The organism is Candidatus Pandoraea novymonadis (genome assembly GCF_003004665.1).
Lineage (GTDB): Bacteria > Pseudomonadota > Gammaproteobacteria > Burkholderiales > Burkholderiaceae > Pandoraea > Pandoraea novymonadis.
The window spans coordinates 1-88224 of the sequence record NZ_MUHY01000004.1 but is presented as its reverse complement, the minus strand read 5'-3'; the positions used below and the strand labels follow the sequence as shown (position 1 = coordinate 88224).

Genomic DNA, 88224 nt, shown 5'->3' with positions numbered 1-88224 from the left:
GAGACCTTTTCAGACCCACATTGCTTGCAAGAGCCGAGATAATATTTAACTCTTGCCTCGCATGCAAGTTTTTTTTGAAAGAAGCCTTGCAAGAATGAAAATTCCTCTTTCAAACGATGTGAGGTATAGAATATCTCCTTTCATATTTGCCATATCTAACGCCTCGGCGTCTATGAAAAAATGTTCAACCGACGTTTATATATTCATTATCACCTCATAAAACTATCACTAAAGAATAAGAGCTGTCTTTATTAAAGACAGCATGCTGCTTCAGCTTCAAGATAATAAGTTACATAGAATGGAATATTCTCTAAAAATCGCTGACTAAAAACTTGGCATACTCGTTGATTTTTAACCCTTACTTTCATCGCACTCGAATTATGTTTTTGGAAGCAAAACCCACATTTTTCCTTTCTGACGCATGCGCCCAGCCAAATGTCCAGCCTCAGCACCTAACCCCCAAAAATAATCTGCCCGCACCCCACCCTTTATTGCACTTCCCGTGTCTTGAGCAAACATCAGGCGATTGATCAGTACTTTGGCCTGAGCATCATAAGGTTGACGCTTCGTGCTCAGAAATACCGGATTCCCCAATGGCACAGATGCAGGATCAACAGCAATCGAACGTTCCGCCGTCAATGGCACTCCCAATGCTCCCACTGGCCCTTCTATGCCACTCAAACCTCTACTCGGCATTTCACGAAAAAAAACAAAACGAGGATTAACATCAAGTAATGCATGTAGACGAGATGGATTGGCCATTGCCCAAGCCTTGATACCCTCCATCGTCGCTTGTGCTGGACTCAATTCACCAGATTCGATGAGCCAGCGACCGATAGATTTGTAAGGATGATCGTTAGTGCCCCCATACCCAACACGCATCACGGTGCCATCTTCCATCTTAATCTGACCGGATCCCTGTACTTGCAAAAAAAATGCTTCGATAGGATCTTCAACGTAGACCAATTCACTACCTCGCAGCACTCCACAGCGATTCAATTCCGCCCGCGCTGGCAACGAACCTACTTTATGACCTACAGGCCATTTATACAACGCTGTTTGATACTTTTTAGTACGAACACGTGAACCTCGCAGCAACGGCTCGTAGTATCCTGTGATTAATCCAGTTTTTGTGCCGTCGGCATTTATGATCTGGAAAGGTGTGAAATACGTCTCAAAAAATTGATGCAGTGCAACCGAATCAAGGTCGTCGAGCTGATCAACTGCCGCACAGACACGTTCCCAGTTTAATTGACGTCCTAAACGTGTGCACGTCTCTTTAAGTACGGGCTGTGTGCCAATTAGGGAATCTTCTCTCCAGCCTTCGATTTCCTCCCAGTTCGCTACCTGCATGTGGCTTTTGCCAGGTGGCGAAACATAAGGCAATAGATTGGTTAAGTTAGGATGACTGGCTTTACCCGGCGGTGTATAACCAGCACAGCCGTAGAGTAATGAAGTCAAGAAAATTAAGACGAGACATCCTGGATTAGCGCATGCTTGCAAAAACCACTTTCGAATACACATAATGGGAAGATTTATTCCTGAATATCAAGTACCTCTATTCTTACTCGAATTACTATCCTTAGTACCATTTTTCTCGGACAGTGCCAAAGATATCAGCCAAACGAGTAGACCTCGACGTTCTCGTTTAAATGCAAGAAATTCACAAAAAATCCTCAAAAACATCCAATCCTCAAAAACATCCAAATCTGGTAAAAAAAGACTATTAAAAACATAGCGGTATACTTTTTTGGATTTCCCTCTTTTCTACAAAACCTGCATAGATGGAAAAATGGAAAATACGTCGTAACTCAATCAATGGAGTGTTCGGGGGCCGGTCAAGGCAAATTCTGGAATTAAAACCTCAAAACGCGTACCGTCTTCTGCCAAACAGAAATATTCACCCCGCATCGTGCCGACTGGTGTTGCGATCATCGCCCAGCTCGTATACTCGAATTGCGCACCGGGTTTTAGGAATGGCTGATGGCCTATGACACCAAGGCCATTAATTTCTTGCACCCGATCATCACTATCAGTGATGATCCAGTGGCGAGAAATGAGTTGTGCCAGCGTTTCACCAGTATTGCGGATCGTGATTGTATATGCAAATGTAAATTGATGGTGCCCTGGCTCAGACTCCTCAGGCAAATACTGCTGACGTACTGTCACGGTAAATTCATATTGATTCATTATATCAATCCTATATAGAAAAAATAGAAAAGAAAACTCGAACAGATGTTGTCATCTAGGAATAAAAAATAGCCTCTGGAAGGACTAACCCTCTCGAACATTTTGCGGCAAGTAAACCTGCTGAGCAACCCGGCGTTTTTGAAACATTCAGACAGGCATGGGATAAAGCTTTAGAATAGACATTCTATCGATTCTATTTCGCCTTATGACGCAATTCTGTATCGCTCCCAGCATTCTTTCCGCGGATTTCGCTCGTCTGGGTGAGGAAGTCCGCAACGTCGTTGACGCCGGTGCTGACTGGATTCATATTGACGTAATGGATAACCATTACGTCCCAAATCTGACCGTAGGTCCCATGGTATGTCAGGCCATTCGTCCACATGTGGAAGTACCTATCGACGTTCACTTGATGGTTCGCCCTGTCGATCAGATTATCCCTGCCTTCGTGAAAGCAGGAGCCAATATGATCACCTTTCATCCAGAAGGATCTGATCATATCGATCGATCGCTTACTTTGATTCGTGATACAGGCTGTAAAGCTGGTCTTGTTTTTAACCCCGCGACGCCTCTCTATTACCTCGATCATCTAATGGATCGTCTAGACATGGTGCTCATTATGTCGGTCAATCCTGGGTTCGGCGGGCAATCATTCATTCCAGAAGCCCTTATCAAGCTACGTGCTGTGCGAGAACGGATTGACGCCTATACAGCGCATACTGGCAAGGAGATATTGCTGGAAATTGACGGCGGAGTAAAAACAGAGAATATCGCTCAGATCGCCGCCGCAGGTGCCGACATATTTGTAGCTGGCTCCGCCATCTTCGGACATCACGATTACAAAGCAGTCATCGATCAAATGCGTAAGGAGCTAGCAAAAGGGCAGTTGAGCTCTCTCTCCCAATAAAGTATGTCAAGCGCCAAAAAACAACTAACCCATCGTTCTCGTTAAAAAAAATAGGTTAACTATCTGCTCCCACAATGATTTATGCTTCGATTCTCATCGATCATTCGGAGACATTGTTTCTCGCTTTAATAACCCAAAACAGATATATCTCACAGTAAATTAACAGTAACAACTTTAACTTACGCTTATCTCATAAAAAAGAGGCAAACACCTTAAATTTTATGACAGATGACACGGGATTCCTAATGCATCCCCGTACGGTTGATACGACCAATCATCAAAAATGAATAGGAGATATTTAATATAACACCTAATAAATCTTTCTTGTCTTATATGATCGAGGCAATTCAAAAAACCGATAGTTATGCTAGCCGCTTAGTGTAGCTTCCCGTGACCACATCACAGCGGCGCTATGCAAATAACCTACGCGGGTGGTATAGTGCCTCCGTTAACGAACTTTTTTAAAAAAACATTAACGAAATTTGAGGTTATTAGGGTGCTCTTCAATTAATTGCGCACTGAAAAATTAAATACCACTGACACTGATTAAGCGCATGCTCACAAAAAATGGATTATTGGCGTGACCAACTTGAGATCTTTTTCCTGGCGACAGTGGCTCTTCTGAGTATATTTTCGTTTTTTGTATCGCTTCCTCGTCTTTTTTGACATAAGCCATCTTCTCGATCAGGCTTAATTTCCTCAAAAAATTTAGGTAGGATCTGCATGTGGATATTTTTCTACCACTTCGAAGCGATCATACAAGCTGTTACGATAGAGATAGAGAGAAAATGACCGAACTCGAATTCAATTCGCTAGCAAATCAAGGTTTCAACCGTATTCCATTAATCGCAGAAGCGCTCGCCGATCTCGATACTCCGCTCTCAATTTATCTCAAGCTGGCTCAAGGTGATCGTCGAGGTGCGAATACATTTTTGCTAGAATCCGTTGTCGGGGGCGAACGTTTCGGTCGCTACTCCTTCATCGGTCTCTCTGCGCGTACACTGTTGCGTAGCTTTGGATTCAAAACTGAAGTGGTGCGCGACGGTTGCGTCGTTGAAACATATGAAGGCGATCCTCTGGATTTCATTACCAAATTCCAGTCTCGTTTCAAAGTCGCCATGCGTCCTGGCATGCCAAGATTTTGCGGTGGTCTCGCAGGCTATTTTGGCTATGATGCCGTCCGCTACATTGAAAAGAAACTCTCAAACACAACACAACACGATGATATAGGACTACCAGATATTCAGTTGTTGCTGACTGAAGAATTGGCTGTCATCGATAATTTGACAGGTAAGCTTTATTTGATTGTGTATGCTGACCCAAATCAACCAGAGGCTTTCTCACACGCCCGATTACGTTTGCGTGAATTACGAACACGCCTGCGCGCACCAGTTGATGCGCCGGTAACTTCCAGTAGCGTGCGTAGCGAAATCTTGCGTCAATTTGCTAAAGCTGACTACCTCTCTGCCGTCGCAAAAGCGAAGCAAGCGATTGCTGAAGGTGAATTGATGCAGCTGCAAATCGGTCAACGATTGATCAAGCCATATCGGGATGCTCCACTTTCTCTGTACCGTGCGCTGCGTTCATTGAATCCATCGCCGTACATGTATTTCTACAATTTTGGTGATTTTCAAGTAGTAGGAGCATCTCCTGAAATTCTCGTTCGAAATGAGCAACGCCAAACACCAGATGGCACCGCAAACATCGTGACAATTCGCCCATTGGCTGGAACACGACCACGCGGCGCAACACCTGAACGTGATGATGAACTCGCAACTGAGCTGCTCAATGATCCAAAGGAGATCGCGGAGCATCTGATGTTAATAGATCTAGCTCGGAATGACGTAGGCCGTATCGCACAGACCGGGTCAGTAGTCGTCACCGACAAAATGATCATCGAGAAATATTCACACGTGCAGCATATCGTTAGTTCGGTTGAAGGACATCTCAAACCAGGGTTATCGAATATTGACGTATTACGTGCCTCCTTCCCTGCCGGAACGTTAACTGGTGCGCCAAAAGTCAGAGCAATGGAGATGATTGATGTGCTTGAACCAACGAAACGGGGACTGTATGGTGGTGCAGTAGGCTACCTCTCTTTCGGAGGAGAAATGGACATTGCGATAGCAATTCGGACAGGTGTACTCAAAGATGGCAATCTTTACGTACAAGCCGCCGCTGGAATCGTCGCAGATTCCGTGCCCGAATCTGAATGGCAAGAAACAGAAAATAAAGCGCGGGCTGTATTGCGTGCTGCTGAACAAGTACAAGATGGCCTCGATGCTGAGTATTAAGGCGCACTAAAAACATGAGCAACATCGGCACGATTGCGTTTCCTGTTTTTCTAATATTTTCTATTTCTATGGTCAGGAGGCATTTATGCTGCTAATGATCGACAATTATGATTCTTTCACCTATAACATAGTCCAATACTTTGGTGAACTAGGTGAAGATGTTCGCGTATTCCGCAATGACGAAATTACTCTCGATGCCATCGCAGCCCTAAAACCTAGACGCATCTGCCTATCCCCCGGTCCAAGCTGCCCGGAAAATGCAGGGATCACCCTTGATGTTCTAAAACATTTTAGTGCTAGCATACCAATCCTTGGTGTCTGTCTCGGCCATCAAGCCATAGGTGAAGCATTTGGCGGAAAGGTAATACGGGCGAAGCAGATCATGCACGGGAAAGTGAGTGAGATCGAAACAACGCAGCAAGGTGTCTTTGCGCATCTGCCCAATCGTTTCACCGTCACACGCTATCATTCGCTAGCCATTGAACGGGCATCACTTCCAGACAATCTTGAAGTGACTGCTTGGGCAAACGACGGTGAAATCATGGGCATACGCCACAAAACGCTCCCTGTCGAAGGAGTACAATTTCATCCGGAATCCATCCTATCGGAACATGGACACGCACTTTTGCGGAACTTCTTGGAAGAAGTGTCAGCAAGATGAATTTCAATTTATCGCCATCCTGATATGACAACAAACCACAAATGATTACCCCGCAAGAAGCATTACAACGTACAATCGAACACCGCGAAATTTTTCACGATGAGATGCTTCACTTAATGCGTCTTATTATGAAAGGTGAAATTTCGTCGGTCATGGCAGCCGCGATCATCACTGGCCTCCGTGTTAAGAAGGAAACAATCGGTGAAATTGCTGCTGCAGCACAAGTCATGCGAGAATTTGCAGATCACGTCCATACACCATTGGATAATGAACATTTGGTTGATATCGTTGGCACAGGTGGTGATTTATCACATACATTCAATATTTCAACCGCATCAATGTTCGTGGCTGCCGGAGCAGGTGCAAAAGTTGCCAAACACGGTAATCGGGGAGTCAGCTCGAAGTCTGGCAGTGCAGATGTGCTCGAAGCACTAGGTGTCAATATTATGCTTAGCTCTAAGCATGTCGCCCAGTGTCTAAATACCGTTGGTATCGGTTTTATGTTCGCACCGAACCATCATCCAGCCATGAAAAACGTGGCAAAAATACGAAAAGAAATTGGGGTGCGCACAATTTTCAATATCCTCGGTCCACTAACGAATCCAATCGGTACACCAAATCAGTTAATGGGAGTATTCCATCCCGATCTGGTAGGTATTCAGGTTCGCGTAATGCAAAGATTGGGCGCAAAGCATGTCCTAGTAGTTTATGGTAAAGATGGCATGGATGAAGTATCTCTAGGCGCGGCAACGCTTATCGGCGAACTCAAAGATGGAAAAATTACGGAATACGAGATTCATCCAGAAGATTTTGATTTATCGATGGCCAGCAATCGTAGCCTGAAGGTAGTTGATACTGCCGAGTCAAAAGCTATGCTACTCGCTGCACTTGACAATCAACCCGGTATACCGCGTGATATCGTTGTCCTTAACGCTGGTACAGCCCTGTATGCTGCCAACCGTGTGCTCAGCATCGCGGATGGGATAGCCTCTGCGAAAGAAGCCATCGCCAGCGGTGCAGCACGAGCAAAACTGGACGAGTTTGTCAGCTTTACACAACAGTTCACAACGAAAACTGCCTAATTTCATACAAGCCCTCTTTTAATGCATTGTGTTAATGCTACCGTCTACTGAGTTGAGATCCATTGCCATGGCTACTATTCTTGATAAGATCCTGACCGTTAAGGCTAAAGAAGTCGCGACCGCACGCCGACATCGTGACCTATCTAGTATCCGCCGCGACGCAGAAGCTGCCATGCAAGATAGCGCCATGCGCACACGTGACTTCGTTGGTGCAATTCGCAAAAAAATCAATGTAGGAAGCTCGGCTGTGATTGCTGAAATCAAGAAAGCCAGCCCATCGAAAGGCGTGATTCGCGAACCTTTCCTGCCAGCGGAAATAGCGGAATCGTATCAACAAGGGGGTGCTGCCTGCTTATCCGTTCTAACAGATAAGCATTTCTTTCAAGGTTCTCCTGCATACCTCCAAGCAGCACGAACGGTATGCAATTTGCCTGTGTTACGCAAAGACTTCATAATCGATATATATCAAGTTTATGAAGCACGTGTGATGATGGCAGATGCTATCCTCTTGATCGCTGCCGCACTCGAACCGGCTCGCATGCGCGACCTCAACGCACTAGCACTCGAACTCGGGATGGCCGTAATAGTCGAAGTCCACAATCACCATGAGCTAAATACCGGAATCACATTAAATACTACACTGATCGGTATCAACAACCGTAACCTACATAATTTCGATGTTTCACTCAATACTACTCTCAACCTTCTAGGGATGATTCCAGAGGACCGCATTGTTGTTACAGAATCAGGCATTCTGTCACGTCAAGATGTACAATGTATGCGAACTGCCAACGTTCATACCTTCCTGGTCGGTGAAGCCTTCATGCGATCACCCGTGCCAGGAGATGCGTTGGCTCAGCTGTTCGAGATGCCCAGATAAGTTGCACTACTTGTATATATGAATTAGCTGCACCTCATGGAAATACTTCATAAGTTATTTAATATTCTTTAACTAAACCACACACACGTACGTGACAACAGCGTTTAATTGACCTTTGCGTACATATGATCAAACTCTCCCAAAATCTTTTTTCAACGAATGCGATATCCTCATGCAACGGTTTCCAACCCTTGAAAAATCCGCGAACGAAAAACCAGCTAAACCCACATGTCTATGATAAGTTTAAAAAAAGTATTAACGTCAAAATTCTAGCGCTGCTACGGCCCCTTTTTTGTTGTTGATACAATTGCAACTCCTATGTCATCTTTCTTTCAATACCCTGCTTAATTCTTTCCTTCAATCACCCACAACATCAGCCAATTGACATCCTTTGCTTTTCGATTTAATAGACACATTCGAGCCATTATCAGCACCACAGGAAAAATCGCTCTCTTCCCAATTTAAAGCACTGCCTCATGCATGGCGTGTCATCCTTACCTCTTTTATTGACAGCCCAGTTTATCAAACACTCTGTACATTCATTGACAGTGAGCTTTCTATGGGTAAAACCATATATCCCACAGATATATTCCATGCGTTGAAATTGACATTACCGGAAAATGTCAAAGTCGTGATCCTGGGCCAAGATCCGTATCATGGTAATGACCATGGTATTCCACAGGCCAATGGTCTTGCATTTTCTGTACAACGAGGGGTATGCATACCTCCATCGTTACGTAATATCTACAGGGAAATCGAACGTGATCTGGGTTTTGCACCACCTGGACATGGACATCTTAGTACATGGGCAAAGCAAGGTGTACTGCTGCTCAACACAGTGCTCACCGTAGAGGCGGGGAAAGCAGGAAGTCATGCAAAACGCTTCAAAAGAGGGGGATGGGAAGCCTGTACCGATGTCTTGCTACAAAGGATTGCTGCCTCCCATCATAAGAAAATGGTTTTCCTCTTATGGGGCAGGCATGCTCAAGCCAAAAAACATTTACTCGAAGGATATGGACATCTCTTGCTCGAAGCGCCACATCCATCACCGCTTTCAGCATATCGTGGTTTCCTGGGCTGCGGACATTTCAGCACAACCAATTGCTTCTTAAAACGGCACAACCTACTTGAAATTGATTGGCAATTGCCCGAATAATTTATAGCCTTTACGCGATCCAGTGGATTGAAAATCCACTGGATCGTATTATGAGCGTGAGATAACAAACGACTCAAGCTTACCACAATCGAACATTCAGCCTGATGCACGTCCAATCAAGAATCTTTTTAGCAATGGCAATGCATTGATGCCATTCAATCCAGTATTACGTATAAATTTTGTTAATGATCCTCCAAGCGCAAAAATCCGCTGTAAACCATCTGTCATCAATACAATACTATCAATATCCTCGCGACGAGCACGTTCATAACGCCGCAGCACAACTGAATCTCCTGGACTTCGGAAACTCTCGCGACCGCTGATAATGTCAGCTAAGACTGACACATCGCGCAGCCCGAGATTCATGCCTTGTCCCGATAAAGGATGTACAGTGTGAGCAGCATCCCCTACCAACGCCACGCGTGGCGCAATCAACCGTTTAGATTGTGCGAGTGACAAAGAGAACCCCTGTGTTTTCGTGGAAATTGGCGTCAAAGCTCCAAGTTCATCTGCTACCCATGGAGCCAAGTGTTCTGCAAACACTCCTGGTTCCATTCCAAGTAAATGTTGAGCATGCTTATCAAACGCGGACCAGACAAGTGAAACTTTTTGCTCCGGCAATGGAAGGAGCGCAATGATTTCTCCATCTACGAACCACTGAAATGCAGTGTCCCGATGTGGGCGTTCAGCAAGAAAATTGCAAACAATTCCGATTTGCTTATAAGAACGACGACTACCATCCAGCCCACTGGCCTGCCTCATCCAAGACTGAGATCCATCGGCCCCAACGATGAGTGATGCGCTCAGAGAAATATCATTTTTAAGACGCAGCGTAGCGCTCTCCTCAGTTATGCTCAATCCTTCTACTTCGGCATTAAGCCAATGCACCTGTGGTGAAAAACGCAGTGCCGTATCCAACGCCCGTTCGAGATTCGATAATTCGACAATCCAAGCCAGTTGTGGCACAGATGCTTGATAAGCTGAAAAATGTAGCTCGCTATGAGCATCACCATCACCAAAAACGCGAATATCATAGACTGGATTCAAGCGTGAACTGTCTAAAGCCTGCCAAACATTCATCTTTTCAAACAACGCCTGAGAACTTGACGATAAGGAATAAATTCGGGAATCCCATGCATCTGCGCTCAGGGCAGTAGGCGGTGGAGGCCTAGTCAGCAACGTCACAGATAATCGAGCCTGCGATAGCCGTAGCGCTGTGGCTTTGCCAATCAAACCACCACCAACGACAATCACTTCATGAGTTTGGGATGGAATCATGTAGTTAAATTGTCCTGATAGAAATAGAATAAATCGGTTTATCGAGATAAACTCATTCTCGCATGCCATTATTTTTCGTAAGTGGGTGCAACACTGTGTGTGACACCATGACTCAAATTCCTTTGCAGTATAATTGCTTTTTGCACTACTCACCATGACTACGTAGGTTTAATGCGGTCACACCAGCATTCCATCAAAAAATTTCTCACAGCATTATCCGCAACGCAAAAGATCTAGGATACTCCAAAGTTATCTCATAAGATTAGACCCGATACGTGTGGGAGTCTTGTACTGAAATAAATCTCTCGTCTCAATTCATGTTTATGAGATTCTAGTCAACCAAAGCGAATCAATTGTCCGTCAAACTTAAATTACAAGGTGGATTGTGGTAATACCTATGCTGATCAATTACCAAAAAGGTTAAAATCAACAATTTTCCGTGGGCACTAGAGTATTGAGCTCTATGCTCCCCTACCCCAAAAAAATAAGTAAGTTGTCTTAAAAAAATATGGAGTTCTCTGATAAAGGTATGTCTGATCCAAAAAGGATAGCGTCCGGCTCGGACTCTCTCAAACATTCACAGGAATTTTATGAGTCTAAAATGCGGTATCGTTGGCCTACCTAACGTCGGAAAATCCACTCTCTTCAACGCACTGACCAACGCAGGCATCGCGGCCGACAATTATCCATTTTGTACTATTGATAGAAACATAGGTGTAGTAAAGGTTCCTGATCCACGCCTATTTAAACTAGCCGAAATCGTGATGCCAGAGCGTATATTGTCAGCAACTGTCGAATTTGTTGACATTGCAGGCTTAGTAGCTGGAGCATCGAAAGGCGAAGGTCTCGGGAACAAATTCCTCGCCAATATTCGTGAAACACACGCAATTACGCATGTTGTGCGGTGCTTCGAAGATGAAAACGTAATTCACATACAAGGCAAAATTGACCCTATTTCTGATATAGAAGTGATCAACACCGAACTGGCGTTAGCTGACCTCACAACGATCGAGAAAACACTCCAGCGTTACAAAAAGGTAGCGAAATCTGGTGGTGACAAGGAATCAGCCAAGTTAGTAGCTGTGTTGGAAAAGATCGTCCCATTGCTCAACGAAGCTCAGCCCATACGCTCGATTAGCCTCACGAAAGATGAGCAAATGCTCATCAAACCCCTCTGTCTCATCACGGCTAAGCCAACCATGTACATCGCCAACGTGAATGAGAAGGGTTTCGAAAACAATCAATACCTAACCGCCGTCCAAAAACATGCAGAACTGGAAAAGGCTCCGGTAATTGCTGTTTGTGCGGAAATCGAAGCGGAAATTTCCGATCTTGACGACGCCGAAAAAGCCGATTTTCTTACTGAAATAGGCATGAAAGAACCGGGGCTAGATCGCTTGGTTCGCGCGGGCTTTAAGTTGCTCGGACTGCAAACTTATTTTACAGCTGGGATAAAGGAAGTACGTGCTTGGACTATCAATGTAGGCGACACTGCACCACAGGCTGCTGGTGTGATTCATACAGACTTCGAACGTGGTTTTATCCGTGCCCAAACAATTGCATACCCTGACTATCTTCAATATAGAGGGGAACAAGGTGCAAAAGAAGCAGGGAAAATGCGAGTAGAAGGCAAAGAATATGTCGTACAAGATGGGGATGTGATGAATTTCTTGTTCAATGTTTGAATAACCCACCTATTCACGTGCCTCAAGACACGAAATAATAATCGTCAACTGGCTATTTCGTAGGTGAAGGCACTATTTGTAAAATACCCGTGCTGTAGAGAATAATGAGGAAAACTTGCTATATAAAAGTTCTGACACTTCCCAACAAGCATAGAAATCCCACGTTATAATTATGAGCTATACTTAAATCCTCACACCATGCAACTGCTCGCACTTGGCCTGAATCATCATACAGCGCCCGTTTCGCTACGCGAACGGGTGGCGTTTCCATTTGAGCGAATTGAGCCAGCGTTGGCAGGGTTGAAAGAGCTTTGGCAAAACTCAGGCCCAGAGCGTAGAGCCGAAGCAGCCATTCTTTCCACCTGTAATCGAACGGAAATCTATTGTGTAACAGCTGACGCTGCAGCAGGTGATCGTGCCATTCATTGGCTATCGCAGTTTCATCAAATTCCTACCGCTGAGTTGGTCCCTCATCTATATGCACTGCCACAATCAGAGGCGGTGCGAAACGCATTTCGCGTCGCTAGCGGCCTCGATTCGATGGTGCTTGGCGAAACACAAATTCTCGGTCAATTGAAAGATGCTGTACGCACAGCCTCCGAAGCCGGTGCATTGGGTACCTATTTGAATCAATTATTCCAGCGCACGTTCGCGGTTGCGAAAGAAGTGCGTGGCCAAACCAAAATCGGAGCACATTCAGTCTCAATGGCTGCGGCAGCTGTCCGTCTCGCAAAACGAATATTCGAGAGTATAGAAACGCAAAATGTTTTATTCATCGGTGCAGGCGAAATGATTGAACTCTGCGCCACACATTTTGCGGCACAACATCCGAAATCACTCTATATCGCCAATCGCACAATCGAGCGTGGTGAAAAACTCGCAGAGAGTTTCGTCGGCAAAGCTATTCCACTCTCAGCATTACCAAACATCCTGCATAAATTCGATATCGTTATCTCCTGCACTGCGAGTTCATTGCCAATCATTGGCCTCGGTGCAATTGAACGAGCCATTAAGATCCGAAAACACAAACCCATGTTTATGGTCGATCTGGCTGTACCACGCGATATCGAGCCAGAGATCGGGCGTCTCACAGACGTTTTTTTATACACTATTGATGACCTCGGCGCTGTCGTACGTGAGGGCAACACAGTGCGTCAATCCGCTGTGGCACAAGCTGAAGCTATCATTGAAACACGAGTCAAAGATTTCATGCAGTGGCTAGAAGCACGCAGTGTTGTCCCCGTTATCCGTGATATTCACGCACAGGCAGAAACAGTTCGGCAAACTGAACTCGAACGAGCGAAGCGCATGCTTCGGCGTGGTGACGATCCATTGGATATCTTCGACACTCTATCTCTTGCGTTAACCAAAAAATTTCTACACGGCCCAACCCTCGCACTCAAAACAGCATCCAGCAACGAGCGTAACCACCTCATTCAATTTATTCTCGAATGGTTTCGCCATTCAGGAACTTCTGATAAATAAATGAAAGCAAGCATGCAAGCTAAACTCGACCAGATAACACAGCGTCTAGTCGAGCTCAACAAGCTATTAAGCCAAACCGATGTCACGGATAACTTGGATAACTATCGAAAGCTCACACGTGAACATGCCGAGCTTTCTCCGATTGTTGAGCAATATCAGCGCTACCGCCAAGCGCAGCAAGATATCGATTTTGCGCAAGACATGGCGCTTGATCCGGAGATGCGAGATTTCGCCGAAGAAGAAAGCATCAGTGCACGCGCACGCATAGTCACGTTGCAAGATGAGCTTCAACGCATGCTCTTACCTCGAGATCCTAATGATGATCGCAACATCTTTCTAGAAATCCGGATAGGAACTGGCGGAGATGAATCTGCCCTTTTTGCAAGTGACTTGCTACGTATGTATATGCGATATGCAGAACGCCAGCACTGGCAAACCGAAGTGATCTCTGCGAGCGAATCAGACTTGGGTGGCTATAAGGAAGTCATCATCCGCCTGATTGGTCAAAGTGTATATTCACAACTCAAATTCGAGTCTGGTGGCCATCGCGTACAGCGTATTCCTACCACGGAAACCCAAGGCCGCATCCATACGTCCGCCTGTACCGTAGCGGTAATGCCAGAAGCAGATGATATCGCTGATGTCCAGATCAGTCCCGCCGACATTCGTATCGATACCTTTCGTGCATCAGGTGCAGGTGGACAGCACATCAACAAAACAGACTCAGCTGTACGCATCACACACTTGCCAACGGGAATAGTCGTAGAATGCCAGGAGGACCGTTCACAGCATCGAAACAAGGATAAAGCCATCACTGTGCTGGCCGCTCGTATCAAAGATACGCAACTACGCATCCAACAAGCTAAAGAAGCTGCCACACGTAAGAATTTGATCGGCTCAGGTGATCGTTCACAGCGCATCCGAACGTATAATTTCCCCCAGGGACGTATCACTGACCATCGAATCAACCTCACTCTCTACAAGCTAGAGTACATCATGGATGGTGATCTAGAGGAAATGATAAAAGCACTCGTTACCGAGCATCAAGCCGAGCAACTGGCTTCGCTTTACGAAAGGGTGTAAACCTCTGATGAAAGACAAAAATCGAGCTAATCTGATCATGGTTAATGGATCGCCATCGTTATCAGAAAAAACATGCGTGCCTATAACAGTTTCCGATCTTTTCCACGAATCCGATCTGCCAACTTTAGAGACACGTATTTTACTCACACATACGCTTGGCTGGTCCCATTCTCAGCTAATTACGCGCAACCGAGAGCCACTTGACACGATTTCTATCAATACTTATCAAAAGTTATGTGCCCGTCGTTTGACTGGCGAGCCCATTGCCTATCTGACTGGCAAACGAGAATTCTTTGGATTAACACTATCCGTTAATGCCTCGGTACTCATTCCACGCTCAGAAACCGAGTTGTTAGTTGAGTTGGCATTAGAATATCTGGCCGGAATCGCAGCACCTCGTGTCCTTGATGTCGGCACAGGAAGCGGAGCTATTGCATTGGCAATCGCTACAGCATGTCCCAATGCACATGTCATAGGAATTGACCATTCTCGGGATGCACTAGCTGTCGCACGTGCTAATGCGGCACAACTCGGAATGCTCTCTTCTACAAACGATGGTCCTCATGTGGAATACCTCGAAAGCAATTGGTATCATGGACTTAACCCTACAAACAATGAACAGTATGTGGCGCCATTCGATCTCATTGTCTCCAATCCTCCATATATCCCAGCTGACGATCCACACTTAACGCAAGGCGATCTGCGCTACGAACCTATAGATGCACTCACGGATCATGCTGACGGATTATCTGCACTGCGCATCATCATAGCTGGAGCCAGTATGCACTTAATCCCGGGTGGCTGGCTACTGTGCGAACACGGCTACAATCAAGCGCATGTCGTACGCGACTTGTGCTGTGATTCTGGATTAAGTAACGTCTTCTCAGCAAAAGATCTTTCCGGCATAGAACGTGTAACAGGCGGTCAACACAGAAAAACGTTAAAATATCCACCAAAAAATACATTAACTGGCATCCCAAAGGCTTGAAATCATGACTATACAGGAAAAAATACAACAAATCGTCAGCAGTCATTCTATCGTCCTTTTCATGAAAGGTAGTGCAGTGTTTCCGATGTGCGGTTTTTCAGGGCGGGCTGTAAAAATTCTTAAAGACTGTGGATTCAACGACTTCTTCACCGTAGATGTCTTACAAGATAATGAAATCCGCCAAGGATTGAAAGAATTCGCCAATTGGCCAACAATCCCACAACTTTACATTCGCGGTGAATTCATCGGCGGCTCAGATATAATGATGGAAATGTACCAGAGTGGCGAGCTCAAACAAGCGCTGGCCAAGCCACCTCAGTAGAATGAACACTCAATATTATTGCTCACAATCATTCCTCCCCCGGCATGTTGCCACCTTATTTCTAGCATGAATTTTTCTTCCTCAGCGGTCGAATCGCATAGACCTCGCATTGTGGTAGCCATCACAGGAGCAAGTGGTGCAATTTATGGAGTCCGCCTGCTGATGTTTCTAAGCAAACTTGGTAGCATAGAAACGCATTTGCTGGTGTCAAATGCCGGTTGGCTAACGCTTCTTCACGAACTCGAGATGAAAAAATCTGAAGTACAAGCATTAGCCAATTTTACGTACAGTGTGCGCGAAGTAGGGGCAACAATCGCCAGCGGTTCTTTCGCGACAATCGGCATGGTAGTAGCGCCCTGTTCGATGAAAACTCTAGCAAGTATTGCACACGGCTTATCCGATAATTTGATTACTCGAGCCGCTGACGTCGTCCTTAAAGAAAGACGACGCCTTGTCTTGATGGTGAGAGAAACTCCATTCAATCTCGTGCATCTACGCAATATGGCAGCAGTCACAGAAATGGGTGGAATCATCTATCCACCAGTGCCCGCATTCTACAACAGACCTTCCTCTCTTGAGGATATGGTCGAAGATACGGTGAGTCGCATACTCGACCTATTCAGACTAGGTCCTACTATTTCAGACAGTTGGTCAGGATTAGGAAAAGAGAATAATAACAGTACGTGAGTACAAGCACACCAAGTCAAGGAGGCTACTTCGGTGGATATCATCCCCCCCCCACGATAGAAGAAACATCTGAAAATAGGTCCCCCAAAACCCTCAAGCAGCAAAACCGGCACATGCCTCCCCGAAGATTTAGCTATCTATAGTTATTATAAGACTCCCCAATGTAATGGAACCACTTCGGTCTTAGTTCACCAAAGTGACACTTATTTAAAAGTGTTGATAAAATCAATCTACATCTAAAAACATATGATCGAATCACCTTGAGCATTAAAATGACGCATCGATACAAATCTTCTATGTATTCTGGTAGCTCCAAAACATACGCAAAATGTGCAAATTTGCAATTTACGTGCTAGTTACATAGTAAAAGCTAAATAGCAACTAAAATTTCATAGATCTCATTTCCGCCATTCATGTCAAGGATTACAAAATTGGCTGTAGGCTCTCTAAAAATTGGATTCTACCGGTAACCATTTTCCATACACTTTCTTCTCCATCTTACCGTGCGATTGGTTTATAACGAATACGCTTTGGCGTGTTCGCTTCTTCGCCAAGACGCTTTCGCTTATCTGCTTCGTATTCTTGATAATTGCCCGGGAAAAACTCAATACAAGAGTCACCTTCGAAAGCCAATATGTGCGTAGCAATGCGGTCAAGGAACCAGCGATCGTGGGAAATAACCATCACACAACCGGCGAATTCCAGCAGTGCATCTTCCAGTGCCCTCAGCGTTTCCACATCAAGATCATTTGATGGCTCATCGAGCAGCAGCACGTTACCACCAGCGATCAATGTCTTTGCCAAATGCAAACGGCCACGCTCACCACCAGACAATGTGGCCACCTGCTTTTGCTGATCCGAACCTTTAAAGTTGAAGCGACCAATATAAGCACGAGACAGTGTTTCGTACCTACCCACACTCAGCACGTCCGCACCACCCGAGATTTCCTCGAACACCGTTTTCGTACCATCAAGCGCATCACGATTCTGATCAACATAAGCAAGTCTTACAGTCGGACCCACTTTGATTTCACCATTATCTGGTTGCTCACTCCCAGATAACATCTTGAATAATGTCGATTTGCCTGCACCGTTTGGACCAATGATACCTACAATCGCACCTGGGGGAACTTGAAAGCTCAGATTATCAATCAGCAAACGATCGCCGAAGCCTTTTGTTACATTCTTAAATTCAATCACTTCTTTACCCAAACGCTCACCGATAGGAATAAAAATTTCCTGTGTTTCATTGCGCTTTTGGTATTCCTGGCTATTTAATTCCTCAAAGCGAGCAATCCGCGCTTTTGACTTCGCTTGGCGTCCCTTAGCGTTTTGACGCACCCATTCCAGCTCCTTCTTCAAGGTCTTTTGACGTGCCGATTCGGTGAGTTCTTCCTGCTTCAAACGCTCATGTTTTTGATCAAGCCATGAGCTATAGTTACCTTTCCAAGGAATACCTTGACCACGATCGAGTTCAAGAATCCACTCAGCTGCGTTATCAAGAAAATAGCGGTCATGAGTGACAGCCACAACGGTGCCAGAAAAACGTGTCAGAAACTGCTCAAGCCAATCAACTGATTCTGAATCCAGATGATTAGTGGGCTCATCCAGCAACAGCATGTCAGGACGAGACAGTAGTAAACGGCAAAGAGCCACACGGCGCTTCTCTCCACCAGATAATACAAAAATCTTAGTATCCCAAGGGGGTAAACGTAGTGCATTAGCAGCAACTTCAAGTTGATGCTCAACGTTATCACCCCCACATGCAACTAAAATCGCCTCGCACTTTTCTTGTTCCTCTGCAAGCACATCGAAATCCGCATCTGCTTCTGCGTAAGCTGCGTAAATGGATTCAAGCCGCTGGCGCGCCTCAAATACTTCTCCCAAACCACCTTCGACGACTTCACGCACTGTTAATTCCGGATCAATTTGAGGTTCCTGCGACAAATAACCAATCTTCAAGTTTGGCATTGGGTTCGCTTCACCTTCAATTTCATGATCAACGCCAGCCATAATTTTTAGTAATGTCGACTTACCAGAACCGTTTAAACCCAGCACACCAATCTTAGCACCGGGAAGAAACGATAACGAAATATCCTTAAGAATATGGCGCTTAGGCGGAACAATCTTGCCCACGCGGTTCATGCTAAATACATACTGTGCCATGAGACTTCCTGACTGAAAGGGAGAATGAGCAGAAGTGTAACAAAGACAAGAATGAGATACATGATTAGTGCCTACCCTTCTGCTCACAATGCAACAAAAATTCGACGTCTGATCAAAAAATGGTAGTAAGTGAACTCATTCCAATTAGAACAACGACACAATTTCGTCTCAAAAACTCCACATTTAATCCTCCGTCATAGCCAGTCATGTACATATGTCAGATTTTTTATCCGTCATGATAAAAATAAATGCCGTATATCACATATGCCCAGTGTTAATTTATATCGTCCTTAACAAAAAAACGATGACAGTTACCACCGCCTTATCTATGCAGATCAATCATGTCAGAGAAGTGAAGAGGCGTATCAGGTAACCTAACGGCAAGCACATCTACCTAAAATTCGACCTATACACATAACGAATAATTCTGATACAGAGAGCTATACTTTTGAAACTCCACAAAAAGTATTTTTTGACAAGTCTTCATCTAGGGAAGATAGTCGAATTTATGTGATCCCTGCCGTGTTGAAATACCTTTCTATTTTTAAAAGAATTCATAGATGCCTCTGGCCTACTCTTCAGAATTACAAAGCTATGTTTAAACGGCTGATATATGAAGAGCATGTCTTCTGTTATTTGTAGCAAGACGAGAAAAGCAGAAACGTAGAACAGCTTTATGCGAGTGATGTCATCGAGCAAAGCCTGATTCGGATGGGAATCGAAGTAGTGACGACATTAAATAGATAAAGAACACAGCTATCCCCGCCTAAGTATTCAGCAATACTTAAACAAAAGATCCCATTACCTAAAACGCATCGCCACCCTTATTATGATGACGATGCAGGACAACCAAAGATGATTAGATATTATGCTAAACGTCTGAGACTCATCGCATTTTAGGTTTTGTGACGATAGTTAATTCGCCCCTTAGTTAAATCATAGGGAGACATTTCTAGCGTAACCCGGTCACCAGCCAAAATACGAATGCGATTCTTCTGCATACGCCCGCTGGCATAGGCCCACACCTGCACTCCGTTTTCAAGCATCACACGAAAACGGTTATCAGGCAACACGTCTGAGACGTGGCCGTTAAATTCAATAAGTTCTTCCTTGGCCAAATTGATATCCTCATATGACGCAGCTAGCGCCGGTTTCGAAGATCACCAAACAACACTCCCCAGTGCATAGAACTAATATACGCTACGGACATCAAAGATGGTAAATCCAGTGGTCATTGCAGACCGTAGTAATTTCACGACACAGGTCCTTGAACAGACAGCTATTTACAATGACCAACCCGTAATTCATTACACTAGATCGAAGTCTATCTTTATAAAAAATAGACGCCGAGTGCAGCAACACGGCACTGAAATATCGAGCAGCAGGCGATCACCGAAACAGCGACGTTCCGGCTCCGTAAGAATAAAGCTTTCTTCCTTACTCGTGGGAGAAAATCCACACAGAAACGGAAAATATCAAAAAAAAGCTGCTATTTAAAATAGTTAATTTAAAAATCCCACGTTCTATTAGGCTCAATCAAGTTAACAGGAAAATTTTACGCCAATGAGATTGACTCGGGATGCAATCAGCAATTAGGCCTCTGATTAGGAAGAATAATGTTTCTAGAACAGCGATCTCGTTTTCAAAAACAGAACTGTACTAAAATTCTCTTGTAGTACATTACCGGACATAGATCGCAAAGTTAACGTACTGGTCTGCTAATCAAACTCCAAACATTGCAACTCTCATCATCTCTAAAAAACGTCACACAAAAACACGTAAGTCTTTTATTTTTGGTGCCGGCTGCAGGAATCGAACCTGCCACCTGATGATTACAAATCAACTGCTCTACCAAATGAGCTAAGCCGGCATGGGTGGTCATTGTAACTGAACTTTCTTAAGAATATGCCGAAAAATTATAAAATTTTAAGAGCTATTCAATCAAGTCCATCCTTAAAATGAGGGCTCCCTCCAGCAATCCACTCAACAGATCCGGAGAGTCATAACTGGTCTATACTATTCTCAAATAATATCCTGTGAAGAACAACTATTTCACGACCTTCAAATGCGCGCGTCTACCCTGAGGACTAATCGGAGGGGACGGATCTGGTTTCTCTCCATCAGGAGCTAACGGTGTCAAAAACACGGCAGGTCCTCCAAGTGGTGAGATCTGATTGACTGAGAAGGCTATACCTTGACCATTCTCACGTGCATACATTGCCAACACGTTTGCAACTTGCACCTCGACTTTCTGTGCAATACCGCCAAAACGAGCGCTGAATTCAATCCAATCGTTACCCATCTGCAAACCGCTAGTCGCATCAAAACTAATGTTCAATACAATTTCGCCATTTTTTACAAAATTACGAGGTACTTTCGTGGATGCATCGACATGTACAGACAAATGCGGAGTGTAGCCATTATCCACGCACCACTCGTACAAAGCGCGTAGCAAGTAAGGTTTGGTAGAGGTCTCTAACATTTTCTTCCATTATCCTAACCAAACGCTGGAGCGTACTGTTAACTCAAACTACTTGGTTAAGAATATAATTATTAACGACGCATGACTTTTTCAGAAGGCGTAAGCGCTTCGATATAAGCAGGACGACTAAAAATGCGCTCGGCATATTTTAATAACGGAGCAGCATTTTTCGATAACTCAATCCCATAATGATCCAAACGCCATAGCAACGGGGCAATCGCAATGTCCAGCATCGAAAAGTCATCCCCCAACATATACTTATTCTTCAAAAAAATAGGAGCCAATTGCACCAGACGGTCACGAATCAATGCACGCGCTTTCTGAACAATACCATGGTCCATTTGGTTTTCTAGCGTGCTGATATGCATAAACAGCTCTTTCTCGAAATTAAATAAAAATAAGCGCGCGCGCGCGCGCTGCACCGGATCTGCTGGCATCAATTGTGGATGCGGAAAACGTTCATCAATATATTCATTGATCGTATTCGATTCGTATAAAATTAAATCTCGCTCAACCAAAATTGGGACTTGACCGTAAGGATTCATCACACTAATTTCTTCCGGCTTGTTAAAAAGATCAACATCACGGACTTCAAAGTCCATGCCTTTTTCGAACAAAACTAGCCGGCAACGCTGAGAAAATGGGCATGTTGTGCCCGAATACAAAACCATCATAGCGCATTTTCCTTAAAAACTAACGGGGTTAGGGCGGGGAAAGCGGCGCTTTCCCCGCCCTAACCCCTTTTACAGAATTGATTCTACTTCACGTCCTTCCAATAAGCCGCATTTAAACGAAAAGCTAGTAACGTAAATATTGCCAAAAACAATAAAACCCAGACACCTAACTTCTTTCGTGTACGCTGCACAGGCTCCGACATCCAATCGAGATAAGATACGAGATCTGCTACGGCATTATCAAAATCACCTGGTTTCATAATCCCAGGTGTCAGCTGAATAAACATCGAATTACTATTCATTTTTCCTTGATTTTTAATAGCTCGCTGTCCCTGCAGTTCCCACAGTGGGTTTGGCATTCCAACATTAGGAAATACCACGTTGTTCCAGCCAGTTGAGCGAGAATCATCACGATAGAAAGCTCGTAAATACGTGTATAACCAATCCGTTCCTTTCACCCGTGCTTGCACCGATAAATCAGGTGGTATAGATCCAAACCAATCTTTGGCATCTGACATTTGCATTGCAACCGTCATTGGCTCATCAATTTTTTCAGTGAAAAAAAACATATTCTCCTTAATCTTCTTTTCTGAAAATCCTAAATCTTTTAATCGAGAATATCTCATTAACGAGGCTGAATGGCAATTCAGACAGTATTTCAAAAATAATTTAGCTCCACGCTGAAGTGCTGCTACGTCGTTTATACGATTCGGTGCCGAATCAAGGACTACGCTCTCACCCGCTATCGCTGGGAAGATAAAACCGCACGAAAGCACTAGTACAATAAAAAACATTTTCTTGATCGTTACGAATCGTATCAAAATCATTCAACTCCCACGGTACGTAACGCGATCCGGTACCGGCTTAAAAGTACCCAACTGGCTCCAAACTGGCATAAGTCCAAAAAAACAGAAGTAATACAACGTCCCCACTTGCGAAAGTCGAGTATTTAAAGGTGTCGGATCTTTCATCCCCAAATAACCGAGCAGCAAGAAAAAAAAGACAAAAATACTCAACAACACCTTGTGAAAAACTGGTCGGTAACGGATCGACTTTACAGGACTCTTATCTAGCCAAGGCATAAAAAAAAGTGAGATGACTGCTCCGAACATCATCAGCATCCCAAAAAACTTAGCTTCCATCAAAAATATTGCCAATAGAAAGAGCATCCCCGCACCAGATCTAACAATTTTAGTAGTCACCTGCACACGCCATTTGATTGACCAGGTGGCTATAGTTAGGGCTAAAATAGCCATCAGTACATATTTGAAGTCATCGGTTGTCGCACGTAATATCGAATAAAAAATCGAAAAGTACCATACTGGCGTAATGTGCTGTGGTGTAATCAAAGAATTCGATGGCATGAAGTTATTCACGTCCAAAAAGTAACCAGCCATCGTAGGAGCAAAAAAGACAATTGCCGAAAATATCATCAAAAATACACCAATACCCAAGATAACGTGTGTCGTATAGTAAGGATGAAAGGGGACACCATCAATCGGAATTCCATCAGCGTTCTTCTTTTCTTTGATTTCAATACCATCTGGGTTATTTGAGCCAACCTCATGCAGTGCAATGATATGGCCAACCACTAGAGCAATCAAGATCAAAGGAATCGCGATAATATGTAATGCAAAGAATCTATTCAGTGTTGCATCAGAGATAATATAATCACCTCGAATCCAAAGCGACAAATCCGTTCCAATAACCGGAATCACAGAGAATAGGTTAACAATTACCTGTGCACCCCAATATGACATTTGCCCCCATGGCAGCAAATAGCCCATAAAAGCTTCCACCATTAAACACAAAAAAATAAAACAACCAAAGATCCAAACAAGTTCACGAGGTTTACGATATGAACCGTATAACAGTCCACGAAATATATGCAGGTAAACCACAACAAAGAACATCGAAGCACCTGTCGAATGCATATAGCGAATCAGCCAACCCCATGGTACTTCGCGCATAATATATTCGACCGAAGCAAATGCAAGTTTCGAGTCAGGTTTATAATTCATCGTAAGGAAAATTCCCGTAAGAATTTGAATCACCAGCAATAGCATCCCCAACGACCCAAAGAAATACCAGAAGTTAAAATTTTTAGGAACATAATATTCAGAAGCATGTTTCCTCCATAGCCGAGTCAATGGGAAACGACGGTCAATCCAGCCAAGCAAGCCGGTCGTTTCAACATGTTTTTCAACCACCATTAGCTCTCTCCTTTTTCATCTTGGCCGATCACAATCTTCGTCTCACTCAAAAACATGAAACGGGGAATATCTAAATTCTTTGATGCAAGATTATTTTTGAATACGCGCCCAGACATATCATATGTTGAACCATGACATGGGCATAGAAATCCAGGATAGGTGCCAAGTGCCGCAAGACTGTTAGCCACGTAAGGCCCCAAAGGAATACAACCGAGGTGAGTACAGATACCGATGACAACCAGCAAATCTTTACGCTCAATGCGAGCACGATACGCATTGTTACAAAACTCAGGCATAGGATAACTAAAAACTTCTTTTGATTCTGGATCAACTAACTCAGGTTTTACTTTCTCTAACGAGTCCATGTCATCTGATGTGCGCCACACAATCCATACGGGCAATCCCCGCCAATTTACAGTCATCTTCTCACCAGACCTCAGACGGCTAATATCAACTTCGACTGGTGCGCCACTGGCTTTTGCATGCTCTGACGGTTGCAAATACCCAACGAATGGTATTAATGTTGCAACACCTCCAACAACAGATGTTGCTATCAACCAATTCCGACGACTATTCTCGACGAGCTTTTCTTGATCATTCCCCATCACACGCCCTACGCGATTAAATTGATATTTTCATGATAATTCCAACCTTTCCATCCAGAATTTCTACAATATAAATTGTAAGAATCATCATGACACATCACATACTGCTACAACACTATTTTCAGGAAATAGTGTTCCAAGAATTCCTATGAATAAGCATTTCATTCATAAAAAAATACACTCATATTTTTTAGATAACCAATTTATCGACTTCTTTCTATGCAACATAGTCAATAGCTAACTCTGAAAATACTCTTTAGAAAAAATATAGAATGAATAGAAATACTCCAAAGTCTCCTAACTGAAAAAAGTGAAATAGAACAAACTTTACAGTAGTTCAAATAATTACTTCAAAAAGAAAAGAAGTTATCAATCTTCACATCTTCATGCTGAAGATGCTTTTTTTAAAAATTGCTAGGTTATAGTTAGATTGCGAAAAAAATCATACCGATTGTCAAATCAACTGGCTTTTAGAAGCCGAAGTTGGCCTAGCAAGTTCATTTTTCTTAAAAAGGGCATTGTAAATTTTATCTATGACCATCCTTATACCTTCGCAGATCAAGTCAACACTTGACTCGAAAATAACTATTTTTCAGCCCTCGTGACTATTCTGGACCAACATTAACCTTTGTTTAACAGCGTACAAATTCCACAAAGCCATCTTGCATCCTACAGATACATTGCCACTAAACTGGATTCGGGATGTCAAAAAAACAATGCTCAATCTCAAACGTTTTAGCAATATGCTCGCCTAACGCCTTCACTCCCCAACACTCCGTCGCATGATGTCCTGCTCCTAAGAAACCAACACCCGATTCTCGTGCCAAATGTGTATTCTGCTCAGACACCTCACCGCTTAGATAAACATCTGCTCCTGCGGCAATAGCAGCTTCGAAAAATCCTTGAGCACCACCGGTACACCATGCAACTTTTTTTATCGGTCGATCCGGATCACCCAATAATAGTGGTACACGTCCCAATTTAATATCCACACGCTGCGCCAGTTCACGTAAAGTCATTGCTCGTTCGAGCGTACCAAGCCAACCTAGTTGATCTGGGCCAAAACGGGCATGAGAGATAAAGCCAAGCAAAATAGCCAATTGCGCGTTATTACCCAATTCTGAATGTGCATCAAGCGGAAGGTGATAAGCAAATAGGTTCATGTCGTTCTCAATCAAAAGACCTAGGCGGCGACGCTTAATACCAACAATGCAAGATTCCTCATTTTTCCAAAAATATCCGTGGTGTACTAGCACTGCGTCGCTTCCCCAATCACGTGCTGCTTCTAGAAAAGCTTGACTAGCAGTCACCCCAGAGGCAAGTTTTCTAATTTCTGGACATCCTTCTACTTGAAGCCCATTTGGGCAATAATCCTGAAATTTTGAGATTTGAAGTGTATCGTTAAGATACAATTCTAAATTAATACGATTTATCAAGGTTTTTTCTCCTTCATGTTCAGACGCTTCTGGCTCCTGTTTGCGCAAGCGGTCACTATACTACTCGCGCTATTATTTATAATCGCGACCTTGAAACCACAGTGGTTACCAGGTCAAAGACCATTTGGCTATCAGTCGGTCAATCCCACTATTGCGTTCCAAGAGACGACAAATAGTCTGTCCGAAAAGACGACACAAGACTCGTATGCAGATGGTGCACAAAAAGCCATGCCATCTGTGGTTAGCATTTTCTCCAATAAAAAGAATCGTGCCAAACGCGATCCTCGCTTCGACGATCCATTGTTCCGCTATTTTTTCGGTGATAGCGGTACTGCTATTCGCCAGGAACCGGTACCAAGCCTTGGCTCCGGTGTCATCGTCAGCAGTCAAGGATACATTCTCACAAATCACCATGTAATCGATGGCGCTGACGAAATTGAGATAGCACTTGCGGACGGTCGTAAAGCCTGTGCCAAACTAGTTGGAAGCGATCCAGAAACCGATCTAACCGTCCTAAAGATTACACTCGACAATCTACCTGCCATTACTCTCGGTGGCATGGAAAAGGTACGCGTCGGGGATGTGGTGTTAGCCATTGGTAATCCGTTTGGAGTAGGACAAACAGTCACCATGGGTATCATTAGTGCACTTGGTCGCAATCATCTCGATATCAGTACTTTTGAGAACTTCATTCAGACCGATGCTGCTATCAATCCTGGTAATTCAGGTGGCGCACTAGTAGATGTGCATGGCAACTTACTTGGCATCAACACAGCTATCTACTCACGCAGCGGAGGCAATATGGGCATCGGCTTCGCGATCCCTATATCCACGACTCGTTCTGTGCTGGAATCCATCATCACTACTGGTACAGTCACGCGTGGCTGGATCGGTGTAGAACCGCAAGATATTACGGCTGATATTGCAGAATCGTTCGGTCTGCAACAGGACTCCGGTGTGATTATTGCAGGAGTCGTGCAAGGTAGTCCTGCGGATAAGGCGTGCATTCAGCCAGGGGATACCTTGACCAAGGTTGGCGATACCACAATTCGTGACACGACTGAACTTCTCAACATTATTGCTCAGCTAAAGCCCGGTGTGTCTACGGCAATCCAACTAAAACGAAAAAAGAAAACCATCGATCTACAAGTAATAGTTGGGAAACGTCCTCCACCCCCCAAACGCCCTTTAGAAGAAGGAGACGATAACAGTGGGTATTAACGGATGATAACTTCTATGTATCCGAATCACCTCAAAAATACAAAGACAAAGCTTGATAAGAAACATAAAACAGGCACCGACATCACTCATCATTTCTGTGAGCAGGCGACTTCACAAATATACGCGCGGCAATCAAACCAAATTCGTAAAGCAAAACCAGTGAAATTGCAAGCATGACCTGAGATAGAACGTCTGGCGGTGTAACAATCGCAGCGACGACAAATGAACCAACAACTGCATAAGGGCGGCTTTGCTTAAGTTTTTCTAGACTAACAACACCTAGATGTACTAGCAGTACGACCGCCAACGGCATCTCAAACGTAATACCAAAACAAAGAAACATCGTTAGGACGAAGCTGAGATAGCTATTAATATCGGTGTTCATCTCCGCACCTAATGGTGCATTGTAATGAGCCATGAACTGAAAAACTGTTGGAAATACAAGAAAATATGCAAATGCGATGCCTACAAGAAACAACGCGTAACTGCTTACGACCAACGGAATCACGAGTCTCTTCTCATGCCGATATAGTCCAGGCGCAATGAATGCCCAAGCCTGATAAAGCACGATCGGAAATGCAACAACAATTGATACTATCATCGTGACCTTCATCGGCACAAAAAATGAACCGCTGATGTCCGTGACGATCATCTTGCCGCCTCTTGGAAGCGATTTCAGCAATGGACTTGATAGCAAGCAGAAAATATCCGGAGCCCAATAGATAAGACTAAAAAATACTATGAGAACCGCCCCTCCAGCACGAATGATGCGGGCACGTAACTCTATCAAATGTGAAAAAAATGTTGCTTCTATATCCCCTCCAGGAATTTTCTGTTTGTTAGTCACATAAATCCTCTTGGAATTATCCTAGACTGCTTTAATTCTGGAGGCTAGCTAGTTGGGGTCCACAAACTTAAAAGAATTTCATCGGACGGCGCATGGTTCTTGGCATATGCCGCGCCATACGAGCGGCCCCCGACTGCAAGTATATTTTTGTGCGCGTCGCTTGTTTATACCAAAGCGGCATCACCCTACGTTTCACACGCCAATTGCGCCGATTAACGCTTTTCAGATTCATAGAGAATCTCATCGTAGGCTCAGCGGTATCTACTGAATCAGCAACATAATGGGCTAATGAAACATGTGTTGACGGCATCATTGTCGCCTCATTCAAAAAAATGTCATTTAATGCATCATCATCCTTTAAGTACAAATGTGTGTTGATCGTACTCTCGAAACCGCGTGCGATATCCTCAAATTCACGACCGACATTAAGCAATTCATCAAGTTCCATTTCACTTTTCACTTGCGCCTTAACATCATTGAGATAACGTTGTGCACGGGAAAACAACGCTCCCGCCATACGAGTTACTTTCGGAAGACGTTCCGGACCAATAACAACCAGCGCAACTACACCGGTCAGAATCAGCTTGGACAAACCGAGATCTATCATGCCGTTTTGGCCTTTAACCTTATCGTTATTGGCTAGTATCTTCTTTTTGCATGTCGATAGTTATGTTGTTATAGGATTGCGGCTCCATATCCTTCGATGAAGAAGCAGTACTACTTTCCTTCATTCCATCCTTAAAACCCTTCACCGCCCCCCCTAGATCGCTCCCAATATCACGAAGCTTCTTCGTACCAAAAATCATCATAACAATCAAGAAAACAACAATCCAATGAGAAATACTGAGATAACCCATAAAAAATCTCCTAGTGCTCCCGTTTCTATTTATCGGCATTAATACTTATTTCTGTCAGGTGAACTCTCACATACATATCGAAGGACGTAGTCCCGCTATCACATGCATATGAATATGATAGAGTTCTTGGCCACCACCCGGGCCGGTATTCATTACTACACGAAAACCATTGGCCTCCTTGTCCGATCCTGGCTCGTAAGCATAGCCAAATTCTCTCGCCAATTTGGGTGCTAATAACATCATTTTCCCAAGCAGTTCCTGATCTTCGCTTTCGCAATGCTGCAAGGTCGGGATATGACGGCGAGGCACCACCAACAAATGGAGCGGCGCCACCGGTCTAATATCCTTGAAGACGATCAAATCACTATCCGCATAAACCTGCTCGCTCAAAACTTGCCCAATAGCAATCTTGCAGAAAATACATTCATCATGACCCATGAGCATTTGATCCTTAGTGAGATTGCGTCATTGTCAGCATAAAGCATCGTCAGATGCTAAGAGATCGCTTCTCCTGATACATCATAATTCTGCAAATAATCTAAAGAAGATAAGCGAAAATGGATATCAAGCCAACGAAACCCAAGATCAACTAGAACCAATAATATGAAAGACCATACTGTGACTCCAATTTTATCTCTCTCAATAATTCCCTATCGTAAGGATAAATCGTTGATAACAACTATTGACGAACAAAGATTCTGTATGGAAAATTTGGTAATCCTTGCGCAAGTAACATCCGCACTTTAATTTCGACAATAGACAAACATTTAGCCATCAGACGACTTACGTTGTGCCTTCTCCGTCAGCCCAGACAATCCTTCACGACGTTCCAGTTCAGTCAACACCGCATCCGGTGAGAGACCATGATGAACCAAAAGTACCATGCTATGAAACCAAAAATCGGTAGTCTCGTTGACAAGCTTCTGCTTCAAATCACCAGACAAGGAAGACGCTCCAATGCGGATATCTTTCGCAGCCAAGATAATCTCTGTAGCTTCTTCGGCAATTTTTTTAAGTATGGCATCATCACCTTTATGAAATAAACTCGCCACGTAAGATTCATTCTTATCACCGCCTTTGCGGGATTTGATGACCTCAGTCACTCGTTTCAAAGTTTTATTCATCTGACTCACTTATAAATTCTATTTGGATCTTTGAGTACTGGCTCATCTATTGTCCAACACACATCTAACCCAGATCCTTCCAGTTTACGAAAAAAGCAGGAATACCGACCTGTGTGGCAAGCAATACCTTCGATCTGCTTGACCTTCAATAAAATAACGTCTGCATCGCAATCCAGGCGAATGTCATGTACCTTCTGCACATGACCCGATTCTTCACCCTTATGCCACAAACGCTTACGAGAACGTGACCAATAAATGACCTCACCGACTTTCACCGTAAGCTTCAACGCATCTCGATTCATCCAGGCCACCATCAGCAAGTCATTGGTTTCAATCTCCTGAGCGATCGCTGGTACTAAGCCGTTTTCATCCCATCTCACTTGATCTAACCAATCTTTTATCATGCTTTATTACAACCTCACTGAAATACCTTGATCCGCCATGAAATTCTTAGCTTCACCAATTGTATGGTCACCGTAATGGAAAATACTTGCCGCCAACACCGCGTCAGCATGACCTTGTGTAATGCCGTTTGCGAGGTCCGCCAATGACCCAACACCACCCGAAGCAATCACGGGAATCATGACGTTGTCGGATACAGCTCGCGTTAGCTCTAAATCAAATCCAATTTTAGTGCCATCACGATCCATACTGGTGAGTATAATTTCACCTGCACCAAGTTCTTCAATACGTTTAGCCCAAACCACAACGTCCAAACCAGTGCTCTTCCGACCCCCATGCGTAAAAACCTCCCAACGTGAGGACTCACCCTCAACAAATACGCGCTTAGCATCGATAGCCACCACAATACACTGAGATCCGTATTTACTGGCAGCCTCTGCCACAAGATTAGAATTAGCAACAGCAGACGAATTCATAGCAACTTTATCTGCACCCGCATTAAGCAACCGGCGCACATCAGAAACCTCTCGTACTCCACCGCCTACAGTCAAAGGAATAAATACTTTGGACGCTACCGCTTCAATAATCGGCAAAATGAAGTCACGACCATCAGAAGTCGCCGTGATATCAAGAAAAGTTAGTTCGTCAGCTCCCTGCTCATCGTAACGAGAGGCAATTTCAACTGGATCCCCTGCATCACGTAACTCAAGGAAATTAACCCCTTTGACGACCCGACCTGCAGTAACATCAAGACAAGGAATTATACGCTTAGCCAAAGCCATAGTGACGGCGCGTGACGGCGACAGGCCGCTTACACCTCTCCTTTCGAAAACATATCAGCCCGCGCTTGCGCATCTGAAAAAACAAGGTCACCGGAATAAATCGCTCGACCACAAATTACACCTTCGACACCATCCTCTTCAATCGCGCACAGCGCATCGATATCGCTCAAATTCGATAGTCCCCCGGAGGCAATAACAGGCACCTTTACGGCCCGAGCCAGGCGCACTGTCGCATCGATATTAATTCCCTGCAACATGCCATCGCGGCCAATATCAGTGTAGATTATGGACTCGATACCGTAGCCTTCAAATTTACGTGCAAGATCGACAACTTCATGGCCCGTGAGTTTACTCCAGCCATCAGTAGCGACCTTTCCATTCTTAGCATCAATTCCAACGATAATATGTCCACCAAAAGCAGATGATGCCTCCATAAGGAATCCAGGATTTTTCACTGCTGCTGTACCAATAATAACGTAGGACAAGCCACTATCGAGATAGTGTTCAATGGTGGCCAGATCACGAATACCCCCACCCAATTGGATAGGAATTTTGTTACCCACCTCCTCGATAATCTCACGGATCGTCTCTACATTACGTGGTTTGCCTGCGAACGCACCATTCAAATCCACTAAATGCAACCGCCGAGCACCCTGCTCGACCCAATACCGAGCCATAGAAACAGGATTCTCGGAGAATACAGTGGTTTGATCCATGTCACCTTGTTTGAGGCGCACACATTGACCGTCTTTCAAGTCGATAGCTGGAATAAGCTGCATAGACAATCGTAAAATGAAAAAGATAAGTACCAAACCCCACTAGGATTCCTCTCAGAAGAACTGGTACACTCAGCAATCGAAACCAATTCAGCCAAAAATAGCAACCACTATAGGGCATTATCATGAATCCAAAGCATCCGAGATACCTGTAAAATCAAGGATTCCAGCGCAAAAAATTTCGGTAGAGTGCAAGTCCGTGTACGCTACTTTTCTCCGGGTGAAACTGTGTTGCAAAAATATTATCGCGTGCGACTGCACAGGTAAAATCGACACCGTATTTTGTTTCACCAGCCGTCAATGTAGGATCGACAGGAACCACGTAATAGCTGTGCACAAAGTAGAAATAAGAGTTGTCCGGAATACCGAACCATATCGGGTGATTGAGCGTCTGGCGAACCCGGTTCCATCCCATCTGTGGCACCTTAAAGCGTGAACCATCATCTTGCCGCTGTCCATCGAGGCGGAAACGTACAACTCGGCCAGGCATGATTCCCAGTGCTGGCACATTAGATTCCTCACTAATCTCGAAGAGCATCTGCTCCCCCACACAGACAGCGAACAATGGCTTAGTTGCAGCAGCATGGAGCACTGCTTGGCGCAGATCTAATGCATCCAAGCTTTCCATACAATCATGCATCGCACCCTGTCCTGGCAAAACAACACGATCTGCTACACGAATCTCATTAGCATTTCTGGTGAGTCTAATCTGTGCTTCCGGTGCTGCGAAACGCAGTGCCTGACAAACCGAATGCAAGTTACCCATACCGTAATCGACGATTGCAATCTTGGTCATTTCAAGCCTGGAAGTAATATCCTTAAACCATCAATAATAAATTCCACAGCCAGTGCCGACAGAATCAATCCCATCAAACGCGTCCCGATATTGATCCCCGTATATCCTAACCAATGTTCTATCCGCTCCGCCAGACGCAGGGCTAACCAAACAACAGTACCCAAAGCAATGCCGATAACAACAAGCCACAGAAGTATTTGTGTCCAATGTTGCGCACCACGACCCGCATAGATAATTACAGTGCTAATCGTACCTGGCCCAGTCAACAAAGGAATGGCAAGTGGTACTACAGCAATATTCGGTCGCGCTCTAGCCTCATAGCGCTCTTCATCCGTGGCCCGATCGCTGTTATTGGCAGATTTAGCATTAAGCATATTCACCGCCATCAGCAACATGATAATACCGCCACCTACTTCGAGCGATGCTACCGAAATACCAAAGAAGCGAATGATATGCTCGCCAAATAATCCCGAACACACCACTACTAACGCAACTGATATGGCTGTCACCTTTATCGTGTGGCGCTTTTCTGTTGATGTCTGTTGTCCAGTCAAGCTGATAAACAACGGGATAGCACCCAGTGGATTAACTAGTGCCAACAGGGAAATAAAAAATTTTAACGTGTCCAACGTCATGAAAGTTTTTCTCAGGGAAGTTGCAAAGAACGCAATCAGCGGTTTATCAACCGTGGGAGCGCCATGTATTTTGTTAAAAGTTCGGTATAAAAGTGCCTACAGGCTTCCCTTCGTCGACGGCACAACACCGGCCGCACGTCGATCGATCTCAGTCGCCATACGAAGTGCCCGTCCAAAAGCCTTGAACACCGTCTCACATTGATGATGAACATTGATGCTTCGCAAATTATCTATATGCACGGTTACGTGCGCATGATTGACAAAGCCACGAAAAAACTCAATGAACAAATCAACGTCGAAGTTACCAACACGTGCACGAGTGAAAGGAACATGGAACTCGAGTCCCGGACGCCCAGAAAAATCGATAACTACCCTAGACAGCGCCTCATCAAGAGGAACATAGCTGTGACCATAGCGAACAAGACCCTTTTTATCTCCAACCGCCTTTGCTACAGCCATACCAAACGTAATTCCAACATCTTCCACAGTATGATGATCGTCGATATGTATATCCCCCTTCGCCGTTATTTCCATATCAATCAAGCCATGTCTAGCAATTTGATCAAGCATATGATCCAAAAAAGGCACGCCAGTATCAAGATGCTTTTGGCCCGAGCCATCTAGGTCTATCTTAACTCTTATTTGCGTTTCGCTGGTGTCGCGAACCACTTCCGCAATACGCATGATGTTCTCTTCAATATCGTTGAAGGCCGGCTTCTGTCTAGATTGAAAACCTACCCCAAAAAACCGAAGTCGTAACCTCGACCAATGTTTCTCTTTAGAGAGCCACTCCAACTACCGGCTGTACGCAAACAACCAAACAAAAAATATCTATTCTGCGCAATTTTTTAACCAATCCATCAAAAAAGCATCTCGACACAAGCTGAACGCATACCTGCTAGACCGAGTTTGAAGCTTTCGCATCGATAGAATTCTAAAAATCACCACAAAGCGCGACCCAATCTGAAACACTTAGGCTAAGAATAACATTTAACGACATACCGATAAAGCCCACACCTAAATAACATAACTCCAGAAGTCCTGATATTACAGAATCCAAAACAACACCGCAAAACGCATCTGCAAATAACTTTAATAGATACACCCATCACATTTCGCTTTGCAACACCAAAAATTTCACGTTCATCAAATTTCTATATTTTTCAATAGTTTCTCCACCATAATTCTGGAAAATAATCTATCCGATAGACGCTTATCGAGAATGCTCTACCCTACGAGACTTTTCGGATACGGTACTTGGCACTCATCGCATGGGCTTGCAAACCCTCGCCATAAGCGAGTTCAGCAGCAATCTCTCCAAGCATCTGTGCACCCTGTTCACTGACTTCGATAATACTTGATCGCTTGACAAAATCATATACACCAAGCGGCGATGAAAACCGTGCAGTACGCGAGGTGGGCAGGACATGGTTCGGACCAGCACAGTAATCACCCAAGCTCTCACTGGTGTAACGTCCCAAGAAGATCGCACCTGCATGACGAATCTTATCTGCCCAAAATTGTGGAGTTTCAGACGAAATCTCTAAATGCTCCGGTGCAATAAAGTTTGCTATATCACAGGCCTCGTCCATGTCACGGACTTTCACCAGTGCACCACGTCCTTGCAAGGAAGCAGCAATTACGTCTCTACGTGGCATATCGCCAATCTGGCGATCAAGTGACGTCTGTACTTTTTCGATAAAAGTAGCATCTGAGCTTAGTAGGATTGACTGTGCCAACTCATCATGTTCAGCCTGTGAGAATAAGTCCATAGCCACCCAATCCGGATTAGTAGAACCATCACAGATGATAAGGATTTCCGATGGCCCAGCAATCATGTCAATACCAATCTTCCCGAAAACACGACGTTTTGCAGCCGCCACGAATGCATTACCTGGCCCCACGATCTTATCAACGCCAGGTACAGTGTGCGTACCATAAGCCAAAGCCCCCACCGCCTGAGCACCTCCGATCGTGAAAATGCGGTCAACACCTGAAATATGGGCCGCTGCCAGTAACAATGGGTTCTGTACGCCATTAGGTGTCGGAACTACCATAACGATCTCCTTGACACCGGCCACACGTGCAGGTATGGCATTCATCAATACGGATGAAGGGTACGCGGCCTTGCCGCCGGGGACGTAAATACCGACGCGATCGATAGGCGTTAATTTCTGGCCTAGAACTGTACCATCTGATTCGGTATATTTCCAGCTATGAGTTCCACATTCTACACGTTGCTTCTCATGATAAGCTCGGACGCGTGCGGCCGCCACCTCCAGCGCCGTACGGCATTTAGGTTCCAAAACCTCAAGCACAGCACTAAGCGACCCCATAGGCAACTCAAGCTCATCCATACTTTTTACGTTTAGACGATCGAAATGATTGGTGTATTCAACTACAGCAACATCACCGCGCAACTTGACATCCGCCAAGATCTCTCCCGCAATACGATCAATCGTAGCATCTTCACTGGCTTCAAATGCGAGAACCTCACGCAATTGAAATAAAAAATCCGTTGCTGTTGAATCCAATTTTCGAATATTGAGTTTCATACGTCTAGTCTAGTTCTAGTATTAAACATTAAACGTGAGTCACCGAAGCACGTTCAAATGCTTCGAGAATTGGCTGCAAGGATTCACGCTTAAGTTTCAACGCGGCTTGATTCACTACTAGGCGAGAGGAAACCTCCATGATTTCCTCCACTTCAACCAAATTATTAGCACGAAGCGTACCACCAGTGCTTACCAAATCAACAATTGCATCAGACAGCCCAACCAAGGGACCAAGTTCCATTGATCCGTAAAGCTTTATCAAATCCACGTGTACTCCCTTTGCTGCAAAATGCTCCATGGCGGTCTGCACATACTTGGTGGCTACCCTCAGGCGAGCACCTTGACACACTGCATTTTTATAATCAAACCCTTGATGGACGGCAACAGACATGCGGCATTGCGCAATATTCAAATCGACTAATTGATACAAACCGGCACCACTATGTTCTATGAGAACATCCTTACCAGCTACTCCAAAGTCGGCGGCACCGTACTGCACATACGTTGGCACATCGGTAGCACGAACAGTAATGACCCGTAGATTCGGATCACTCGTAGATAAAATTAACTTACGGGAAGTCTCAGGATCTTCTGTCACCTCAATACCGGCAGCAGCCAGTAGCGACAACGTTTCAGTAAAAATACGCCCTTTTGATAAAGCGAGTGTAAGTGGTTGGTTTAGTAGCTTGGCGCTCATACGATTACCGGTTATCGGAATCACGGAATTAGTCATACTCATAGAAACTCTTCCCTACTGCGCAAGAATATAAAAAATATACGCGCAGACAGTAGGTGGCTGGAAAGCAGTTAACAATAGCCGCAATCACGAAAAGTGCTGACATCAATATGCCGACTTTGTTAAATCACTGTATCTGATACTCGAACGGGGTCAACGTCTTCATCGATAGTGCATGAATCTCTGCTTTCATACGGTCTCCTAACACGCCATAAACGAGCTGATGCCGCTGAATCAATGGTCGACCTTCAAATTCAGCACTAACGATCGTAGCAAAAAAATGCTGACCATCACCCTCCACTGTGACGTGCTCACATACCAGACCAGACTCAATATATTGTTTAATTTTTTCAGGGGTAGGCAGCATAACCTCTCCTATATCGTTTCAATGACGCAGCTTATATCCACAGCGCAATAATGAAATAGCAACCGTCGTCAGCACAGTAAGCGTAAGAATCATAATCATCAGACTAATGTTTGGAGAAACGTCCGAAACACCGAAACACCCATAGCGAAAACCATCAATCATATAAAAAAATGGATTAATATGGGATACAGTCTGCCACAATTGTGGCAGCGAATGAATCGAATAAAAAACACCCGCCAAAAACGTTGCAGGCACGATCAAAAAATTCTGAAACGTCGCGAGCTGATCGAATTTATCTGCCCAGATACCAGCAATCAATCCCAAAGTACCTAAAATAGCCGCTCCAAGAAATGCGAACAAGAAACTCCACCATGGCGCCACGAACAACAAATGGGTAAAGCTCCCCGTTACCAGCAAAACACCTGTACCAACTACAATACCCCTCACCACAGCAGCAAGCACATAACCAAGAAAAATTTCCCAATGTGATAACGGAGGCAACAATACAAAAACCAGATTGCCGGTAATCTTCGACTGAATAAGTGATGATGAGCTGTTTGCAAATGCATTTTGCAACACGCTCATCATGACAAGGCCCGGCACAAGGAAAGACGTGTAGGCAATCTGTTCATATACTTTCACCCTATCTTCAAGCATATGCCCAAAGATCGTTAGATAGAGCAGCGAGGTCAGAACAGGAGCCCCTACAGTTTGTAAACCAACCTTCCAGAAACGTAGCACTTCTTTGTAAAACAAAGTACGCAAACCAATCATGATACCGCCACCGTCAAATGTTTCGAAGACTCACTCTCAATACCCGACTTTGGGTCACTCATAATTTGCAGGAAAACATCCTCTAGATCGGTTTTCCGAATCTCTATGTCCTCAATCGCACAGCCGTTAGCGCAACAAGCTGCAAGAATTGGTTCAACTTCATTTGCGTTAGCCAGTCTCAATGAGAATTGAGTTCCGCCAACCTCTGAATGGTCAATTATTCGTGAATGTAATGTGGGAGGCAACGTTCCGTGCGAAAAACGCAAGACGAGACGCATACCAGCAAATCGTTTCAGCAAACTACCAGTTCGTTCAAGCGCAACCAATTCGCCCTTCTTTAGCATAGCAATGCGATCACACAAAGCCTGTGCCTCTTCAAGATAATGTGTTGTAAGTACAATAGTATGCCCTTCACGATTAAGACGCGTAATGAACTTCCAAAGCAGTTGACGCAGCTCAACATCAACACCGGCAGTCGGCTCATCAAGTACTATAACAGGGGGACGATGCACCAAGGCTTGAGCCACCAACACACGACGCTTCATCCCACCCGAGAGCTGACGCATATTGAGATTAGCCTTGTCCATCAAATCAAGGTTAGTCATAATTTCATCTATCCAATCATGGTTTTTCCGAAGGCCGAAATAACCTGACTGAATATGCAATGTCTCACGTACAGAAAAGAAGGGATCAAACACAATTTCTTGGGGCACAATGCCAAGTTTGCGACGTGCCATACGGTAGTCACGCACCACATCGTGACCGAGTACGCTAACGGTACCCGAATCTGCACGGACCAAACTAGCAAGAATGCTAATCAGCGTCGTCTTACCAGCACCGTTCGGACCAAGCAAGCCAAAAAATTCTCCCTCCTCGATCGCAAAATTGATGCCTTTAAGCGCGTGCGACGCGGCATATCGTTTTTTAACGTGACGGATTTCAATAGCTGCCATGGAGAATATGCTATGCGCTCGTCACTCTATAGGGACGAAAGAACATCAAAATTTTAAAACCAAGAGCACCATCACTGATGTGTACTTTGCTTAATGTGCGTACATTCTCGCACAACCAACGGACGTTCATCGAACAAAAATAAAAAAATTAGCTAAAAAGACGGTCGAAAATCCTGAGATCATAAAGAAAGATTTAAAGCTATAGCAGAAAAATAACTTCATCAATTTCCTCCAGCTACCAGACAATCAATCCCGTAGACCGTAGCCAAGCTCACGAGCATTCTGGGCAAGTTGATGAATTCTAAAGATATACCACGATGAACCGCATGCCGCCGCAAAGCGATGAGAACAGCCAAGGCCGACGAATCAAAATCAATTATCCCGTCACAATCTACCTCCGTCTCACCCATATCGACACTCGCAATAGCATCAGATAGTGCTCCCTGAGCACTATCTACCGTTATTTTGGCTTGAAGCGCGAACATAGTATATTACTTACCAGATAAGAACCGTTGATTACAATCAACCAAAAAATTGATGAGTCCATCAACACCCCCACTATTTACCTTAGCAGCAAATTGTCCGCGATATGCCTCGATCAACCATGCCCCCATCACATTGATATCGTAAACTTTCCAGCCAACCGGGGTCTTAGTCAAACGATAGTTAATCTGAATTGGTTGGCTGTTATTGAGGACTTCCGTGTAAATAACTGCATCCATATCCGATGGATGACCACGATAGGATTTAAAAAAAACCTGTTGATCACGAATTTGTGCGATAACGCCAGAATAAGTGCGTACCAGTAAATGCTTGAACTGTTCCGTAATTTGCTGCTGCTGTGATTTCGAGGCCAATTGCCAATTACGTCCCATCGCCAGCTTCGTCGCACGCTCAAAATCAGTCTGCGGCATGATCCTTTTTTCAACAAAAGTAGTGATCTGATCCAGATCACCACGCCCAAAAGCCAAATCGGTTTTCGCTGCCACCAAGATTTCTCGGACAGTTTGTTTAACAAGAGCATCCGGCGCTTGCATTTCGTGGGCAACAGCCGCAATGCCAAAAAATACCATGAACACTACAATAGAAGCATCCAAAAACCTCTTAGTCATCACTATATCCCTTTTGTGTATGTTCCAGGTTTGTTGAGCTCTCGCCAGCTGTAACATTTATTCCATAGAATACTTATTCTTTTTTTGTAAAATATTCTCCCGCAAAGATAAACTTCATCGTGAAGGCAACTCTACCTTCACTGGCACATCGATTGCTGGAGACTGTGTTTCTTCCTCATTAGATAGGACAACAGGCACATCAATTTCCAACGCATCATCGTCATAATTCGGCGGCATTTGTCCATTTGCGAATTTCTCACCGATCAAATAGCGGCGCCGTTGCAAATAAGTATCGCGAACAAACGAGTAACGATCCAACGCAACAGCAGATAATAGATCAGAAACTTCGAGAAAATTAGCTCGTGTGTTAAGTGCTCGTTGCCCATAGAGTCCGTATCTAACCCATTCCGAACTAACGTAAGTCATCGGATCGATATATACATTACTAGCAAGACCGGCCAGATCACGCACAGTAGTAGGCCCAAGAATCGGGAGCAAAAGGTATGGACCAGAAGGTATACCCCATTTACCAAGGGTCAAACCAAGGTCCTGGGTGTTTTTAGGCAAACCAGCTGGCGTGGCAAAATCAACCAATCCACCCACGCCAAAAACTGTATTGATTGTCAAACGCATCAAATCCTGAGCAGCGGCCGCAATATCAAGCTGCAGAAAACTATTCGCAACATTACAAACATCCCCAATGTTCGAAAAGAAGTTGGTAATCGCTATACGTACAGGTTTTGGCATCACAAAACGATAACCTTTAGCAACAGGAGTAAGTACAGCTCGGTCTAAACCATCGTTAAACTGAAAAATGGCCCGATTAAATCCTTCGATCGGATCAGCAGGATTCGGGTTAGTGATTGAGGCACACCCAGCAAAGCTAAGAGTAGCAAACACACATACTGCAGCGCAATGGAAACGAGCCATTTTCCTTCATTTCTCCTGAGAAACCTCTGGTGCCAAAAGAACGCCTCCCAATCCACTTTCACTCTTTTTCACTCCACCCTCATCCACAATTTTTTTATATAGAAACTGGCTAATTAGATCTTCAATTACGATTGCTGACTGTGAGATCATGATGGTATCGTTGGCGACCAACATCTCGTCATCCCCACCAGGCTCTAAACCGATATATTGTTCCCCCAGTAGGCCGGACGTCAAAATTTTAGCCGAAGATTCTTTCGGAAAATGATACTGTGAATCTATATCAAGGATCACATTGGCAACATAGCGCTTATCATCAAACTTGATCGATGCCACACGACCCACCACGACACCCGAACTTTTCACAGCAGCACGAAGCCTTAAGCTCCCGATGTTATCGAAATTAACCTTCACTGGATAGGTACTGTTAAACGACAACGAACTCATATTACCAACCTTGAGCGCAAGAAATAGCAAAGCAGCAATCCCAAATATCAGGAAGATTCCTACCCAAAAATCGAGAGCGTGTTTTTTCATTATCAATCGTAAAATCAATCAATTACTAAACATCAATGCTGTCAACAAAAAGTCTAACCCCAGAACAGCTAAAGAACCATATACAACAGTTTGCGTTGTCGCACGAGCTACGCCTTCAGGCGTAGGCTTCGTTTCATAGCCTTGGTAGAGCGCCAGAAAAGTTACAACTATACCGAAAATAAAGCTCTTAAAAAGACCATTGGCAATATCAGTCCAAATATCGACACCCGCTTGCATCTGCGACCAAAACGAACCCTCGTCGACCCCGATCAATTGAACATTTACTACGTAGCTACCGAAAATTCCAAACACCAAGAATATAGCAAGCAAAAATGGCATGACAATGACACCGGCCCAGAAACGGGGTGCAATGACGCGTTTTAATGGATCAATCGCCATCATTTCCATCGCAATTAGCTGCTCGCCAGTCTTCATTAAGCCGATTTCCGCAGCTAACGACGTGCCTACTCGCCCGGCAAACAACAAAGCAGTAATCACCGGTCCCAACTCACGCACAAGAGAGAGAGCTACCAGCAGACCCACTGCTTGTTCAGATCCATATTTATTCAAGGCATAGTAGCCTTGCAACCCTAGAACAAAACCGATGAAAAGTCCCGATACAGCGATAATCAAGAAAGAATAGTTACCAACAAAATGAATTTGATCAGTAACCAACTGACGCCGCCGCAACAGTCCTCCACCCGCCCACAAGACACGCAGAAAGATCCGTGCGGCGTATCCAATATGAGACACCTTAGTCAAGATGAGTCGAGCGAACAACAGGATCATACATCCATTCCTATTCGAAAATCTTCCAGCATAGATTTGGTTGAATAATGAAATTTGGCGGGGCCATCAAGCTTATCGTCGAAAAACCGGCGTACTACAGGATCCTGCGAAGCACGGAGCTCAAGTGGTGTACCTTCTGCTGCGATATTTCCATCGGCAATGAAATAAATGTAGTCTGTAATCAGAAATGACTGCCGTACATCATGGGTTACAAGAATAGACGTCGCACCCAGTGCATCGTTTAGTGTGCGAATTAAATTTGCGGTGATGCTCATCGAAATAGGATCAAGACCGGCGAAGGGCTCGTCATACATTATAAACTTAGGATCAAGAGCAATGGCACGGGCAAGGGCAACACGGCGAGCCATACCACCAGAAATCTCTGATGGCTTGAGGTCCCGCACGCTCCGTAAACCAACCGCATTCAGCTTCATCAACACGAGATCGCGAATCATTTCCTCACCCAGATTGGTATGCTCTCTCATTGGAAATGCAACATTATCGAATACAGTCATGTCGGCAAACAAAGCACCAAACTGGAAGAGTACTCCCATTTCACGCCGAAGTTTTTGAAGCGCAGCTGGATCGAGACTACTTACATCTTGTCCTCGGAAGTACACAAAACCATCATCCGGCTGGTATTGACCACCAATGAGCCTCAACAACGTAGTTTTTCCACAACCAGACCCTCCCATCACGGCTACCACTTTGCCGTGGCTAATCCGCATATTCAAGCCAGACAGTATTTGCCGTTCACCATAGTGAAAGCTAACGTCGTGTAATTCAAGCAAATTTTCGGAAGACAATCGAGTCACGTTGACGGACACTCTCGATCAATGTAAAAGTGGATTATAGGGGGTAATCCACTTTTATGCTCCATGGCTATGAGAAAGCAACCTACGTAATTTTTCAAAAAACCACAAAAGCAAACATATTTTGCCCATCATATCAATTTAAATTGGAAAATGTCGTTTCAAAAATGGCTTTAATATTGTAAAGGCAAGGTTAAAGATTTTTTGTATCGGTTCGCATTTTGAGCGATGTTTCTTATTCCATAATGAGAGCATGAGGAAACTGACTTCAGTAAATATCGAAGATACAAACATAAAGTCTAGAAAGAATTAGACATCATGATCTGATACTAACCATGAAATCAAAGGTTACTCTCAATCGTCCCTTGAGAAAGCGAAGAGGAATAGCACACGAATCACTAACTATAAATTTCTCAGTCCTTCGGAAAATCGCGACCCTCATAGAACATTGACACTCGTAGATAAATGCACCAATACCATCGATGGAATCTTATTAAGACGTGGTGGTATGTGGCCGACTACTCTTTGTGTGTCTATACACTCTTAAAGAAATGACCAACGAGCATTTAAATGCGTAGCATTATTCAAAAAACGTTTAATACAAACCAACTACAAAGCATGCATTAGTTTTGCTCCTTAAATATCGTCTGCATTCGCGCCACCATCTCTTCCATATCCCCCCCTCCTGTCAACGCTCGCACAACAGCCGCGCCACCAACACCGGTAGCTAGCACCATCGAAAGATTCTCCACATCAATACCGCCTATAGCAACAACCGGATAATAAGGCTGAATCAGTCGAACGAATCGCACCAGCTTTTCTAATCCTTGTGGTGCCGTCGCAATGACTTTAGTAACCGTTGGGAATACTGCACCGACGGCGAGATAACTAGGTCTGAAATGATGTGCAGCAAGTATTTCATAGTACCCATGAGTACTGATCCCTAATCGCATACCCGAAAGAAAGAGTTCGGCAATATCATTTGCTGATAACCCCAAAATATCTTCCTGCCCCAAATGCACACCATAAGCACCCTCATCGGCAGCGAGACGCCAATGATCATTGATGAAATATGCACCGCCTACTTGTAAGCCAACTAACACTGTACGTGCAATTTGTTTCCTAAGTTCATTTGGATTCATCGATTTTATTCGCAACTGAACCGTCTTCACACCAAGCTTAGCCATCGCCTCGCATCCATCCGCTGAGGAGAATATTGGGTACACCCCCAGTGATGAAGGACAAAACGGAAAACTTCCAGGGCTTGGAATTAAATCCATCACTTTAGGAAACGTTTCTAATTTAACAGGCCAATCACCCAACTCACTGCCGATTTCAGCATGACAGTTATCGCTACGCCATGCCCTCGCTAAGCACACCGCATCGAGGGCATCGAATCCGCAATCCAGGAATGCCGCCAATGCAGGTAGAAAAGCAGAATCAGCAACACTTAAGAGGCGGTAAGTCATACCGCACCAATGCAATTCGTCCAGCACATGACCATCGTTTAAGACACGAGAGAATAAAACCGTCGCTCCTCGAGCGATCAACGAGCAATATATCGAATCTTCAATAGCACACTGCGATGCAACCTCCCTCAGAATAAAGTCGTCTTTACCTGCCTCAAGTGGGTTACCAACATAGATCCGCCAATTGGGCGACTCTACCGCTTCTGGCCAAGGAGCCAAACGCATCCGAATCCGTTGAGCATCTAATCGCCAAGTGTAAGCTAAACGATCATCTGTCGAAAAAAAAGTAATATGTGGCAGCAAAATTTTCTCATCACCAGGTAGCAACTTGACAGACATCGTCAAGTACCTGCATGATGCCAGAATGGCACACCAACCACAGGCGTGCTGGCTTGTGCATTGTCTCTTTCAGTCATTGGGCCAGCAAACCACGCGACGCGTCCCACTCGAATTGCAGAAGCAAAAGCACACGCCATCTCAACTGGCTGTACTGCTTGTGCGACAGCCGTATTTAACAAAACTCCGTCGAAGCCCCACTCCATTACTTGACATGCATGCGAGGGCAACCCCATTCCAGCATCAACGATGAGTGGTATGCCAGGCAATCGATCACGCAATAATTTAAAACCGTAGGGATTGATAACTCCCTTACCAGTTCCAATCGGTGCGCCCCAGGGCATCAATGCTTGACAGCCGACATCAAGTAAACGACGGCATAACACAAGATCTTCCGTACAATAAGGCAGAACTTTAAAACCATCACTAATCAGTTGCTCCGCCGCCGTCAATAAGTGGAAAGGATCCGGTTGTAACGTGTAATCATCACCGATTAACTCCAGTTTAATCCAATCCGTCTCGAACACTTCTCGAGCCATATGTGCGGTCGTGACAGCCTCCTTGACAGAATGACAACCAGCAGTATTAGGCAACACTGGTACATCAAGCCGACGGATCGTTTCCAAGAAAGTGATTCCCATCGACTGAGCATCATCCCCCGAAAGTTGGCGTCGCAAAGCAACCGTCACCATAGCGGGACGTGCTGCATCGATAGCATCATTTAGTACTTTAAGCGATGGATAACGCGCTGTCCCCAATAAGAAACGACTAGGAAAACTTGTACCGTAAAGCGTAAGTACATCAGATGGACTATGATTCCCCGTCAAGTACGCTTGCCTAAGCATCTCAGCCTCCCACCACTGGCTGTACTACATCGACAGTATCACCCGGGGCAAGGATGCGAGCCCCATATTGCTCTTTTGGGACAAAAAAACCATTGATAGCAGCTGAGAATGGCGACTTAGCACCATAATTAGCTAATGCTTCGGCAAGGGTAAGCGAATCCCTCACAGTTAATGTCTCATTATTAATATGAATCTTCATTGCAGTACTCATTCTGATTTAAATTGAAACAAGGACGGCCATTGCCGTCCTGCTCTCCAGTTATCCCAATCGAGTGAACGGCCAACCGCTGCCAGCTCAAGAATCTTTATTGCCAAAGCACATATCTCACCAGTAACTACTGGGGCGAGCAAATACCCATGACGATATAAGCCATTAAGACGCAAAGTGCACTTACCATCCCACTGCACACAAGGTAAATGGTCAGGTAATGCTGGTCGGCAATTAACGTTTAGTTCAAGAATGCGCGCCTCCCCAAATGCAGGATGTAAAGAGAAGGCTGCCGACAAAAGCTCCAAAGCCGAACGGACAGTCATCGGCGACATATCTTCAGACTCCAGTTCCGTTGCACCAATCACATATCGGTCACTTTCCTTAGGCGCGATATAAATTGGATAGCGTGGATGTAGCAATCGGACCGGCCGCCGCAAACCAACCCCTGGCGCATGAATTCGGACGACCTCACCTCGCACACCACGCAACCTAGAGAATGCTATTCGTGCACCCAGGCCACGACAATCAATAACAAGTCGGGCCTCCGGATAGTGTCCTTCTTCAATACCAGTGTGCCAATGCAGAGCAACACCGGCTTTCTCTAATCCGGAAGCCAAAGATTTTAACAGTTGACGACTATCGAGCTGACCTTCGTTCGGAAACCACCAACCTTCATGAAAACGATGTTTTAGGGCAGGTTCAATCTCCCACAACCGTGCGCCAATAAGAGATTCAACACCTCCACGTAACAACGCTTCTGGCGCATTGGTCCGCATGCGACGCTCAAACATCTCCGCTTCAGAACGATCGGGTTGATGCCAAACAACCAATGTCCCTGTGCGCTGAAAAAAAACAGGTTCTGGCAATCGTTCTATTAAGGAAGGCCAACGTTCTAAGCCAAGTGTGCCCATCTCAACAATGCAAGACTCCGAAATAGCGGATTCTGCCAACGGTGCTAGCATGGCAGCCGCAACCCAGCCGGCTGCAGCAGAACCTTCAGAATTTCCTCGTTCATACAGCGCAACACGCAAACCAGCACATACCAATTGCCAAGCGACAAGTCGTCCAGATAGACCACCGCCCAAAATTGCAACATCCGGACAGGAAGTTTTAACACTAAAAAGCTCAATGGATCGCATGGGGAAACTCTCATGCCTTAACGCAAAAGAAAAAACGATTGTCGCTACAATAGCATGCACAGAGGAGTTTAAAAATTTTTAAATAATTATTATCTAGGTCGAGTGTAATACTCTCCTTTATCTCCTTAAACCATGTTTACGTTGCCGTGCACCAAGTATCCTTTGCATGCGCAATAATTAGAACATAAACACGGACAGTCCATAACACATCAAACCAAATTGAAACAGACTTTCAAAAGATGTTATTTCTTAATCGATTTGCCTATGGTTTTTCGACAAAAAACAAATTATGCAATAACATAACGCCGTATTCGCTAATCAAAATCGCAGTGTATCCACTCCACTATTGGTTTCAAGCGCTAGATTGTATCAACCTTTTTCTCTGTAAAACCCCATGACACAAGCTCTTAGCGCCTGGCAGTTGATCCGTCCATACTGGGTCTCAGAACAACGCTGGCAAGGTCGTGGCCTACTGGCACTGGTTATTATCCTTAATCTTGCTATTGTCTATATCAACGTACGCATTAACCTATGGAATGTAAATTTCTTTAATGCGCTTCAAGATCACAATTGGTCAGCTTTCAGAATAGCGCTACTTGAATTCATATTGCTTGCTTTTACCTTAGTATTAATTACCACATTCCGAGTCTATTTCCGTCAGATGCTAGAGATCAAATGGAGACAATGGCTAACCAACTTCAACTTACGCAAATGGCTCGAACAGCAAGCGTATTATTGGATTGAACGTGAGCATCTTGTAGACAATCCAGATCAACGGATATCAGAAGATCTACATTCATTGACGTCGACATCGTTAGCACTATTTATCAATCTTCTCTCAACACTCGTCACATTGTTATCGTTCGTCACGATACTTTGGACACTTTCCGGTGCACTCTCGATCTCACTCTGGACTATGAACGTCTCCATACCGGGCTATATGGTTTGGGTCGCAGCGATTTATGCGATTGGTGGATCATTCATCATCTTCCGGATCGGACAGCCGATGATGAACTTGAATTATCATCAACAAAAGGTAGAAGCTGATTTTCGTTTTCTACTGGTCCGTTTACGTGAAAATTCGGAGCAAATTGCTCTGTATCGCGGCGAGAGTGTAGAACAAGATCGGCTATTGAGTACATTCGATAAAATTCGAAGCAATTGCTGGAAAATTATGCATTACACAAAGCACCTGATGCTAGCAAACTCCGTGTATACACAAATGGCTATTATTTTTCCAGTCATAGCCGCTGCACCACGTTACTTCGCTGGCGCTTTTACTTTTGGCATACTCATGCGCATAGTCAATGCGTTCGGACATGTGAGTGACGCATTCTCGTGGTTCATTAATAGCTTTCCCCAGCTAACGGAATGGAAAGCCACAGTCAACCGGCTTCGAGAGTTCTCGCGCGCGGTCGAGGTCCCTACTGCCCAAGGAAACATCACACATACAACAGGAAAAATACTCGCTACCGATAATCTCAGATTATCTTTACCGGATGGCACACCGCTATTAACAGTCGGCTCTATCAAAATTCCAGCAGGTACACGCTGGATGATTCGTGGCCCATCCGGATGCGGAAAGAGCACACTCCTTCTCGCAATCGCAGGACTTTGGCCATTCGGTAATGGATGCATTGTAACACCCGCCAAAGCCCGACTTTTATTTCTTCCACAAAAAAGTTACCTGCCAATTAGCTCGTTAAAAGTGGCATTAGCATATCCATCAGATACTGAAGCTTTCGATGATGCATCCTGCTCCGCAGCGCTTGAATCGGTGAAACTTGGACCGTATGTTCAGCATTTACAGACTGAAGCACATTGGGGTCAACGCCTCTCAGGAGGCGAACAACAACGTCTCGCCGCTGCACGCGCTCTACTACAAAAACCCGACTATCTCTTCCTTGATGAAGCCACTAGTGCACTTGATACGGAAGCAGAAGAGCATATCTATGCAGTATTACGCACACAGTTAACAAACACCGCTATTGTGAGCGTGACACATCGGGAAACTCTTCTCTCATTCCACGAACACACGTTAACGTTAACCAGAAAATCTCTCAAATCAAACGAGATTCCCATTAAGTAGATATGAGGGGAAATGTCCAGGAAGGACTCCTTTTATTTTTTTCACTCTTAAGAAAAAATCTCAGCGCAGCAACCCGTGCTCTCCCATAAGGAATGAATCAACTGCGCGTGCACACTGGCGTCCTTCGTGAATAGCCCACACGACAAGCGACTGGCCACGCCGAACATCGCCCGCGGCGAATACTTTCGGCACATTAGTCAAGTAAGCGCACACACCTTCTTGTGTCGAGGCTCGGACATTACCATGCGCATCCTTTGCAACACCAAATGCGTCAAAAATTTGCTGAATCGGCGAGACAAAACCCATGGCGATCAACACGATATCAGCCTTTAGTTCAAACTCAGAATCAGCAATCTCTTGCATTTTTCCATTTTTCCATTCTACACACACAGCGATCAACTTCTCAACTTTCCCATCCTTTCCCTCGAAGCGCTTCGTTGTCACAGACCAATCACGCTTACAACCTTCGTCATGACTAGACGATGTTCGTAATTTCACTGGCCAATACGGCCACACCATCGACTTATTTTCCGTCTCCGGGGGCTTAGGTAAAAGTTCTAACTGCACAATATGCTTAGCACCATGGCGGTTCAATGTGCCAACGCAATCTGAACCCGTATCACCACCTCCAATCACGATGGCATACTTACCAGTTCCCATCACCTGCTTTTGCAACTTATCACCTGCGTTAACTTTATTCTGCTGTGGCAGAAACTCCATCGCGAAATGTATACCAGACAAATCACGACCTGGAACTGACAAATCACGGGGCTGCTCAGCACCAGCAGCAAGAACGACAGCATCGAACTGTACCTGTAACTGCTCTGGCGATATAATCTCCTTGGAAAAATTATTGATGAACATATCTGGCTCTTCACGGCCGATATAAAAACCAGTGCAGAACCTAACTCCTTCAGCTTCCATTTGTTGTATTCGGCGATCGATCAACCATTTTTCCAGCTTGAAGTCAGGAATGCCATAACGCAGTAAACCACCCACACGATCGTTTTTTTCAAAAACAGTCACGTCATGTCCAGCACGAGCCAGTTGCTGTGCTACCGCCAAACCGGCCGGTCCAGAACCAACCACCGCCACCGCCTTACCAGTCTTATGTTTAGGTAATTCTGGTTCGATCCAACTTTGGTTCCAAGCCTTATCTATAATGGCGTTCTCAACCGACTTAATGCCTACCGCATCATCATTGATATTTAAGGTACATGCTGCTTCACAAGGTGCCGGACAAATACGACCAGTAAATTCTGGAAAATTGTTGGTAGAATGCAGCACCTGAATAGCTGTCTCCCAATCTTGGCGATACACTAAATCATTGAAATCGGGAATTATATTATTCAGTGGACAAAAGTTATTGCAGAACGGAGTGCCACAATCCATACACCTCGCGCCTTGTAGCTTGGCTTGTCCATCCGACAATACACTAACGAATTCTTTGTAGTGCTTAATGCGCGAAAACGGTGCTTCGTAAGACTCATGCTGGCGCTGAAATTCGAGGAACCCTGTGATCTTTCCCATGTTTCTTCTGCGGATAGATACCTATTAAACAGACGGTTGTCTGACAAACCACGTAGCGTGGAAAATATAATTCTCGATGCCTATAATCTTAGGTCATCAGTGATTTTTTTATTGAATTTCGCTATTTCGCCTAGTGCCCGCTTGTACTCATAGGGAAATACCTTAACGAACTTTCCGCGGGCACTGTTCCAATCTTCCAGTAGTGCCTTCGCACGTGATGAACCAGTATACTGAAAGTGTTTTTCGATACATTCGCGCACTAAGAACTCATCAGTCTGCCCACAGTGCCAAAAAGCCATTTCGACCGTGCGTTCTTGCTCGATTTTTGGCAATACCGGATGAAGCCCAACCATCGTGGTATTACATTTAATGGCAAATATCCCATGGGGGTCAAATACATAGGCTATACCCCCCGACATTCCAGCTGCAAAATTACGTCCCGTCTCGCCCAGTACAACAACTGTACCACCCGTCATATATTCACAGCCATGATCACCTGTACCTTCCACCACGGCTATCGCACCCGAGTTACGTACGCAAAATCGTTCTCCAGCCACACCGTTAAAGAACGCTTCACCTTGAATCGCACCAATCATCACTGTGTTACCAACAATAATGTTGTCTTCAGCATTACCACGAAAATCAGTCGTTGGCCGAACAATAATACGCCCACCAGATAGTCCCTTTCCGACATAATCGTTGCCATCGCCAACAAGATCCAGCGTAATACCCTTAGCCAAGAAGGCCCCAAAACTCTGACCAGCCGTGCCTTTGAGCTGCACATGAATCGTATCGTCTGGGAGACCCTCGTGCCCATAACGTCGAGCCACTTCGCCAGACAGCATGGCGCCGACGGTACGATTCCGGTTACGTATCGACTGAATGAATGACACATGCTCACCCTTCTCCAGTGCCGGCAGGGATTTTTTGATCAATATATGATCCAATGCCTGTTTCAGACCGTGATCTTGAAATTCAACATGCAAACGAGGAACTATGCCTTCAACATCCGGCAGGTGGAAGATACGTGAAAAATCCAGCTCCTTCGACTTCCAATGATCAATACCAGACTTCGTGTTAAGGAAATCTACACGGCCAATTAAATCGTCAAACTTAGCAATCCCAAGCTGGGCCATAATCTCTCGAACTTCCTCTGCCACGAAAAAGAAATAATTGACAACATGTTCCGGCTTACCACGAAATTTCTGACGCAAAACCGGATCCTGGGTCGCAACCCCAACTGGACAGGTATTAAGATGACATTTTCTCATCATGATACAGCCTTCGACCACTAACGGCGCTGTCGCGAAACCAAATTCGTCAGCTCCAAGTAATGCACCAATTACAACATCACGTCCGGTCTTCATCTGCCCATCGACCTGCACACGAATACGACTACGCAAACGGTTGAGCACCAGTGTCTGTTGAGTTTCCGCCAAACCCATCTCCCAAGGTGAGCCGGCATATTTAACCGACGACAGTGGTGATGCACCTGTGCCACCATCATGTCCAGCGATCACCAGATGATCAGCTTTCGCCTTAGTCACTCCAGCCGCCACCGTACCCACTCCAACTTCGGAAACCAACTTAACAGAAATCGAGGATGCACTGTTAACGTTCTTCAAATCGTGAATTAACTGTGCTAAATCCTCGATAGAATAAATATCATGGTGTGGTGGGGGTGAAATCAGGCCGACACCTGGCACAGCGTAACGTAGTTTACCTATATATTTCGTGACCTTATCACCCGGTAGTTGACCTCCTTCACCTGGTTTTGCACCTTGCGCCATCTTGATCTGAATCTGATCGGCTGAAACCAAATAATCGGCCGTCACACCAAAACGTCCAGAAGCTACTTGCTTAATCTTCGAACGCAATGAATCGCCATCTTGGAGTTCAAGATCTGACACGATCACATCGTGACCAACAATTGATGCAAGCGTATCGCCATTTTTGATAGAAATCCGATTCAGCTCATTACGATAACGACGATCATCTTCCCCGCCTTCTCCTGTGTTCGACTTACCTCCGATCCGATTCATGGCAAGAGCCAATGTCGCGTGTGCTTCAATCGAAATCGAACCAAGCGACATAGCACCTGTAGCAAAACGCTTCACAATACTGTGTGCCGGCTCCACTTGATCCAACGCAATAGCACGTTTTGGATCAACACGGAACTCGAACAATCCCCGCAACGTCATCTGGCGCTTACTTTGATCATTTACGAGATTTGCATATTCTTTGTAAGTTTGGTAGGAATTTTCACGTGTCGAATGTTGTAGCTTAGCAAGCGTATCCGGTGTCCACATATGATCTTCACCTTGAGTACGGTAAGCATATTCGCCACCGACATCAAGCGCATTTACAATCACCTTATTGTCGTTAAATGCATCACGATGCAAACGTAAAGCCTCCTCGGCGACATGAAAAATACCAATCCCACCAACGTTCGAAGCTGTCCCCTTAAAATAATTGTTCACTAGCTCGCTCGACAGACCAATAGCCTCGAAAATCTGTGCTCCCGTGTAAGACATATATGTCGAAATACCCATTTTCGACATGACCTTGTGAAGACCTTTTCCAACCGCCTTCACAAAATTATTAATAGCCTTTTCTGGTGTCAAATTCTCTTTCAGCTGGGTCTTGGCGATCACCACTAAAGACTCCATTGCCAAATATGGATGTACCGCTTCCGCACCATATCCCGCTAGCAAAGCAAAATGATGTACCTCACGGGCAGACGCCGTTTCAACCACTAGTCCAGTACTGGTACGCAAGCCATGTAACACCAAATGATGATGGACTGCGGATGTCGCCAGTAATGCCGAAATTGCGACCCGATCCCCATTCGTCAAACGATCGGAGAGAATTAAGATATTGTAGCCTGATTTCACCGCATCAACCGCCTCTGCACACATCGATGCTAAGCAAGCTTCAATCCCTTCTTTTCCCCAAATTACGGGATAACAAATGTTTATCTCATATGAACGGAATTTCCCACCAGTATGCTGATCAATATGACGAATCTTCGCAATTTCCTTGAAATCCAATACGGGCTGAGATACTTCAAGCCGCATGGGTGGATTAATATTGTTGGTGTCGAGTAAGTTTGGTTTCGGCCCGATGAAAGAAACCAATGACATTACTAAGTTTTCGCGAATCGGGTCGATCGGAGGATTAGTCACTTGTGCAAAAAGCTGACGAAAATAGTGATAGAGCGTCTTATTCTTATTGCTCATAATCGCGAGTGGACTGTCATTGCCCATAGAACCGATAGCTTCTTCACCATTCAGCGCCATCGGGATTAAGAGAAGCCTCATCTCCTCCTGCGTATAACCAAACGCCTGCTGCAAATCGATTAACGGCGTTGTAATATCACGATGCACACTAGCGTACTCAACTTTTGATTCAATTTCGTCAAGCTTAATACGTACAGCATCGACCCATCTCTTATATGGCTTTGCGTTGGCAAGTGTATTCTTCAATTCCGTATCATCGATGATACGGCCTTGGTCCATATCAATCAGGAGCATCTTGCCCGGCTGTAAACGCCATTTTTTGATAATCCTTGATTCTGGAATAGGCAGTACGCCAGATTCCGATGCCAATATGACCATATCGTCATCGGTAATAGCATAACGCGCCGGACGCAAACCGTTACGATCTAGGGTTGCGCCAATCTGGCGACCATCTGTAAAGGTTATCGCAGCAGGGCCGTCCCACGGCTCCATCATCGCCGCATGATATTCATAAAAAGCACGGCGATTTTCGTCCATCATCGTGTGATGCTCCCACGCTTCAGGGATCATCATCATCACCGCATGTGCAAGCGGGTACCCAGCCATTGTCAAGAGTTCAAGACAGTTGTCAAACGATGCCGTATCCGATTGTCCTGGATAAATCAGAGGCCACAACTTTTGTAGATCCTTCCCCAGTACCGCTGAAGAAATCGCGCCCGTACGAGCATTCAACCAGTTGACATTACCCTTAACCGTATTAATCTCACCATTGTGTGCAACCATGCGGTATGGATGTGCCAACTCCCACGCCGGAAATGTATTAGTAGAGAATCGTTGGTGAACAAGAGCAAGCGCCGACACCATACGGGAGTCAGATAAATCACGGTAGTAGCGTCCAACTTGATCGCACAAGAGGAGGCCCTTGTAAACAAGAGTACGCGCGGACATCGATGCCACAAAATATTCCTTACCATGCTTAAGTTTGAGCGCTTGGATACGATGGGAGGCAGTTTTTCGGATCACATATAGCTTACGCTCGAGCGCATCCGTCACCATGATATCCTGCCCACAGCCCACGAAAATTTGACGAATAATAGGCTCAGTCGCTTTGACTGCTGGCGACATTGGCATTTCGTGATCGATACCAACATCACGCCAGCCTAATACCACCTGTCCTTCAGCCTTGACTGTACGCTCAAGCTCCTGTTCACAAGCCAAGCGTGAAGCATGCTCCTTCGGCAAAAAAATCATGCCCACGCCATATTCACCAGGTGGAGGGAGCACTACAGAGTGCTTAGCCATTTCCTCTCGGAGAAATTGATCGGGTATTTGCAACAAAATACCGGCGCCATCACCCATTAAAGGATCAGCACCAACAGCACCTCTATGATCCAAGTTCTCAAGAATCTTCAAACCTTGTTGAACGAGAGCGTGACTCCTTATCCCTTTGATATGCGCGACAAAACCGACGCCGCAAGAATCATGCTCATGACTCGCATCATACATGCCCTGCGAGTGGGGTATAACTAACCTTTCTTCTGCCAAACGCGCACCTGTCGTCGCGAGCGATCGTTTTCTATTTTCCACGTATAAATCATCTCAAAACGCAGCTGTCTAGGGACTTCAAACCATTACAGCCAATTAAGTAAGGTTGCCAGACCAGCAACCGGATGCACGATCACAAACTTAAACGCTCACTTATGATGTGTATGAGCTCCGAGCTGAATTTTTGCACGCATAGTTTTTCACGCGATACCATGAGCCCAGTTTTGAATATACGCCAGGAAAATATGATTGACAAAGATTTTAATTTAGGGTCAGGTTTTAATTTAAAAAATAACTATTGAGATGTATTTTTATTAGGGTCATATATTATTTTAAAAGGTTGTAGCAACAATTTAGGATTGCATCATTTTCACTCTACGTGGGCGCCCAGGAGATAATGGTTGTATACGACGATTGGCCTCCAATCTCATACGCTCTTGATATTCAATACTTCCAAGCAACCACTCTTTTTGCGTGGATATGCGCAATGCATCCAAATCCTTATCAAGGATTGGCTTCGAGAACATTTCTGCATATCTGTTTTGCCTCTCAAATGGCGTGTTACCAAGCGCCCAGTAAAGCTCATGATCTGTCAAAAGACAATCACTCCTCAATCCAACGTGATGCGGGTAACTCGACCAAGAGTAGCTACCTGGAGAGTCGACAAGGCCAGCACGCACCGGATTAAGCTCAATATATCGGCTACAAAGCAACAGGTAACGCTCCGCCTCAATGACCGTGGCACGGTAACGGCCCTCCCACAGGGTGCCTGTACGCTCATGACGGCGGTTAAAGTACAACACATAATGACAGCCAAGTGCTTGTAGCGTATTCGCCAAACTGTGCTGAGTTGTCGGTGTTGCCAATAAATGTAAATGATTCGGCATCAGGCAATACGCATGAATTGCTAAACCATGTACATGTGAAACATCATATAATCGGCTCAGAAAGATATACCGATCTGCGTCGTCAACAAAAATCAACTGCCTGTTATTACCGCGCAGAATAAGGTTCTGCGGTTGAAAAGGAATAAAAAGTCGAGGTAGACGAGCCATTTTAGAAATTTTTCTAGAGCAATAACTTTGAAAGCCCTATTATCTCGGCATCAGATGTTTCTGTAATAGAATACGAATCCTCTTCAACGCTCAAGAATCCAGATAGCCTGATCATTATATTTACCCAATGACAACATCACTACGAAAGTAGTAATTGGCTCATTCATTACAGCAGTGGCTCAACTGAAAATAGACGACGATATTCTTTGTATGCATAACGATCCGTCATTCCCGCAATGTAGTGGGATATCCAGCGTGGTTGGTTGGCAGTATCCGCTTGGCGATATGCGGGCGGCAATAATCGAGGATCATCGAGAAAAGCATTAAACAGGGACTGTATAATAAATTTAGCCTTGTAGGTCATACGCATAACCACGTAATGACGATACAAATTTTCGAATAAAAAACTCTTAAGCCTCGTAGCCTCTTCACGCATCTCTGGACTAAAAGTCACCAGCGGCTTCATCTGACGAACATCGTCAGATGAAGCCGGCGAGAAATCTGAAATCTGTCGGCGAGTCGTCACAGTCAAATCAACGATTAGTGCATTAATAATACGTCGTATCGTCTCATTAATAATCCGTCGCCCACCGATACCTGGCCATGTACTGCGTGCCTCCTGAAAAAAACGGTGCCAGATTGGCACCTTATCCAACTGTTCAAGCTTTAACAAACCAGAGCGCAACCCATCGTCAATATCATGATTATTGTAGGCAATTTCATCAGCGAAGTTAGCGATCTGAGCCTCGAAACTAGGTTGATGTCCTAGCAAAAATCTTAATCCAATATCACCTAGACGCATCGCATTCCTTGATGAGCAATGCTTCAGAATACCTTCGCGTGTCTCAAAGCAAAGATTCAGTCCATTGAAACCACCGTAATGCTCCTCGAGCTCCTCGACGACAATCAAACTTTGCAAATTATGCTCAAATCCACCGAAGTCCCGCATACATTCGTTAAGTGCATCCTGACCCGCGTGACCAAATGGCGTATGCCCCAAATCATGGGCAAGTGATACAGCCTCGACAAGATCTTCATTTACATGCAAATTACGCGCAATGGCCCGCCCAATCTGGGCAACTTCCAAACTATGCGTGAGCCGAGTACGAAACAAATCACCCTCGTGATTGACAAAAACTTGTGTCTTATACTCAAGTCGACGGAATGCAGTGGAATGAATAATTCGGTCGCGATCACGTTGAAACTCGCTACGTGTACCGGAAGAAATTTCAGTATAACGCCTACCTCGGGTGTCAGCAGAACGCACCGCAAACGGAGCTAAGGAAGCTTCATAAGCAAGCATCATTTATCCTCTGCGAGTGAAAAAATTAGCCTTATGATCTCACAACGCAATCATGAAGCGTAGCGCGCAAATGAATATCAGGTACAGTTGTCATGAAGGCTTCACCCAGTTTTTTTAGCAAAACGAAGCGAATTTCACCTGCATCGGCTTTTTTATCAACGCGCATCAAGTCAATATAGCGATCTTCACCCAACGCAGGACCAATCACCGGTAGCCGGGCTGCTGTCAAAAGTGCTCTCAGACGGGCAATCAAGGAAGGATCAATGAACCCCAAACGCATCGAAAGATCAGTCGCCATCACCATGCCACACCCCACAGCTTCGCCATGTAACCACTTACCATACCCAAGACCAGCTTCAATCGCATGACCAAATGTATGACCAAAATTGAGGTTTGCGCGTTCACCTTGCTCCTTCTCATCGCTAGCCACGACCCTAGCTTTTATTTCACAGGAAGATTGAACTGCGTAGGCTAATACTTCGAGATCACAAGTATTCAACTTTTCAATGTTCGCTTCAATCCAGTCAAAATAGATTGAATCAGCAATGGCACCATGTTTAATGATTTCCGCAATCCCAGCGGAGAGCTCTCGCTCAGGCAATGTTTTCAAGGTCTCCATATCTGCCAGCACCGCACTTGGCTGCCAGAAAGCCCCAATCATATTTTTACCAAGAGGATGATTAATCCCCGTTTTACCCCCGACAGATGAATCAACTTGAGCCAGGAGCGTAGTTGGTAACTGCACGAATGGCACGCCCCGCATGTAACATGCAGCAGCAAATCCTGTCATATCACCAATAACACCACCACCAAGCGCTAATAATGTCGTTTTTCGATCTGCCTGCGCACCAAGCAACGCGTCAAAAATCAAGTTCAATGCCTGCCAATTTTTATGCGCCTCACCATCGGGTAACGTCACCGTCGACACGTGTTTCCCAAGAGTTCTTAATGACTTAACAACCCGCTCAACGTATAAAGGTTCAACAGTAACATTCGTCACAATAATGGCTTTCTGCCCAAGAATATATGGAGCAAAAAGCGCCGGCTGCGAGAGCAAGCCCGTGCCGATATGAATTGGATAACTACGTGTTCCCAAGTCGACTGTTAAGTTAATCATCAGCAATAACGTTCAAATATCGTTTAGGGGACCCTCTCAACTCGACAAGGGTGAAATAACCTCTTCGCACTGGGCCATTGGTACGATACCAACGGTTTCAAGTTGCATCAAGATCATGATAACGAGCGTATTTACGCTAGGATGGCCTGTCTCAATTACAAAGGTCGCACACTCCAGGTACAAAGGATCACGCTCCTGGAATAATTGCTCCAAACGTGCATGTGGATCGGCCGTTTGCAGTAATGGCCGGTTCTTGTCGTGACGAGTACGAAGCCAAAGATCATGTGGGCTCGCTCGCAAGTATACGACTGTACCACGTTGTTTCAGATTTTCACGATTATCGGACCGAAGTACAGCTCCACCTCCCGTCGCAAGCACAATTCCTTGACGCTGAGTGAGTTCATTGATCACCTGCGCTTCGCGCAGGCGAAATCCGTCCTCACCTTCATGTTCAAAGAGAACAGGAATTCGCATGCCTGTGCGTTCCTGTATTTCATGGTCAGAATCGAAAAAAGACCAACCGAGGCGACGTGCCACAACGCGCCCAATCGTCGTCTTACCAGCACCCATCAGACCAACAAAAAATATATTACCCCGCATAAATAACTGTCATTCAATATTATTTCATCATGATACCGGGATATCTCTTCAGGCGTACACTTCTCATGAAGTGATCGAGAGCAAAAAACATTAGGTCCCCATAAACGGAATCTGTAGTCTCTTCAGACGAAAGAATAATTGTCTCCCGAAGACGAATCATGCTGCATGCTATCAACAGCGAATGAGGTATCCATGTTATCGTCTATTTTATCCAATAAATCAACGCATCCGTTCCAAGATAGAAATTATGGAACATAATTTTTTCTATATTCCACCTCCATTGGCAGATTAAACGACAAGCGCTCCCAAAAACCAGAAGCATAATCGATCCAACATTGTTTTCGGATGCACCCATGACTCACAACCCAGAAAATAATATCCCGCGTGATAAACTCCATCCTTCTTCAAAACTCTATCCATTCTGGTCGAGGATCGCCCTGTTTAGCTTCAGAGTAATCACCCCCATACTAGCATGCGGGATATTGTTTGTCGGCTACATACTTATCGTGATGACGCCGCAATTACCATCACTCGATACCATCGTCGATTATCAGCCCAAAATACCACTGCGCATCTATACAGCAGATGATGTACAAATCGGCGAATTCGGTGAAGAACATCGGAATCTGGTACGCATCCAAGACATACCAGAAGTGATGAAGAAAGCGGTACTTGCCATTGAGGATGATCGTTTTTATCAGCATGGCGGTGTCGATTTTTTTGGTATCTTCCGCGCGAGTTTAATGAATCTAATGAAAGGTGGGGCCTCACAAGGGGCTTCCACGATTACTATGCAAGTAGCACGCAATTTTTTCCTATCAAGCGAAAAAACCTATCTCAGAAAAATTTATGAAGTATTACTTGCATACAAGATTGAGTCGCGTCTTACGAAGGATGAGATTCTTGAGCTTTACATGAATCAGATCTATCTCGGAGAGCGAGCTTACGGTTTCTCGAGTGCAGCACGCATATATTTTGGGAAAAATTTGAAGGACATCACGCTAGCTGAAGCCGCAATGTTGGCCGGACTACCGAAAGCCCCATCAGCCTACAATCCGATTGTAAATTACAATCGTGCGCGAGTGCGACAAACATATATCCTAAAACGTATGTTAAACCTCGGCTACATCACGAAAGATCAATATAAGAATGCGAATGCGCAAAAGTTGCTTATACACGGCATTAAAAATCAATTAAATGTATATGCTGGATACGTTTCGGAAATGGTTCGAAAATTACTCTATGCACAGTTTAAAGATGAAATCTACACACGTGGCTTTAATGTTTATACCACGATCAATTCCGCAGACCAAGAAGCTGCTTATGAAGCAATACGCAAAGGCGTCATGAGTTATGAACTACGACACAGTTATCGTGGTCCAGAAGTCAGTATCAATCTACCCGCGAACGCCAACGAACGAGAACAATTAATTGAAGATACGCTAATCGAGCACCCAAACAGTGGCGACCTAATTTCAGCCATGGTACTTTCGGCATCACCACAGCAAGTTAAAGTCATCTTACTGAATGGAGATCATATCACCTTGACAGGCAACAGCTTGCGATTCGCAGCAGCAGGGTTATCCCCCAAAGCACAAACGAAGATAAAAATTCGCGCAGGATCTGTTATTCGCATAATTCAAGATAGTAAGGACTCTTGGCGCATCGTACAGATGCCAGAAATTGAGGCAGCATTTATTTCTCTCGATCCAAAAAACGGAGCTATTCGTTCCCTCATTGGTGGTTTTGATTTCAATCGCAACAAATTCAATCACGTGACACAGGCATGGCGTCAACCCGGATCTAGCTTTAAACCATTTATTTATTCAAGCGCATTAGAAAAAGGCTTTTCACCTACCACGATCGTCAATGACTCCCCTTTTGTGCTATCAGCGGCCGAAGCAGGTGGCCATCACTGGGAGCCGAAAAACTATGATGGTCGATTTGAAGGGCCTATGTCGATGCGCGTTGCACTCATGCGATCACGCAATCTCGTTTCGATCCGAATTCTGGACAATATCACCACATTGTATGCACAACAGTATATAGGCCGTTTTGGTTTCGAAGCCGAAAAACACCCTGCCTATTTACCAATGGCACTAGGCGCAGGCGCTGTCACTCCATTACAGATGGCCAGTGCATATGCCGTGTTTGCTAATGAAGGTTTTCGCGTCGAACCATTTATTATTGCCCGAATTACTGACGTTAATGGTCATACAATAATGGAAGAGAAACCGATTACAGCAGGTGATGAATCCATCCGTGCTATCTCCGCACGGAATGCATTTATTATGAATTCCATGTTGCACGATGTCGCTACACGAGGCACAGCAACCAAAACGAATGCGCTAAAACGAAGCGATCTTGCGGGGAAAACAGGAACAACGAACGACTCACATGATGCTTGGTTTGCTGGCTATCAAGCTCAACTTGTAGGGGTTGCATGGATCGGCTTCGATAAACCGCGTAATCTCGGTGATCGAGAAACTGGAGGGGGACTCGCCCTACCAATCTGGATCGACTATATGCAGAAAGCACTGCGTGGTGTGCCGGAAAAAACGCCCATAATGCCCAATGGCTTAATACAAACCAATGGTGACTATTTCTACGATGATTGTCCTCCAGGGAAGGCTATCGACTCTATAGGACTAGCAGAAGAAATTTCCTCCTCAAATGGAGCATCACCTCCAGAATCAATCGCCACGCAAGAACGTCAACGGATTCTGGACTGGTTCCAAAAAACATTAAATGGGGGAAACCCATAATGACTGCTGCATGCCCCTCGTATTCGAACGCACTCACCCCATGCAAAATCGGGTCCTGTCAGAAAGAATTAAGCATCACTGCCCGGTCTGCATGTTCCGTAGCAAAACCTGATAACGCCTGGAAGAATTCACTGCCATCTCGCGTGTCATACCATCGATCATCACAAAAACGATAATGGAACGCGCCTGAACAGGACGCCACCCAAATTTCACGCATTACCGTTTGTAAATTGATGATGATTTTGCTACCTCCATCAAAAGTCAGCGTCAGAACATTGCCGGTTCGCTCACAGTCCACATCAGCCCCACTTGTCTCCAAACCGACCTCCACCTTTGCCAACACCGCTTCACCCATAGATAAAAATTCACTTTCTGTCATGATAAACTCCATCCTTTCGATCAATGCACTTATGTCCTACGAGATACCTTCCCTTCATGACAGCATCATTCACTCGAATACGCGCAATTGTAGCGTCGATTAAAATCCTAGGTACTCTCAGTATATTAACTGCTGGTTGTGGTCAAACTGGTCCGCTCTATTTACCAACTACTCCTCTTCATAGCATTGTTGCTCCGCCAGTGGGCCCGATACCCACACCGACAATTGGGAAAGAAGATCATTCTTGAGAGGTACTTGTCGTTGATTCCTCGGCACACTTCATAGCAGATTAAGGTGATTTTTATTTTTTCCATATTTACCTGCTTTCACTAAATATTTTTATGACCAACGCCTTTTTTACCTATCGTGATGACGTACTCCATGCCGAAGCGTTTTCGCTATCTGAACTTGCAGAACGTTTCGGCACCCCCTTGTATATCTACTCGAAAGCTGCACTAACGCAAGCATATGACGCGTATTCAAATGCCTGTAAAGGGAAAAATGCCACCATTCATTATGCGGTAAAAGCAAACTCAAATCTTGCCGTACTTAGCTTATTCGCGGAGCTTGGCGCAGGGTTTGATATAGTCTCGGCCGGTGAGTTATCCCGTGTCATTGCCGCGGGGGGAAATCCTAACCGCGTTGTTTTCTCTGGTGTGGGTAAACATGACGATGAAATGCGATACGCACTCGAAAAAGACGTCTTTTGCTTCAACGTTGAATCACGCTCTGAATTGACTCGTTTAAATGCCGTAGCACGCGAAGTAGGCAAACGCGCACGGTTATCCATTCGGGTCAACCCAAACGTTGACGCCAAAACACATCCATATATTTCCACCGGCCTTCGAGGTAATAAGTTTGGCGTGGCCTACGAAGAAGCACTCAGCACTTATCGCGAAGCCTTGCAACTATCGCATCTGCAAATCGTCGGCATTGATTGCCACATTGGTTCACAGATTACCGAAGTGTCACCATATCTCAATGCCATCGACAAAGTGATGGATCTCGTTCATCAACTGGAGGCAGAGAATATTTCACTCCATCACATCGATGTTGGTGGCGGCCTAGGCATAACCTATTCTGATGATGAGACTCCTCCAGATGGCAGCACATTCGCATCTCAGCTCCTAAGCCACTTAGCAGAACGTGGCCTCGGCCATCGTCAAGTATTGTTTGAACCAGGACGTTCATTGGTAGGTAATGCAGGCATACTACTCACAAAAGTGTCCTTTCTGAAACCAACTGAAACAAAAAATTTCGCTATCGTCGATGCAGCAATGAATGATCTCACGCGCCCTGCAATGTATGGGGCATACCACAATATCGTACCCGTAATTCGGCGAGAAAATGACAACGAAACACTTTACGACGTTGTTGGGCCCGTTTGCGAAAGCGGAGACTGGCTAGGCCGTGATCGATTGCTCAACATAGAAACCAACGACTTACTCGCAATCCATTCGGTAGGAGCTTATGGTTTCAGCATGAGCTCAAATTACAATACTCGTCCACGTGCCGCTGAAATTATAGTCGATGGCAGTGAAGCCCATCTTGTTCGAGAACGTGAAACAATCGAGTCACTGTTCGCTAACGAGCATTTACTACCAAAGTGAATTCCTTCAGCACAATGAATTTGAGGCAATAATGCCGCTATCGCTACATGCCGTAATACTGTTATGGTTTTATTATGTGAAGCTCCACACAATAAAACCATAATAAAGAAATCAGAGATAATGCAACTTTGCGCTTACTCTAGTCCCAAATATTACAGCTCAAAGTTGCCCATAGCTATGCAACCCCGACAAGAACATATTGACACCAAGGAATGAAAACGTCGTTACAAGCAAAGCCATCAACGCCCACCAAGCCAGAACCACGCCACGCAGCCCTTTAATAAGACGCATATGTAGCCAAGCCGCATAATTCAGCCAGACAATCAATGCCCACGTTTCCTTTGGATCCCAACTCCAGTATCCCCCCCAAGCATCAGCAGCCCATAAGGCACCTAGAATCGTCGCAATTGTGAAGAAAGAAAAACCTACAGTAATCGCCTTGTAGATCACATCATCGAGCGACACAAGTGATGGCAGTCGTGATGAAAAAAATCCACAATCAAGTGACGCTCCTGATATCAGAAGTTTTTTTTGTTCACGAGCTTTTATTAGATAAGCAACCGCTGCCATACCTGCAAAAGAGAATGCACCATATCCAATAAAATTGGCTGGAACATGAATTTTCATCCACCAGCTCTGCAATGCTGGCAACAGTGGTTGAATTTCATATGCACCCCGCCCTACGCTATACCAGACAAGAAAACTGACTGATACACTAATGAGAAACAATACAAAAGGCCCAACCTGACGTATCTTATAACGTCGCTCATAGTATAAATAAAATAATGCTGTCACTAAACAAAAAAGCACGAAAACCTCATAAAGATTTGAAATAGGGATATGCCCAACATCCACACCCACAAGGTATGACTCATACCAGCGTACCATCATACCTACAAATCCAAATAGAACAGCTGCCCAACATAGCATCACGCCAATATCCTCTCCCACAGAAGAAGATCTCAATAAACCTCCCCAGAAAAATAGTGTCGATAAAAAAAAGAGAGTGCTCATCCAAAGAATAGCCGACTGGCTGGACAATAAATACTTGAGCAAAAATATCTGATCAGCTCGTCCCAAATCGGCCTGATATAAACCGATACTTAACAAGGAGAGTGCAGCCACAGCGGCCACCAAGAAACGAGATGCGGGCCAGTGCCACCCCAACAATATGCACCCATACACTTTAAAGATCAGAATAATCTGCTCATAGCCATTCATGAAATGTTTATAGTAGTTCAGTGAAAATCCACCACCTACAATCAGTGCCACTGCAAACATCCAATCACCCAAGGTGTGACGTTGGAGACAAGACGTATTGTGATAACTTTCAGAAAACCGCATATCTCTCACCTTTATTTTGTCTCGACCAACACTGCTATTTCCTCTTTCATACGCTCGAACTCTCGATTGAAATCAAGCGCGTGACGCGTCGTTGATGAGGCCATAAGCACAGAACTACCACCATGCTTTCTCACTTTCACCAATAACCACAAACGCCGTTCACGAATATAGAACATCGAGAAAATACCAAGCACTAACAAAAAACCACCAAAATAGACTATTTTCTTACCAGGCGAGCGGGTCAATTGAAAAACACTGGCTTGAATTTGATCAAATGAATTCAGTTGCAAAAATACAGGAGCCGCATACAAAAAATGATCTGACAACGCATTGATTGCTACATGAATAAATCGACTATTGTCAGGACTCAACTGAGCTAGGGGCAACCCCTCACCCTCACGTGCCACCTGCCACAAATGCCATACTGTGCTATACAAAATACGGTGGAATATATGCGCTGCACTCGCTTGCTGTGTAATTGGTACATATGTAGTAATAAAATCCGTAATTGCCTGTAGCCCTCCTGCCGGTTGACGACCTTCTACTGCTGCCACCGCACCAGCGAATAGATCAAGTTCACGCTTAGCGCTCTGCAAAAGTTCAGCATGAAAATTCTGTTCCGACCCGGCGGCAGGTAAAGACTCAAGAACAAAGCGACGTACCGCTTCAGTACGTGCTTTTTCGTCAGAAAGCGCTGCACGCAGCAACATCCATTGTTTTACGGACATCTCCGCATCCGCGGGAATCCGAAGATATTGAAACCTAGCATCTGGCACATCGCGCACTCCACTCATGAAAACGTACTGACCATCTTCAAGAAGAATCGGAGACATGTAATTGTGGTACTCCCTTTCCTGTCCGGTACGATCGCGAATTTTGTACTGCACAGATGGTCCCACATTGCGAAAATCTTTGTACAGAAAACTAGGCGCACCTGACCCAAAATATTGGCTTAAATCAGCACGCAAAGAGTGTTTTTTAACACTTGGAGCAGCCCTTCCCTCGCTAGCATTAGGGACACTTTCAACATTGAACGACCGAAAATCGCTCAACTCGATCGAGTAATCAAGCGCATTCCTTTTTGCACTCAACATATTAGTTAATTTTATTGTGTCACCAACTTCACCCAAGACATCAAACGATGTATGCTTTGGGCCAGTCATCGGATATCCAATCAGTCTCAATTTGCTACCACCATCTTCGAAGCTAGACTGATAGATTGTCACCCCTTTGTAGTGGAATGGCTCATTAACCTTGATCGTCGCATGCAGCGACTTTCCATCGAGAGAATTGGCCAACACAATGTCACTGCTAAACAGCTTCGGTACGCCTGTTGAATAATAATCAACATGAAATTTCTTAAGCTCTATAGAAAACGGTAACTCCTGAATCAGCGCGCCGTCATGAAAATTAAGAATAGCTGTGGATGAATGACCACCTTCCGGGATGAATGCATGGCCACGAAATGTCGGATTTTCAGATGAAAGTCGATGATTTTTCGAAATTTCCGGAATCACCTGATTGTCTTGTATCAAGGTTTTATCAAATAGAAAAATCTGCGCCCGAATCAATAAGTCACTGTCAAGTACACCTCCAAAAAAAATAATGACGATCGCGATATGAATGAAGAGGTAACCGATTTTGTTAACAGTCCCAATCTTGGCCGCTAAAAATGTTGCACCATCACGCTCACGCACCAGAGAGCGGTAACCACGACGTTCAATATATTTTCTGACACGTGTCAGTATCTCCGAACGCGGGACAAAACTAATAAACTCTGCCTGAAAATCAAATGATCTGAGACTACCTTCACATATATCATCACGCCAGTTGCGAATGTCAGCAATGATCTTCGGCGCATTACGAAAAACACAAAGTACCGTCGATATCATCAAAAAACCAAGGATCGCAAGAAACCATCCTGAGCTGTATACAGAAAAAAGACCCAATACTCGAAAATTTTCAGCCCAAAACGGTCCAAATTTATTAACGTAATTTGTATAAGGCTCGTTCTGCTTAATGATAGTACCGATACTGCTAACAATAGCCAGTACCATTAGTAAACTGATAGCAAAACGCATCGAACTGATGATTTCAATACTGTACCGACACCATCGACACTCTCTCTGAGGAGATATTCCTGAAGTTCTGGCGCTCATAACTCTTCTTTTTCTAAATCTAAAAATAAAAAGAGCGGCGAGTTCAAATTTGAGCACACTAGCTTATGCGAAATCATTTCCGCATAAGTGAATCGCTGCGGATTAACCATGTTTTTTAGCATGCAATCGCTAGCGTAAATCAGCAATGTAATCTGCTAAAGCCATAATCTCGTCATCAGAAAGGCGTGACGCAATAACCTGCATAGCAACATTATTAACTCGAGTTTCATCACGAAAAGCAATCAATTGTGCCTGAGTATAAGCAGAATTCTGACCCCTCAAACGGGGATATTGCGAAGGCATACCACCCCCATCTGGTCCGTGACAAGCGACACACGCGGGCACACCTTTTTGACTAATTCCACCTCGGAAAATTTTTTCACCAAGAATGCTACTGTTAGGGTTATCATGATGCGCCAAGCCTCTCTGTTCCTTCTGAGACGCGTAATAATCAACAACATCGCGCATGTCCTGATCGCTTAAAATAGCCACCATAGCTTCCATGATTTTGTTATTACGCTGTGGTTCCTGAGCACCAGGCTGTAGCTGGAAGTCTTTCAATTGCTGATATAAGTAGTCCGCGTGTTGTCCAGCAAGGCTGGGATAAACTTCAGAAAGACTTTTCGCATCGATCGCATGACAAGATACACAAACCTGGGCAGCAACCGCCTGCCCTCTTTTGAGATCCGACTTAATCGATAGCATATCCGTTGCTTTTGCGAAAAAACTTGCAGCAAAAATTGATAACGCTATTGATGTTGCTGCGAAAATTTTAGAAATTCGGTCCATTCGCACAACTTATCTTGTTTTTTCAGAAAATTAGCAGGACTTTCGACCATACTCATACAAAGCACCTACCATCATTTGCTAGTATTCTAGTCACGAGGAATGAGACATTTTTTTATAGGCATAGGAAAGCCGTATATAACTTTTATATTGTACAATAAACTTATAGGTTCGATTACCGTTCCTCCATTGTAGAGGAGGTAGTATCGACCTCCTGTGTCTAGCTCGTGCTTATTGCGTGTTACCTTAATGTCTGTACTACACCAAGCTAGTTTTTTTACGACTATCAATTACCTGAATGATCTACCACAGACCTCAGTACCTGAGATCGCGTTCGCTGGTCGATCCAATGCCGGAAAATCCACTGCATTAAATATACTATGCAACCAAAAACGTCTTGCTTTCTCAAGTAAGACGCCGGGACGGACTCAGTACATCAACTACTTTGCGGTAGGGACCAATAAACCCCAGCGTCTTTACGGTTATCTGGTCGACTTACCTGGCTACGGTTATTCAAAGGTTAGTAATAGTGTAAAGACCAAGTGGCAGAAACTTCTGGCTGACTATCTAGTGCATCGACCACAGTTACGTGGCCTTGTCTTAATGATGGATTCTCGACACCCATTTACTGAACTCGATGCCCAGCTAATTAATTGGTTCTTGCCAACAGGTCTCCCTATTCACGTCTTATTAACGAAATCCGATAAACTAACGCGTCAAGAGTCAACCAATATTTTACGTGTAGTAGAAGAGATGCTGAGAAATTATCTACGCAGGGAAGAAATTTCTTCAGAAGACATTTCCCTTACTGCACAGCCACAATTCACCGTACAATTATTTTCGTCGCTCAAGCGCATCGGGGTTCATACCGCACAACTACAACTCGAAGCATGGCTGAACATCTCCAGGAATTCTATATCAAAGAAATAAGCCACCCCCTTTTCAACAGAGGAATCATTGATATAGATCTAGGCATCGCCAATCGTATCTGGCATTTTAAAAGGAAACACCACTGTACACTGCGAAACTCTATCTATAAAAACTATCGTATGAGTACAGCAATTTCAAATAAAATCGATCCTAAGATAAAAAATCTCAGGCAGGAGGAAGAAGCGAAAAGTGCAGAAGAATAGTTGCCTATACTACTTTCCGAAAATTCAAGATGAAAATGTTTCGACATCTCAAAAATCTCCAAGTATTACGTCGGCGCCGAAATTTTTATTACCCTTACCAAGGGTAACATTCTACTATAGGGAAACCACTCCATGAGCTCCTTTCCTCTCCGTCGGCTACGTCGCATGCGAAGAGATAGTTTCTCTCGTCGCCTCATGCGCGAAAATCGACTCACAACCGATGATCTGATCTATCCTGTATTTATTATCGAAGGCGAAAATCGCAGGGAAGCCGTCGCTTCAATGCCTGGAGTTGAACGTCAATCCATCGATGAACTGCTACGTACTGCGGATTTATGTGTAACACTTGGCGTACCAGTTATTGCACTTTTTCCAAGCATCGAGGGTTCCCTCAAAACACAAGATGGCATCGCTGCAGTCGATCCAAACGGTCTAGTCCCGCGCGCGGTACGGGCACTCAAGCGCACGTTCCCAGCCCTAGGTGTGCTGACAGACGTTGCGCTCGACCCCTACACAAGCCATGGCCAAGATGGTGTGTTAGATGACAATGGTTATGTCATCAACGATACAACCACAGAAATACTCGTTCAACAAGCATTAGTTCAAGCCGAGGCAGGCGTCGATATCGTCGCTCCATCCGACATGATGGATGGCCGCATTGGCGCTGTACGTGTAGCACTCGAAGAAAACGATTTCATCCATACGCGTATCATGGCATATGCAGCCAAATTCGCATCAGCATTCTATGGACCTTTCCGAGATGCTGTCGGCTCAGCTATAAATCTTGGCCGCAACAACAAGATGACATACCAGATGGACCCCGCAAATTCAAATGAAGCACTGCGCGAAGTTGCACTTGACATCGAAGAAGGCGCGGATATGGTAATGGTCAAGCCAGGTATGCCATATCTCGACATCGTACGTCGGGTCAAAGATGAATTTAAATATCCAACCTATGTCTACCAAGTTAGCGGCGAATATAGTATGCTGAAAGCTGCGGCACAAAACGGTTGGGTCCATCATGATAAAATAATGATGGAATCTTTATTAGCTTTCAAACGTGCCGGCGCCGATGGCATTCTTACGTACTTTGCACTCGATGCTGCACGCCTTTTGAACACGAAGAGCTAAGACCTGCTAATATCGAAACATGTTTTTCTAATCACATCCAGGCTATTCAAAAATTGATCTGCTGACTGAAAACCAACCACCCGTGATCCCGGGACTTCCTGTCCCGATGCATCAAAAAAAATAATGCCTGGCGTTCCGAACAAACCGAACTGTTTAAGCAGTTCCTGGTCAGCCGGAGTATTTGATGTCACATCCACACTCAACAAGACCATTTCCTGAAGACCGGCATTCACACGAGGATCAGAAAAAGTAAAACGTTCTATTTGATTACAGCTAATGCACCGGTCCGTATGAAAAAATAACATTACTGGCTTCCCCGCTATTACCAGTTGCCGTCGTAGATCCTCCAAATTACGTACAGGGATGTACGTCAAGGCATCCCGTGTATTCACCACAGATATAACATCCTTCCAATTCATCCATCCAGAAAGAGGTTTCAACGGGTCACGAGCACCTGTGAATGCACCAAGCAATGCTACAATCCCCATCAATGCAAACACTACACCTATGCCTTTTAGCAATCTTCGAAAGCCATTAACACTATCCGGCAAGCTATCAAAGACCCTCAAAAAACTTGCACTTACCAACAAAAGTACACTCCATGCGAACAAGAAAACCTGTGTCGACAAAAGTGGATATACGATCCAAAGCGCCACACCTAACAGCATTCCACCAAAAAATTTCTTAACACAATCCATCCAAGGACCTGCCTTTGGCAGTAAAGCCCCATGACCTGCCGCTACAATCAAAAGCGGTACGCCCATACCTAGTGATAGAAAAAATAGAATTGCACCACCAAATATAACATCCCCTCCCTTAGCGATAAAAGCAAGCGTAGCTGCCAACGGTGGCGTAACGCAAGGGCTAACGATTAAACCGGACAACATTCCCATCACTGCAGCACTCAAGAATTGACCTGAAATTTCCCGATGCGCTAAAGCATTAATCCGTTCACACAATTGTGAGGGCAATTGTAATTTGTAAAAATCAAACATGGAAAGTGACAATAAGACCATAATAAATCCAAATAACATCAGCATCCATGGTGCCTGTAAAATCGGAGTCAGTCCCTGTCCAAGCAAACCCGCTATCATACCGATAGCTGTATTCACAAGTGCCATTCCACATACATAGGCAAACGCCAAACTGATAGCACTACCACGGCTTGTGGCATATCGAAGAACAATAGATGACAAAATCGGCAACATCGGTAATATGCAAGGCGTAAACGCCAATAAAACACCAAGAACAAAGAAAACCACGAGTGCAAAGGCTAAGTGACTATCCATAAGAATGTCCTCCAGCCATCTAAAGTCACCGCGTGAAACGAACGAAGAGTCACTACCCTTCTCTAAAAGAGAAATTTCCCTGGAATCGAGAGGCACATCATGACGAATGGAGGATCCATCTTTCATTATCGTTGGAACCTTACTCCTTAGTGCTAGCCCCGAAATCTTCAATGACTTCTCGAGTACTGGATAACAAATTTTCTGATCGACACAACAACCCCGCATGGTCACATTAAGACTAAAAGGTTTAAATACACCTTTTACTGGTATTCGAATTTCGATGGAACCTTGATACACCTCCATCTCTTTATCTAGGATCTCATCATATTTCACTTCACCTTTTGGAAAATGCGCCGTCCCCAATCGTATCCGATCATCAGAAACGGTAAATTTCATCCCTTCACGATAAAGGTAATGGCCTTTTGCTACCTCACAATGTAGAACGATTATCCCAGGCACTTCACTAGCCGAAATTTGGAAGGCCTCCTTCATCGCAAGAAAAGAATTTTCTGCACGTGCATAAGAAATAGCAGCAAGCAATAACATTATCCATGTCAGAGATAAGATCCGAAAGCGGCATATACAACCAGCAAGGTGTATTATCCTTAGATAAATTATTCTTCTGTGGACCTTATCCAACATATAAAACTCCCCTATGCTCGTTTTACCACCTTGAATCCTATGCTTTTACGAAGCAAGAAGTAATATTACATACTTTTTACTGATAAATTTGCTTAATGAATTCAATTGCTCATCAACAATACTTCACGATGTAATTCTCGTCTCAATGATCAGCAGTATTTCCTGTAACACCTCACGTTTAGCTTTGTAAAAATATTTCCCCACCGCTTCGACACTCGTTACGTCTAGAAATATTCTCATAACGATCAGAAAAGTGTTTTTACTTATAGTAAGCTTTCAAGTTAGCAATAAACTCAATCCTTAGCATGGAAGCTTCTCATCTATGATGAGGGAATGTAGTAACCTAATTATTAGATCTTAGACAACCAGGCTAATCGCATAAGACCTACTTATCCTTCACATAATTTCGACTATAGAACATCTCTATCCCTCATATCATAACTTCCAAAGAAAAAGCCAGGGTTTTCCCCTGGCTTTTTCTAATTCTGAACGCAGTATTACTGGTTTTATTCTAAGACTTCTGCTACTTTTTCTTCAGCTACCGACTGATCCAGCAGTGCAACAAATGCCATCGGCGCGTTATCACCAACACGGAAGCCCATTTTTAAAATACGGAGATAGCCACCGGGACGATTAGAAAAACGGGGACCAAGAACCTCAAATAGCTTAGTTACAGAATCACGATCGCGTAGACGATTAAAAGCAAGACGACGATTCGCCAATGAAGATTTTCTACCTAATGTAATCAGCGGCTCAACGAACTTTCGCAGTTCTTTAGCCTTCGGCAATGTGGTCTTAATTGTTTCGTGCTCAATCAACGAATTCGACATGTTACGTAGCATAGCCAGCCGATGCTTACTAGTACGATTTAGTTTACGTAAACCATGACGGTGACGCATTTCAGCTTTCCTTTAAACAAAATTTTCAATCGAGCTCTTCTATCGGCATAATGCCGCGGGCCGAGGTATCATTTCAAGTATATCCAGCAAACTACACATTCGACCAACCTAATTAATAGTCACTTTCCAAAAGACATAGCTACCCAGAAAGGAGGTCTTATGTTTTACGACATCTTACTTTTCAAGATTTACTGGAGGCCAATTCTCAAGCTTCATACCAAGGGTAAGCCCACGCGAAGCGAGTACTTCTTTAATTTCATTCAGCGATTTTCGACCTAAATTTGGAGTCTTCAGTAATTCGTTCTCAGTACGCTGAATAAGATCACCAATATAGTAAATGTTCTCAGCCTTCAAACAATTAGCTGAACGGACTGTCAACTCTAGATCATCCACCAAACGCAACAAGATTGGATCAATCTGCGGCACACTCAACGGCGCTTCGCTATCAGTTTCCGTTCCTTCCAAGGCAGCGAAAACAGATAGCTGATCCACCAAAATACGTGCTGATTGACGAATTGCCTCCTCCGGTGAAAGTACCCCATTGGTCTCAATATTCATAACCAACTTATCCAAATCAGTACGCTGTTCCACACGTGCCGATTCAACAGCATACGAAACACGTTTTACTGGCGAGAACGAGGCATCCAGGATAATTTGTCCAATCAATTTAGGACTATCATCACCATAATGACGAATATTACCAGGCACGTAACCACGACCCTTCTCAATCTTGATCTGCACGTCCAGTTTTCCGTCCTTCGAAAGATGTGCAATCACATGATGAGGATTAATGATTTCAACGTCATGTGGAACATTAATATCTGAAGCCAGGAGAATGCCTTCACCATCTTTATTCAAAGTGACTGTCACTTCATCTCGATTATGTAGTTTGAATACAACTCCCTTTAAATTGAGAAGAAAATTAACAACATCTTCCTGGACACCATCCATCGTAGAATATTCATGCACAACACCTGCGATCTTCACTTCGGTCGGTGCATAACCTGCCATAGAAGACAGTAACACACGACGCAATGCATTACCTAACGTATGCCCATAACCACGCTCAAAGGGCTCCATCACCACCTTCGCATGGTTCTCGCCAACAGACTCAACCGCGATGATCTTGGGTTTTAATAAACTAGTTTGCATAGGTTTCCTTTTCAATACCCTCGGCTCGTTACACCAATAAGGCCGATGGGTGACAACCTGCACGGTCTCACAATAACGCAGCAATATGGTATTGCGTTATACAAACGAATTAACGTGAATATAGTTCGACGATCAAACTTTCGTTGATATCGCCTGCAATATCGCTACGTTCCGGCAGCTGCTTGAAAATACCTTCCATCTTTTTAGCATCGACCGAAACCCAGATCGGGAAACCGCCTTGCTCAGCAAGCGACAACGCTTCTTGAATGCGAACTTGCTTTTTTGCCTTCTCACGGATAGCCACCACATCACCAGCTTTAACTCGCAGTGATGGGATATTAGCGACATTACCATTGACGGTAATGGCTTTATGGCCAACCAACTGACGTGATTCCGCTCGTGTCGAGCCGAATCCCATACGATAAGCTACATTATCCAAACGAGCTTCTAGCAACTGCAAAAGAGTCTCCCCAGTGTTACCTTTGATACGATCAGCTTCTGCAAAATAACGACGAAATTGACGCTCTAAAATTCCGTATATACGCTTCACTTTTTGCTTTTCACGCAACTGGCTACCGTAATCCGATGTCCGCGCACCAGAAGTACGTCCATGCTGACCAGGTTTGCTTTCAAGTTTACATTTATCGGTCAACGATCTACGCGCACTCTTCAAGAAAAGATCGGTACCTTCACGACGAGAGAGTTTGGCCTTTGGGCCGATGTAACGTGCCACGTTATGCTTTCCTTTTTCTCAAAAACTGACGCAGCGGATCTCCCCGTTGCGCAAGTCCAATACACACCTGTATCAGACGGTGGACTCGTTAATTGCTAAGTGCCAAGATATTCCCGTAACACCTAACCCAATGTTTTAGCAGGCTTTTTAGATACGCCGACGCTTCGGTGGACGGCAGCCATTATGTGGCACCGGGGTCACATCCGAAATTGCTGTGATCTTGATACCAAGCGCATTTAGAGCCCGAACGGCCGACTCACGACCAGGGCCTGGTCCCTTAATGCGAACTTCTAGATTCTTGACTCCGTATTCCAAGGCTACGCGACCAGCCGATTCTGCCGCCACTTGAGCAGCAAAAGGAGTCGATTTTCGCGAACCCTTAAAACCCTGACCACCAGACGTTGCCCATGCAAGTGCATTGCCTTGTCGATCGGTGATAGTAATGATAGTGTTGTTAAACGATGCGTGAACGTACACAACACCTTCCGCAACATTCTTCTTTACTTTCTTACGCGCGCGCTGCGAAGCAGCGTTGTTCTGTTGCCTAGCCATGTTCTATCCTCTGGTTACTTCTTCAGCGAAACGCCAGCCTTACTCGGGCCCTTGCGCGTACGTGCATTAGTACGAGTGCGCTGACCGCGAAGCGGTAATCCCTTGCGGTGACGTACGCCACGATAGCAGCCTATGTCCATCAGGCGTTTAATGCTCATCGTATTTTCACGACGCAAGTCCCCTTCAACCATAAGCTTAGCTACTTGGTCACGCAACTTTTCAAGATCATTATCATTAAGATCTTTTACCTTTTTTGATAACAAGACGCCAGCGGCTTCACAAATGTGATGCGCGCGCGTGCGACCAACACCGTAAATAGCCGTCAACCCGATTACAACATGTTGGTGATTCGGGATATTAATCCCAGCGATACGAGCCATTTGTTATTCCCCAACTAAATAGCGTTAAATGCAATCAGCCCTGACGTTGCTTATGACGCTGATCTGAGCTACAAATCACACGCACAACACCGTTACGCTTCACAATTTTGCAATTGCGGCACATACATTTAACCGAAGCCATTACTTTCATGACAATCCCCTTTCTCTAATCACTTCGCTCAGAAAACGATCCTCGCACGTGACAGATCGTATAGCGTACTTTCTATCGTCATCACCTTATCCCAGGTAACACCCAGCCATCTTCAAACTTTATTCCCAGAAAATAGCGCTAGAAAGATCCTTCTCTAATATCTAACCTTTCATTTTCACCATATCTTTAGCTATGATCCCATGTAACATTTAGCGAACTTTCATGTTATTACCACCCTTAAAATTCGCTTTTCGGAGTAGTGATTCATATTGTTGTGACATCACATAAGACTGCACTTGCGACATAAAATCCATTGCCACAACCACGATGATCAAAAGTGATGTGCCACCAAAATAAAATGGTACATTCCAACGCAAAACCAAAAACTCTGGCAAGAGACAAATAAGCGTCACGTAAGTGGCACCTGCCAATGTCAAACGCATCAAAATCTTATCAATATACCTTGCCGTTTGATCACCCGGTCGAATCCCGGGCACAAAAGCCCCACTCTTTTTCAGGTTATCCGCTGTTTCTTTACTATTAAAGACCAGTGCAGTATAAAAAAAACAGAAAAAAATGATAGCTAACGCATACAGCATCACATAAATCGGCTGACCTGGAGATAATTTACTCGCAAAATTCTTAAGCCAATAGATTTCCTCACTCGCACCGAACCAATTTATAATCGTTGCCGGGAACAAGATAATTGATGATGCAAAAATTGGTGGAATCACACCTGCCATATTCAGCTTCAATGGCAAATGAGATGCTTGCCCTCCGTAAATTTTATTTCCAACTTGACGTTTGGCATAATTGACCAAAATTTTACGTTGAGATCGTTCAAAAAACACTACAAAATATGTCACCAGCACTACTAGTAAGCAAATCAAAATCGCTGAGAAATATCCAATCGCACCAGTATTTACGAGTTCAAATAAACCCCCTATTGCGTTCGGCAAACCCGCAGCGATACCAGCAAATATAATGATTGAAATACCATTACCCAAGCCTCGTTCAGTAATCTGCTCACCAAGCCACATCAAAAACATCGTGCCAGTAACCAAAGTGATTATAGTAGTTATACGAAAAAGAAGGCCCGGATCGAGGACTAGACCCGCTTCACTTTCTAAAGTCACTGCAATCACGAATGCCTGAAAAAGCGCCAGAACCACCGTAAAATAACGGGTATACTGTGTGATTTTTCGTTGTCCCGCTTGACCCTCCTTGCGCAAAGCTTCCAATCGCGAAGAAACCATTGCCAACAACTGCATAATAATGGAGGCCGAAATATACGGCATAATCCCCAGAGCAAAGATTGTAAAACGCGACAAGGCACCGCCGGAGAACATGTTAAACATGCCCAAAATTCCGCTGGATTGGCGCTCAAAAAGGTGTGCCAATAGATGCGAGTCAATACCTGGCACTGGAATGTGCCCACCAACCCGGTAGACAATCAATGCCAAGAGCAGAAAGATGAGGCGATGACGTAGATCCACATACCTCGTTTTCTGTGTAACGGACTTAGTAAGATTATTTGATTTAGCCAATGATGGCTCCGAATGCCCTAATATAACAATTAACCAAAATCAGCAACCGAACCACCAGCCGCTTCAATCGCCATGCGAGCACCCTTCGTAGCAGCAATACCTTTTAGAGCAATCTTGCGTGAAACCTCACCCATTCCGATCACTTTTGCTGACAACGCCAGTTCACTAATCAATCCCGCCCGCTTCAACACCAATAAATCGATTTCATCAAATGCCAGGCTCTGTATATCCGAAATACGAACCTCACTCACAAAACGACGTGTCAACGACTTAAAACCACGCTTTGGTAAACGGCGCTGCAGAGGCATTTGCCCCCCTTCAAAACCGACTTTATGAAAACCACCAGAACGTGATTTTTGTCCTTTGTGCCCACGGCCAGCAGTTTTACCTAAACCCGAGCCGATACCACGTCCAACACGACGCTTAACATGTTTACTGCCTTCTGCCGGTTTGAGGCTATTCAATTCCATGATGACCTCTCGTTCATTCGATAACCTTCACAAGATACGATATCTTGCTGATCATTCCGCGCACTGCAGACGTATCTTCTAACTCACTAACCGAATTGAGACGGCGGAGACCTAAACCTTTGACGGTCGCACGATGATCTTGACGCGTACCAATCAAACTCTTAATCAGCTTCACTTTTATAGTTTCCTGCGACATATATTCACTATCCTTTAGCCAAGGATTTCCTCCACCGATTTCCCACGCTTAGCGGCAATCTCAGCAGGAGTCGATTGTTTCTTCAGGCCATCGAGTGTCGCGCGCACCAAATTATATGGATTCGCAGAACCAAGGCTCTTCGTCACCACATTAGTCACTCCCAACACCTCGAACATCGCACGCATAGGACCACCAGCAATCACGCCAGTACCTTCTTTGGCAGGCAACATGCGTACTACAGAGGCTCCATGTTTACCTTCCACCGTATGCTGCAACGTACCGTTTTTTAAGGAAACCTTAATCATATTGCGGCGGGCTTGTTCCATTGCCTTTTGAACGGCAACCGGCACTTCCTTCGCCTTACCTTTACCCATCCCAATACGGCCATCACCATCACCTACTACAGTCAAAGCGGCAAAACCAAGAATACGACCACCCTTAACGACTTTCGTCACCCGATTAATCGATATCATCTTCTCCCGAAGACCATCGTCGCGCTCGTCAGCCTGAACTTTCGCTTGCATCTTTACCATGACGAATCCTATTAGAACCTAAGGCCCGCTTCACGAGCAGCATCAGCCAAAGCCTTAACGCGACCATGATAGCGGTTACCCGATCGATCGAAAGCAACTCTCTCAATTCCGGCAGCACCCGCCTTCTTCGCTATACGACGACCAATCAACGATGCAGCGGTTATATTTCCACCTTTGCTTCCCTTATCTCCCAGCTCCTTCCGCACTTCAGCTTCTAGCGTCGAAGCGCTCACCAAGACTTGCGTACCATCGACCGAAAACACTTGTGCGTATATATGCAAATTAGTGCGATGCACGCAAAGGCGATGCACCTTAAGCTCGGCCAGTTTAATACGAGTCTGACGGGAACGACGCAAACGGGCTTGTTTCTTGTCCATTTTTCGCACCCTTACTTCTTCTTGGTTTCTTTGAGAATCAGCACCTCGTCCGCATAGCGAACACCCTTGCCTTTGTAAGGTTCAGGAGGACGGTAAGCACGAATTTCCGCAGCCACTTGTCCGATACGTTGCTTATCAACGCTCTTGATGATGATTTCTGTTTGCGTTGGTGTTGTAACCGTCACACCTTCTGGCATTTGATAGACAACGTCATGCGAGAAACCAAGCTCCAGTTTCAAGACGTTACCCTCTGCCTTGGCACGATAACCAACACCTACTAGTAATAACTTCTTTTCAAAACCCTTGCTCACGCCCATCACCATATTGTTGACGAGCGCACGCTCAGTACCATAAAGCGCCCTAGCTTCACGACTCTCATTGACTGGAGAAAAGTTGATAACGCTCCCTTCTACCTTAACATCGACCAAAGGATGAATGCCACGGATCAAAGAACCAAGAGGACCATTTACAGTTAATACTTTTTCAGCCAGCAAGGCTTCCACATCCTTATTAAGGATTATTGGGCTTTTACCTACTCGAGACATTTTCCTCTCCTCGGGCAGTTAAGCAACATAGCAGATAACTTCACCGCCTAGCCGAGTAGCTCGTGCTTTGCGATCAGTCATCAAACCTTGTGGGGTCGAGATAATAGCAATACCCAGACCATTCATTACCTGCGGGATGTTATTGCTTCCTTTGTAAACACGCAGACCGGGGCGAGAAACGCGCTCAAGACGCTCAATCACCGGACGACCAGCGTAATATTTCAGTGCAATATCAAGCACCGACTTTGCATTTTCCCCCTTCACCACATAGCCATCAATATAACCTTCGTCCTTTAAGACTTTGGCGATCGAGACTTTCAGCTTGGACGATGGCATTGCCACATTTAGCTTCTCGACCATCTGACCATTGCGGATACGAGTCAGCATATCGGCGATAGGATCGCTCATACTCATAGTGCTGCTTCTCCTATTACCAGCTAGCTTTAGTCACACCCGGAATTTCGCCACGGAAGGCGATTTCACGGATCTTGCTACGTGCTAGACCAAATTTACGGAATGTGCCGCGCGGGCGACCCGTTAGGTCACAACGATTGCGCTGACGCGTCGGATTCGCATTGCGTGGCAACTGTTGCAGTGCCAAACTTGCCTCATAACGTTCTTGTTCCGATTTACTCGTATCTTCAATGATCGACTTGAGAGCAGCACGCTTAGCGGCGAACCTCTCAGCAAGACGCACACGCTTTTTCTCGCGTTCGATAAGTGCCAGTTTAGCCACAATTACCTCAATTACGGAACGGAAATTTGAACGCTGACAGAAGAGCTTTTGCTTCTTCGTCAGTCTTCGCAGTAGTCGTAATACTAATATTCAACCCACGCAGTGCGTCAATTCTATCGTATTCGATTTCTGGAAAAATAATCTGCTCTTTTACACCAATATTGTAATTTCCACGACCATCAAACGCACGACCCGAAAGCCCACGAAAATCACGCACACGAGGTAAAGCCACAGTGATAAAACGATCTAAAAACTCGAACATGCGCTCACTTCGTAGTGTCACCATCGCACCGATAGGATATCCCTCACGTATCTTAAAACCCGCAATTGCCTTACGTGCCCTTGTCATGACTGGCTTTTGACCAGCAATCTTTATCAAATCAGCAGCAGCGTTATCAATAATTTTCTTATCAAGAACAGCCTGACCAATCCCCATATTCAAGGTGATCTTAGTGATCCGCGGAACTTGCATAGCAGACTTATAAGCAAATTTTACCATCAAGTCGGCTACAATTTTATCTTTGTAGAATTTTTGCAAACGAGCCATTCTCTAAACTCCTTGCCTCAGACATCAGCAACAATCGCACCGGTCGTCTTAAGAAAGCGAACTTTCTTTCCCTCTTCCTGCTTTATACCAATGCGAGAAGGTTTTCCTTTAGCATCTAGCATCGCGATATTCGAGATGTGAATCGGCATAGTCTTATCAACCACACCGCCCTGCGTACCATTCGTCGGATTTGGCTTCACGTGCTTTTTAGCAACATTTACACCTTCGACGACAACTTTTTGACCGTCAACGCGAAGAACCATACCGCGCTTATCCTTGTCTTTTCCAGTTAAGACGACAACCTGGTCACCCTTACGAATCTTATTCATATTGACTCCTCACAGCACTTCCGGGGCCAGGGATACAATCTTCATAAAACGTTCAGTGCGTAATTCTCGTGTTACTGGCCCAAAAATACGGGTACCGATAGGCTCGAGCTTGGCATTTAACAAAACAGCGGCATTACCATCAAATTTCACCAAGGAACCATCTTGACGACGCACACCTTTAGCAGTGCGTACAACCACCGCATTGTATATCTCACCCTTTTTTACACGACCACGCGGGGCAGCACTTTTTACGGTAACCTTCACAACGTCACCAATACCAGCATAACGACGTTTGGATCCCCCCAACACCTTAATACACAAAACCTCACGTGCACCAGTGTTATCAGCCACTTCGAGCCGAGTTTCTGTTTGAATCATGATCTTATCTTTCCAACTTAATCCGACGAAATCGTCAGTCAGTCTTGGCCCCGTCAGCACCAACTGGTACTGCTTAGGTTAAGTCCTTCAAAAAGCAGCTATTTCTCACTAAATTTTAGGATTAACCCCTTGCCAAAAAGGCAGCAAGAAATAGCCATACATCTTCTTAAAGTCACCACCGAAACCAAAGACCGGCTTGGTGAAAGAAGAAGCAAGCCTTGGATTATAATGTGATAATTTTTGACTTGCAAGCCTTAATTTTAAAGATGCCGACCTAAATAATACCTGCATCTTCCAGAAGACGAGAAACAATCCAAGATTTTTTCTTGGATTGTGGTCGAGTTTCTTGAATCTCAACCTTATCACCCTCCTTGAATTGATTAGTCTCATCGTGCGCAGGGTATTTCTTGGAACGCACAATATACTTTCCATACAAGGGATGCTTCTCTTGACGTTCAACGAGTACCGTCACAGTCTTATTCATCTTACTGCTAACAACAGTACCAACGAGAGTTCGCTTGAGCGCAGTCTTTACGGTATCGTTCATTTCTGGTTCGCCTTCTCATTCAACACGGTACGCACACGAGCAATGTCGCGACGAACCTTCTTCAGCTGACTCATATTGGTCAGCTGCTGAGTAGCCATCCTCATACGGAGCCCAAACTGAGCTCTCAACAAATCGGACAGTTCTTTATTCAAGATATCCTGATCTTTCTCACGAAGTTCGGATGCATTCATTTCAAATCTCCAATCACGTCCCGAACTGGCGCTCAACAAATACTGTCTGAATTGGCAATTTAGCAGCCGCAAGGCGGAAAGCCTGACGAGCTAATGTTTCATCGACACCATCCATTTCGTACAGCATTTTACCAGGCTGAATCTCTGCAACGTAGTACTCCGGGTTTCCCTTACCGTTACCCATACGTACTTCAGCTGGTTTTTGTGAGATCGGCTTATCCGGGAAAATTCGAATCCAGACACGTCCACCACGCTTGATATGACGAGTCATAGCACGACGTGCCGCTTCAATCTGGCGAGCCGTCAGACGACCACGTCCAACCGCCTTCAGCCCGAAGTCACCGAACGACACAGCATTGCCACGAGTAGCGACACCAGTGTTACGACCCTTCTGTTCCTTTCGGTATTTTCTGCGTTTCGGTTGCAACATGTTTATTCTCCAGTCTTGGCCTCGCTATTAGGTTTAACCATTGGACGACGTGAGCGAGTACGCTTAACGACACCAGGCTCACCACCAGTAACGTCATCACGACGAGGACGACGATCACCCGAACGCGCATTGCGGCGTGGTCGCTTTTCTTCCGCTGGCTCTTCGGTAACCAACAAGTCATTTCCACCCAGCAAAGTATCGCCCTTATAAACCCAGACCTTGACACCAATGATACCGTAGGTCGTTTTTGCTTCTGAAGCAGCATAGTCGATATCAGCGCGCAGAGTATGCAGAGGCACACAACCTTCACGATAAGACTCAGTACGTGCAATCTCAATACCATTCAAACGACCAGAGCTCATCACCTTAATACCCTTAGCACCCAAACGCATCGCATTTTGTATGGCGCGCTTCATGGCACGACGAAACATTATACGACGCTCAAGCTGCTGAGCAATCGAATCAGCAATTAGCTGCGCATCGATTTCCGGCTTACGGATCTCTTCGATATTCACGTGAACAGACACGCCCATGCGTTTTTGTAATTCGGTTTTGAGAATTTCGATATCTTCGCCCTTCTTCCCAATTACAACACCAGGACGAGAGCTATAAATAGTGATACGGGCATTTTTCGCTGGGCGTTCAATAACAATACGGCCAACAGAAGCATTTTTTAGTTTTTTCTTCAAATACTCCCGAACACCAATATCCTCCTTGAGCATTTGCGCAAAGTTTTGATTATTCGCATACCAACGTGCGGTCCAATTACGAGTGACTGCCAATCGGAAGCCAGTTGGATGAATTTTTTGTCCCATCGTGGCTCCTTAATTGCCTAACGTCACAGTAATATGACAAGTTTGCTTCTCAATGCGATTGCCGCGGCCTTTTGCTCGCGCCGAAAAACGCTTAAGTGAAGTACCCTTGTCCACAAATACACTATTGACACGCAACTCATCAATATCGGCTCCTTCATTGTGCTCAACGTTAGCAATTGCCGACTCAACCACTTTCTTCAAAATTACAGCAGCCTTCTTTGGTGAGAACGTAAGGACGTTCAGTGCACGATCAATAGGCAAGCCACGGATCTGATCAGCGACTATACGCGTCTTCTGTGCGGAGATATGTGCACCCTTATGAATTGCTTTGACTTCCACGATCACCCCTTATTTCTTCGCCTTCTTATCGGCTGCATGGCCTTTGAAGGTACGGGTGAGTGCAAACTCGCCCAACTTATGGCCAACCATATTCTCGGAGATATACACCGGAATGTGTTGACGACCGTTATGAACGGCGATTGTCAACCCAATGAAATCGGGTAAAACAGTCGAACGACGCGACCAGGTCTTGATCGGTTTTTTGTCACGACTCGCCACAGTCGCTTCAACTTTCTTGATCAAGTGAGCGTCGCAGAACGGGCCTTTTTTTACAGAACGTGTCATTTTGCTAGCTCCTTATCGCTTTTTGCGACGCTGAACGATCATACTGTCTGTACGCTTCGTGCTTCGGGTACGCTTACCCTTGGTTTGTTGACCCCATGGACTAACTGGATGACGGCCTGCTGCAGTACGACCCTCACCACCACCGTGTGGATGATCCACCGGATTCATTGCCACACCCCTAACAGTCGGACGAATACCCCGCCAACGAGCGGCACCGGCTTTACCAATTTGACGCAGCCCATGCTCTTCATTACCAACTTCGCCAATCGTTGCACGACATTCGATGTGCACCCGACGAACTTCGCCTGAACGCATACGTACCTGAGCATAACTCCCTTCACGGGCCAGTAACATCGCGGATGCGCCCGCAGCACGAGCAATTTGCGCACCCTTGCCAGGCAAAATTTCAATGCAATGGATTGTGGTACCAATCGGAATATTACATAATGGCAAGGAATTACCAGACTTAATCGGGGCCTCCGAACCGCTTAATAATTGCTGCCCAACAACAGTGCCTCGAGGCGCGATAATATAACGACGCTCTCCATCTAAATAAGACAGCAATGCGATATTTGCACTACGGTTCGGATCATACTCCAAGCGTTCAACCCTAGCCGGAATGCCATCTTTATTACGACGAAAATCGATCACACGGTAGTGTTGCTTGTGGCCACCACCCATATGACGAGTAGTAATATGACCGTTATTATTGCGACCAGCAGTCTTAGTTTTTAGGTCAAGCAAAGGAGCATATGGCTTACCCTTATACAAATCTTTATTGACAACCTTGACCATCGCGCGACGACCCGGGGACGTCGGTTTTGTTTTGACGAGCGCCATAATTACTTGGCCTCCGCTTCAAAATTAATTTCCTGCCCAGGCTTCAAATTCACATAAGCTCTCTTCTCGTGATCACGACGACCCGTGAAGCGACCAAATCGCTTTTGCTTGCCCTTACGATTTAAAATCTGCACAGACTCGACATCAACCTTAAACAGAAGCTCAACCGCCGCCTTCACTTCCTGCTTATCCGCGTCACGTGCAACTTGGAATACAACTTGCCCATTCTTCTCAGCCAAAAGCGTCGCTTTTTCAGAGATCACCGGCATACGCAGAACCTGCATCAAACGATGGCCATTTTTATGAACGTCGTTCATCCCAACATCTCCTCAATCTTGCCGACCGCACCCTTCGTCATCAAGATCTTCTTAAAATATATCAACGACATAGGATCAGCGAAACGTAGCTCGGTCACGGCAACATGGGGTAAATTGCGCGAAGCAAGAAAGAGATTCTCGTCCACAGCATCTGTAATCACCAACACCGATTCAAGACCCATAGCCTTGATTTTTTTTGCAAGCAACCTTGTTTTCGGCGCCTCAAGTTTAATCTCTTCAACCACCGATAGACGACCCTCACGGGTTAATTGTGACAAAATTGAGCACAGACCAGCGCGATACATCTTCTTGTTAATTTTTTGACTGAAGTTCTCTTCTGGCAAATTCGGAAAAATACGACCACCACCGCGCCATAACGGACTAGATGACATACCAGCACGAGCACGACCCGTGCCCTTCTGACGCCACGGTTTTTTGGTTGTATGCCTTACCTGTTCACGGTCTTTTTGCGCACGGTTACCACTACGAGCATTAGCTTGGTACGCGACAACCAATTGATGGATCAAAGCTTCGTTGTATTCACGAGCGAAAACAATGTCTGACGCGATTACCCCTGCAGCTTCCTGACCTTGCTCATTTAGGAGCTTTAATTCCATGATCACGCCCCCTTCGCAAGTTTAGTCTTGACTGCCGGCGTCACAAAAACCTTTCCTTCCTTACCCCCCGGAACAGCGCCCTTCACAAATAAAAGCTTCCGATCAGCATCAATACGAAGAATCTCAAGATTTTGCATCGTCGTTATGACATCCCCCAAATGACCTGTCATACGCTTCCCCGGAAACACACGCCCAGGGTCTTGCGCCATACCGATTGAACCTGGAACATTATGCGAACGAGAATTGCCGTGTGATGCACGGCCTGAACCAAAGTTGTAACGCTTAATCGTACCCGCATATCCTTTGCCGATCGACACCCCTTGCACATCAATCTTTTGACCAACACGAAAAAGACTAACATCAATGATCGAACCAGGATGTAATTCAGAAATTTTTGAAAAATCTACGCGGAATTCCTTCAAGATTTCTCCAGCCTCGACACCCGCTTTCGCATAGTGACCAGAAGCAGCTCTTGTCAAACGCGAAGGACGCCGATTGCCAAAAGTAACTTGAACAGCCGAATAGCCGTCAATTTCATCTGTCTTGATTTGCGTCACACGGTTGCCCGACACATCCAGCACGGTAACAGGTATTGCATCACCGCTTTCCGTGAAAATACGTGTCATACCAACCTTGCGACCAACAAGTCCAAGGCTCATGATTTTCTCCATTCCCGACTTCGATTGGCCGGGGCTAAATAACAAAAGGATGAGACGCAGTTCAATCGCGACTCATCTCTTAAAACAAAAAACAATTAATCCTATTATTCTATACTGACTATTATTGCTTGACAAGCATAGTTAATTCACTCAGATCATAAAATGATGAAATCATTACTGCAGCTTAATCTCTACATCTACGCCTGCTGGCAAGTCTAGTCTCATTAGGGCATCTACCGTCTTATCCGTAGGATCCACAATGTCCATCAAACGTTGATGCGTACGAATTTCCAACTGATCACGTGATGTCTTATTAACGTGAGGAGAACGAAGGATGTCGAAACGCTCAATACGAGTCGGAAGAGGCACAGGACCCTTAACGATAGCTCCCGTACGCTTAGCTGTTTCAACAATTTCAGCTGCAGATTGATCAATCAAACGATAATCAAAAGCTTTCAAACGAATACGAATTTTTTGATTTTGCATAATATTCTCCAAAGAACATGATCACCCTCTTTCGGGCGTCGAGATTTCACAAAGAACGGCAGGGGCAGAGGGAATCGAACCCCCAACCTTCGGTTTTGGAGACCGACGCTCTGCCAGTTGAGCTATACCCCTAAAATAGCAGCAGGGTCATATGACTGACCCCTAACGCGATCCAAATACGCTT

General features: G+C 44.9%; 95 protein-coding genes and 2 tRNA genes. 19 read left to right on the top strand and 78 right to left on the bottom strand.

Going from position 1 to position 88224, the window contains the following annotated elements; translation table 11 throughout:
• Positions 1-378: 378 nt before the first annotated feature.
• Together mltA and apaG are read right to left on the bottom strand one after the other, a co-directional pair.
• Positions 379-1353, bottom strand: a complete 975-nt coding sequence (gene mltA / locus BZL35_RS04935; RefSeq protein ID WP_420837026.1) for a murein transglycosylase A — start codon at positions 1351-1353, stop codon at positions 379-381.
• 462 nt (positions 1354-1815) lie between these two features.
• Positions 1816-2190, bottom strand: coding sequence for a Co2+/Mg2+ efflux protein ApaG (apaG, locus tag BZL35_RS04930; protein ID WP_106183138.1), 375 nt, complete (start codon positions 2188-2190; stop codon positions 1816-1818).
• 205 nt (positions 2191-2395) lie between these two features.
• Between apaG and rpe the strand changes: the two genes are divergently transcribed.
• The 6 genes from rpe to BZL35_RS04900 all read left to right on the top strand — a co-directional run bounded on the left by rpe (position 2396) and on the right by BZL35_RS04900 (position 9167).
• Positions 2396-3094, top strand: a complete 699-nt coding sequence (rpe, locus tag BZL35_RS04925) for a ribulose-phosphate 3-epimerase (RefSeq protein ID WP_106183137.1) — start codon at positions 2396-2398, stop codon at positions 3092-3094.
• Positions 3095-3882: 788 nt separating this feature from the next.
• On the top strand, positions 3883-5388 hold the full coding sequence (gene trpE / locus BZL35_RS04920) for an anthranilate synthase component I (RefSeq protein WP_106183136.1): 1506 nt from the start codon (positions 3883-3885) through the stop codon (positions 5386-5388).
• 85 nt (positions 5389-5473) lie between these two features.
• The gene (locus tag BZL35_RS04915) at positions 5474-6049 is read left to right on the top strand and encodes an anthranilate synthase component II (RefSeq protein WP_106183135.1); all 576 of its coding nucleotides are present in this window, start codon (positions 5474-5476) and stop codon (positions 6047-6049) included.
• 41 nt (positions 6050-6090) lie between these two features.
• Positions 6091-7131, top strand: coding sequence for an anthranilate phosphoribosyltransferase (trpD, locus tag BZL35_RS04910; protein WP_106183134.1), 1041 nt, complete (start codon positions 6091-6093; stop codon positions 7129-7131).
• 67 nt (positions 7132-7198) lie between these two features.
• On the top strand, positions 7199-8011 hold the full coding sequence (gene trpC / locus BZL35_RS04905; protein WP_106183133.1) for an indole-3-glycerol phosphate synthase TrpC: 813 nt from the start codon (positions 7199-7201) through the stop codon (positions 8009-8011).
• 391 nt (positions 8012-8402) lie between these two features.
• Positions 8403-9167, top strand: a complete 765-nt coding sequence (locus BZL35_RS04900) for a uracil-DNA glycosylase (RefSeq protein WP_106183132.1) — start codon at positions 8403-8405, stop codon at positions 9165-9167.
• A gap of 96 nt (positions 9168-9263) precedes the next feature.
• Here the strand turns inward: BZL35_RS04900 and BZL35_RS04895 are convergent, their stop codons facing one another.
• Complete coding sequence (locus BZL35_RS04895) at positions 9264-10445, bottom strand: UbiH/UbiF family hydroxylase (protein ID WP_106183131.1); 1182 nt, start codon at positions 10443-10445, stop codon at positions 9264-9266.
• A gap of 590 nt (positions 10446-11035) precedes the next feature.
• On the opposite strand from BZL35_RS04895, the gene ychF reads away from it, so the two are divergent.
• From ychF to BZL35_RS04865, 6 genes are all read left to right on the top strand, one after another.
• A complete protein-coding gene (ychF, locus tag BZL35_RS04890) occupies positions 11036-12130 on the top strand; it encodes a redox-regulated ATPase YchF (RefSeq protein ID WP_106183130.1) in 1095 nt (364 codons plus the stop codon).
• A gap of 198 nt (positions 12131-12328) precedes the next feature.
• Positions 12329-13615 (top strand): glutamyl-tRNA reductase, encoded by a 1287-nt coding sequence (gene hemA / locus BZL35_RS04885; protein WP_106183129.1) that lies wholly within the window; start codon positions 12329-12331, stop codon positions 13613-13615.
• On the top strand, positions 13616-14698 hold the full coding sequence (gene prfA, locus BZL35_RS04880) for a peptide chain release factor 1 (protein WP_106183128.1): 1083 nt from the start codon (positions 13616-13618) through the stop codon (positions 14696-14698).
• Positions 14699-14735: 37 nt separating this feature from the next.
• The gene (gene prmC / locus BZL35_RS04875) at positions 14736-15686 is read left to right on the top strand and encodes a peptide chain release factor N(5)-glutamine methyltransferase (protein WP_106183151.1); all 951 of its coding nucleotides are present in this window, start codon (positions 14736-14738) and stop codon (positions 15684-15686) included.
• 4 nt (positions 15687-15690) lie between these two features.
• Positions 15691-16008, top strand: a complete 318-nt coding sequence (grxD, locus tag BZL35_RS04870; protein WP_106183127.1) for a Grx4 family monothiol glutaredoxin — start codon at positions 15691-15693, stop codon at positions 16006-16008.
• A gap of 66 nt (positions 16009-16074) precedes the next feature.
• A complete protein-coding gene (locus BZL35_RS04865; protein ID WP_106183126.1) occupies positions 16075-16695 on the top strand; it encodes a UbiX family flavin prenyltransferase in 621 nt (206 codons plus the stop codon).
• Positions 16696-17193: 498 nt separating this feature from the next.
• Here the strand turns inward: BZL35_RS04865 and ettA are convergent, their stop codons facing one another.
• From ettA to BZL35_RS04820, 9 genes are all read right to left on the bottom strand, one after another.
• Positions 17194-18861, bottom strand: a complete 1668-nt coding sequence (ettA, locus tag BZL35_RS04860) for an energy-dependent translational throttle protein EttA (protein WP_106183125.1) — start codon at positions 18859-18861, stop codon at positions 17194-17196.
• Between the two features lie 896 nt (positions 18862-19757).
• Positions 19758-19979, bottom strand: coding sequence for a translation initiation factor IF-1 (gene infA, locus BZL35_RS04855; RefSeq protein WP_106183124.1), 222 nt, complete (start codon positions 19977-19979; stop codon positions 19758-19760).
• Between the two features lie 676 nt (positions 19980-20655).
• Positions 20656-20731: transfer RNA gene (locus BZL35_RS04850), tRNA-Thr, on the bottom strand.
• A gap of 177 nt (positions 20732-20908) precedes the next feature.
• Positions 20909-21343, bottom strand: a complete 435-nt coding sequence (locus BZL35_RS04845; protein ID WP_106183123.1) for a ClpXP protease specificity-enhancing factor — start codon at positions 21341-21343, stop codon at positions 20909-20911.
• Between the two features lie 71 nt (positions 21344-21414).
• Positions 21415-22017, bottom strand: coding sequence for a glutathione S-transferase N-terminal domain-containing protein (locus BZL35_RS04840; protein ID WP_106183122.1), 603 nt, complete (start codon positions 22015-22017; stop codon positions 21415-21417).
• Positions 22018-22100: 83 nt separating this feature from the next.
• Positions 22101-22820 (bottom strand): cytochrome c1, encoded by a 720-nt coding sequence (locus BZL35_RS04835; RefSeq protein WP_420837025.1) that lies wholly within the window; start codon positions 22818-22820, stop codon positions 22101-22103.
• Between the two features lie 24 nt (positions 22821-22844).
• Positions 22845-24230 (bottom strand): cytochrome b, encoded by a 1386-nt coding sequence (locus BZL35_RS04830; protein WP_106183121.1) that lies wholly within the window; start codon positions 24228-24230, stop codon positions 22845-22847.
• Positions 24230-24835, bottom strand: a complete 606-nt coding sequence (gene petA, locus BZL35_RS04825) for a ubiquinol-cytochrome c reductase iron-sulfur subunit (protein WP_106183120.1) — start codon at positions 24833-24835, stop codon at positions 24230-24232. Before petA ends, BZL35_RS04830 begins: the two co-directional genes overlap by 1 nt.
• A 686-nt stretch (positions 24836-25521) precedes the next feature.
• On the bottom strand, positions 25522-26268 hold the full coding sequence (locus BZL35_RS04820) for a Nif3-like dinuclear metal center hexameric protein (RefSeq protein WP_106183149.1): 747 nt from the start codon (positions 26266-26268) through the stop codon (positions 25522-25524).
• 18 nt (positions 26269-26286) lie between these two features.
• On the opposite strand from BZL35_RS04820, the gene BZL35_RS04815 reads away from it, so the two are divergent.
• Positions 26287-27492, top strand: coding sequence for a trypsin-like peptidase domain-containing protein (locus BZL35_RS04815; protein ID WP_106183119.1), 1206 nt, complete (start codon positions 26287-26289; stop codon positions 27490-27492).
• A gap of 82 nt (positions 27493-27574) precedes the next feature.
• Here the strand turns inward: BZL35_RS04815 and tatC are convergent, their stop codons facing one another.
• The 26 genes from tatC to BZL35_RS04685 all read right to left on the bottom strand — a co-directional run bounded on the left by tatC (position 27575) and on the right by BZL35_RS04685 (position 47273).
• Positions 27575-28339 carry a twin-arginine translocase subunit TatC gene (gene tatC / locus BZL35_RS04810; RefSeq protein WP_106183118.1) on the bottom strand — a complete coding sequence of 255 codons (765 nt, stop codon included), beginning with the start codon at positions 28337-28339 and terminating at the stop codon, positions 27575-27577.
• Between the two features lie 67 nt (positions 28340-28406).
• A complete protein-coding gene (gene tatB / locus BZL35_RS04805; protein WP_106183117.1) occupies positions 28407-28946 on the bottom strand; it encodes a Sec-independent protein translocase protein TatB in 540 nt (179 codons plus the stop codon).
• Positions 28947-28971: 25 nt separating this feature from the next.
• Positions 28972-29196 (bottom strand): Sec-independent protein translocase subunit TatA, encoded by a 225-nt coding sequence (tatA, locus tag BZL35_RS04800; protein WP_106183116.1) that lies wholly within the window; start codon positions 29194-29196, stop codon positions 28972-28974.
• Between the two features lie 66 nt (positions 29197-29262).
• The gene (locus tag BZL35_RS04795; protein WP_106183115.1) at positions 29263-29634 is read right to left on the bottom strand and encodes a histidine triad nucleotide-binding protein; all 372 of its coding nucleotides are present in this window, start codon (positions 29632-29634) and stop codon (positions 29263-29265) included.
• Positions 29635-29963: 329 nt separating this feature from the next.
• Positions 29964-30320, bottom strand: coding sequence for a phosphoribosyl-ATP diphosphatase (locus BZL35_RS04790; protein ID WP_106183114.1), 357 nt, complete (start codon positions 30318-30320; stop codon positions 29964-29966).
• A 5-nt stretch (positions 30321-30325) separates the two neighbouring features.
• Positions 30326-30724 carry a phosphoribosyl-AMP cyclohydrolase gene (gene hisI / locus BZL35_RS04785; RefSeq protein WP_106183113.1) on the bottom strand — a complete coding sequence of 133 codons (399 nt, stop codon included), beginning with the start codon at positions 30722-30724 and terminating at the stop codon, positions 30326-30328.
• A 6-nt stretch (positions 30725-30730) separates the two neighbouring features.
• Complete coding sequence (gene hisF, locus BZL35_RS04780) at positions 30731-31504, bottom strand: imidazole glycerol phosphate synthase subunit HisF (protein WP_106183112.1); 774 nt, start codon at positions 31502-31504, stop codon at positions 30731-30733.
• Between the two features lie 29 nt (positions 31505-31533).
• The gene (hisA, locus tag BZL35_RS04775) at positions 31534-32283 is read right to left on the bottom strand and encodes a 1-(5-phosphoribosyl)-5-[(5-phosphoribosylamino)methylideneamino]imidazole-4-carboxamide isomerase (protein ID WP_106183111.1); all 750 of its coding nucleotides are present in this window, start codon (positions 32281-32283) and stop codon (positions 31534-31536) included.
• A 154-nt stretch (positions 32284-32437) separates the two neighbouring features.
• The gene (hisH, locus tag BZL35_RS04770) at positions 32438-33076 is read right to left on the bottom strand and encodes an imidazole glycerol phosphate synthase subunit HisH (RefSeq protein ID WP_106183110.1); all 639 of its coding nucleotides are present in this window, start codon (positions 33074-33076) and stop codon (positions 32438-32440) included.
• Positions 33073-33705, bottom strand: coding sequence for a MarC family protein (locus BZL35_RS04765; protein WP_106183148.1), 633 nt, complete (start codon positions 33703-33705; stop codon positions 33073-33075). Before BZL35_RS04765 ends, hisH begins: the two co-directional genes overlap by 4 nt.
• Before the next feature lie 102 nt (positions 33706-33807).
• Entirely contained in the window at positions 33808-34395 is a 588-nt protein-coding gene (gene hisB / locus BZL35_RS04760) for an imidazoleglycerol-phosphate dehydratase HisB (protein WP_106183109.1), read from the bottom strand.
• Between the two features lie 548 nt (positions 34396-34943).
• The gene (gene hisD / locus BZL35_RS04755; RefSeq protein WP_106183108.1) at positions 34944-36266 is read right to left on the bottom strand and encodes a histidinol dehydrogenase; all 1323 of its coding nucleotides are present in this window, start codon (positions 36264-36266) and stop codon (positions 34944-34946) included.
• A 28-nt stretch (positions 36267-36294) separates the two neighbouring features.
• On the bottom strand, positions 36295-36963 hold the full coding sequence (gene hisG / locus BZL35_RS04750) for an ATP phosphoribosyltransferase (protein ID WP_106183147.1): 669 nt from the start codon (positions 36961-36963) through the stop codon (positions 36295-36297).
• A gap of 166 nt (positions 36964-37129) precedes the next feature.
• Positions 37130-37369, bottom strand: a complete 240-nt coding sequence (locus tag BZL35_RS04745) for a BolA family protein (RefSeq protein WP_106183107.1) — start codon at positions 37367-37369, stop codon at positions 37130-37132.
• An 18-nt stretch (positions 37370-37387) separates the two neighbouring features.
• A complete protein-coding gene (locus BZL35_RS04740; protein ID WP_106183106.1) occupies positions 37388-38143 on the bottom strand; it encodes an ABC transporter permease in 756 nt (251 codons plus the stop codon).
• Positions 38140-39096 (bottom strand): ABC transporter ATP-binding protein, encoded by a 957-nt coding sequence (locus tag BZL35_RS04735; protein ID WP_106183105.1) that lies wholly within the window; start codon positions 39094-39096, stop codon positions 38140-38142. Before BZL35_RS04735 ends, BZL35_RS04740 begins: the two co-directional genes overlap by 4 nt.
• Before the next feature lie 221 nt (positions 39097-39317).
• Positions 39318-39581, bottom strand: coding sequence for an STAS domain-containing protein (locus tag BZL35_RS04730; protein ID WP_106183104.1), 264 nt, complete (start codon positions 39579-39581; stop codon positions 39318-39320).
• 6 nt (positions 39582-39587) lie between these two features.
• A complete protein-coding gene (locus BZL35_RS04725) occupies positions 39588-40208 on the bottom strand; it encodes an MlaC/ttg2D family ABC transporter substrate-binding protein (protein WP_106183103.1) in 621 nt (206 codons plus the stop codon).
• Positions 40209-40322: 114 nt separating this feature from the next.
• Positions 40323-41138 carry an MlaA family lipoprotein gene (locus BZL35_RS04720; protein WP_106183102.1) on the bottom strand — a complete coding sequence of 272 codons (816 nt, stop codon included), beginning with the start codon at positions 41136-41138 and terminating at the stop codon, positions 40323-40325.
• A gap of 6 nt (positions 41139-41144) precedes the next feature.
• Positions 41145-41672 (bottom strand): outer membrane lipid asymmetry maintenance protein MlaD, encoded by a 528-nt coding sequence (gene mlaD, locus BZL35_RS04715; RefSeq protein ID WP_106183101.1) that lies wholly within the window; start codon positions 41670-41672, stop codon positions 41145-41147.
• A gap of 18 nt (positions 41673-41690) precedes the next feature.
• Positions 41691-42461 (bottom strand): lipid asymmetry maintenance ABC transporter permease subunit MlaE, encoded by a 771-nt coding sequence (mlaE, locus tag BZL35_RS04710; RefSeq protein WP_106183100.1) that lies wholly within the window; start codon positions 42459-42461, stop codon positions 41691-41693.
• On the bottom strand, positions 42458-43276 hold the full coding sequence (locus BZL35_RS04705) for an ABC transporter ATP-binding protein (RefSeq protein WP_245916360.1): 819 nt from the start codon (positions 43274-43276) through the stop codon (positions 42458-42460). The genes mlaE and BZL35_RS04705 overlap by 4 nt, the downstream gene beginning before the upstream one ends.
• Positions 43277-43896: 620 nt before the next feature.
• A complete protein-coding gene (locus tag BZL35_RS04700) occupies positions 43897-45081 on the bottom strand; it encodes a thiamine phosphate synthase (protein WP_106183099.1) in 1185 nt (394 codons plus the stop codon).
• 2 nt (positions 45082-45083) lie between these two features.
• Positions 45084-45923: a thiazole synthase gene (locus BZL35_RS04695; protein WP_106183098.1), complete on the bottom strand. Its 840-nt coding sequence runs from the start codon at positions 45921-45923 to the stop codon at positions 45084-45086.
• Between the two features lies 1 nt (position 45924).
• Positions 45925-46134, bottom strand: a complete 210-nt coding sequence (gene thiS / locus BZL35_RS04690; protein ID WP_420837024.1) for a sulfur carrier protein ThiS — start codon at positions 46132-46134, stop codon at positions 45925-45927.
• Positions 46131-47273: an FAD-dependent oxidoreductase gene (locus BZL35_RS04685; RefSeq protein WP_106183097.1), complete on the bottom strand. Its 1143-nt coding sequence runs from the start codon at positions 47271-47273 to the stop codon at positions 46131-46133. The genes thiS and BZL35_RS04685 overlap by 4 nt, the downstream gene beginning before the upstream one ends.
• 394 nt (positions 47274-47667) lie before the next feature.
• Between BZL35_RS04685 and BZL35_RS04680 the strand changes: the two genes are divergently transcribed.
• Entirely contained in the window at positions 47668-49362 is a 1695-nt protein-coding gene (locus BZL35_RS04680; protein ID WP_106183096.1) for an ABC transporter ATP-binding protein/permease, read from the top strand.
• Between the two features lie 60 nt (positions 49363-49422).
• Here BZL35_RS04680 and BZL35_RS04675 read toward each other — a convergent pair whose 3' ends face one another.
• The 6 genes from BZL35_RS04675 to BZL35_RS04650 form a co-directional block, all read right to left on the bottom strand.
• Positions 49423-50892 carry a glutamate synthase subunit beta gene (locus tag BZL35_RS04675; protein ID WP_106183095.1) on the bottom strand — a complete coding sequence of 490 codons (1470 nt, stop codon included), beginning with the start codon at positions 50890-50892 and terminating at the stop codon, positions 49423-49425.
• 80 nt (positions 50893-50972) lie between these two features.
• Positions 50973-55637, bottom strand: coding sequence for a glutamate synthase-related protein (locus BZL35_RS04670; RefSeq protein WP_106183144.1), 4665 nt, complete (start codon positions 55635-55637; stop codon positions 50973-50975).
• Between the two features lie 392 nt (positions 55638-56029).
• Positions 56030-56731, bottom strand: coding sequence for a transposase (locus BZL35_RS04665; RefSeq protein WP_106183094.1), 702 nt, complete (start codon positions 56729-56731; stop codon positions 56030-56032).
• A 166-nt stretch (positions 56732-56897) separates the two neighbouring features.
• Positions 56898-58034: a deoxyguanosinetriphosphate triphosphohydrolase gene (locus BZL35_RS04660; RefSeq protein ID WP_106183143.1), complete on the bottom strand. Its 1137-nt coding sequence runs from the start codon at positions 58032-58034 to the stop codon at positions 56898-56900.
• A gap of 31 nt (positions 58035-58065) precedes the next feature.
• The gene (gene aroB / locus BZL35_RS04655) at positions 58066-59151 is read right to left on the bottom strand and encodes a 3-dehydroquinate synthase (RefSeq protein ID WP_106183093.1); all 1086 of its coding nucleotides are present in this window, start codon (positions 59149-59151) and stop codon (positions 58066-58068) included.
• 36 nt (positions 59152-59187) lie between these two features.
• Entirely contained in the window at positions 59188-59751 is a 564-nt protein-coding gene (locus BZL35_RS04650) for a shikimate kinase (RefSeq protein ID WP_106183092.1), read from the bottom strand.
• 353 nt (positions 59752-60104) lie between these two features.
• Here BZL35_RS04650 and BZL35_RS04645 point away from each other — a divergent pair, with 353 nt between their 5' ends.
• Entirely contained in the window at positions 60105-62516 is a 2412-nt protein-coding gene (locus tag BZL35_RS04645; protein ID WP_106183091.1) for a penicillin-binding protein 1A, read from the top strand.
• A 58-nt stretch (positions 62517-62574) separates the two neighbouring features.
• Here BZL35_RS04645 and cyaY read toward each other — a convergent pair whose 3' ends face one another.
• Positions 62575-62895 (bottom strand): iron donor protein CyaY, encoded by a 321-nt coding sequence (gene cyaY, locus BZL35_RS04640; RefSeq protein WP_106183090.1) that lies wholly within the window; start codon positions 62893-62895, stop codon positions 62575-62577.
• 23 nt (positions 62896-62918) lie between these two features.
• Between cyaY and lptM the strand changes: the two genes are divergently transcribed.
• Positions 62919-63143 (top strand): LPS translocon maturation chaperone LptM, encoded by a 225-nt coding sequence (gene lptM / locus BZL35_RS05080; RefSeq protein ID WP_338032352.1) that lies wholly within the window; start codon positions 62919-62921, stop codon positions 63141-63143.
• Positions 63144-63236: 93 nt separating this feature from the next.
• A complete protein-coding gene (gene lysA, locus BZL35_RS04630) occupies positions 63237-64505 on the top strand; it encodes a diaminopimelate decarboxylase (RefSeq protein ID WP_106183088.1) in 1269 nt (422 codons plus the stop codon).
• Positions 64506-64664: 159 nt separating this feature from the next.
• On the opposite strand, the gene ccsB is transcribed toward lysA, so the two are convergent.
• From ccsB to BZL35_RS04615, 3 genes are all read right to left on the bottom strand, one after another.
• Complete coding sequence (gene ccsB / locus BZL35_RS04625; RefSeq protein ID WP_106183142.1) at positions 64665-65849, bottom strand: c-type cytochrome biogenesis protein CcsB; 1185 nt, start codon at positions 65847-65849, stop codon at positions 64665-64667.
• An 11-nt stretch (positions 65850-65860) separates the two neighbouring features.
• Complete coding sequence (locus BZL35_RS04620; protein ID WP_245916358.1) at positions 65861-67930, bottom strand: cytochrome c biogenesis protein ResB; 2070 nt, start codon at positions 67928-67930, stop codon at positions 65861-65863.
• A gap of 207 nt (positions 67931-68137) precedes the next feature.
• Positions 68138-68797, bottom strand: coding sequence for a c-type cytochrome (locus BZL35_RS04615; protein ID WP_181276558.1), 660 nt, complete (start codon positions 68795-68797; stop codon positions 68138-68140).
• Positions 68798-69043: 246 nt separating this feature from the next.
• Between BZL35_RS04615 and yihA the strand changes: the two genes are divergently transcribed.
• Together yihA and hemB are read left to right on the top strand one after the other, a co-directional pair.
• Entirely contained in the window at positions 69044-69724 is a 681-nt protein-coding gene (gene yihA / locus BZL35_RS04610) for a ribosome biogenesis GTP-binding protein YihA/YsxC (RefSeq protein WP_106183086.1), read from the top strand.
• A gap of 335 nt (positions 69725-70059) precedes the next feature.
• On the top strand, positions 70060-71058 hold the full coding sequence (gene hemB, locus BZL35_RS04600) for a porphobilinogen synthase (RefSeq protein ID WP_106183084.1): 999 nt from the start codon (positions 70060-70062) through the stop codon (positions 71056-71058).
• Here the strand turns inward: hemB and dsbD are convergent.
• From dsbD to BZL35_RS04450, 30 genes are all read right to left on the bottom strand, one after another.
• Positions 71055-72989 carry a protein-disulfide reductase DsbD gene (dsbD, locus tag BZL35_RS04595; protein WP_106183083.1) on the bottom strand — a complete coding sequence of 645 codons (1935 nt, stop codon included), beginning with the start codon at positions 72987-72989 and terminating at the stop codon, positions 71055-71057. The genes hemB and dsbD overlap by 4 nt on opposite strands.
• 506 nt (positions 72990-73495) lie before the next feature.
• Positions 73496-73888, bottom strand: a complete 393-nt coding sequence (gene rplQ / locus BZL35_RS04590; protein ID WP_106183082.1) for a 50S ribosomal protein L17 — start codon at positions 73886-73888, stop codon at positions 73496-73498.
• 174 nt (positions 73889-74062) lie between these two features.
• Positions 74063-75040, bottom strand: coding sequence for a DNA-directed RNA polymerase subunit alpha (locus BZL35_RS04585; RefSeq protein ID WP_106183081.1), 978 nt, complete (start codon positions 75038-75040; stop codon positions 74063-74065).
• Positions 75041-75149: 109 nt separating this feature from the next.
• Positions 75150-75773, bottom strand: a complete 624-nt coding sequence (gene rpsD, locus BZL35_RS04580; protein ID WP_106183080.1) for a 30S ribosomal protein S4 — start codon at positions 75771-75773, stop codon at positions 75150-75152.
• Positions 75774-75920: 147 nt separating this feature from the next.
• On the bottom strand, positions 75921-76325 hold the full coding sequence (rpsK, locus tag BZL35_RS04575; RefSeq protein ID WP_106183079.1) for a 30S ribosomal protein S11: 405 nt from the start codon (positions 76323-76325) through the stop codon (positions 75921-75923).
• A gap of 14 nt (positions 76326-76339) precedes the next feature.
• A complete protein-coding gene (gene rpsM, locus BZL35_RS04570; RefSeq protein ID WP_106183078.1) occupies positions 76340-76705 on the bottom strand; it encodes a 30S ribosomal protein S13 in 366 nt (121 codons plus the stop codon).
• Between the two features lie 34 nt (positions 76706-76739).
• A complete protein-coding gene (gene rpmJ / locus BZL35_RS04565) occupies positions 76740-76856 on the bottom strand; it encodes a 50S ribosomal protein L36 (protein ID WP_106183077.1) in 117 nt (38 codons plus the stop codon).
• Between the two features lie 209 nt (positions 76857-77065).
• On the bottom strand, positions 77066-78403 hold the full coding sequence (gene secY, locus BZL35_RS04560) for a preprotein translocase subunit SecY (protein ID WP_106183076.1): 1338 nt from the start codon (positions 78401-78403) through the stop codon (positions 77066-77068).
• A gap of 29 nt (positions 78404-78432) precedes the next feature.
• Positions 78433-78873 carry a 50S ribosomal protein L15 gene (gene rplO / locus BZL35_RS04555; RefSeq protein ID WP_106183075.1) on the bottom strand — a complete coding sequence of 147 codons (441 nt, stop codon included), beginning with the start codon at positions 78871-78873 and terminating at the stop codon, positions 78433-78435.
• 13 nt (positions 78874-78886) lie between these two features.
• The gene (gene rpmD, locus BZL35_RS04550) at positions 78887-79069 is read right to left on the bottom strand and encodes a 50S ribosomal protein L30 (RefSeq protein ID WP_106183074.1); all 183 of its coding nucleotides are present in this window, start codon (positions 79067-79069) and stop codon (positions 78887-78889) included.
• 14 nt (positions 79070-79083) lie between these two features.
• Positions 79084-79602, bottom strand: a complete 519-nt coding sequence (gene rpsE, locus BZL35_RS04545; protein WP_106183073.1) for a 30S ribosomal protein S5 — start codon at positions 79600-79602, stop codon at positions 79084-79086.
• Between the two features lie 11 nt (positions 79603-79613).
• Entirely contained in the window at positions 79614-79979 is a 366-nt protein-coding gene (rplR, locus tag BZL35_RS04540) for a 50S ribosomal protein L18 (protein ID WP_106183072.1), read from the bottom strand.
• 11 nt (positions 79980-79990) lie between these two features.
• The gene (rplF, locus tag BZL35_RS04535; protein WP_106183071.1) at positions 79991-80524 is read right to left on the bottom strand and encodes a 50S ribosomal protein L6; all 534 of its coding nucleotides are present in this window, start codon (positions 80522-80524) and stop codon (positions 79991-79993) included.
• Between the two features lie 18 nt (positions 80525-80542).
• The gene (gene rpsH, locus BZL35_RS04530) at positions 80543-80938 is read right to left on the bottom strand and encodes a 30S ribosomal protein S8 (RefSeq protein ID WP_106183070.1); all 396 of its coding nucleotides are present in this window, start codon (positions 80936-80938) and stop codon (positions 80543-80545) included.
• 16 nt (positions 80939-80954) lie between these two features.
• Entirely contained in the window at positions 80955-81260 is a 306-nt protein-coding gene (rpsN, locus tag BZL35_RS04525; protein ID WP_106183069.1) for a 30S ribosomal protein S14, read from the bottom strand.
• A gap of 7 nt (positions 81261-81267) precedes the next feature.
• Positions 81268-81807 carry a 50S ribosomal protein L5 gene (gene rplE, locus BZL35_RS04520; RefSeq protein WP_106183068.1) on the bottom strand — a complete coding sequence of 180 codons (540 nt, stop codon included), beginning with the start codon at positions 81805-81807 and terminating at the stop codon, positions 81268-81270.
• A 17-nt stretch (positions 81808-81824) separates the two neighbouring features.
• The gene (gene rplX, locus BZL35_RS04515; protein ID WP_106183067.1) at positions 81825-82136 is read right to left on the bottom strand and encodes a 50S ribosomal protein L24; all 312 of its coding nucleotides are present in this window, start codon (positions 82134-82136) and stop codon (positions 81825-81827) included.
• Between the two features lie 9 nt (positions 82137-82145).
• Positions 82146-82514, bottom strand: a complete 369-nt coding sequence (gene rplN / locus BZL35_RS04510; RefSeq protein ID WP_106183066.1) for a 50S ribosomal protein L14 — start codon at positions 82512-82514, stop codon at positions 82146-82148.
• Positions 82515-82788: 274 nt separating this feature from the next.
• Positions 82789-83061: a 30S ribosomal protein S17 gene (gene rpsQ / locus BZL35_RS04505; protein WP_106183065.1), complete on the bottom strand. Its 273-nt coding sequence runs from the start codon at positions 83059-83061 to the stop codon at positions 82789-82791.
• Positions 83058-83252 carry a 50S ribosomal protein L29 gene (gene rpmC / locus BZL35_RS04500; protein WP_106183064.1) on the bottom strand — a complete coding sequence of 65 codons (195 nt, stop codon included), beginning with the start codon at positions 83250-83252 and terminating at the stop codon, positions 83058-83060. Before rpmC ends, rpsQ begins: the two co-directional genes overlap by 4 nt.
• Positions 83253-83265: 13 nt before the next feature.
• Positions 83266-83682 carry a 50S ribosomal protein L16 gene (gene rplP / locus BZL35_RS04495; protein ID WP_106183063.1) on the bottom strand — a complete coding sequence of 139 codons (417 nt, stop codon included), beginning with the start codon at positions 83680-83682 and terminating at the stop codon, positions 83266-83268.
• A 2-nt stretch (positions 83683-83684) separates the two neighbouring features.
• Entirely contained in the window at positions 83685-84497 is an 813-nt protein-coding gene (rpsC, locus tag BZL35_RS04490) for a 30S ribosomal protein S3 (RefSeq protein ID WP_106183062.1), read from the bottom strand.
• A 9-nt stretch (positions 84498-84506) separates the two neighbouring features.
• On the bottom strand, positions 84507-84836 hold the full coding sequence (rplV, locus tag BZL35_RS04485) for a 50S ribosomal protein L22 (RefSeq protein WP_106183140.1): 330 nt from the start codon (positions 84834-84836) through the stop codon (positions 84507-84509).
• 9 nt (positions 84837-84845) lie between these two features.
• A complete protein-coding gene (rpsS, locus tag BZL35_RS04480) occupies positions 84846-85121 on the bottom strand; it encodes a 30S ribosomal protein S19 (RefSeq protein WP_106183061.1) in 276 nt (91 codons plus the stop codon).
• A 12-nt stretch (positions 85122-85133) separates the two neighbouring features.
• Positions 85134-85961 (bottom strand): 50S ribosomal protein L2, encoded by an 828-nt coding sequence (rplB, locus tag BZL35_RS04475; protein WP_106183060.1) that lies wholly within the window; start codon positions 85959-85961, stop codon positions 85134-85136.
• A gap of 2 nt (positions 85962-85963) precedes the next feature.
• Positions 85964-86278, bottom strand: a complete 315-nt coding sequence (rplW, locus tag BZL35_RS04470) for a 50S ribosomal protein L23 (protein WP_106183059.1) — start codon at positions 86276-86278, stop codon at positions 85964-85966.
• Entirely contained in the window at positions 86275-86895 is a 621-nt protein-coding gene (gene rplD, locus BZL35_RS04465) for a 50S ribosomal protein L4 (protein ID WP_106183058.1), read from the bottom strand. Before rplD ends, rplW begins: the two co-directional genes overlap by 4 nt.
• Before the next feature lie 2 nt (positions 86896-86897).
• Positions 86898-87554, bottom strand: coding sequence for a 50S ribosomal protein L3 (gene rplC, locus BZL35_RS04460; protein ID WP_106183057.1), 657 nt, complete (start codon positions 87552-87554; stop codon positions 86898-86900).
• A gap of 174 nt (positions 87555-87728) precedes the next feature.
• On the bottom strand, positions 87729-88040 hold the full coding sequence (gene rpsJ, locus BZL35_RS04455; RefSeq protein WP_106183056.1) for a 30S ribosomal protein S10: 312 nt from the start codon (positions 88038-88040) through the stop codon (positions 87729-87731).
• Positions 88041-88099: 59 nt separating this feature from the next.
• Positions 88100-88172: transfer RNA gene (locus BZL35_RS04450), tRNA-Trp, on the bottom strand.
• Positions 88173-88224 lie beyond the last annotated feature (52 nt).

Bases quoted from the DNA above. Each gene is read 5' to 3' on its own strand.
- hisG (WP_106183147.1), bottom strand. From the start codon at position 36,963: ATGAGCGCCAAGCTACTAAACCAACCACTTACACTCGCTTTATCAAAA.
- BZL35_RS04645 (WP_106183091.1), top strand. From the start codon at position 60,105: ATGACTCACAACCCAGAAAATAATATCCCGCGTGATAAACTCCATCCT.
- BZL35_RS04670 (WP_106183144.1), bottom strand. From the start codon at position 55,637: ATGTATGATGCGAGTCATGAGCATGATTCTTGCGGCGTCGGTTTTGTC.
- BZL35_RS04665 (WP_106183094.1), bottom strand. From the start codon at position 56,731: ATGGCTCGTCTACCTCGACTTTTTATTCCTTTTCAACCGCAGAACCTT.
- apaG (WP_106183138.1), bottom strand. From the start codon at position 2,190: ATGAATCAATATGAATTTACCGTGACAGTACGTCAGCAGTATTTGCCT.
- tatA (WP_106183116.1), bottom strand. From the start codon at position 29,196: ATGGGTTATCTCAGTATTTCTCATTGGATTGTTGTTTTCTTGATTGTT.
- trpD (WP_106183134.1), top strand. From the start codon at position 6,091: ATGATTACCCCGCAAGAAGCATTACAACGTACAATCGAACACCGCGAA.
- BZL35_RS04895 (WP_106183131.1), bottom strand. From the start codon at position 10,445: ATGATTCCATCCCAAACTCATGAAGTGATTGTCGTTGGTGGTGGTTTG.
- hisA (WP_106183111.1), bottom strand. From the start codon at position 32,283: ATGCAGCTTATTCCAGCTATCGACTTGAAAGACGGTCAATGTGTGCGC.
- BZL35_RS04845 (WP_106183123.1), bottom strand. From the start codon at position 21,343: ATGTTAGAGACCTCTACCAAACCTTACTTGCTACGCGCTTTGTACGAG.
- rpe (WP_106183137.1), top strand. From the start codon at position 2,396: ATGACGCAATTCTGTATCGCTCCCAGCATTCTTTCCGCGGATTTCGCT.
- dsbD (WP_106183083.1), bottom strand. From the start codon at position 72,989: ATGTTGGATAAGGTCCACAGAAGAATAATTTATCTAAGGATAATACAC.
- rplW (WP_106183059.1), bottom strand. From the start codon at position 86,278: ATGAACGACGTTCATAAAAATGGCCATCGTTTGATGCAGGTTCTGCGT.
- rplP (WP_106183063.1), bottom strand. From the start codon at position 83,682: ATGTTGCAACCGAAACGCAGAAAATACCGAAAGGAACAGAAGGGTCGT.
- rpsM (WP_106183078.1), bottom strand. From the start codon at position 76,705: ATGGCTCGTATCGCTGGGATTAATATCCCGAATCACCAACATGTTGTA.
- BZL35_RS04680 (WP_106183096.1), top strand. From the start codon at position 47,668: ATGACACAAGCTCTTAGCGCCTGGCAGTTGATCCGTCCATACTGGGTC.
- rpsK (WP_106183079.1), bottom strand. From the start codon at position 76,325: ATGGCTAGGCAACAGAACAACGCTGCTTCGCAGCGCGCGCGTAAGAAA.
- BZL35_RS04915 (WP_106183135.1), top strand. From the start codon at position 5,474: ATGCTGCTAATGATCGACAATTATGATTCTTTCACCTATAACATAGTC.
- thiS (WP_420837024.1), bottom strand. From the start codon at position 46,134: ATGAGTACTGCAATGAAGATTCATATTAATAATGAGACATTAACTGTG.
- BZL35_RS04830 (WP_106183121.1), bottom strand. From the start codon at position 24,230: ATGGTGGTTGAAAAACATGTTGAAACGACCGGCTTGCTTGGCTGGATT.
- rplR (WP_106183072.1), bottom strand. From the start codon at position 79,979: ATGGACAAGAAACAAGCCCGTTTGCGTCGTTCCCGTCAGACTCGTATT.
- BZL35_RS04620 (WP_245916358.1), bottom strand. From the start codon at position 67,930: ATGCGTTTTGCTATCAGTTTACTAATGGTACTGGCTATTGTTAGCAGT.
- ychF (WP_106183130.1), top strand. From the start codon at position 11,036: ATGAGTCTAAAATGCGGTATCGTTGGCCTACCTAACGTCGGAAAATCC.
- rpsE (WP_106183073.1), bottom strand. From the start codon at position 79,602: ATGGTAAAGATGCAAGCGAAAGTTCAGGCTGACGAGCGCGACGATGGT.
- hisF (WP_106183112.1), bottom strand. From the start codon at position 31,504: ATGGCTTTGGCTAAGCGTATAATTCCTTGTCTTGATGTTACTGCAGGT.
- BZL35_RS04735 (WP_106183105.1), bottom strand. From the start codon at position 39,096: ATGGCAGCTATTGAAATCCGTCACGTTAAAAAACGATATGCCGCGTCG.
- rplN (WP_106183066.1), bottom strand. From the start codon at position 82,514: ATGATTCAAACAGAAACTCGGCTCGAAGTGGCTGATAACACTGGTGCA.
- BZL35_RS04745 (WP_106183107.1), bottom strand. From the start codon at position 37,369: ATGCTGCCTACCCCTGAAAAAATTAAACAATATATTGAGTCTGGTCTG.
- BZL35_RS04865 (WP_106183126.1), top strand. From the start codon at position 16,075: ATGAATTTTTCTTCCTCAGCGGTCGAATCGCATAGACCTCGCATTGTG.
- trpC (WP_106183133.1), top strand. From the start codon at position 7,199: ATGGCTACTATTCTTGATAAGATCCTGACCGTTAAGGCTAAAGAAGTC.
- trpE (WP_106183136.1), top strand. From the start codon at position 3,883: ATGACCGAACTCGAATTCAATTCGCTAGCAAATCAAGGTTTCAACCGT.
- rpmC (WP_106183064.1), bottom strand. From the start codon at position 83,252: ATGAATGCATCCGAACTTCGTGAGAAAGATCAGGATATCTTGAATAAA.
- tatB (WP_106183117.1), bottom strand. From the start codon at position 28,946: ATGATAGATCTCGGTTTGTCCAAGCTGATTCTGACCGGTGTAGTTGCG.
- rpmJ (WP_106183077.1), bottom strand. From the start codon at position 76,856: ATGAAAGTAATGGCTTCGGTTAAATGTATGTGCCGCAATTGCAAAATT.
- BZL35_RS04695 (WP_106183098.1), bottom strand. From the start codon at position 45,923: ATGCTTAGGCAAGCGTACTTGACGGGGAATCATAGTCCATCTGATGTA.
- BZL35_RS04650 (WP_106183092.1), bottom strand. From the start codon at position 59,751: ATGCGGGGTAATATATTTTTTGTTGGTCTGATGGGTGCTGGTAAGACG.
- BZL35_RS04840 (WP_106183122.1), bottom strand. From the start codon at position 22,017: ATGATGGTTTTGTATTCGGGCACAACATGCCCATTTTCTCAGCGTTGC.
- lysA (WP_106183088.1), top strand. From the start codon at position 63,237: ATGACCAACGCCTTTTTTACCTATCGTGATGACGTACTCCATGCCGAA.
- petA (WP_106183120.1), bottom strand. From the start codon at position 24,835: ATGGGGAATGATCAAGAAAAGCTCGTCGAGAATAGTCGTCGGAATTGG.
- BZL35_RS04685 (WP_106183097.1), bottom strand. From the start codon at position 47,273: ATGCGATCCATTGAGCTTTTTAGTGTTAAAACTTCCTGTCCGGATGTT.
- rplF (WP_106183071.1), bottom strand. From the start codon at position 80,524: ATGTCTCGAGTAGGTAAAAGCCCAATAATCCTTAATAAGGATGTGGAA.
- BZL35_RS04700 (WP_106183099.1), bottom strand. From the start codon at position 45,081: ATGTCTGTCAAGTTGCTACCTGGTGATGAGAAAATTTTGCTGCCACAT.
- BZL35_RS04790 (WP_106183114.1), bottom strand. From the start codon at position 30,320: ATGAATAAAACTTTGAAACGAGTGACTGAGGTCATCAAATCCCGCAAA.
- hisH (WP_106183110.1), bottom strand. From the start codon at position 33,076: ATGACCAAGATTGCAATCGTCGATTACGGTATGGGTAACTTGCATTCG.
- hisI (WP_106183113.1), bottom strand. From the start codon at position 30,724: ATGATAAAAGATTGGTTAGATCAAGTGAGATGGGATGAAAACGGCTTA.
- BZL35_RS04815 (WP_106183119.1), top strand. From the start codon at position 26,287: ATGTTCAGACGCTTCTGGCTCCTGTTTGCGCAAGCGGTCACTATACTA.
- prmC (WP_106183151.1), top strand. From the start codon at position 14,736: ATGGTTAATGGATCGCCATCGTTATCAGAAAAAACATGCGTGCCTATA.
- BZL35_RS04615 (WP_181276558.1), bottom strand. From the start codon at position 68,797: ATGGACCGAATTTCTAAAATTTTCGCAGCAACATCAATAGCGTTATCA.
- aroB (WP_106183093.1), bottom strand. From the start codon at position 59,151: ATGATTAACTTAACAGTCGACTTGGGAACACGTAGTTATCCAATTCAT.
- BZL35_RS04720 (WP_106183102.1), bottom strand. From the start codon at position 41,138: ATGGCTCGTTTCCATTGCGCTGCAGTATGTGTGTTTGCTACTCTTAGC.
- BZL35_RS04585 (WP_106183081.1), bottom strand. From the start codon at position 75,040: ATGCAAACTAGTTTATTAAAACCCAAGATCATCGCGGTTGAGTCTGTT.
- rpsQ (WP_106183065.1), bottom strand. From the start codon at position 83,061: ATGAACGATACCGTAAAGACTGCGCTCAAGCGAACTCTCGTTGGTACT.
- rpsH (WP_106183070.1), bottom strand. From the start codon at position 80,938: ATGAGTATGAGCGATCCTATCGCCGATATGCTGACTCGTATCCGCAAT.
- BZL35_RS04795 (WP_106183115.1), bottom strand. From the start codon at position 29,634: ATGGGTCATGATGAATGTATTTTCTGCAAGATTGCTATTGGGCAAGTT.
- BZL35_RS04660 (WP_106183143.1), bottom strand. From the start codon at position 58,034: ATGCTTGCTTATGAAGCTTCCTTAGCTCCGTTTGCGGTGCGTTCTGCT.
- grxD (WP_106183127.1), top strand. From the start codon at position 15,691: ATGACTATACAGGAAAAAATACAACAAATCGTCAGCAGTCATTCTATC.
- prfA (WP_106183128.1), top strand. From the start codon at position 13,616: ATGAAAGCAAGCATGCAAGCTAAACTCGACCAGATAACACAGCGTCTA.
- mlaD (WP_106183101.1), bottom strand. From the start codon at position 41,672: ATGAAAAAACACGCTCTCGATTTTTGGGTAGGAATCTTCCTGATATTT.
- rplC (WP_106183057.1), bottom strand. From the start codon at position 87,554: ATGAGCCTTGGACTTGTTGGTCGCAAGGTTGGTATGACACGTATTTTC.
- rplX (WP_106183067.1), bottom strand. From the start codon at position 82,136: ATGAATAAGATTCGTAAGGGTGACCAGGTTGTCGTCTTAACTGGAAAA.
- rpsS (WP_106183061.1), bottom strand. From the start codon at position 85,121: ATGACACGTTCTGTAAAAAAAGGCCCGTTCTGCGACGCTCACTTGATC.
- cyaY (WP_106183090.1), bottom strand. From the start codon at position 62,895: ATGACAGAAAGTGAATTTTTATCTATGGGTGAAGCGGTGTTGGCAAAG.
- rplO (WP_106183075.1), bottom strand. From the start codon at position 78,873: ATGGAATTGAATAGCCTCAAACCGGCAGAAGGCAGTAAACATGTTAAG.
- rplD (WP_106183058.1), bottom strand. From the start codon at position 86,895: ATGGAATTAAAGCTCCTAAATGAGCAAGGTCAGGAAGCTGCAGGGGTA.
- rpsC (WP_106183062.1), bottom strand. From the start codon at position 84,497: ATGGGACAAAAAATTCATCCAACTGGCTTCCGATTGGCAGTCACTCGT.
- BZL35_RS04675 (WP_106183095.1), bottom strand. From the start codon at position 50,892: ATGGGAAAGATCACAGGGTTCCTCGAATTTCAGCGCCAGCATGAGTCT.
- hisB (WP_106183109.1), bottom strand. From the start codon at position 34,395: ATGCGTATTGCGGAAGTGGTTCGCGACACCAGCGAAACGCAAATAAGA.
- ettA (WP_106183125.1), bottom strand. From the start codon at position 18,861: ATGGCACAGTATGTATTTAGCATGAACCGCGTGGGCAAGATTGTTCCG.
- hemA (WP_106183129.1), top strand. From the start codon at position 12,329: ATGCAACTGCTCGCACTTGGCCTGAATCATCATACAGCGCCCGTTTCG.
- BZL35_RS04725 (WP_106183103.1), bottom strand. From the start codon at position 40,208: ATGACTAAGAGGTTTTTGGATGCTTCTATTGTAGTGTTCATGGTATTT.
- ccsB (WP_106183142.1), bottom strand. From the start codon at position 65,849: ATGCGGTTTTCTGAAAGTTATCACAATACGTCTTGTCTCCAACGTCAC.
- mltA (WP_420837026.1), bottom strand. From the start codon at position 1,353: ATGCAGGTAGCGAACTGGGAGGAAATCGAAGGCTGGAGAGAAGATTCC.
- BZL35_RS04730 (WP_106183104.1), bottom strand. From the start codon at position 39,581: ATGTTCGCGCTTCAAGCCAAAATAACGGTAGATAGTGCTCAGGGAGCA.
- rplE (WP_106183068.1), bottom strand. From the start codon at position 81,807: ATGGCTCGTTTGCAAAAATTCTACAAAGATAAAATTGTAGCCGACTTG.
- hisD (WP_106183108.1), bottom strand. From the start codon at position 36,266: ATGAAACTCAATATTCGAAAATTGGATTCAACAGCAACGGATTTTTTA.
- lptM (WP_338032352.1), top strand. From the start codon at position 62,919: ATGCACTTATGTCCTACGAGATACCTTCCCTTCATGACAGCATCATTC.
- rpmD (WP_106183074.1), bottom strand. From the start codon at position 79,069: ATGTCGCAGGAAACTATAAAAGTGAAGCTGATTAAGAGTTTGATTGGT.
- mlaE (WP_106183100.1), bottom strand. From the start codon at position 42,461: ATGATCCTGTTGTTCGCTCGACTCATCTTGACTAAGGTGTCTCATATT.
- yihA (WP_106183086.1), top strand. From the start codon at position 69,044: ATGTCTGTACTACACCAAGCTAGTTTTTTTACGACTATCAATTACCTG.
- rplQ (WP_106183082.1), bottom strand. From the start codon at position 73,888: ATGCGTCACCGTCATGGTTTACGTAAACTAAATCGTACTAGTAAGCAT.
- rplB (WP_106183060.1), bottom strand. From the start codon at position 85,961: ATGGCGCTCGTCAAAACAAAACCGACGTCCCCGGGTCGTCGCGCGATG.
- BZL35_RS04740 (WP_106183106.1), bottom strand. From the start codon at position 38,143: ATGATTGGTTTGCGTACTTTGTTTTACAAAGAAGTGCTACGTTTCTGG.
- rpsJ (WP_106183056.1), bottom strand. From the start codon at position 88,040: ATGCAAAATCAAAAAATTCGTATTCGTTTGAAAGCTTTTGATTATCGT.
- hemB (WP_106183084.1), top strand. From the start codon at position 70,060: ATGAGCTCCTTTCCTCTCCGTCGGCTACGTCGCATGCGAAGAGATAGT.